At 43.1% G+C, this 115,343-nt stretch carries 104 protein-coding genes and 1 tRNA gene (2 of these 105 cut by a window edge); 39 read left to right on the top strand and 66 right to left on the bottom strand.

Going from position 1 to position 115,343, the window contains the following annotated elements; genetic code table 11:
- The 3 genes from ACP14V_RS03080 to ACP14V_RS03070 form a co-directional block, all read left to right on the top strand.
- On the top strand, positions 1-769 hold the 3' portion of the coding sequence (locus tag ACP14V_RS03080) for an SH3 domain-containing protein (protein ID WP_272610683.1). The gene continues 47 nt to the left of window position 1, outside the view; the window shows 769 of its 816 coding nt (coding positions 48-816); the start codon falls outside the window, past its left edge; the stop codon is at positions 767-769.
- A gap of 127 nt (positions 770-896) precedes the next feature.
- The gene (locus ACP14V_RS03075) at positions 897-1,496 is read left to right on the top strand and encodes a transcriptional regulator (RefSeq protein WP_129653388.1); all 600 of its coding nucleotides are present in this window, start codon (positions 897-899) and stop codon (positions 1,494-1,496) included.
- Positions 1,493-2,215, top strand: coding sequence for a DUF3307 domain-containing protein (locus ACP14V_RS03070; protein WP_272610684.1), 723 nt, complete (start codon positions 1,493-1,495; stop codon positions 2,213-2,215). Before ACP14V_RS03075 ends, ACP14V_RS03070 begins: the two co-directional genes overlap by 4 nt.
- Positions 2,216-2,263: 48 nt before the next feature.
- Here the strand turns inward: ACP14V_RS03070 and ACP14V_RS03065 are convergent, their stop codons facing one another.
- The 4 genes from ACP14V_RS03065 to ACP14V_RS03050 all read right to left on the bottom strand — a co-directional run bounded on the left by ACP14V_RS03065 (position 2,264) and on the right by ACP14V_RS03050 (position 5,642).
- Positions 2,264-3,094 carry an NAD(P)H-binding protein gene (locus ACP14V_RS03065; RefSeq protein ID WP_272610685.1) on the bottom strand — a complete coding sequence of 277 codons (831 nt, stop codon included), beginning with the start codon at positions 3,092-3,094 and terminating at the stop codon, positions 2,264-2,266.
- A gap of 129 nt (positions 3,095-3,223) precedes the next feature.
- Positions 3,224-4,081: a helix-turn-helix domain-containing protein gene (locus tag ACP14V_RS03060; protein ID WP_272610686.1), complete on the bottom strand. Its 858-nt coding sequence runs from the start codon at positions 4,079-4,081 to the stop codon at positions 3,224-3,226.
- 99 nt (positions 4,082-4,180) lie between these two features.
- On the bottom strand, positions 4,181-4,735 hold the full coding sequence (locus tag ACP14V_RS03055; protein WP_272610687.1) for an FMN-binding protein: 555 nt from the start codon (positions 4,733-4,735) through the stop codon (positions 4,181-4,183).
- On the bottom strand, positions 4,719-5,642 hold the full coding sequence (locus ACP14V_RS03050; protein ID WP_272610688.1) for a DUF6607 family protein: 924 nt from the start codon (positions 5,640-5,642) through the stop codon (positions 4,719-4,721). Before ACP14V_RS03050 ends, ACP14V_RS03055 begins: the two co-directional genes overlap by 17 nt.
- Positions 5,643-5,743: 101 nt before the next feature.
- Between ACP14V_RS03050 and ACP14V_RS03045 the strand changes: the two genes are divergently transcribed.
- From ACP14V_RS03045 to ACP14V_RS03030, 4 genes are all read left to right on the top strand, one after another.
- Positions 5,744-7,885 carry a TonB-dependent receptor plug domain-containing protein gene (locus tag ACP14V_RS03045; RefSeq protein WP_272610689.1) on the top strand — a complete coding sequence of 714 codons (2,142 nt, stop codon included), beginning with the start codon at positions 5,744-5,746 and terminating at the stop codon, positions 7,883-7,885.
- A 22-nt stretch (positions 7,886-7,907) separates the two neighbouring features.
- A complete protein-coding gene (locus ACP14V_RS03040; RefSeq protein ID WP_272610690.1) occupies positions 7,908-9,326 on the top strand; it encodes an HmuY family protein in 1,419 nt (472 codons plus the stop codon).
- A gap of 364 nt (positions 9,327-9,690) precedes the next feature.
- Positions 9,691-10,821, top strand: coding sequence for a DUF262 domain-containing protein (locus ACP14V_RS03035; RefSeq protein ID WP_272610691.1), 1,131 nt, complete (start codon positions 9,691-9,693; stop codon positions 10,819-10,821).
- On the top strand, positions 10,814-11,305 hold the full coding sequence (locus ACP14V_RS03030) for a HEPN domain-containing protein (protein WP_272610692.1): 492 nt from the start codon (positions 10,814-10,816) through the stop codon (positions 11,303-11,305). The genes ACP14V_RS03035 and ACP14V_RS03030 overlap by 8 nt, the downstream gene beginning before the upstream one ends.
- 76 nt (positions 11,306-11,381) lie before the next feature.
- Here the strand turns inward: ACP14V_RS03030 and ACP14V_RS03025 are convergent, their stop codons facing one another.
- The gene (locus ACP14V_RS03025; protein WP_272610693.1) at positions 11,382-11,675 is read right to left on the bottom strand and encodes a hypothetical protein; all 294 of its coding nucleotides are present in this window, start codon (positions 11,673-11,675) and stop codon (positions 11,382-11,384) included.
- Positions 11,676-11,812: 137 nt separating this feature from the next.
- Between ACP14V_RS03025 and ACP14V_RS03020 the strand changes: the two genes are divergently transcribed.
- Positions 11,813-12,019 carry a helix-turn-helix transcriptional regulator gene (locus ACP14V_RS03020; RefSeq protein WP_152132853.1) on the top strand — a complete coding sequence of 69 codons (207 nt, stop codon included), beginning with the start codon at positions 11,813-11,815 and terminating at the stop codon, positions 12,017-12,019.
- Between the two features lie 278 nt (positions 12,020-12,297).
- On the opposite strand, the gene ACP14V_RS03015 is transcribed toward ACP14V_RS03020, so the two are convergent.
- The gene (locus tag ACP14V_RS03015) at positions 12,298-12,435 is read right to left on the bottom strand and encodes a hypothetical protein (RefSeq protein ID WP_272610694.1); all 138 of its coding nucleotides are present in this window, start codon (positions 12,433-12,435) and stop codon (positions 12,298-12,300) included.
- A 145-nt stretch (positions 12,436-12,580) separates the two neighbouring features.
- Here ACP14V_RS03015 and ACP14V_RS03010 point away from each other — a divergent pair, with 145 nt between their 5' ends.
- Complete coding sequence (locus tag ACP14V_RS03010; RefSeq protein ID WP_272610695.1) at positions 12,581-13,480, top strand: leucine-rich repeat domain-containing protein; 900 nt, start codon at positions 12,581-12,583, stop codon at positions 13,478-13,480.
- A gap of 423 nt (positions 13,481-13,903) precedes the next feature.
- Here ACP14V_RS03010 and ACP14V_RS03005 read toward each other — a convergent pair whose 3' ends face one another.
- The 5 genes from ACP14V_RS03005 to ACP14V_RS02985 form a co-directional block, all read right to left on the bottom strand.
- Positions 13,904-14,203 (bottom strand): GIY-YIG nuclease family protein, encoded by a 300-nt coding sequence (locus tag ACP14V_RS03005; RefSeq protein ID WP_272610696.1) that lies wholly within the window; start codon positions 14,201-14,203, stop codon positions 13,904-13,906.
- Between the two features lie 50 nt (positions 14,204-14,253).
- On the bottom strand, positions 14,254-15,531 hold the full coding sequence (gene hemL, locus ACP14V_RS03000; RefSeq protein WP_272610697.1) for a glutamate-1-semialdehyde 2,1-aminomutase: 1,278 nt from the start codon (positions 15,529-15,531) through the stop codon (positions 14,254-14,256).
- Positions 15,532-15,804: 273 nt separating this feature from the next.
- Positions 15,805-16,659 (bottom strand): glucosaminidase domain-containing protein, encoded by an 855-nt coding sequence (locus ACP14V_RS02995; protein WP_272610698.1) that lies wholly within the window; start codon positions 16,657-16,659, stop codon positions 15,805-15,807.
- Positions 16,656-17,561: a 1-aminocyclopropane-1-carboxylate deaminase/D-cysteine desulfhydrase gene (locus ACP14V_RS02990; RefSeq protein ID WP_272610699.1), complete on the bottom strand. Its 906-nt coding sequence runs from the start codon at positions 17,559-17,561 to the stop codon at positions 16,656-16,658. The genes ACP14V_RS02995 and ACP14V_RS02990 overlap by 4 nt, the downstream gene beginning before the upstream one ends.
- Positions 17,562-17,570: 9 nt before the next feature.
- On the bottom strand, positions 17,571-17,900 hold the full coding sequence (locus ACP14V_RS02985) for a hypothetical protein (RefSeq protein WP_116216163.1): 330 nt from the start codon (positions 17,898-17,900) through the stop codon (positions 17,571-17,573).
- Positions 17,901-18,073: 173 nt separating this feature from the next.
- Here ACP14V_RS02985 and ACP14V_RS02980 point away from each other — a divergent pair, with 173 nt between their 5' ends.
- The 3 genes from ACP14V_RS02980 (at position 18,074) to ACP14V_RS02970 (ending at position 20,728) form a co-directional block, all read left to right on the top strand.
- Complete coding sequence (locus tag ACP14V_RS02980) at positions 18,074-18,235, top strand: DUF5522 domain-containing protein (protein ID WP_272610700.1); 162 nt, start codon at positions 18,074-18,076, stop codon at positions 18,233-18,235.
- 63 nt (positions 18,236-18,298) lie between these two features.
- Positions 18,299-18,871 carry a DUF4136 domain-containing protein gene (locus ACP14V_RS02975; protein ID WP_272610701.1) on the top strand — a complete coding sequence of 191 codons (573 nt, stop codon included), beginning with the start codon at positions 18,299-18,301 and terminating at the stop codon, positions 18,869-18,871.
- A gap of 99 nt (positions 18,872-18,970) precedes the next feature.
- Complete coding sequence (locus tag ACP14V_RS02970) at positions 18,971-20,728, top strand: aromatic amino acid hydroxylase (RefSeq protein WP_272610702.1); 1,758 nt, start codon at positions 18,971-18,973, stop codon at positions 20,726-20,728.
- Here ACP14V_RS02970 and ACP14V_RS02965 read toward each other — a convergent pair.
- From ACP14V_RS02965 to alaS, 4 genes are read right to left on the bottom strand one after another with little or no spacing between them, the layout of a single operon-like run.
- A complete protein-coding gene (locus tag ACP14V_RS02965) occupies positions 20,696-21,322 on the bottom strand; it encodes a DUF4230 domain-containing protein (protein ID WP_272610703.1) in 627 nt (208 codons plus the stop codon). The two genes, ACP14V_RS02970 and ACP14V_RS02965, sit on opposite strands and share 33 nt — an antisense overlap.
- Positions 21,323-22,282: a GSCFA domain-containing protein gene (locus ACP14V_RS02960; RefSeq protein WP_272610704.1), complete on the bottom strand. Its 960-nt coding sequence runs from the start codon at positions 22,280-22,282 to the stop codon at positions 21,323-21,325. It abuts the gene before it with no gap.
- A gap of 12 nt (positions 22,283-22,294) precedes the next feature.
- Complete coding sequence (locus ACP14V_RS02955) at positions 22,295-22,951, bottom strand: hypothetical protein (RefSeq protein ID WP_272610705.1); 657 nt, start codon at positions 22,949-22,951, stop codon at positions 22,295-22,297.
- A 2-nt stretch (positions 22,952-22,953) separates the two neighbouring features.
- A complete protein-coding gene (gene alaS / locus ACP14V_RS02950; RefSeq protein WP_272610706.1) occupies positions 22,954-25,578 on the bottom strand; it encodes an alanine--tRNA ligase in 2,625 nt (874 codons plus the stop codon).
- A gap of 104 nt (positions 25,579-25,682) precedes the next feature.
- Between alaS and ACP14V_RS02945 the strand changes: the two genes are divergently transcribed.
- Genes ACP14V_RS02945 through ACP14V_RS02925 form a run of 5 tightly spaced genes read left to right on the top strand, consistent with a single transcriptional unit; the run spans position 25,683 to position 28,814 of the window.
- Entirely contained in the window at positions 25,683-26,660 is a 978-nt protein-coding gene (locus tag ACP14V_RS02945; protein ID WP_272610707.1) for a M23 family metallopeptidase, read from the top strand.
- Positions 26,660-26,989: a MerR family transcriptional regulator gene (locus ACP14V_RS02940; RefSeq protein WP_272610708.1), complete on the top strand. Its 330-nt coding sequence runs from the start codon at positions 26,660-26,662 to the stop codon at positions 26,987-26,989. Before ACP14V_RS02945 ends, ACP14V_RS02940 begins: the two co-directional genes overlap by 1 nt.
- A 16-nt stretch (positions 26,990-27,005) precedes the next feature.
- Positions 27,006-27,605: a LemA family protein gene (locus ACP14V_RS02935; RefSeq protein WP_272610709.1), complete on the top strand. Its 600-nt coding sequence runs from the start codon at positions 27,006-27,008 to the stop codon at positions 27,603-27,605.
- Positions 27,606-27,607: 2 nt separating this feature from the next.
- Positions 27,608-28,045 (top strand): TPM domain-containing protein, encoded by a 438-nt coding sequence (locus ACP14V_RS02930; RefSeq protein ID WP_272610710.1) that lies wholly within the window; start codon positions 27,608-27,610, stop codon positions 28,043-28,045.
- Positions 28,026-28,814, top strand: coding sequence for a TPM domain-containing protein (locus ACP14V_RS02925; protein ID WP_272610711.1), 789 nt, complete (start codon positions 28,026-28,028; stop codon positions 28,812-28,814). The genes ACP14V_RS02930 and ACP14V_RS02925 overlap by 20 nt, the downstream gene beginning before the upstream one ends.
- A gap of 9 nt (positions 28,815-28,823) precedes the next feature.
- Here ACP14V_RS02925 and ACP14V_RS02920 read toward each other — a convergent pair whose 3' ends face one another.
- Positions 28,824-29,237, bottom strand: coding sequence for a nuclear transport factor 2 family protein (locus ACP14V_RS02920; protein WP_136567408.1), 414 nt, complete (start codon positions 29,235-29,237; stop codon positions 28,824-28,826).
- A 217-nt stretch (positions 29,238-29,454) separates the two neighbouring features.
- Between ACP14V_RS02920 and ACP14V_RS02915 the strand changes: the two genes are divergently transcribed.
- Both ACP14V_RS02915 and pbpC read left to right on the top strand, forming a co-directional pair.
- A complete protein-coding gene (locus tag ACP14V_RS02915) occupies positions 29,455-35,010 on the top strand; it encodes an alpha-2-macroglobulin family protein (RefSeq protein ID WP_272610712.1) in 5,556 nt (1,851 codons plus the stop codon).
- Between the two features lies 1 nt (position 35,011).
- A complete protein-coding gene (gene pbpC / locus ACP14V_RS02910; RefSeq protein WP_272610713.1) occupies positions 35,012-37,390 on the top strand; it encodes a penicillin-binding protein 1C in 2,379 nt (792 codons plus the stop codon).
- A 2-nt stretch (positions 37,391-37,392) separates the two neighbouring features.
- Here pbpC and der read toward each other — a convergent pair whose 3' ends face one another.
- Positions 37,393-38,694 carry a ribosome biogenesis GTPase Der gene (der, locus tag ACP14V_RS02905; RefSeq protein WP_272610714.1) on the bottom strand — a complete coding sequence of 434 codons (1,302 nt, stop codon included), beginning with the start codon at positions 38,692-38,694 and terminating at the stop codon, positions 37,393-37,395.
- A gap of 76 nt (positions 38,695-38,770) precedes the next feature.
- Here der and ACP14V_RS02900 point away from each other — a divergent pair, with 76 nt between their 5' ends.
- Positions 38,771-39,280 carry a GTP-binding protein gene (locus ACP14V_RS02900; protein ID WP_116216178.1) on the top strand — a complete coding sequence of 170 codons (510 nt, stop codon included), beginning with the start codon at positions 38,771-38,773 and terminating at the stop codon, positions 39,278-39,280.
- Here the strand turns inward: ACP14V_RS02900 and era are convergent.
- The gene (gene era / locus ACP14V_RS02895) at positions 39,277-40,158 is read right to left on the bottom strand and encodes a GTPase Era (RefSeq protein WP_272610715.1); all 882 of its coding nucleotides are present in this window, start codon (positions 40,156-40,158) and stop codon (positions 39,277-39,279) included. The two genes, ACP14V_RS02900 and era, sit on opposite strands and share 4 nt — an antisense overlap.
- Positions 40,148-41,512: an alanine/glycine:cation symporter family protein gene (locus ACP14V_RS02890; RefSeq protein WP_272610716.1), complete on the bottom strand. Its 1,365-nt coding sequence runs from the start codon at positions 41,510-41,512 to the stop codon at positions 40,148-40,150. Before ACP14V_RS02890 ends, era begins: the two co-directional genes overlap by 11 nt.
- A gap of 219 nt (positions 41,513-41,731) precedes the next feature.
- Here ACP14V_RS02890 and ACP14V_RS02885 point away from each other — a divergent pair.
- The 4 genes from ACP14V_RS02885 (at position 41,732) to ACP14V_RS02870 (ending at position 45,010) form a co-directional block, all read left to right on the top strand.
- Positions 41,732-41,804: transfer RNA gene (locus ACP14V_RS02885), tRNA-Met, on the top strand.
- A gap of 111 nt (positions 41,805-41,915) precedes the next feature.
- Positions 41,916-43,217, top strand: a complete 1,302-nt coding sequence (locus tag ACP14V_RS02880; protein WP_424987807.1) for a tyrosine-type recombinase/integrase — start codon at positions 41,916-41,918, stop codon at positions 43,215-43,217.
- A gap of 72 nt (positions 43,218-43,289) precedes the next feature.
- Positions 43,290-44,069, top strand: coding sequence for a hypothetical protein (locus tag ACP14V_RS02875; protein WP_272610718.1), 780 nt, complete (start codon positions 43,290-43,292; stop codon positions 44,067-44,069).
- 125 nt (positions 44,070-44,194) lie between these two features.
- Complete coding sequence (locus tag ACP14V_RS02870; protein WP_272610719.1) at positions 44,195-45,010, top strand: endonuclease/exonuclease/phosphatase family protein; 816 nt, start codon at positions 44,195-44,197, stop codon at positions 45,008-45,010.
- Between the two features lie 7 nt (positions 45,011-45,017).
- On the opposite strand, the gene ACP14V_RS02865 is transcribed toward ACP14V_RS02870, so the two are convergent.
- The 14 genes from ACP14V_RS02865 to ACP14V_RS02800 form a co-directional block, all read right to left on the bottom strand.
- On the bottom strand, positions 45,018-46,445 hold the full coding sequence (locus ACP14V_RS02865) for an ion transporter (protein WP_272610720.1): 1,428 nt from the start codon (positions 46,443-46,445) through the stop codon (positions 45,018-45,020).
- Between the two features lie 64 nt (positions 46,446-46,509).
- Positions 46,510-46,773, bottom strand: coding sequence for a DUF4236 domain-containing protein (locus ACP14V_RS02860; RefSeq protein ID WP_409557940.1), 264 nt, complete (start codon positions 46,771-46,773; stop codon positions 46,510-46,512).
- A 2-nt stretch (positions 46,774-46,775) separates the two neighbouring features.
- A complete protein-coding gene (locus ACP14V_RS02855; protein WP_272610721.1) occupies positions 46,776-47,705 on the bottom strand; it encodes a hypothetical protein in 930 nt (309 codons plus the stop codon).
- A 2-nt stretch (positions 47,706-47,707) separates the two neighbouring features.
- On the bottom strand, positions 47,708-48,973 hold the full coding sequence (locus tag ACP14V_RS02850) for a hypothetical protein (protein ID WP_272610722.1): 1,266 nt from the start codon (positions 48,971-48,973) through the stop codon (positions 47,708-47,710).
- A gap of 5 nt (positions 48,974-48,978) precedes the next feature.
- Positions 48,979-49,383 carry a hypothetical protein gene (locus ACP14V_RS02845; protein WP_424987803.1) on the bottom strand — a complete coding sequence of 135 codons (405 nt, stop codon included), beginning with the start codon at positions 49,381-49,383 and terminating at the stop codon, positions 48,979-48,981.
- 18 nt (positions 49,384-49,401) lie between these two features.
- Positions 49,402-49,776 carry a DUF6804 family protein gene (locus tag ACP14V_RS02840; protein ID WP_272610724.1) on the bottom strand — a complete coding sequence of 125 codons (375 nt, stop codon included), beginning with the start codon at positions 49,774-49,776 and terminating at the stop codon, positions 49,402-49,404.
- Positions 49,777-49,785: 9 nt separating this feature from the next.
- Complete coding sequence (locus ACP14V_RS02835; protein WP_272610725.1) at positions 49,786-49,971, bottom strand: YegP family protein; 186 nt, start codon at positions 49,969-49,971, stop codon at positions 49,786-49,788.
- A 195-nt stretch (positions 49,972-50,166) separates the two neighbouring features.
- Positions 50,167-50,397: a hypothetical protein gene (locus tag ACP14V_RS02830; protein WP_272610726.1), complete on the bottom strand. Its 231-nt coding sequence runs from the start codon at positions 50,395-50,397 to the stop codon at positions 50,167-50,169.
- Positions 50,387-51,436, bottom strand: coding sequence for a type I restriction endonuclease (locus ACP14V_RS02825; RefSeq protein WP_272610727.1), 1,050 nt, complete (start codon positions 51,434-51,436; stop codon positions 50,387-50,389). The genes ACP14V_RS02830 and ACP14V_RS02825 overlap by 11 nt, the downstream gene beginning before the upstream one ends.
- 8 nt (positions 51,437-51,444) lie before the next feature.
- Positions 51,445-52,140, bottom strand: a complete 696-nt coding sequence (locus ACP14V_RS02820; protein WP_272610728.1) for a hypothetical protein — start codon at positions 52,138-52,140, stop codon at positions 51,445-51,447.
- Positions 52,141-52,142: 2 nt separating this feature from the next.
- A complete protein-coding gene (locus tag ACP14V_RS02815) occupies positions 52,143-52,433 on the bottom strand; it encodes a hypothetical protein (protein ID WP_272610729.1) in 291 nt (96 codons plus the stop codon).
- A gap of 109 nt (positions 52,434-52,542) precedes the next feature.
- Entirely contained in the window at positions 52,543-53,208 is a 666-nt protein-coding gene (locus tag ACP14V_RS02810) for a DNA-binding response regulator (protein WP_272610730.1), read from the bottom strand.
- Between the two features lie 14 nt (positions 53,209-53,222).
- Positions 53,223-54,899, bottom strand: coding sequence for a tetratricopeptide repeat-containing sensor histidine kinase (locus tag ACP14V_RS02805; protein WP_272610731.1), 1,677 nt, complete (start codon positions 54,897-54,899; stop codon positions 53,223-53,225).
- A 338-nt stretch (positions 54,900-55,237) separates the two neighbouring features.
- Positions 55,238-55,405, bottom strand: coding sequence for a hypothetical protein (locus ACP14V_RS02800; protein WP_272610732.1), 168 nt, complete (start codon positions 55,403-55,405; stop codon positions 55,238-55,240).
- 340 nt (positions 55,406-55,745) lie between these two features.
- On the opposite strand from ACP14V_RS02800, the gene ACP14V_RS02795 reads away from it, so the two are divergent.
- Entirely contained in the window at positions 55,746-56,660 is a 915-nt protein-coding gene (locus ACP14V_RS02795) for a hypothetical protein (protein ID WP_272610733.1), read from the top strand.
- Between the two features lie 41 nt (positions 56,661-56,701).
- Here ACP14V_RS02795 and ACP14V_RS02790 read toward each other — a convergent pair whose 3' ends face one another.
- The 9 genes from ACP14V_RS02790 to ACP14V_RS02750 form a co-directional block, all read right to left on the bottom strand.
- The gene (locus ACP14V_RS02790) at positions 56,702-57,763 is read right to left on the bottom strand and encodes a type II secretion system F family protein (RefSeq protein WP_272610734.1); all 1,062 of its coding nucleotides are present in this window, start codon (positions 57,761-57,763) and stop codon (positions 56,702-56,704) included.
- A gap of 74 nt (positions 57,764-57,837) precedes the next feature.
- Positions 57,838-58,308: a PulJ/GspJ family protein gene (locus ACP14V_RS02785; protein ID WP_272610735.1), complete on the bottom strand. Its 471-nt coding sequence runs from the start codon at positions 58,306-58,308 to the stop codon at positions 57,838-57,840.
- Positions 58,301-58,633, bottom strand: a complete 333-nt coding sequence (locus tag ACP14V_RS02780) for a hypothetical protein (protein WP_272610736.1) — start codon at positions 58,631-58,633, stop codon at positions 58,301-58,303. Before ACP14V_RS02780 ends, ACP14V_RS02785 begins: the two co-directional genes overlap by 8 nt.
- Positions 58,621-59,895 (bottom strand): hypothetical protein, encoded by a 1,275-nt coding sequence (locus ACP14V_RS02775; protein ID WP_272610737.1) that lies wholly within the window; start codon positions 59,893-59,895, stop codon positions 58,621-58,623. Before ACP14V_RS02775 ends, ACP14V_RS02780 begins: the two co-directional genes overlap by 13 nt.
- A complete protein-coding gene (locus tag ACP14V_RS02770; protein WP_272610738.1) occupies positions 59,892-60,350 on the bottom strand; it encodes a hypothetical protein in 459 nt (152 codons plus the stop codon). Before ACP14V_RS02770 ends, ACP14V_RS02775 begins: the two co-directional genes overlap by 4 nt.
- Complete coding sequence (locus ACP14V_RS02765; protein WP_272610739.1) at positions 60,347-61,039, bottom strand: hypothetical protein; 693 nt, start codon at positions 61,037-61,039, stop codon at positions 60,347-60,349. Before ACP14V_RS02765 ends, ACP14V_RS02770 begins: the two co-directional genes overlap by 4 nt.
- A gap of 2 nt (positions 61,040-61,041) precedes the next feature.
- On the bottom strand, positions 61,042-61,758 hold the full coding sequence (locus ACP14V_RS02760; RefSeq protein WP_272610740.1) for a hypothetical protein: 717 nt from the start codon (positions 61,756-61,758) through the stop codon (positions 61,042-61,044).
- 70 nt (positions 61,759-61,828) lie between these two features.
- Positions 61,829-65,284 (bottom strand): T9SS type B sorting domain-containing protein, encoded by a 3,456-nt coding sequence (locus ACP14V_RS02755; RefSeq protein WP_272610741.1) that lies wholly within the window; start codon positions 65,282-65,284, stop codon positions 61,829-61,831.
- A 153-nt stretch (positions 65,285-65,437) separates the two neighbouring features.
- Positions 65,438-66,067: an IS1 family transposase gene (locus ACP14V_RS02750; RefSeq protein ID WP_272610937.1), complete on the bottom strand. Its 630-nt coding sequence runs from the start codon at positions 66,065-66,067 to the stop codon at positions 65,438-65,440.
- Between ACP14V_RS02750 and ACP14V_RS02745 the strand changes: the two genes are divergently transcribed.
- Entirely contained in the window at positions 65,953-66,372 is a 420-nt protein-coding gene (locus ACP14V_RS02745) for a hypothetical protein (RefSeq protein ID WP_272610943.1), read from the top strand. The genes ACP14V_RS02750 and ACP14V_RS02745 overlap by 115 nt on opposite strands.
- A 171-nt stretch (positions 66,373-66,543) precedes the next feature.
- Here the strand turns inward: ACP14V_RS02745 and ACP14V_RS02740 are convergent, their stop codons facing one another.
- Genes ACP14V_RS02740 through ACP14V_RS02715 form a run of 6 tightly spaced genes read right to left on the bottom strand, consistent with a single transcriptional unit; the run spans position 66,544 to position 78,381 of the window.
- Positions 66,544-67,176, bottom strand: a complete 633-nt coding sequence (locus ACP14V_RS02740; protein ID WP_272610742.1) for a hypothetical protein — start codon at positions 67,174-67,176, stop codon at positions 66,544-66,546.
- Between the two features lie 10 nt (positions 67,177-67,186).
- Positions 67,187-67,837, bottom strand: a complete 651-nt coding sequence (locus ACP14V_RS02735) for a tetratricopeptide repeat protein (RefSeq protein WP_272610743.1) — start codon at positions 67,835-67,837, stop codon at positions 67,187-67,189.
- Between the two features lie 5 nt (positions 67,838-67,842).
- Entirely contained in the window at positions 67,843-73,359 is a 5,517-nt protein-coding gene (locus tag ACP14V_RS02730) for a DUF6443 domain-containing protein (RefSeq protein ID WP_272610744.1), read from the bottom strand.
- An 8-nt stretch (positions 73,360-73,367) separates the two neighbouring features.
- Positions 73,368-76,694, bottom strand: a complete 3,327-nt coding sequence (locus tag ACP14V_RS02725; RefSeq protein ID WP_272610745.1) for an RHS repeat domain-containing protein — start codon at positions 76,692-76,694, stop codon at positions 73,368-73,370.
- Positions 76,687-78,027: a fibronectin type III domain-containing protein gene (locus ACP14V_RS02720; RefSeq protein WP_272610746.1), complete on the bottom strand. Its 1,341-nt coding sequence runs from the start codon at positions 78,025-78,027 to the stop codon at positions 76,687-76,689. The genes ACP14V_RS02725 and ACP14V_RS02720 overlap by 8 nt, the downstream gene beginning before the upstream one ends.
- Positions 78,028-78,084: 57 nt before the next feature.
- A complete protein-coding gene (locus ACP14V_RS02715; RefSeq protein ID WP_272610747.1) occupies positions 78,085-78,381 on the bottom strand; it encodes a hypothetical protein in 297 nt (98 codons plus the stop codon).
- A gap of 211 nt (positions 78,382-78,592) precedes the next feature.
- Between ACP14V_RS02715 and ACP14V_RS02710 the strand changes: the two genes are divergently transcribed.
- The 6 genes from ACP14V_RS02710 to ACP14V_RS02685 are packed head-to-tail and all read left to right on the top strand — an operon-like array spanning position 78,593 to position 84,783.
- Positions 78,593-79,006: a type IV pilin-like G/H family protein gene (locus tag ACP14V_RS02710; RefSeq protein ID WP_272610748.1), complete on the top strand. Its 414-nt coding sequence runs from the start codon at positions 78,593-78,595 to the stop codon at positions 79,004-79,006.
- Positions 79,006-79,488, top strand: coding sequence for a hypothetical protein (locus tag ACP14V_RS02705; RefSeq protein ID WP_272610749.1), 483 nt, complete (start codon positions 79,006-79,008; stop codon positions 79,486-79,488). The genes ACP14V_RS02710 and ACP14V_RS02705 overlap by 1 nt, the downstream gene beginning before the upstream one ends.
- Positions 79,489-80,901 (top strand): GspE/PulE family protein, encoded by a 1,413-nt coding sequence (locus ACP14V_RS02700; protein ID WP_272610750.1) that lies wholly within the window; start codon positions 79,489-79,491, stop codon positions 80,899-80,901.
- Between the two features lie 3 nt (positions 80,902-80,904).
- Positions 80,905-83,079, top strand: coding sequence for a type II secretion system protein GspD (locus tag ACP14V_RS02695; RefSeq protein WP_272610751.1), 2,175 nt, complete (start codon positions 80,905-80,907; stop codon positions 83,077-83,079).
- Between the two features lie 2 nt (positions 83,080-83,081).
- Entirely contained in the window at positions 83,082-84,287 is a 1,206-nt protein-coding gene (locus tag ACP14V_RS02690; protein WP_272610752.1) for a hypothetical protein, read from the top strand.
- The gene (locus ACP14V_RS02685; RefSeq protein WP_272610753.1) at positions 84,271-84,783 is read left to right on the top strand and encodes a hypothetical protein; all 513 of its coding nucleotides are present in this window, start codon (positions 84,271-84,273) and stop codon (positions 84,781-84,783) included. Before ACP14V_RS02690 ends, ACP14V_RS02685 begins: the two co-directional genes overlap by 17 nt.
- A gap of 239 nt (positions 84,784-85,022) precedes the next feature.
- On the opposite strand, the gene ACP14V_RS02680 is transcribed toward ACP14V_RS02685, so the two are convergent.
- From ACP14V_RS02680 to ACP14V_RS02660, 5 genes are all read right to left on the bottom strand, one after another.
- Positions 85,023-86,666: an FAD-dependent oxidoreductase gene (locus ACP14V_RS02680; protein WP_272610754.1), complete on the bottom strand. Its 1,644-nt coding sequence runs from the start codon at positions 86,664-86,666 to the stop codon at positions 85,023-85,025.
- Between the two features lie 233 nt (positions 86,667-86,899).
- The gene (locus ACP14V_RS02675; RefSeq protein WP_272610755.1) at positions 86,900-88,048 is read right to left on the bottom strand and encodes an N-acetylglucosamine-6-phosphate deacetylase; all 1,149 of its coding nucleotides are present in this window, start codon (positions 88,046-88,048) and stop codon (positions 86,900-86,902) included.
- A gap of 1 nt (position 88,049) precedes the next feature.
- Positions 88,050-89,528: a sodium:solute symporter family protein gene (locus ACP14V_RS02670; RefSeq protein WP_272610756.1), complete on the bottom strand. Its 1,479-nt coding sequence runs from the start codon at positions 89,526-89,528 to the stop codon at positions 88,050-88,052.
- A gap of 30 nt (positions 89,529-89,558) precedes the next feature.
- Positions 89,559-91,106, bottom strand: coding sequence for a DUF4838 domain-containing protein (locus ACP14V_RS02665; RefSeq protein WP_272610757.1), 1,548 nt, complete (start codon positions 91,104-91,106; stop codon positions 89,559-89,561).
- 10 nt (positions 91,107-91,116) lie between these two features.
- Positions 91,117-91,878: a 6-phosphogluconolactonase gene (locus tag ACP14V_RS02660; protein ID WP_272610758.1), complete on the bottom strand. Its 762-nt coding sequence runs from the start codon at positions 91,876-91,878 to the stop codon at positions 91,117-91,119.
- A 219-nt stretch (positions 91,879-92,097) separates the two neighbouring features.
- On the opposite strand from ACP14V_RS02660, the gene ACP14V_RS02655 reads away from it, so the two are divergent.
- From ACP14V_RS02655 to ACP14V_RS02630, 6 genes are all read left to right on the top strand, one after another.
- Positions 92,098-93,126 (top strand): LacI family DNA-binding transcriptional regulator, encoded by a 1,029-nt coding sequence (locus ACP14V_RS02655; RefSeq protein ID WP_272610759.1) that lies wholly within the window; start codon positions 92,098-92,100, stop codon positions 93,124-93,126.
- A 320-nt stretch (positions 93,127-93,446) separates the two neighbouring features.
- Positions 93,447-96,107, top strand: coding sequence for a PSD1 and planctomycete cytochrome C domain-containing protein (locus tag ACP14V_RS02650; RefSeq protein ID WP_272610760.1), 2,661 nt, complete (start codon positions 93,447-93,449; stop codon positions 96,105-96,107).
- Positions 96,104-97,627: a DUF1501 domain-containing protein gene (locus ACP14V_RS02645; RefSeq protein ID WP_272610761.1), complete on the top strand. Its 1,524-nt coding sequence runs from the start codon at positions 96,104-96,106 to the stop codon at positions 97,625-97,627. The genes ACP14V_RS02650 and ACP14V_RS02645 overlap by 4 nt, the downstream gene beginning before the upstream one ends.
- Before the next feature lie 24 nt (positions 97,628-97,651).
- Positions 97,652-98,527: a sugar phosphate isomerase/epimerase family protein gene (locus ACP14V_RS02640; RefSeq protein WP_272610762.1), complete on the top strand. Its 876-nt coding sequence runs from the start codon at positions 97,652-97,654 to the stop codon at positions 98,525-98,527.
- The gene (locus ACP14V_RS02635; RefSeq protein ID WP_272610763.1) at positions 98,528-99,916 is read left to right on the top strand and encodes a c-type cytochrome domain-containing protein; all 1,389 of its coding nucleotides are present in this window, start codon (positions 98,528-98,530) and stop codon (positions 99,914-99,916) included. It begins immediately after the preceding gene.
- A gap of 119 nt (positions 99,917-100,035) precedes the next feature.
- Positions 100,036-100,722, top strand: a complete 687-nt coding sequence (locus tag ACP14V_RS02630; RefSeq protein WP_272610764.1) for a type ISP restriction/modification enzyme — start codon at positions 100,036-100,038, stop codon at positions 100,720-100,722.
- A gap of 23 nt (positions 100,723-100,745) precedes the next feature.
- Here ACP14V_RS02630 and ACP14V_RS02625 read toward each other — a convergent pair whose 3' ends face one another.
- The 6 genes from ACP14V_RS02625 to ACP14V_RS02600 all read right to left on the bottom strand — a co-directional run bounded on the left by ACP14V_RS02625 (position 100,746) and on the right by ACP14V_RS02600 (position 106,784).
- Entirely contained in the window at positions 100,746-101,147 is a 402-nt protein-coding gene (locus tag ACP14V_RS02625; protein WP_272610765.1) for a hypothetical protein, read from the bottom strand.
- A complete protein-coding gene (locus ACP14V_RS02620) occupies positions 101,144-101,563 on the bottom strand; it encodes a GreA/GreB family elongation factor (protein ID WP_136565498.1) in 420 nt (139 codons plus the stop codon). Before ACP14V_RS02620 ends, ACP14V_RS02625 begins: the two co-directional genes overlap by 4 nt.
- Before the next feature lie 9 nt (positions 101,564-101,572).
- Positions 101,573-102,865 (bottom strand): Glu/Leu/Phe/Val family dehydrogenase, encoded by a 1,293-nt coding sequence (locus ACP14V_RS02615; RefSeq protein WP_272610766.1) that lies wholly within the window; start codon positions 102,863-102,865, stop codon positions 101,573-101,575.
- A gap of 446 nt (positions 102,866-103,311) precedes the next feature.
- On the bottom strand, positions 103,312-103,671 hold the full coding sequence (locus tag ACP14V_RS02610) for a potassium channel family protein (protein ID WP_272610767.1): 360 nt from the start codon (positions 103,669-103,671) through the stop codon (positions 103,312-103,314).
- Positions 103,672-103,847: 176 nt separating this feature from the next.
- A complete protein-coding gene (locus ACP14V_RS02605; protein ID WP_272610768.1) occupies positions 103,848-104,735 on the bottom strand; it encodes a leucine-rich repeat domain-containing protein in 888 nt (295 codons plus the stop codon).
- A gap of 135 nt (positions 104,736-104,870) precedes the next feature.
- Positions 104,871-106,784, bottom strand: a complete 1,914-nt coding sequence (locus ACP14V_RS02600; RefSeq protein WP_272610769.1) for an ABC-F family ATP-binding cassette domain-containing protein — start codon at positions 106,782-106,784, stop codon at positions 104,871-104,873.
- 65 nt (positions 106,785-106,849) lie between these two features.
- Between ACP14V_RS02600 and ACP14V_RS02595 the strand changes: the two genes are divergently transcribed.
- Positions 106,850-107,263, top strand: coding sequence for a DUF983 domain-containing protein (locus ACP14V_RS02595; RefSeq protein ID WP_272610770.1), 414 nt, complete (start codon positions 106,850-106,852; stop codon positions 107,261-107,263).
- On the opposite strand, the gene ACP14V_RS02590 is transcribed toward ACP14V_RS02595, so the two are convergent.
- From ACP14V_RS02590 to ACP14V_RS02560, 7 genes are all read right to left on the bottom strand, one after another.
- Positions 107,260-108,315 (bottom strand): NAD(P)/FAD-dependent oxidoreductase, encoded by a 1,056-nt coding sequence (locus ACP14V_RS02590; RefSeq protein WP_272610771.1) that lies wholly within the window; start codon positions 108,313-108,315, stop codon positions 107,260-107,262. The genes ACP14V_RS02595 and ACP14V_RS02590 overlap by 4 nt on opposite strands.
- Positions 108,316-108,663: 348 nt before the next feature.
- On the bottom strand, positions 108,664-109,050 hold the full coding sequence (locus tag ACP14V_RS02585; protein ID WP_272610773.1) for a hypothetical protein: 387 nt from the start codon (positions 109,048-109,050) through the stop codon (positions 108,664-108,666).
- Between the two features lie 399 nt (positions 109,051-109,449).
- A complete protein-coding gene (gene gldN, locus ACP14V_RS02580; protein WP_272610774.1) occupies positions 109,450-110,352 on the bottom strand; it encodes a gliding motility protein GldN in 903 nt (300 codons plus the stop codon).
- Positions 110,353-110,370: 18 nt separating this feature from the next.
- Entirely contained in the window at positions 110,371-111,942 is a 1,572-nt protein-coding gene (gene gldM, locus ACP14V_RS02575) for a gliding motility protein GldM (RefSeq protein ID WP_272610775.1), read from the bottom strand.
- Positions 111,943-112,008: 66 nt separating this feature from the next.
- The gene (gene gldL / locus ACP14V_RS02570; protein WP_116216208.1) at positions 112,009-112,662 is read right to left on the bottom strand and encodes a gliding motility protein GldL; all 654 of its coding nucleotides are present in this window, start codon (positions 112,660-112,662) and stop codon (positions 112,009-112,011) included.
- Between the two features lie 72 nt (positions 112,663-112,734).
- On the bottom strand, positions 112,735-114,114 hold the full coding sequence (gene gldK / locus ACP14V_RS02565; RefSeq protein WP_136565487.1) for a gliding motility lipoprotein GldK: 1,380 nt from the start codon (positions 114,112-114,114) through the stop codon (positions 112,735-112,737).
- 120 nt (positions 114,115-114,234) lie between these two features.
- Positions 114,235-115,343, bottom strand: the 3' portion of a protein-coding gene (locus ACP14V_RS02560) for a formimidoylglutamase (protein ID WP_136565486.1). The gene runs 49 nt beyond the window's last position; only the last 1,109 of its 1,158 coding nucleotides appear in the window; its start codon lies off the right edge, out of view — the gene reads right to left on this strand; it ends in the stop codon at positions 114,235-114,237.

Below are 115,343 nucleotides of genomic sequence, written 5' to 3'. Positions count from 1 at the left end.
TTCCTCCATTTTTTCGCAGCCCAGCCCAGAGCATGCCGGTTTCGGTGAATTTCAACCCGGACAACAGGTCTACGTCTTTGGCAATGAGGTACAACTAAGAACAGCTCCGGACACCTCCTCGGACGTTTTACAAAAACTGAAAATCGGGGAATGGGTCAAAATCATTGAAATAACCCCAAATTCTTGGCCCTACAACGGTTTTGATTCCCCGTTTTACAAAGTAAAGTACAATGAAATGACCGGGTACATCCTTGGTGGACTACTATCCATCCAAAGGAAAACCTTGAAGGGTACCCATTACTATTTTGCGTTTTCCAAACAAGGAAACTCCATTTTTTTGAACATCCGGCATGTACAGGACGGTACCTATTGGGAAAAAAAGACCCGCTTGGTCCATACCGATTTTAAGATTACGGTCTTGGGCGATAAAGGAGTGCCCAATTTGGATGGAATCCTTTTTATTGATTATCTGTCCAATACCGAGGAAAGGGAAAATGGGGGTATCTATTTGTTTCCCCACAACCATATGCTCACCGAAGTGGTCCAACTTTCCCAAGTTTCAGACACTGGGAGTTCCTATTATGCCGAAAATCTCATCTTTCCGGATGATCACGGTGGTATCCCAGATAAAATCTTCTATAAGAAAGAGCAAGGGAAAAACTTGGATGCTTCCTCCAATTGGATACAGACTGCCGTGGAGACCCGTGAGCTAAGTTGGGTAGATGGCAAACTAATCCCCAATTACAACGAGAAGGTTCCCAATCCTTGATTAGGGTCATTGTACAGATATCTCCCGTTATCTGTCCATAAACAGATATTTACAATTATCTGCTATTTTACAGATATTTTTGTTTATCTGCCAATAAACAGATATTTTTACACAAACAAAGATCAAAATGGTAGGTATTCTTACGGGAGATATCAAAAACTCCACAGACCATAAGACGGCGAAGTGGTTGCCTCTTTTAAAGCAGGCCTTGGACCAATATGGCCATGAACCTTTGCAATGGGAAATCTATCGTGGGGACAGTTTTCAACTACAGACCATTCCAGAGCAGGCCTTGGAAGCCGCAGTGTACCTCAAGGCCTGCATAAAACAGATTCGCCATATGGATGTAAGGATAGCCATTGGCTTGGGTGAAAAAACCTATGAGGCACAAAAAATTACGGAATCCAATGGGCCAGCCTTTGTATATTCGGGAAAGTGTTTTGAAAATCTCAAAAAACAGAATCTGGCCATCAAAACAGCGAATGCCCAATTTGATGACCACATCAACCTATTGCTGGAATTGGCCCTTCTGACCATGGACAACTGGACCCCGGCCATATCCAAAACAGTGCAAAAGGCGATTGAAAATCCCAAAATGAACCAAAAAGAACTGGCCTCCATATTGAACAAGTCTCAAGGGAACATTAGCGAGGAACTGAACAAGGCCGGATTTGACGAAGTGCAAAAAATGATCCATTTTTATAGAACCCAACTCGCACAACTATGATACTCGCCCTAAAACTCATACTCGCCCATTTTATCGGGGATTTTGTTCTGCAACCTGCCCATTGGGTGGATGGCAAGCTCCAGCACAAATGGAAATCCAAATACCTCTATTGGCATATTGGGGTGCATTTGATCACTTTGTTGGTTATCCTACAGTTTCAGCATTTGGGAGCCGTTGCCATCATCATTGTCACCCATTACCTCATCGATATGGGAAAATTGGCCTTGACCAACGAAAAAAACTTCCGATGGCTCTTTGCAGCGGACCAAATTCTACATCTCGTAGTTCTTGGAATCGTGGCGCATTGGATAAGCCCTTTTGAGGTTGATCTCCACTCCATGATTACGGAGCAACATCTCCTACTCGCCACCTTCTTGGTATTCGTCACTTTTGTGTGCGGTATCCTTATGCGGATGCTCTTGGCGCCCTACATTGATGAAATTGCACGGGATGATGAATCGGAAGAAGGAGGTTCCCTGAAAAATGCCGGAAAGTACATTGGCATGTTGGAGCGCCTTTTTGTGTTCGGATTCATCCTATTGCAACAGTGGGCCGCCATAGGCCTGTTGATTGCGGCCAAGTCCGTGTTCCGGTTTGGCGACCTCAACAAAGGAAAAAATAGAAAACTTACCGAATATGTCCTCATTGGTACACTATTGAGTTTTGGGTTGGCCATACTATCTGGATTGGCTTATAGTCATTTAAAAGAATTGCTCTGATCAGAAAACAGGCCCTTTGGGCCTGTCTTTATCTTTCCATCCACAAACCTAGGTAGTTGGAGTCCAAACCCCGGTAGCAGCGGTTTCCTGCACATACTCCGAAAAATCCTTGGGCTTTCTTCCCAATACGTTTTCAATGTCATGGGCAATTACCTCATTTTCCTTGTTCCCCAATACTTCTGAGAACAAATAATTGATCAACCAGATATAGTCTGAAGGTACACCAACCTCTTCCATCATCTTGGTATAGGCAGGAAGCGAGATCGGGGTGAAAGCAATATCTCTTCCGGTTGCCGTGGCAATATCGTTCACTACCTCTTCAAAAGTCAAGAAACGGGTCCCGGTCAATTCATAGATCTTGCCATCATGTCCCTCGTTCATCAATACCTCAACCACCACATCGGCAATGTCATCCGTATCCACAAAAGGTATTTTTGCCTGGGCCATGGGCAAGGCTACATGTCCGGCCAAAATAGGGTCCAAAAAGAAACTCTCGCTAAAATTCTGGTTGAACCAACTCGCCCGGACTATGGTATAATCTATTCCAGAATGGACCACCACCTGCTCACAAAGCTCTGCTTCCCGCTCTCCCTTTCCGGACAAAAGCACCAACTTTTTAATATTCTTCTGTTGGGCCACTTTCACCAATTCCTCAATGGCTTCCAAAGCACCCGGTACGGCAAGGTCGGGCTGAAAAGTAATGTACACCTTGTCCATACCCTCCAGTGCATCTGCCCAAGTGGCCCTGTTCTCCCAATCAAAAGGGATGGCCTCACTGCGCGAACCTACTCTCACATGTTGTTGCCGCTTTGTAAGCCGTTCAACAACCTTACGTCCTGTTTTTCCTTTTCCTCCTAAAACTAAAATGTTATTTGTCATTTTTCCTGTTTTTTATGATTACGGGACAAAACTAGAGCAGTACCTTATGGCCCATTTGTTCCAAAAGCAGTAAGATTTGTTTGAAAAGGATTATGATAAAAAAGAGGAGTGTCTCAGCTATATGGTCTGTTATTTCCGAATCTCACTAGGTCGAAATCCATATTTTTTTGAAAATGCATTGGAAAAGGAACTCAGGCTATCATAGCCCACCTGCCATGCAGCTTCCTGTACCGTGGCCTCTTGATTGCGAAGGAGTTCATGCGCCTTTTCCATGCGTTGGTTTTGAAGGTATTTGAACACGGGTACGCCAAAGAGTTCCTTGAAATTTTTCTTCAACTTAAAGCTGTTAAGCCCTATTTCCCGCGAAAGTTCGGTAAGGGATGGAGGGTTCTCCAATTGGGCCGAAAGGATTTCCTTGGCCTGAAAAAGCTTTTCCTGTTCGGTTTTTTTGATGGAAGGCTGGTCCATCTGGGCCAGTTGTCCAAAAAAGTGGGACAGCAAGGCCGTCATCTGGCTTCGAAAGAACATCATTTTGGTCTTTCCTTCATAGGCATTGTGAAACACCCCATCCACAATGGACTGCATGGCTGGGGTCATTAAAAAATCGGGGCCCTCCACATAATGGTCCCTGGGGTTAACCAGCTCGTTCAACATACTTGAGAACAGTTCCCCCTCCTGATTGGGCAGCTTTTCAAGGTTTCTGGGCGACGTGGCGATTACAATACACTCCAGCGGTTTGTCCGCATGGACGGTATGCTCAAATTGCACATGCTCATCTGCGTAGAAGGACAATGCCAAGCCTTTGGTATTCTGAAAATTCTTTTGTTTGTCCCCATACTTCACGGACAAATCCACATTACCGGAACCATAAAAAGCCACTGCAATGACGGGCTCATCAAAGGTGCAGACATCCTTGGTGGCTTGACCCACCCGAGCCTCTTCCACTAAGATGGTAAAGTCGTTGATATCCAAAATGTCCCTGGTCATACAACTGCCTTTGTTCAAATGTAACCAGAATGTAGATTCCCTTCAACAAAAAAGCCACCTTAAGGTGGCCTCTTACTGATTGATATGTGATTTCTTCAATTAAAAAACTTGGTTCTCATCCAATATCTGCATGCTTTCCAGAACTTGGCCCACGGCCAAGGTCATGGATTTTGCAGAAATAGTGGCTCCGGAAATGGCATCGATGTCCTCGCCATATACCAAACTTTCTCCAGACTTTTTACCAATAAACTGTTTTAACCATCGTTGGCTGCCCACTTGACGGCCGTAATCTTCGCGATAGATAAGGATCTTGGATTTTTTTATGCTCCTATCGGGATTGAACAGGACCACGTAATCAAAAATATTCTTCATACTGGGTGCCTGGCCCACATATACATAGCCCAAAATGGAACCATCCACAGTAATTTTGAACAGATTTTCTCCACCCAATTCCGAAGGGGTCTGTCCATTCAGTTCGCTTTTGACCAAAATAGGCTCCAGACCAAAATCCGAGACTTCGTAAGTCGTTTGCACCGCTTGGTCAATCTTAGCTTGGAGCTTTGGTGAAATCTGTTGGGTCCCAAACCCAAAAAGTAAAAGGGCCGCAATACATGCGGCCCCACTGAGCACCTTAAACTTACTTACCCTCAGCATTTACACTAGCTTTTTCCGTAATGAATTTTTCTATGGTCTTGGATATTTCCTTCTTTTTGGCATTGGCCTTTTCCAATTCATAAAAATGCATGAACAATGGTTTTTTATCCACGCTTTTCAGCAAGGTCAGGTCTCCTTCCCGCTTGTACACCTTATCCCAAGACGCTCTGGCATTGGCCCAAAAGTCTTTATGCTTAGCCCACCATTCTTGTGCTATCTTGCATTTTTCATCGGCAATCTTGGTGTAGATGTTCATTCCCTTTTCTTGGGCCAACAACACATCCTCGGCGCCCTCCTTACGAATGATCTTGTCATTATCTTGCTCATGTACCCATCCGTACGAAGTGATTTCTTGTCGATTACCACGCTTCATAACATTGTAATCACTCCTTTTGCTGTATTCCCGTCGCGGCAGGGGCGAATCCGAAGTGTTTTCCCAATAATGTTTTCCATCATAATGCACCCATGTGGCCGAACCGGAATATCGTGGGCTGTCATCCACTTGGTACACTTTCTGCGTCCACTGCCCTTTCACGGCATCCGCAGGCAATTTTGAAAAAGTCCAGTTGTTGTCCTTGTCATAGTGGAAGACCTCTTGGTTTTCGTACAACCAATCCTGTCTCCAGTGTTTGATGATGGTGGTGTCATGGATCACCAACAAATGCTGGATCGAGATTTTGTTCTCCTCATCAATAATGGGAAGGGCCAATTCCAACGCCTTGGCCGTGTAATCCAATTTTTTCTCATAATCGATTTCAGGGGCGAAGGTCTCGGTATACTTAAAAGTGATCTCGTAGCACCCGCACATATCCATTATGGCCTGTCGGTCCAATTCTTTCTTCTCTTGGGCTTTCAAAACGGAAAAAACACCCATGAGGGCCATGGAAAGCATCAATGATTTTTTCATAATAGTTCTCAGTTAGACGGTTAAAGATTGTGAAACAAAAATATTAAACTTATTTAGATTCAATAAAAATAAAATATATATTTGCCACAAATCTAAACAGAATGAGTCTAAATAAAAATAAGTTATTCATTTATTTTTCATTTTTCTTCAGTGCGGTGATTCTTGCCCAAGAACCCGCTTCCGTGGAAAAAGACTCAATGGCCATGCAGAACCTAAATGAAGTCGTGGTCACCGGACAGATCAACAAACAAAGTGTGGACAAGTCTGTTTTTGAGGTCAAAGTGATTCCTCGGGAAACCTTGGACCGCTTGGCAGGCAACACCTTGGCCGATGTACTCAACCAATCCCTCAACATCAGCATCCAGCCCAACCCCTCCTCTGGCAAGAGCAGTGTGGAACTGTTTGGGTTGGACGGACAGTATTTTAAAATTTTGGTGGACAACATCCCGCTGATCAATGACGAGGGACTGGGCAACAACACGGACCTCACCCAAATCAATCTGGATGACATAGAACAGGTTGAGATCGTGGAAGGGTCCATGGGCGTCCAATATGGCTCCAACGCCGTTTCGGGCATCATCAACATCATTACTCGAAAAGATTCCGATTACCAATGGGAGATCACTCCGTACGTACAGGAAGAGACCATTGGCAATGAATATGGCTTTTTTGATCAGGGCAGGCACATTCAATCCTTAAAAGTGGGGCATCGGTTCTCGGACCAATGGTATGTGAACGGTAATGTGACCCACAATGATTTTACAGGGCACCAGAACAATCGCGAGGGAGAGTTCCATGCCCTAAATGATGGCCGAAGGGGGTACGAATGGCTCCCCAAGCTCCAATATTCAGGCAAGGGACTGGTAAGTTATACGGGGGACCATTTCCGTTCCTTCTACCGGATGGAGTACTTCAACGAACAGGTGGATCGTTACGATTCCGTGGTAAGGGAGAACTTCAACCCCTCTACCCAAACGAGCAACCCCACGGCTTCGGACGATATTTTTACGTCCCGACGGTTCTTTAACCACCTTAATGTTGCCGGGCAGCTCTTCCAAAAAGTCAACTACGATATCTCCGCCTCCTACCAACAGCAAAAACGGGATGTGGAACAATTTACCTATCGCATCAACAGCCGTGAAAAGTTCGATGTGGAGTCGCAGGAATACGAATCCCGAAAAGGATTCTACTCCCGCGGCACGTTCAGCAATTTCTTCACTTCCGAGAAAGCAAGCCTTCAACTGGGGTACGAACTGAGCAACATCAACGGGTATTCCTCTTCGGCCGCTATCGCTTTCAGTGGCAACAACATTGCACGCAGGTTGGAGTCCTATGATGCCTTTGCCACGGCCGAGTTTGCCTTGGGGGAGCGCTTTTCGTTCCGACCGGGTACGCGGGCCATGTTCTCGTCCCAGTTCAAGACCCAAATGGCCCATTCGTTGAGTGCCAAATATGCTTTTGACAACGGGTATCAGCTTCGGGCCGTAGTGGGAACATCGCCCAGAAACCCCAATTTTGATGAACTCTTTACTTATTTTGTGGATGTCAACCACGATGTACAGGGCAATAGCAACCTGGAACCTGAACGTGGGGTGTCCACCTTCCTGCACCTCAAAAAGAATTTTTTTCAAAAAGACCTAAAATGGCGGTTGAGCTCCAAGATCTCGGCCTGGTACCTTACCGTGGACGACCGTATAGAGCTGACCGTGGTCAATGAGACTCCTCTGGCCTTCCAGTACAACAATATAGATGAATACCGCAACTGGGGTACTTCCTTTACCAACAAATTGGTCCATGGCGATTTTCAATTTGACCTGGGCCTGTCCCTCTCCGGCGAAAGTAAGGTATTGAACAGCGAGGACTCCTTCAATGACGATTACCTCTACGCCCTGCAAGTGAGTTCCAATGTGGGCTATCAAATCCCAAAGATCAACACCACTTTCTCCCTGTTCTTCAAGTACAACGGGCCCGAGTACCAGTTTGTATTGGACCCCGAACAGGACGACCCCACCTTTATGCGCTCCAAGCGGGAGGGCTATGGGTGGATGGACGCCTCCATCAAAAAAACCTTTATGGAAGACAAGCTCCAACTGACCCTTGGCGCACGAAATCTACTGGACATTACCCGCATCAACACCTCATCGGTGTCCGGAAGGGGCACGCACGCCACCGCCAATACGGGGCTGCTGTTGGGCTATGGCCGGTCCTATTTTGTAAAACTTTTATACAACCTCAAAATTTAATCTTAATCCAAAACCAATTTTTATGAAAAATCATTTTCTATATGTAGCCGCATTGGCCATAACGCTCTTCGGCGCAAGTTGTAGCAGCGATGACGGTGGAGACTCCACCCCTGCGGAATTTGTGGTCGCCTTTCAAAACCCGTCCCTGAGCTTTGACACGGTGGACAGCGAAAAGCAGATCAACCTAGTATTTTCCACCACGGCCCCCGAAGATGGGTCCGTTACCGTTTCGTTCACCACCGAGAATGCGGAATACGATACCGATTTCACCACCGAACCCGCCGCGGCTTCGGGCCAACTGACCGTTGATTTCACGGGCGGCGCCACAGGGACCGCATTTACCTTCAACAAGTTGCAGGACGCCATTGAAGGCACCACCAAGGCCGTGAACTTTACCATATCCGCCGTAAGTGTGGCCAATGCCAAGATCCAGGGGAACACCCAATTGGCCGTAAGCTTTACCGAAACAGCGGCCCCATCCGGAAGTGTATCCCCCGAAGTGGGCGGTCCCAATGAGGACAACCAGGTGTATGTGGACCTGAGCTCCCTGACCCAGACCAGTGCCAAACGCGATAGCTGGGACCTTGGGTTTTATAGCGGAAGTGACTTTAGGGTAGCCATCAACGGTTCCATTTTTATGGCCGTGGCCGCTTTGGAGAGCACCGATATCGATGCCGTTACCGAAGCCGATGTGGAGACCCTTCAGCCCCAAGTGGCCGTGGGTACTTTTGATGCCGCCAACACCGCCTATGTGGATGATGTTACCGGCAGCTTGGACGGAACCGCCATTGCCGCCATTTCGGAAACCGATGCCGATAACCCCGTATACTTGGTAAACCTCGGCTTTGCCGTGGGCACCACGGAGCCAGAGGTCGGTAGCGAAGCCGCCAAAGGCGATGCCAGGGGATGGAAAAAAATACGCATCCTGCGCAGTGGGGAGGACTACGTACTGCAATATGCCGATTTGGACGCCACGGACCATGAAGAGGTGACCATTTCAAAAACTGCGGGACACCACTTTACCTTCTTTAGTTTTGATACCGAAGAGGTGGTGGACGTACAGCCGCAAGCCGACCGTTGGGACATCAACTTTACCGTGTTCACCAACGAGATTGAAGGCTATGGCTCCTACGGCTATGCCGATTTTATCACCACCAATAGCTTAAGCGGCGCCTTGGCCTACCCAGTGGAAACCGCCACAATGGCCTATGCCGATTTTGCCTTGGCCGATGTGGACGAAGCTTCTTTTGAGGACGACCAACGCGGTATTGGCAGCCAATGGAGAAACGGTGGGGGGCCCGGCACCTTGCCCTCTTTGAAGAACGATGTGTTCTTTGTGCTCAAGGACACCGACGGCAATCTGTACAAGATCAGGTTCACGGCGCTGACCAACGAAAGCGGCGTACGGGGCTACCCGGCCTTTGAGTTTGAACTCTTGTAGACGAACGATTTTTATTTGGATGCTCTGGGCTGGACCGTTGCCCCCTTTTGTTATCGTTTTCGAATGTAACGGTTTAGTTTTTGAGTTAGTTTGTGTGAAGGCCGGGGCAGGTAATCTGTCTCGGCTTTTGTTTTGGCATTGCAAGAAAACCCTAGTTTTTTTAAGGTTTTGGTACAATGGTAATTGACTGAAATACTGTATTTTGATGACCTAAACTCCCCCTCCCTCAAATCTTAGCGAAACATGCTTTATTTAAAATAAAGATGACTGACCATGATTGGTTACCTACCCATTTGGGTTTATAGCGGTGGATTTGCATTGAAATAAAAAAGTTCAGAATAATAAGAAAACATAGAAACAAAATATGGAACAAGAACATATAGAAGAAATTAAAGATGAGGTAAATGATTCCTACTCAAATGATGATTTATACAATATAAATTCTTGGGGTGCAGACTTATCCTTTAGAGAATTAATTACCATGTATGATGAAGATGAACTCTTAAAACCTGAACTGCAACGATATTATGTATGGGATAAACCTGAAGCTAGTCGATTTATTGAATCTATTCTTCTAGGACTTCCAGTACCTAGTATTTTTTTAGCAAATACAATAGATGACAAAAAATTAATTATCGACGGTTATCAAAGAATTATGACCGTCTTTGACTATGTAAAAAAAGGGATTTGGCGAAAAGATGGCAAAACTTTCAAACTATCAAATACAGATAAAATAAATGAACGATATAGAGGAAAGGCATTTTCAGAATTACCCGATCAAGACCAAAGACGCATAAGGAGCACGACAATACATGCAATTGTTTTCGAGCAAAAAGCTCCTAATGATAATGACACTAGTTTGTATCAGGTATTTGAAAGAATTAATACAGGAGGCAGAGCATTGATGCCTCAAGAAATAAGAAACTGTGTGAATCAAGGCACCTTTAACGATTTGCTTTTTGAGCTTAATAGAAACCCTAATTGGAGAATACTTTTTGGTAAAAATGCAGTTGACCCAAGAATGAGAGATATGGAATTCATCCTAAGATTTCTAGCTTTAGATACTAATTTCGTTAAAACCAATGAATCATCTAGCATTTCATTAAAAAAATACCTAAATGAGTTTATGGGCAACAGCAATTCGCAAAATCCAGAAATAATTGAGGAGCGAAGAGATAAATTCAATTATGTAATGCAATTCATCATTGATAACATTGGTGAAAATGCTTTTTACAATATTACAGGCGGAGATGATAATAAAATTAGAAAAAGATTTTACCCAACTATCTTCGATTCAATTTGTCCCGCGGTTGCTATAGCACACAGACAATTCGGAGAAGATATTCCTACTGAAAACTTAGAAGTCAAAAGATTAGCACTTTTAAAAGACGAGGAGTATAAAACTTTCATTTCTGAAGGCACTATGCAAATCTCACACATTCATGGTCGAATTGACAAAGCATTAAATTACTTATTTGGGATAAGCTATGAATAATAGTAACGCACAACAGAGTATTGATGTTTGTATTGCCGAACTTCAAAGAATATTTCATTTAATTGAAGGACTTGGACATATGTCACCCATTGTACCGTTTTTAACTAACTATTCTATTGTTAGAGCATGTGGAACAATTGAATATTGCTTTAAAACAATAATTTCTGATTTGCATGCAGGCCATTCTCCACAAGTTCAAAATTATGTGGACAACACAATTAGAAATAGCTCTATGAATCCAAGTAGGGATAATATATGCAGAACACTAAGGAGGTTTGATGAAGATTGGAATAGAGCGTTCAAACAAAACTTGAATGAGCATGAACATTCAGAAAGACTAAAAGACTCTATTGACTCTCTCAATAATGCAAGAAATTCATTTGCGCATGGAGACTCTCCTTCTTCCTCGTTTGAGAATATTAGAAACTATTTTAATGATTGCATATTAATAATGAATATACTAGACGAAGTTGTAAGCGAATAAAAACACCTATAACAATAACTTCTAGAGGACACTACCGTTCAAAGCCAAACCGTTAAAAAACATATTCTCCACCGCTTCAATGGTCTTTACACCCCAACAACTTTAAATAACATTCCTCTGCCACGGGCAACAAGGCTTCCCCTAAATAGGTAGTGGGGCACTGTGGGGCTTCGTCCAAAAAGGTGCCGTACACTTCGGCAAAGTCATCCATTTGGTGAGGTGGTACTTCCATGAGTCGGGCTACTAGGGTAATCAAATCTAAAGAATACAATCCGCCATCGTCCAAACCCATATGGCGGAGGGTTTCGGTAAGTTGACTGTGCTTTAAATCTTGTTGGATCAGACGAATGATTTGGGATTTGTCAAACATATTGATTACATTTTTTTGATGTTTAAATGTAAAACAAAATTACATTAATGCAAATAATATTTACATTTTAAATTACATTTATGAAATGAAGATTTTCATAAGTGCAAAGCATAATTGCATTTTGTACATTTGGTTGGATGAATGAGAAGTTCAACAGAATCAAAGAAATCTTGGTCAGGCAAGGTGTTAGCCAAAAAGACTTGGCATTACAGCTTGACAAAAATGAGCACACCGTCTCCAACTGGTGTATCAACAAATCCCAACCTCATTTGAAAGACCTATTTAAAATCGCTGAGATTTTAGACGTAGATGTATGTGAACTGTTGGTGCCTTCCAAAGAGTAACCCTGTCATTTCGAACCCCTGTCCCGAGCTTGCGAGGGAGCTAAGGAGCGTGGGAAATCTCACAGTTACCAACAAAAAGAACAATAGATTTCTCAGTCGCTACGCTTCTTCGAAATGACAGAATCCACTTAATTGGTCATTTCGAACTGACCGAAGGGAATGTGAGAAATCTCAAAACTATTATTAAAAACAAAACCTCCAACAGATTTCTCAATCGTCACTGCGCTCCTCATTTCGAAATGACACATCCCTTTGATCACAACTTCCAAATAGATTTCTCAGTCGCTACGCTTCTTCGAAATGACAGAATCCACTTCATTGGTCATTTCGAACTGACCGAAGGGAATGTGAGAAATCTCAAAACTATTAAAACCAAAACCTCCAACAGATTTTTCAATCGTCACTGTGTTCCTCATTTCGAAATGACATGTTTTCCCGATAGATTTCTCAGTCGCTACGCTTCTTCGAAATGACAAAAGTTAATAAAATACTAAACCCGGCCTATGCTGTAACGCATGGGGCATAATCCCGTCTTGTAGGCAATCATCAAAAAACCTAAACATGAAAAAAGCCTACGCTATCGTAGCACTCCCTTTATTTTTCCTTGCCGCATGCTCCAAAAGCGATGAGCAACCCAATCCCAACGAAGACGCCTACCTCCACATTCCGGACCCCCATTTTGAGACCGTTCTGGTGGAACAGGGCATAGATACGGACGGCACCGTGGACCAACAAATGCTGCGCACCGATGCGGAAAAGCTAACCTATTTGGACCTCAGCCCTTCGGGCCAGTTTGGCGATATTGCCGACCTTACCGGTATTGAAGGTTTTGTAAACTTGAAATTCCTGGCCGCCAGCGGGCAAAAATTGGAGGAAATCGATTTAAGCGCCAACACCCAATTGGACACCCTATACCTACAGGCCAATTACCTTACCCATATTGATCTGGCCAACAACCCCAACCTCTTGTTGGTGAACGCGGAGTCCAACGAACTGACTTCCATTGAAGGCCTGTCCGAGGCAACCCAATTGAAAAAGTTGTACCTGTCCTTTAACAACGTGGAAGATCTGCAGTTGGACAATCCCAATTTGGAGTTGTTGCATATGGGCCAGAACCTGTTAACATCCATCGATATCAGCGGGGCGGTGAACCTCAAGAACATCTTCTTGATCAGCAATGAACTCACCACGGTGGACCTGAGCCAGAACACTTTGGTGGAGACCATTTTACTTTCGGACAATGCGATCCAAACCATTGACCTTTCGCACAACGGCAACCTGACACATCTTTATATTTCGAGCAATACACTGACCAGTCTCGATGTGAGCGACAACCACGCACTTATCGATCTGCGTGCCGATAGGAATCCGACCTTGAGCTGCATCAAAATTGGGTCCGGGCAGGAGATTCCCACCGTATCAAAATCGGATTACCAAGAACTGAACACGGTTTGTGAGTAGGGGATTTAGATTTCTCAGTCGCTGCGCTTCTTCGAAATGACGTAACCCTTTTCTTGGTCATTTCGAACTGACCGAAGGGAATGTGAGAAATCTCAATACTATTAAAAAAAACCTCCAATAGATTTCTCAATCGTCACTGCGTTCCTCATTTCGAAATGACATGTTTTTCCAAAAGATTTCTCAGTCGCTACACTTCTTCGAAATGACCTTACTGTTCTTACCGTCATTTCGAACCGACTAAAAGGAGCGTGAGAAATCTCACAGTTATCAACCAAAAAAACCAATAGATTTCTCAATCGTCACTGCGTTCCTCATTTCGAAATGACATGTTTTCCCGATGGATTTCTCAGTCGCTGCGCTTCTTCGAAATGACGTAACCCTTTTCTTGGTCATTTCGAACTGACCGAAGGGAATGTGAGAAATCTATACCACATCATGGTCTAAAAATTTCCAATCAGGGTTAAATGAAGTAATCAACCTATCTTTCTTTTCCCTACGCCACTTTTTGAGCTCCTTTTCTCGGGCAATGGCCATTTGAATCGAGTCGAACCGTTCATAATACACTAGATGGCAACAGTTATATTTTCCAGCAAAGGATTGTTTGGAGTTTATACTATCGGAATAATGCTCTGAAAGTCTTCTTTGAATGGTATTGGTGACCCCGATGTAGAGTACTGTCCTGTTCTCATTTGTGGTGATATAGACAAAAAAAGGTGAGAGCATTGTTTTTCTAGTTTTAGATTTCTCAGTCGCTACACTTCTTTGAAATGACTCTAAAACACCTTTCGGACCGCCTCAATGGTCCTGTCCAGATCGTCGTAGCTGAGGGCATCGTTCAAAAAGTAGCTTTCAAAGGCAGAAGGCGGTAAGTATACCCCGTTCTCCAACATGCCGTGGAAGTATTTCTTAAAGGTATCGTTGTTCCCTTTGGCCGATGAGGCAAAATCCATCACAGGTTGGTCCGTAAAGTGTACGGAGATCATGCTTCCATAGCGGTTGATCTGGTGCACCACCCCTTTTTCGGTAAGCACTTCGGCAATGCCCTTGTGCAGGTGTTCGGTTTTTTCCGCCAAGCTGGTAAAAACCTCAGGGCGATTGTTGAGTTCGGTGAGCATGGCCAGTCCGGCACTCATGGCCAAGGGGTTCCCACTGAGGGTCCCTGCTTGGTATACCGGCCCTTCGGGGGCTAAATGCGCCATAATCTCGGCACGTGCGGCAAAGGCGCCTACGGGCAGTCCGCCCCCGATCACCTTTCCGAACATCACCATATCGGCATCCACGCCCAAGGCTTCCTGTGCACCGCCTTTTCCCAAACGGAAACCGGTCATCACCTCATCGAACAGCAATAAAATACCTTCTTCGGTGCAGAGTTTTCGGAGTCCATGAATAAAATCATCGGTGGGGATGATACAGCCCATGTTCCCGGCCACGGGTTCCAAAATAATGGCGGCTATCTCGCCTTTATTGGCCTCCGTCAACGCCTTTACACTGGCCAAATCGTTATAGGTGGCCAAAAGGGTGTCCTTGGCGGTACCTTGGGTGACCCCGGGACTGTTGGGGCTCCCGAACGTAACGGCACCACTCCCCGCCTGGATCAAAAACGAATCGGAATGACCATGGTAGCAGCCCGCAAATTTGATGATCTTGTCCTTGCCCGTGTACCCGCGCGCGAGGCGAACGGCGCTCATACAGGCTTCGGTGCCACTGTTCACAAAACGGATTTTGTCAATATTGGGCACCATGGAAACGGCCAGTTGCGCCAGTTCGGTCTCAATCTCGGTGGGCATCCCAAAGGAAGTGCCCTTTTTGGCCTTTTCCACCACGGCATTGATCACGGGTTCAAAGGCGTGGCCCAAAATCAGCGGGCCCCAAGAGGCAATGTAATCGATAAGCTGGTTGCCGTCCACATCATAGAGGTAGGCGCCTTTGGCTTCCTTTACAAAAATAGGGTCGCCGCCCACCGCTTTAAACGCCCGTACGGGTGAATTGACCCCTCCGGGGATATATTTTTTTGCCTCGGCAAACAAGGCACTGCTTCGTTGGTAGATCATAAATTTAAATATCCATGTCATTCCCGTGAATGCGGGAACCTTTTTAATCCATAATTGTCAGTTCGAGCGCAGTCGAGAACAACATCAATAAGCACCCCTCGACTGCGCTCGGGATGACAGAAACGTGCTATTCGAACAGCTCCCCGCAAAGGTAAGTAACCTCATACTTTCATGGAAATTGAAAATGTCAGTTCGAGCGCAGTCGAGAACGACAATCAATAAGCATCCCTCGACTGCGCTCGGGATGACAACTCGATATAACAAGGAAAAATTTTATTTTGATTTTTCTTTTCGGATGTTCAATACCTGCCCAATGGAAATGATATTGTCATTAAGATTATTGAGCCTTCTTATCTCGTCCACGGAGATGGCATATTTTCTGGAAATGGCATATAGCGTTTCCCCTTTTTCCACCACATGGGTAAGTACTTCAAAGCTTTTGGGTTCCCGGACCACTTCCAGCCCTCCTCGAACCACATCCTCGTCATATTGGTGCAGATTGTATCGCTCAATCAAAGCGATGAGCTTTTGGGGATACGCACGGTCCGTGGCATAGCCTGCCTGACGAAGCCCGTGGGCCCATTTTTTATAGTCGTCCTTCCGGTAATTGAACAAAAAGGCATATCGGGAACGGGACGAAAGGAAAATACTATGGTCCCGGAACGAAAACATGGGGTGGTTGTATTTTCTAAAACACTCCCCTTTGGCGTCATCGTCATGAAAATCGTATTCCCCCTGCCATCCGGTATGGCATTTGATTCCAAAGTGGTTGTTGGTCTTTTTGGTCAGTTCCCCTCTTCCCGAGCCACTCTCCAAAATACCTTGGGCCAAGGTGATACTGGCCGGAATGCCAAAGGCACGCATTTCGTACTGGGCAATTTCGGCAAAGGTGTTGATATATTCCTCGGTATTTGTGATGGGAAAGTGCTCAAACTTTCCTGGATCCGCAGGCATGGGATACAGATCGGAGCCTTCCGCGTTTTCTTCCACAGCGACAGGCCTTTCTTCCTTGTTTTCGGTATTCCTGACAATGGGAGCGCCCTTTTTATGGGTCGAGGTCCGTTTTTTGGCACCACAAGAAGTCAACAGTAGTGCTACAACAAGTACATATCCAATTCGCCTGATCATATATCCAATAAGGGTAAATCTTTCTTTTTCAGCATAGGGTTCATCCCCGCTATCCCTTGCAGACCACCCGTATGGATGGCCAAAATTCGGGTTCCCTTTGGGAAAAAATCCTGTTTTGCCAGTTCAAAAATACCAAAAAGGAGTTTACCTGTGTAGATGGGATCCAACGGAACCCCGGTTTCTTCTTTAAAGGTATTGATGAAATGAATCAATTCTTCACTCACTTTGGCATATCCGCCAAAATGAAAATCGGTCATCAATTTCCACCGATCGTTCCGTACAAATGTAAGAATATCCTGTTTCAAAAAATCACCCTTCAAAGCGGGAAAGCCCAAAACGGTCTGGTGGGGTTTTGCCGAGTTGATGAGTCCGGCCAAGGTCCCTCCCGTTCCCACACTACTGCAGATATAGTCGAAGTTTGAATCGGCCTCCGTTAGAATTTCCTCGCAGCCTTTTACGGCAAGGGCATTGGTCCCGCCTTCGGGCAGTAGGTAGAAATCTTCAAATTCCTCTTTCATAACCCGGAGAAAACCCGCTTCGCTTTTTTGTCGATAATCACTTCGCGATACAAAATGGAACCACATGCCATGGTCATGGGCCAAAGTCAGAGTGGGATTGTCCTGCCATTTATCCTGCAACTCCTCACCCCGAATCACGCCAATGGTCTTAAATCCCTGTTCGTGCCCTGCACAGGCCACTGCGGCAATATGATTGGAAAAGGCCCCACCAAAGGTGAGCAAGGTATCGTTTCCCAATTTTTGGGCTTCGAGCAGATTGTATTTCAGCTTTCGGTATTTGTTCCCGGAAATCTGCGGATGGATGGTATCTTCCCTTTTGATATGGAGCGTCACGCCCTTTTCTCGAAGCAAGGGCACATCAATATGCTGATTGGGAATGTTCAAAGTGAATGCTTATCGCGTCAGGTACTGCATAAAACCAAACCGTTTCCGCTTGGAAAGATACTCCATATCCCTTTCATTGGCATAGGCCTCACGCTCAAAACTGATGTTCTGGTAAGCGCGGTAGCTATCCAAATATAGGACGGTACGCAAAATCCATTCTGAAAAATAGAGGAAGTAAAAAGGTACAAGCAACAATTCCCGCTGCTGTCGGAGATGGATGCGCTCGTGGTTGATGAGCACATCATCGGTTCGCAGGGCTCCTTCCTTCAGGATGATGAAAGGCCAGAGCGATAGCCCGACATAGTTTTTATAGAAGAAATGTTTAAAGATCAATATCACTTGAAAACGTTCAAGGGTTCCTCACAAATATAACAGCTTACGAAGAAGAAAAATGGACCTTATCGACAATACCATTAACATTTTCGGTGAATAACCTGTTTCGGAAATCTTAAAATCCTAGTGGTTTTGCCATGAAAGCCTTACTTTTAAGTAACGAATCGGTGCCGTAGTGTATGAAAGAGCGTATTCCCTTGGAAGAGGGTGATTTTTACTTTTCAGAGGAGGGATATAAGGTATTTACAGCCCAATACCACCTAAAAAGGGGCTATTGTTGCGAAAGTGGCTGCCGTCACTGTCCGTATGGCTATAGTGCGAAAACGAACACAAGGCGCTGAAACCGGTTTTCGGCATAATCTTTGTGGTTTTTATTATAATCTCAACACTTCAAAAAAAGTACTATGAAAAATTTTAAACTATACATTTTGACTGCGCTTTCGGTGGTTCTGTTGGCCTCCTGCAGTTCCGTTAGGGTGGTTTCCGACTACGACAAGCAAGCGGACTTCAATACGTACAGAAGCTATGCTTTTTACAAAACTGGGATTGACAAGGCTCAGATTTCAGACTTGGACAAGAAACGTATTTTACGGGCCATTGAGGCCGAATTGGGTTCCCGTGGTTTTGTAAAATCCGACAACCCTGATGTTTTGATCAGTATTTTCACCAAGGAACGGGAACGTGTGGACGTCTATAACAACAACTTCGGTTGGGGTTATGGCGCATTCTACAACCCCTGGGTCTGGGGTCCAGGCTGGGGCTGGGGCTGGAACAACAATAATGTGAGCACCCGAACCGAAGGCTCCCTTTATATTGATGTCATTGACGCCAACAAAAAGGAACTGGTATGGCAAGGTCGCGGTGTGGGCACCTTGAACAACACCAAGGATATTGAGAAAAAGGAAGCACGCATCAAAGAATTTGTGTCGCAGATTCTACAAGAATATCCTCCCGCCACGGCAGTTGCCGCCAACTAAAATATAAGCCGCCCAAAGGGCGGTTTTTTATTGCCCTTCCTCCAAATTTTCTGGTTTGCGATAACGATTTCGTATCTTTAGGCAGTACAAAATTCACCTATGAGTTACGAATCCAATCCTATACTGGACAAATTGCCCAAGCACCTCAAGCAGTTCATAAAACCGCAGAATTATGGGGACTATACCGCGATTGACCAAGCGGTATGGCGTTACGTAATGCGCAAAAATGTGGACTATTTAAGTCGCGTGGCCCATAGTTCTTATGTGGATGGATTGAAAAAAACCGGGATTTCCATAGATCATATCCCCAATATGTACGGCATGAACCGAATCCTGAAGGAAATCGGTTGGGCCGCCGTGGCCGTGGATGGGTTTATCCCGCCATCGGCCTTTATGGAATTCCAAGCATACAATGTGCTGGTCATTGCTTCGGATATCCGACAATTGGAAAATATTGAATACACCCCGGCGCCGGACATCATCCATGAGGGTGCGGGGCACGCTCCTATCATTGCCAATCCCGAATACGCAGAGTACCTCCGCCGTTTTGGGGAAATAGGCTGCAAGGCCATTTCCAGTGCCAAGGATTATGAACTGTACAATGCCGTTCGACACCTGAGCATCATCAAGGAGGCCCATGGCACCCCGGAAAAGGAAATCGAGGAAGCAGAAAAACACATAGAACACCTTCAAAAAAACATGGGCAAGCCCAGTGAAATGGCTTTGATCCGGAATCTGCACTGGTGGACGGTGGAATACGGCCTTATTGGCACGGTGGATACGCCTAAAATTTATGGGGCGGGATTGCTTTCCTCCATCGGGGAAAGTGCATGGTGCATGACGGACCAAGTAAAAAAAATACCCTATTCCAATGAGGCGGCGCATACCGAGTTCGATATTACCAAACCACAACCCCAATTGTTCGTTACGCCCGACTTTGCATTTTTGAGTCAAGTTTTGGAGGACTTTGCCAACACCATGGCCTTGCGGAAGGGTGGACTATCGGGGGTTCAAAAATTGATTGAATCCCAAGCATTGGGCACCATTGAACTGAGCACCGGGCTACAAGTTTCGGGGCAGTTCCATGATGTCCTCGAACAGGATGGCAAGCCCATATACATCCAGACCAAAGGCGCAACGGCCCTGGCCTATCGTGAAAAGGAATTGGTAGGGCACAGCACAGCACAGCATCCTGATGGTTTTGGCATGCCCGTGGGCAAACTGAAAGGCATCAACATTGCCATTGAGGATATGGGACCCCGTGATCTAAAAGCGTATAAAATCTACGAAGGCGAAAAAGTCGCTTTGGAGTTTGAAGGCGGTGTGAAAGTTGAAGGGACGATCATCACCGGAACTAGAAACCTCAGAGGAAAGATTCTCTTGGTAACCTTTGAGAACTGTACGGTGACCCACAACGGCAAATTACTGTTTGCTCCGGAATGGGGCCTATACCACATGGCCGTAGGCCAACATGTGGTCTCCGCTTTTAACGGTCCGGCCGATTTGGGCAGTTTTGACCTCATCACCCACGAGATCACCGAAACTACCATCAAACCCAAGAAAAGTCCAGAACGCCAACAACTGGAACTCTATTACCAACAAATCCGGGAGTTCAGGGAAGGAAAAAATACGACCATCTCCCGTAACAAGGTATTTCAGGAACTCAAGGAAAACCATCCCCATGATTGGTTGTTGCCCGTTGAGCTGTACGAATTGGCCAAAAAAGGGAACAATATTGGGTTTCAGGAAGAAATCCTATCCCATTTGGAGGATATCAAACGGAACAATCCCAAAGTGGGACATTTGATCGATGATGGCATTCGCTTAATCGACCACAGTTTTTTGAAGGTCGATTAGTTTTTCGGGAGAATCAACACTTTCATCGCCATAGACCAAGGTCCATCCCAGTGAGTTGGTGAGCACATAGATTCGGGAAAGTTCGCTCAACAGTCGGTTCTGGGCATTTTTCCGCAACGAGGAAGCTTCCACCTTTTTGGAAAGGGACACATTCACATTTCGTTTGATGGCGTTATAATCTTGCGCATTGAATGGATTGAAGTAATCCGCCGTGACATCGTAGTACTCAAAATCCGGATTGATCTTCACCTCTGGTTGTGGAATTTCCGTAATGCGAATGGTCTTGTTGACCTCATCCATTTCATACCCGATTTTGGACAGGTCGTAGCCAATGGTCACCTCAGCATTTACCACCACCAAAGCTTTTTTATTCGCCGTGACCAAGGAACCGAACAATTCCCTGGAATCCTTATAGTTGTATACTTCCACAAAGTGGCCTTCGGTCACAATGAGTTTAGACACATTTTTCAGTTCCTGTTGGATGAGCATGGAATTCTCCTGCAATACCGTTTTCCGTTCCCGTTCATCGGCACAGGATTTGTAGATCAATACGGAGGCCAGTGCAATGACCGCTCCTATAAGTATTTTCTTCATTTATTCGAATTTCATGAAAGGATACCTCTCTTGAAGATACGTAATTTTTGTGCGAAGCGATTTCCTGAACGTTTGATGGGCCTCGGAATCGGGGTTGAAAGGGCGGTGCAGCAATCCTTTTTGAACACCATCCACCTCATCCATGACTAAATAACAATCGGGCGAAATCCATGTATCCTTGAACTTTTCCCAAATATACTCCACCGCCAATTCATTGGGATGTACCAAATCCTTTCCGTAAAAACGGTAGTCGCGCAGCTCGTCCATCATGATTTCATAGGCCGGAAAGTAGGATACATCTCTCGACTGCGCTCGAGATGACAAAACGGAATGTAGTGCGGTAATTAGATGTGATTTGCTTTGCTGATTTTCCACAAAACCGTCTTTCAGATGCCTAACAGGTGAAACGGTAAAAATGAGGTTCGCCTTTGGATTCACTTGTTGGACCAAATCCACCAAACGGGCCAAACTTGACTGTATTTCTTCCGGAGTAAGCAATCTTTTCACGAACTCCTTTTGGGGCACTTTATGGCAATTGGCGACTACTTTTCGTGAAGCAATATTCTCGTACACCCAAGCTGTTCCCAAAGTGATGATCACATGGGTGGCATTTTCCAGCTCCGATTTGGTTTCCCGCAACCTTTGGTTGAGATGATTGAGCAAAGCTTCTCTTGAATGGGCATTCAAATCGGAATGAGCGTCAAAGCAATGCCAAATCCCATTCTGTTCAAACACCTCATCTTCTTGATAGGTTTTACCTGCCAGCTCACGAGCTACCAAATTTTCAAGTGCAAGCGGGTGAAATAGGATTCCGAATGGGTTTTGTAGTGACCTAAATTTGTAATAGTCCAACTTTTCGCCCATATTTTCCACAAAGCAGGACCCCAAAAGCAGCATTTTGCTCGAATAATCGATAGGCTGTTCTGCTTTTTGAAGTGGAACAATGGTCTGTAGCTTCATGGAAAAAGGGTTTTATCTGCAGTCCTTGATATTTTGGAGCATGTCCCTGTATTGCTTTTCCAACTGTTCTTCCAGTTGATTTAAAATGCCCAGGGTACGCACCAAATCCTTCATGGATGTATTGCGCAAGGCTTCTGTGGCCTTGTTCAATTCGTTTTTCACCAGATCTTGGGTATTGTACAGGGATTGCAGATCGTACAGGCAATCATAGCCAAACTCATGGAATATTCCTGTGGATTTTGAGATTTCCCACGCAATACTGCTCAAATCGGTAATCTCCAAATTGATGTAAGAATCGATTCGATAGGCATAGAGCCCATCACCCACTTCGGTGGAATCCACTTCCCGGATATATTCAGGATATTTTTTTTGAAGCGCCCCCATGGTTTCGGGTGAGGTAACAAACCTCCCGTCTTCAGCCTCTAGGGCGTCAAAATCAGAAAAAAAGGAAGGTATTTTTTGGTTCACTTCATGATCTTTCACCAATTGGTCCAAATTGGCCTTGATCTCCCCTTCAATCTTTTCCAAAGCCACCACCTTGTCCTTTTCCATACTCTTGGACGTGTTCCAATTGTTGAACCAAATAGCCAGATTGATACCCACGAACAGCAGGAAAATCTCCCCAAAGATGTATTTCCAATTGATGTTTTTTATGTTGAAGAAGCCCATGCTTACGTTGTTGTCCTGATCATCTCTTCGGCATTTGCCAAAGCGACCGGAATGCCTTCGGGATTTTTACCCCCGGCAGTGGCGAAGAACGGCTGTCCGCCCCCACCTCCTTGGATATGCTTGCCCAGTTCGCGTACAATGCTCCCGGCATTCAGTCCCTTGTTGGACGCCAAACCTTTGGAAATGTAACACGAAAGCAATGCTTTTCCATCATTTTCCGCAGCGAGCAATAGGAATACGTCAGAAACTTGCCCTCCAATCTCAAAGGACAAATCTTTGATGCCTGCCGCATCCAAGTCCACCTTTTTAGCCAAAAACTGAACACCATTGATATCCTTCAATTCGGAAATCAACTCATTTTTAAGTCCTTTGGCTTTGTCTTTCAACAACTGCTCCACCTGCTTTTTAAGGGCTGTATTTTCTTCCTGCAACCCAGCAACCGCCTTTACGGGATCCTGGGCATTGCTCAACAAATCTTTGATTTCATAAAGCATACGATTGTTCTTGAAATAGAAATCCTTTGCCGCATCCGAGGTAATGGCCTCTATCCTTCGAATTCCTGCCGCAACGGCCCCTTCGGAAACAATTTTGAAATGCCAGATGTCACCAGTATTTTTTACGTGGGTCCCGCCACAAAGCTCTATGGACTGACCAAAACGAACCGTACGGACGGTATCCCCATATTTTTCACCAAATAACGCCATGGCTCCTTGTTCCATGGCTTCCTTGATGGGCACATTTCTGTTTTCCTGAAAGGGCAACTGGCCTTCAATACGGGCATTGACAAAATTTTCCACATCCCGGAGTTCCTTGACGGTCAATTTGGAGAAGTGGGAGAAATCGAAACGAAGGTATTTGGAGTGGACCGCTGAACCTTTTTGTTCCACATGACCCCCCAAAACCTCACGAAGCGCCTGATGCAACAAATGCGTCGCTGTATGGTTACATTCCGTTCTCCAGCGTTGCTTTTTATCCACTACGGCCTTAAAACTTCCCGAAACATCTTTGGGAAGACCGTCGGCAAAATGGACAATTTCATTATTTTCTCGTTTGGTGTCCACAATGTAGGTCACATCTCCATTGGATGCCTCCAGATACCCTTTGTCGCCTACCTGTCCACCTCCCTCGGCATAGAACGGGGTAAGATTGAACACAAGTTGATATTGATCACCTTCCTTTTTGCTGGTCACCTTTCTATATTTCACCAACTTTACGGTTGCCTCAAGGCTATCATACCCAATGAATTCTTCTTCGGAATCCTTCATCAACACCGTCCAATCGTCCTTAGAGACTTCGGAAGCTGCACGTGAACGGTCCTTTTGGGCTTTTAAGGCCTTTTCAAAACCTTCCACATCCAATTTATATCCTTTCTCTTCCAAGATCAGAGAAGTAAGGTCGATAGGGAATCCGAAGGTATCGTATAATTCGAAAGCTTTTTCCCCTGAAACAGTTTTATCTTTTGAAGATTTAATGACCGAATCCAACAGCACCAATCCTTGCTCCAAGGTGCCCAAAAAGGAATTTTCTTCCTCCTTGATCACATTCTCAATCAATTGGCGGTGTTTGGGTAGTTCGGGAAAGGCTTTTCCCATACTTTCCACCAAAACATTTACCAACCGGTAGATAAAAGGTTGCTTGGTCCCCAAGAATGTAAAGCCATAACGGATGGCCCTACGGAGTATCCTTCGGATAACATAGCCCGCTCCGGTGTTGCTCGGCAACTGCCCATCGGCAATGGCAAAGGCCACCGCACGGATGTGGTCTGCCACTACCCTAATGGCTATATCCGTCTCTTCATTCTTCCCATATTTTTGCCCGGTAATGGTATCGATTTCACGAATGAGGGGGGTAAACACATCGGTATCGTAATTGGATTTCACCCCTTGCAATGCCATACACAGGCGTTCAAAGCCCATTCCGGTATCAATATGCTTTTCGGGGAGGTCCTCCAAATCACCATTGGCCTTTCTATTATACTGTATGAATACCAAGTTCCAGATTTCAACCACAAGCGGGTCATCTTGGTTGACCAGCGATGCACCGGGAACTTTTGCTTTTTCTTCTTTGGAACGAAGGTCCACATGGATTTCGGAACAGGGACCACAAGGGCCTTGATCTCCCATTTCCCAGAAATTGTCCTTCTTATTCCCCATGATGATGCGGTCCTCGGGCACTATGGCCTTCCATAGATCATAGGCTTCCTTGTCCATTTCCAGTTGATCGGCATCCTTAATGCCTTCAAAAACGGAAACGTACAAGCTATCTTTGTCAATCTTATAAACTTCGGTCAGCAATTCCCAAGCCCATTGGATGGCTTCTTTCTTGAAATAATCCCCAAAACTCCAGTTGCCCAACATCTCAAACATGGTATGGTGGTAGGTATCCTTGCCCACTTCCTCCAAATCGTTGTGCTTACCGCTTACCCGAAGACATTTTTGGGTGTCCGTGACCCGTTTGGATTTTGGAACGGTGTTTCCCAAGAAAAACTCCTTGAACTGGTTCATGCCGGCATTGGTGAACATCAAAGTGGGGTCGTTCTTCATCACCATGGGTGCAGAAGGTACTATTTTATGGTTCTTCTCTTTGAAAAAGTTTAAAAATTGGGTTCTAACTTCTTGGGATGTCATTGCAATTGCTAGGGTTTTCTTAAATTTAACACTTTAAGCAAAACAATTTTTATATTTGCTTGTTTTGATAAAAAGAGTGAGCAAAAATAGGATAAAATCCCTTCATGTCTAAAGTTAAGTACTATTACGACCCGGATACGCTTTCCTATAGAAAGATCGAACCAAAGAAATCCAAAAAATACAGGAATCTTTTTCTGTTTCTTTTGGCATCTGCCCTGTTTGGTTTTTTAGGCCTTACCATTCTATTGAATACCCGTTGGGTGAATACTCCCAAAGAGCTTTCGTTGGAACGTGAAGTTCGCAATTATGAGCTCCAATATGAAATATTGGGTAAGAAAATGGAACAGATGGAACAGGTTCTTGCCAATATTGAAGACCGCGACAACAATATCTACCGCTTGTATTTTGAAGCCAATCCTATCCCAGAAGAGCAACGTAGAGCTGGTTTTGGTGGGGTAAACCGATACAAATCCTTAGAAGGCTTCAACAACTCCGAAATTATTATAAATGCTACAAAGCGGTTGGACATCATCCAAAAACAGATGGTAATCCAATCCAAGTCGTTGGATGAAATTGCCAAATTGGCCGAGGAGAAAGAGAAATTATTGGCAGCCATCCCAGCCATCCAGCCTGTGAGCAACGAAAATCTAACCCGAATGGCCTCTGGTTATGGTTGGCGTTCCGATCCCTTTACCAAAGCCCGTAAAATGCACTGGGGCATGGATTTCACTGCACCGCGCGGCACCCCGATCTATGCGTCCGGTGATGGAAAAGTTACCCGTTCGGACAATAGGTCTTCCGGTTATGGAAAACATATCCGAATAGACCATGGATATGGTTATGTATCCCTATATGCACACTTGAGCAAGTACAACGTAACCGTGGGTCAAAAAGTAAAGCGGGGAGACCTCATTGGTTTTGTAGGAAACACAGGGCGGTCCGAAGCCCCGCATTTGCATTATGAGATCTTTAAAGACGGGGAGCGCATCAACCCCATTAACTTCTACTATGGAAGTTTAACGGCTGAAGAGTTTGACAATATGCTCAAGTTTGCCAACCAAGAGAACCAATCCCTGGATTAATGCACGTAGAACTTCCCGAAAAACGATACTATGGCATTGGCGAAGTGGCCAAGGCATTTGGAGTGAACACCTCCCTTATCCGTTTTTGGGAGAAAGAGTTTGATGTACTTCAACCTAAAAAAAATGCCAAAGGCAACCGCAAGTTTACTCCACAGGACATCCACAACTTGCAATTGATTTATCATTTGGTCAAGGAACGTGGTTTTACCTTGGAGGGTGCCAAAATCCATTTAAAGGAAGAGAAGCAAAAGACACTTTCCACCTTTGAGGTCATCCAAAAGTTACAAAAGGTCAAGGCAGAGCTCATAAAAATCAAAGAACAACTATAACACTAAACCATAGAAAATGAAAAAAGGTATCATCGCCATTATCATCCTAATTGTATTGGGGGGAATCATTGGAGGTTGGTATATCCGCACCAATAATATGCTGGTCGATATGAAGGGACAGGCCACAAAACAATGGGCCAATGTGGAAAGCTCCTATCAACGAAGAAGCGACCTTATTGGCAACTTGGTAAAAACGGTTCAGGGTGCTGCGGACTTTGAACGCGAAACCCTTACCGAGGTAATCGAAGCTAGGGCCAAGGCCACTTCAACCACCATAGATGCCAATAACCTTACCGCTGAACAATTGGCCGAGTTCCAGCAGGCGCAAACCGGGTTATCCTCTGCATTGTCCCGACTTTTGGTGACCGTGGAACGCTATCCGGAACTTAAGGCCAATCAAAACTTTCTGGAATTACAATCACAGCTTGAGGGCACAGAAAATAGAATCAATGTGGAACGGAACCGATTCAATGATCTGGCTGGGGAATACAATATCAAAATCAAGCAAATACCCACCAATATTATAGCTAGCTTGGCTAATTTTGATGAAATGGCCTTGTTCGCTTCCAATTCTGGTGCCGAAAATGCTCCGGATGTCAACTTCGATTTTGAATAGACATGTCACACGTAGAGGAATTTTTAACGGCAGAGGAAGAACAAGAAATCATCGATGCCATCATTGCAGCCGAGAAAAACACCTCTGGTGAAGTCCGTGTACACATTGAAGCTACTTCCAAAATAGACCATTTCAGTAGGGCTCAACAGTTATTCCATTTTTTGAAAATGGACAATACCAAGGAAGCCAACGGGGTACTCATCTATGTAGCCGTGGACGACAAAAAATTTGTGATCTATGGTGACAAAGGTATTGACCGTGCCGTGCCGAAAGGGTTTTGGGACACCACCAAGGATGTCATGGCTTCGCACTTTAAAAATGGTAACTTTAAACAAGGTATTGTTGAAGGGGTCCTCATGGCGGGAAAAGAACTGGAGGCCCATTTTCCATGGGACCATAACGATACGAATGAACTAAGCGATGCCATATCCAAAGGGTAGCCTTCTTATACTTGCCTTTTTAAGCTTTTCCTTAACATGGGGGCAATTTACCATACCCGAAAAACCCCAAAAGCAGACCAGCGTCTATGATTATGTAAATCTACTCTCTTCATCCCAAAGTCAAGCTTTGGAGCAAAAGCTTATCCGATATTCGGACAGTACCTCCACACAAATTGTAATTGCCATAATCAGTTCCACGGAAGGGGAAAACATTAATTATTTGGGAGCGCAATGGGGGCAGAAATGGGGCATAGGACAAGCAGATAAGGACAATGGCGTCTTGGTGCTTTTGGCAAGGGACGACAGAAGGATTGCCATTAACACAGGTTATGGTGTGGAAGGCTCCCTGACTGATTTTATGTCGAAGCGCATCATTGAGTCCGTTATCATCCCTGAATTTAAGCGAGGAGATTATTATAGTGGTCTGGACAAAGGGGCCGATGCCATTTTTCAGGTCCTTAATGGAGAGTTCACAGAAGACCGAACCTTTGGAAACACCCCAGGGTTTCCTTTCAAGGCCCTGCTCCCTTTTATTATTTTCATCGTTATCCTAATCATCCTTTGGAGTCGAAAGAACAACAATGGTAGAGGTGGTGGACGTAAAGGCAGCGGTCTCGATATCTGGGACATGATCATCCTCAGCAATATGGGCCGTAGTTCCAGTTCTTCTGGAGGTTTTGGGAGCAGCGGCGGCTTCGGTGGCGGCGGTTTTGGTGGTGGCTTCGGTGGGGGCGGCTTCGGCGGGGGCGGTGCCTCTGGAGGTTGGTAAGCCTGCTATCTAATCTACTTTCCTATAAAAAATCTTGCTCACAATTTTCCACTCCCCATCAATCTTCAGCAGATTCATGAAATCAATAAAGGTAAATGTGGGATATTCAATTTCTAATCTTGCGTTGGCCGCATTCCCTGCAATAGTGATATCTGCAATTCTCGTTTGTCTGTCCTGTTTCGGTCCTGGTTTCATTCCTTTTCCAAAGAATTCAATGGCGTTCACCTCAGTATATCCCTCTTTACCAATGAATTTCATCGTGGCAGTTTCGTGAAAAGCCTTTTTTAAGGTTTCAAAATCGTTATTGGTCCCTCCGTCCAGATAATAATTTACGGTTTGCTCTACCAATTGATAATCTGACTGGGCCTGAAGTGTCCCAAAAGTGACCATTGCCAAAAAGAATACACTTAATTTTTGAATCATGATGTTGTTTTTTGATGGTTGTTGATGGGATTCAAGATATTCCTTTTATCATTCAATCAATCTTAGAGAAATCATAAATGTTTCATAATGAGACATCCTAGTCTAAGAATCTATTCGTAAATCCATAGACGCCATCCGTAAACTAGTAAAGGCCTTGTATCCAATTTTAACTATCTTGGTTCTGGCAAAATCTTAGTTTAATCAATTCCCGTTTGGCATGTCCCACTTTTGTAAATTTCTCTTCGTATCCCTACTTGTTTTAGCTGTTTCCTGTAAGAAAAAATCTGATGAAACCGCAACGGACAACCTCTTTAAGTTCAAGGATTATATCAGTTACCATACCCATGGCAAACAAAGTATTTCAACACCCATTACCGTTGCCCTTGCCCAGCAGCTGGAACAATTCGAACTTACCCAAGAACTCCCCAATGAATATTTCAAGATTTCTCCCAAGGTCGATGGAAAACTGATCATAGAAAATGGACGGGAACTTACCTTCCAACCTTCGGAATATCTAAAACCAGATACGGAATACACAATCACGGTAGCCCTAAACAAGCTTTATGAGGGTATCGAGGGGGATTTTAAAAAATACACCTTCAGCTTTACGACCATTGCCCCAAACTTCAAGATCAATTTGGGCACCCTGCAATCCTATAGTAAGGATTGGCAATATTTGACAGGGACCTTGGATGCTTCCGATATCTTGGAAGCCTCAAAAGCCATTCAAGTACTTTCCGTACAACAAGATGGCAACGACGTACCGGTCACATGGGACGAAACCACGGAAAATGCCCAATATTTTAGTTTCCGAATCGATAGTATTTCCCGAAAAGCAGAGGACAGTGAGCTGCTCATCAATTGGAACGGAAAGGCTTTGGGCGTAGACAACCAAGGCTCCGAGACCTATCCCATTCCAGGATTGAACAAATTTGTGATTGTGGACGCCAAGACCACTTCGGCACCCAACGCGGTACTGACCCTTAATTTTTCAGAACCCCTTAAACCAAACCAAAATTTAAAGGGTCTGGTCACCATTGAAAATGCGGAGAGCCTCCGTTATGAAATTGATGGGAACTTGCTCAAAGTATATCCATCCAACCGCATCTTGGACGAGGTTCGGGTCAATGCCTTTGAGGGTATTAAAAGTGAATATGGCTTTACCTTAAAAAACACATTTTCGGAACTGGTTTCCTTTGAGCAATTAAAACCTGCTGTCCGACTCATTTCCAAAGGAACCATTCTGCCCAATGCGGCATCCACGCCCATTTATTTTGAAACCGTGAACCTTTCCGCCGTTGAAGTACGGGTGATCCAGGTGTTTGAGAACAATATGCTGCAATACCTCCAAAACAATGACCTCACCCAAGATTACGACCCCGATTTTAGACCTGTGGGGCGAAGGGTAGCCTACAAGGTCATTCCCTTGGCGGAAAACGGAACTGAAAACTCAAGCTACTGGAAGGCCCATGCATTGGACCTATCCGAGTTGATAAAAATTCATCCTGGTTCCCTGTACCGAGTGGAATTCAGTTTTAAAAAAGAGCATACCACCTATGATTGTGACAATACGGACAACCCAGAAGAAACCCAAGAGTACACTTCCCAAAGCTCCAGCGATGAATCTCTGGAGGAACGCTATTGGGACAATGAAATCTACTATTGGAGAAACTACAACTACAACTGGGAAGAGCGTGACAATCCATGTCATGAAGCCTATTACAACTACGATCGTATTGCATCCACCAACTTATTGGGCAGTGATCTTGGGCTTATCGTAAAAAAGGGGAACAATCGCTCCCATCATTTTGCAGTGACCAATCTACTGACTACCAAACCGGAAGCCGACACTCCCATAAAACTGTACAATTTCCAACAGCAATTGGTGGGTGAAGTGACCACGGATGCTTCTGGGTTTGCTGTTTTTGACAGCGATAAGTCCATTGCTTTTGCCGTGGCCCAAAAGAACAACAACTTTGCCTATGCCAAACTAGCGGATGGCAATGCCCTTTCCTTAAGCAAATTTGATGTCTCAGGGGAAGAACTTCAAAAGGGGCTTCAAGGTTTCATTTATACCGAGAGAGGGGTGCATCGCCCGGGCGATGTCATCCACCTTACCTTTGTCTTGGACGACAAAGGCAATCCCTTGCCCAAAGATCATCCTGTAACCTTGGAGGTCAGTGATGCCAGGGGCAAATTGGTGCAGCGCAATGTGCTCACAGGGGAAGCCGCTCCCATATCTGAAGGACTCTATGCCAAAAAAGAGGAAAAGTTCCACTATTTCCCCATTCCCACCCAACCCAATTCCCCCACAGGGACATGGAATGCCAAAATCATTGTGGGAGGGGCCCAGTTCAACAAGAGTTTAAAGGTGGCCACCGTAAAGCCCAACAGGCTCAAGGTGGATTTTGCCTTTGACGATGAAGTCCTTAAGGCCAACACCAACAATAAGGGAAAAGCAACGGTGCAATGGTTGCACGGAGCACCTGCCCGAAATCTTAAGATCGATATCAATGCCTCCTTGCAACAAAGTAGCAGCGCATTCCCCAACTTCAAGGGGTACGTTTTCCAAGATCCCGTGCGGAGTTTCAACCAGACAGAGCTACAATGGATTACCTCAAAACTGGATGCCAAAGGGGTTTTGGACATCAACGAAAAAATCAGCATCAATGGCAATGCCCCCGGCATGCTGCAGGCCACTTTTACCACTAAGGTGTTTGAAGGCGGTGGGGACTTCTCCATCGATGTCTTCTCCAAAAAATTGGCGCCATTTTCACATTTTGTAGGGCTTCGCTCCCCAGAGGCCAAACGATATGGCTCCTTCCTCACCGATGAGAACACCTCTTTTGACGTGGTCTCGGTCAATGATCAAGGGAAGCCATCAGGCAACCGAAAATTAAAGGTTCAAGTATTCAAAATTGAATGGCGTTGGTGGTGGAACCGGGGGTATGACAATCTCTCACGATATGAAAATGCCACGGTACACCGTCCCTTCAAGGAAATGGAACTAACTACGGGTGCCGATGGAAAAGCCAACTTCAACATCAATGTTCCCGATGAGGAGGGTGGGCGTTTCCTGATTCGGGTAATCGATGAAGCCTCCGGCCATGCTACGGGCCGAACTGCCTATTTCTACCGGAATTGGTGGAAAAGGCCCACTTCCGGGGATACCGAAAGTTCCAAAATTCTGGTTTTCTCTGCCGATAAAGAAAAATACCAATTGGGTGAGGAAGCCGTGGTCACTTTCCCTTCGGATAGAGGTGGACGCGCTTTGATCAGTATTGAAAATGGAACCGAAGTCCTTTCCCAACAATGGATCGAGACCTCGGCCCAAGAAACCAAGGCCACGATTCCCATCACGGCCGAAATGGCACCCAATGCCTATATCAATATCTCGTTGTTGCAACCCCATGGACAGGTAAAGAATGATCTGCCCATCCGTCTGTATGGCGTGGTACCCCTTTTGGTTGAAAACCCGGCCACCTTTTTGGAACCACAACTTTCCATGCCCGAGGTGCTGCAACCTGAGAAATCCTATACCATATCGGTTTCGGAGGCCAATAAAAAACCCATGACCTATTCCTTGGCCGTGGTGGACGAAGGTCTATTTGACCTGACCCGTTTCAAGACTCCTGACATCCACAGTTCGTTCTATGCAAGACAGGCATTGGGCGTAAAGACCTTTGATATTTTTGATGATGTCATGGGTGCTTATTCCATCAGTGTGGATAATATTTACGCCATTGGTGGGGGTGGAATCGGAGCCGGGGCCAAAAATCGCAAGGCACAACGCTTTAAACCTGTAGTCACCTATTTGGGTCCCTTCACCTTAAAAGCTGGCGAAAAAGCATCCCATACCATTGATATGCCCAATTATGTAGGCGCTGTCCGGACCATGGTGGTCGCCGGAAATGGCAACAGCGCTTATGGAAACACCGAAAAAACCGCTCCGGTACGCAAGCCTCTGATGGTATTGACCTCCATTCCCAGAAAATTGTCCCCCGGCGAAAAAGTGACCATCCCTGTGACGGTCTTTGCCATGGAACCCAAAGTGAAAAACGTAACGGTTTCCATTGATGCGGGCAAAGCCTTGGAACCCGTTGAAGGCACCTCCAAAAACATTACGTTCAGCTCGGTTGGGGAACAGATCGTGAATTTTGATTTTAAAGTCAATCCCGCGACCTCCTACCAAACCATAAAGGTCAAAGCTTCGGGCGCTGGGGAAAATGCCAGTAGTGAAACCGAGATTGATGTGGAAAACCCCAACCCCATCACCACAAAGAGTGAACTGTACACCATCGACGCCAATGGTTCACAGACCCTATCCTTTGACACCTTCGGCACTTCGGGAACCAATGAGGCTTTTGTGGAATTCTCTACCCTCCCTCCCATGGATTTCTCAAAACGGATGGATTATCTACTACGCTACCCCCATGGCTGTGTGGAGCAGACGACTTCCGCAGCATTCCCGCAGTTGTTCTTGGCCGATGTCTTGGACATCACCTTTGAGCGAAAAAAAGACATCGAGAAAAATGTAAAGGCGGCCATACGCAGGTTGGGTGATTTTCAAACCCCATCTGGCGGACTCAGCTATTGGGCCGGTTATGGCAATGCTGATGATTGGGGCACTTCGTATGCCGGTCATTTTATGTTGGAAGCCAAACAACAAGGCTATCAACTGCCATTGACCTTCTTGAGTAATTGGCTTCGATACCAAAAGAACACGGCCCGCCAATGGAGCAATCAGGCTACGGGATACAACACCGATGTTGCGCAGGCCTATCGACTATACACCTTGGCCTTGGCACAACAACCGGAATTGGCGGCCATGAACCGACTCCGCGAATCCAAGAACCTGAGCAATGAGGCCAAATGGCGTTTGGCGGCAGCCTACGCCTTGGCTGGAAAGAAAGAAGTGGCACAAGAGATTGCGCAAAAGGCGAACATCGATTTCACTCCCAACAATTACAATTACAGAACCTATGGTTCCGTGTTCCGAAACCGGGCCATGGCCTTGGAAACCTTGGTCATTTTGGGGGATGCCCAGCAACGGGAATTAGCAATTTCCTTGGCCAAAAACCTATCATCACAACGTTGGTACAGCACCCAAGAAACGGCTTATGCCTTACTCTCCATGTCTAAAATGGTGTTGAGGAACGGTGGTAAGTCCATCGATTTGACTTTTACCCAAAATGGAAAAGAAACAGCGGTAAAAACCGATAGGGCCATTGCCCAAAGAGGCCTTGCCATTACTGCTTTCAGCAATGCGGTACAGATAAACAACAAACAGGGTAATACCATTTATGCCACCCTCACACAAACCGGGAAACTTCCCGTTGGTGAAGAATTGGCGCAACAGCAAAACTTGAATCTATCTGTGGCCTATCTGGATGCCATTGGCAACGCCATCAATGTGAACGAGCTTAGACAGGGAAGCGAATTCCAGGCAAAAATCACGGTTTACAACAGTTCCAATGATTATGTGGACAATGTGGCCCTGACCCATATTGTACCCAGCGGATGGGAGATTGTGGACACTTCCTATGCGGGTAGTGACAATGGCAATGCTTCCAAAGCGGATTATGTGGATACAAGGGACGACCGTACCCACCTATATTTTGATCTTGGTCCGAAAAAATCGAAAAGCTTCACGATAAAACTGAATGCTTCGTTCCTAGGCGATTACTATCTGCCTGGAGCACAAGCCGAAGCCATGTACGACAACAACTACCAAGCCCGAAACAAAGGACAATGGATTAAAGTGGTTCAGTGATGTGGCGTGGATAAAGAACATATCGCCCCTGCGAAAAACGCTTGCCAAGCATAAAATCAAGATAAGTGTCCTTGGCGCTGTCTTGATTTTATGGTTGTTCTGTCTGCCCAAAAAACTGTTCGAAGACCCCACCTCAACAGTCGTCAACAGTTCCGATGGCATTTTGATGGGGGCAAGGATTGCAGATGATGGGCAATGGCGGTTTCCCCAATTGGATTCCGTTCCCAAGCGTTTTGAGCAATGTATCCTGCTATTCGAAGATGAGTATTTTTACCAACATCCGGGTTTCAATCCCATTTCCATTGTCAAGGCGATTGGCCATAACCTCACCCAAAAAACCCGTAGGGGCGGAAGCACCATTACCCAACAGGTGATTCGTCTAAGTCGGAAAAACAAGGGTCGCACCTATTGGGAAAAGTGCATTGAGATTTTTATGGCCACTCGATTGGAACTAGGATATTCCAAAGAGGAGATTTTAAATTTATACGCTTCGCATACCCCCTATGGTGGAAACGTAGTGGGGTTGGAAACGGCTGCATGGCGTTACTTTGGCCTTCCCGTCCATGAATTGAGTTGGGGTCAATCCGCAACACTGGCGGTCTTGCCCAATGCACCCTCCTTGATTTTTCCCGGAAGAAATGAGCAGGTGCTTTTGGACAAACGTAACCGATTGCTGCAAAAGCTGCGGGATAAGGGTGTAATTGACAAAACCACATACGAATTGGCCCTGGAAGAGCCCTTGCCCCAAAAACCCATGCCCCTCCCTGATGTGGCGCCCCATCTTACGGAACGCATCAGAAATGAACACCACGGACAGCGCGTCACAACATCCATTGACCGATCTCTGCAAAACCGGCTCAATCTTTTGGCCGAAAGGCACTACCAGCAATTAAAAAGTAATGAAATCCATAATCTGGCCATTTTGGTACTGGATGTGGAAACCCGAAAGGTTTTGGGCTATGTGGGGAATTCCCCTTCGGGGAAAGACCATGCCAATTATGTAGACATCATCACCAAGAACAGAAGTACAGGCAGTACCCTAAAACCCTTTCTTTTTGCTTCCTTGCTGGATGAAGGTATTGTGTTGCCCCATAGTTTGGTCGAGGATGTACCCACGGTCATCAACGGATACCATCCACAGAATTTTGACAAAAAGCACGTAGGCGCGGTACCCGCCAGCAGGGCACTTTCCCGCTCCTTGAATGTCCCCGCGGTACGATTGCTCAGGGAATATGGGCTGCAAAAATTCTACAACAAGCTCAAGAAAATGAATTTGGAATCACTGGACCGACCCTCTTCCTATTACGGATTGTCCTTGATTCTCGGGGGAGCCGAAAGCTCTTTATGGGAGGTGACCCAAACCTATGCTGCCTTGGCTTCCACATTGAATTATTTTGTGGACCACTCGAGTACCTACCGCCCGACCGAATTTGTGGAACCTTCTTACATCCTAGAAGATAAACTGAATTTTGGCGAACAACAATTTGATCCTCCCATTTTTGGCGCGGGGGCCATTTATAGCACTTTTCAATCCATGATGGAGGTGAACCGCCCAGAAGGGAGTGAGAATTGGCAATTTTTTGATTCCTCCCAACCCATCGCTTGGAAAACAGGCACCAGTTTCGGGTTTAAGGATGCTTGGGCCGTGGGCACCACTCCCAAATACACCATTGGGGTCTGGGTAGGCAATGCCGATGGGGAAGGCAGGCCCGGTTTAACGGGGATCACCGCAGCAGCACCCATTCTTTTTGATGTGTTGGACGCCCTGCCCCCCAGCAATTGGTTCCAAGAACCTTTTGATGACCTTACGGAGTTGGAGGTGTGTGCCCAAAGTGGTTACCGTGCTTCGATCTACTGTAGCGAAACCCAAAAAGAGTATGTGCCCACCCACGGTACACGAAGTGGCACTTGCCCTTATCATCAGCAGGTATTTCTGGATAACTCTGAACAATTTCGGGTGCATTCCGACTGCTATCCTTTAGAAAACATAGTGGCAAAAAACTGGTTTGTGCTTCCCCCCGTACTGGAGTACTATTATACCACATCGCACCCCAATTACGCACCGCTTCCTCCATATCTGGACGGATGCTCTTCCATGGAAAGTCAAGGTATGGATTTTCTTTATCCAAAACGTAATGAGACCATTTTGCTTCCCAAGGATTTGGGCAATACAACTTCCGATATTGTCTTAAAATTGGCGCATCAGCAGTCCAATGCCATTGTGTATTGGTATTTGGACGAAACCTACTTGGGCAAGACCGAAAATTTCCATGAACTTATTCTGGACATCAAACCGGGGGATTATGTGCTTTCCGCCACGGATCACTTGGGCAATCGCCTTGAACAATCCATCCAAGTCCGGTTGGCTTCGGAAAATTGAGCCTATTTCTTGCGCATAAAAATGGTGATGGGCACTCCGGTAAAATCGAAATGCTCCCTGAGCTTGTTCTCCAAAAATCGCTTGTACGGGTCACGCACATATTGCGGCAGGTTACAGAAAAAGGCAAACTGCGGATAGGGCGTGGGCAATTGGGTACAGAACTTGATCTTCACGTATTTGCCCTTGTAAGCTGGTGGAGGTGTATGCTCAATGATAGGGAGCATAATATCGTTCAATTTTCGGGTCACGATTTTCTTTGAACGGTTTTTGAAGACATCCACTGCCGTTTCGATGGCTTTGTAGATCCGCTGCTTGGTCATTACCGAAATAAAGAGAATGGGCACATCCTCAAAAGGAGAGATGGCCTGCTTAATTTTAGCGGTATACTCTTTCACGGAATTGGTCTCTTTTTCCACCAAATCCCATTTATTCACCAGTATCACGATTCCCTTGTTGTTCCGTTGGGCCAACCAGAAAATATTTTCCACCTGCCCATCAAAGCCACGGGTGGCATCCAACATCAAAATACAAACATCACAATGCTCAATGGCCCGTACGGAACGCATTACGGAGTAAAACTCCAGATCTTCCTTGACCTTGGATTTTCTTCGGATTCCGGCGGTATCCACCAAGTTGAACTCAAACCCAAATTGGTTGTATTTGGTGTCAATGCTGTCCCGGGTGGTCCCTGCAATATCGGTAACAATGTAGCGATCTTCGCCTATCAAGGCATTTATAAAAGAAGATTTTCCTGCATTGGGTCGTCCTACAACAGCAAAACGAGGCAATTCACTCTCTTCTTCCTTCACATCGGGCAATACTTCTACCAAAGCATCCAGCAACTCCCCTGTTCCGCTTCCGTTGATGCTGGAAAGGGTGTAATACTCCCCCAATCCCAAGGCATAAAACTCAACAGCATCGGCCATTCTTTGTGCATTGTCCACCTTGTTCACGGCCAAAAAAACAGGCTTGTTAACCTTACGAAGCAATTTGGCCACGTCCTCATCCATTCCAGTGACCCCTGACTCCACATCGACCATAAAGATGATTGCATCGGCCTCACCTATGGCAAGTTCCACTTGTCTATCGATTTCCTTTTCAAAAACATCATCGCTCCCCAACACATATCCTCCGGTATCGATCAAGGAAAATTCCCGACCGTTCCAGTCGCTCTTCCCGTAATGACGATCGCGGGTAACCCCGCTCACGGCATCCACTATGGCCTCACGGCGTTGGATCAATCTATTGAAAAAAGTGGATTTCCCTACATTGGGTCGCCCTACGATGGCTACTATAGCTCCCATCAGCATTAAATTTTGGCAAAAGTACCATTTATTATGAAGAAAAAATGATACCTTCTTTTATCTATTTCAATATGTTATGAGTGATTTCACCAATGAGATTGTCCTTAGGCCCCGATTTCAGTTGGCCTTGAAAACCGATTTGGACCATATTAAACAGGTTTTTGATTCGGTTGGGGACGGACAATTTGTGGTAAAACGTCTGGATGAGCACATCTATATCCGGTTCCAGCCCTCTGAAATTACCTTTTGGTCCCCGCAACTCCATCTGGAACTCATTTCCTTCGAGGAAGGCGAGAGTCAAATCCATGGGGTCTTTGGACCCAACCCCACACTTTGGACGTTTTTTATGTTCCTGCATTTTGGAGTGGGCACCCTTTTTGTAATCTTGGGTGTATTTGCCTATTCCAACCATTCGTTGGGAAAAGATGTGACCCTTTGGCTCGTGGGCATGTTCTTTTTGGTACTGATCTGGTTTGGGCTATATGCTTTTGGCCGTATGGGAAAATCCAAGGGAAAGCCACAAATGGAACAACTCAAGGATTTTTTTCGGAAAATGGTCTCTGGATTCCCCCGAGAATCGGTCTAGTTGTTGTATCCAAAGCGCTTGAGCTGTTGGCTATTGCTACGCCAATTTTTATTGACTTTCACATAAAGCTCGATATGTACTTGCTTTGCAAAGAATTTTTCCAAGTCTTTACGAGCTTCCACACCCACTCTTTTTAAGGCACTTCCCTTGTGTCCGATAATGATTCCTTTTTGGGTATTTCGCTCCACCATAATCACGGAACGGATTCGGATGATATCCTCGTCTTCCAAAAACTCCTCGGTCTCCACTTCCACAGAATATGGAATTTCCTTTTTGTAATGGAGCAATATTTTTTCCCTGATAGTCTCATTGACAAAAAAACGTTCAGGCTTGTCGGTCAATTGGTCTTTGGGGTAATACGGAGGGGCTTCTGGCAACAATTCCAAAATACGTTCAAAGACTTCCTTTACATTGAAGTTCTCCAAGGCTGATATGGGATGGATCTCCGCGTTGGGAAGTACGGTCTGCCAATGCTGCATCTGTTCTTCCAAAGCTACTTGATCTGACGTATCTATCTTGTTGAGTAACAGCAACACCGGAATCTTACTGTTTTGAATTTTTTTGAAAAAGGCCTCATCCTTGAGTGCCTTTTCACCAATTTCCACCATATAAAGCAAAACATCGGCATCTTCAAAGGCCGATTTCACAAAGTCCATCATGGACGATTGGAGTTCATAGGCGGGTTTGATGATACCCGGGGTATCGGAAAGGATTACCTGAAAATCGTCCCCGTTGACAATTCCCAAAATCCGATGACGGGTCGTCTGGGCCTTGGAGGTAATAATGGAAAGCTTCTCCCCCACAAAAGTGTTCATTAGGGTAGACTTTCCTACGTTGGGGTTTCCAATGATATTTACAAAACCTGATCTATGCACCACCTTGCTTCAATTTTTTAAAATAGTTTTTGGCCGACTCATTTACTTTGGGCGATAAATACAGTACGGCAATCATGTTGGGAATGACCATAAGGGCATAGGATAAATCTATGAGATTTTTCACTAAATCCAACGATGCAATCGTGGCAAAAACCACCATCACTATAAAAAATACATTGTACCACTTCCCTACTTTGGGATTGGTAAGGAATGAAAGGCATTTTACCCCGTAATAGGAATAGGTAAACAGTGTGGAAAGGGCAAATGCCGTTACTATCACCATTAACAAAATATCGCCAACACCGTAAAGGGTCTTTTCAAAAGCGGACATGGTCATGGTAATTCCACTACCGTCCTCCAAGTAGGCCCCGCTCAAGATAATGACCACGGCGGTAAAGGTACAGACCATGATGGTATCTATAAATGGCCCCAACATGGCCACCAATCCTTCCTTGGTGGGCTCATCGTTACGGGATTGGCCATGGTACATGGGCGCACTACCGAGACCGGCTTCATTGGAAAACATGGCACGGCGTACCCCTACTATCACAAGGCCCCAGAATCCACCCGTGACTATGGTGTCAAAATTCCAAGCTTCCACAAAAATCATTTTAAGGGCCGGCAATACCTCGCCAGCATTATTGGCCATCACAAAAATTACGGCCAAGAGATATACCCCTACCATAAAGGGTACTATAGCCGATGCCACCTTGGCGATCTTGGAAAGTCCGCCAAAAATCACAATTGAGGTAACAATGGCCAAAACGAACCCTATGCCCAGTTTCCAATTAAATTCGCTGGTCAATAATAGTGTTTCATGGGGCTTCACCACCCCCATAAAAGCCTCGGTAAACTGGTTGGCGGTAAACACGCCCAAAAAACCGAACAATCCACAAATACTGAAAAAAATAGCCATGGGCTTTGCCCATTTTCCCATTCCCTTGGTGATGTAGAACATGGGGCCACCCTGTAACTTTCCATCGGCATCGGTATCCCGGAACATAATGGCCAAACTCCCGGAATAGAATTTTATGCCCATGCCCAAAAGGGCCGTCATCCAAATCCAAAAAACAACCCCTGGTCCGCCATCATGGATGGCAATGGCCACACCTGATATATTCCCCAAGCCCACAGTGGCCGCTACTGCTGCGGACAACGCCTGAAATGAACTGACATCGCCTTTGGCATTCTTATCATCATACTTTCCTGAAACTACGGCAATGGCGTGCCCGAAATAGCGATAGGGTGTAAATTTTGAATAAAAAATCAGAAAAATCCCTCCTCCTATCAGCAATAGAAACATGGGCCATTCGGTGTATGGCAGTATGGAGGACAGAAAATCGTTGATTGCTTTCATAGGGTCAAAAACTCCGAATTTAGGGATTTTCAGCTGTATAGCCCCAAATGATTTAGGAATATTGGGATTTGTTTGGAAATAACCGAAAAACGGTTGTATATTTGCCGTCCACATCGCGGGGTAGAGCAGTACCCTTCGACAAGCTCAGGACAGGGTACCTACCAAAACTGGGCATTTTTATTGAAAATTACGTTTCTTAAGGAAACAAAAGATATATATCGCGGGGTAGAGCAGTAGGTAGCTCGTCGGGCTCATAACCCGAAGGTCGCTGGTTCGAGTCCAGTCCCCGCTACAAAGGCTAAATTGCTAGGAACAAACGGATTGTGTACATACAATCCGTTTTTTTATGCCCGATGTTTCCCTATTTTTACGCACAGTACATGGTACCGTACACGTTTTTGACATGAAACGAGCCTTCTCAGAACCAAAGATATACACCGGTGGGGCCGATGCGAAAAGCTGGTCCAAGCTCCCCAAGAAAGAGCAAAGGGACGCCCTTGCCAAGGACTGGTACGTCTACTATTCGTTCCGTGACCCTTCCACGGGAAAACTGAAGAGACAGCCCAACATCAAGGCAGGTGCCAACCGCTATGGAACAAAGCGGCAGCGCTATGCCCATCTGAGGACCATCCAGAGGAACCTTACGTTCCTTCTCGAGGCCGGTTTCAGCCCCTATGCCGACAACACCGAACTGGAGGGGGAACTCTTTGACAAAAGGAAAGGGGCCCCTGATAAGGGCGCAATACAGTCCATTGAAAAACAAGGACAGCAAAGGGAGACCATCGGACCAAAGGACGGGGATATCCCAATAGGGGTCACGGAGGCCCTGGAGATGGCCCTTTCCATAAAAAAGAGGACCCTTAGGGAATCCTCCTTCATCAAGTTCAGGAGCAGGGCCAAGCGTTTCGGGGAATGGGTGGCGCAACGTTTCGGCAGCGGTCTCAACATTGCACTGTTGGACAAAAGAACGGTCATGGAGTACCTCAACGAGGTATTGCAGCGCACCAGTGCCCGGAACCGCAACAATGCAAGGGCCGATCTGAGCTCCCTGTTCCAGACCCTTGAGGACAACGAAATCATTGCCAAGAACGTTGTCAAAGGGATACCCCAGCTCCGAACCCAACCCAAGCGCAACAAAACATACAGTCCAAATCTGCTTGCCGAAGTGGAGAACCTCATAAAAGAGAACGACCCCCTGTTGCTGCTCTTTGTGCGCTTTGTCTCCTATTGTTTCCTAAGGCCCATAGAGGTATGTAGGCTGAGGGTAAGGGACATCGATGTCACGGACAAAAAGCTGTATCTGCGCACCAAGACCAAGCTCGACAAGACCAAGATAATCCCTGACATCCTATTGGAGGAACTGCCTGATATTTCAAGAATGGACCCCGAACACTTTCTATTCACCCCGGAGGGTATCGGAGGGGCCTGGGACACCTCCGAGGAGAACAAGAGGGGGTATTTCACAAAACGGTTCAAAGTGGTAAAGGAGGAACTTGGGCTCGGTATGGAATATGGCCTATACAGTTTCCGGCACACCTACATCACCCAACTGTACCGTAAACTGGCCAAGGACCACCCCTCATTTGTAGCCAAGAGCAAACTGTTGCCCATAACCGGCCACAGCACCATGGATGCCCTTGAGAAGTACCTTCGCGACATCGATGCCGAACTGCCGGACGACTATTCCCACCTGTTCGAAAAATAGAAGTGGGCAATTCATCCCATTGCCTTACCTTTATTAGGGGAAATTTTGTTGTTTTACATAGAACCATATCCTATGAACCCCTTCGGACTACTGAAAGGACACGACCTGGCCGGCATGGAGCCAACGGACCGACAACTGCTATTGTTGTCCCATGGACTGATGGAACCAATGCATGTAATTGCCCTTTCAACGGAGCCCAAACAGGTATTTCCCCCTGTCGGCCCGCCCGTGATGCGGTATTCCCAACAGCTCATCAACGGTCTGCACTCATTTTTGTTGGAACGGTATGCCCACATTGTTGATGGGCCGTTCTATGGCTTCTTCCATGATTTCAATGAAGAGATATTTGGCCTTGGCAAGAAGAAGTCCAGAAAATTGGCCCTGAACTACTATACACTGCTTACCGATTCCATGATCACCAAGAGCATCAGGATTATCCGTGTCCAAAAGGACAAAAGCGGTATAGAGTCCGTCAACAACATGGGAAGGCTGGAAATGTTAGAGGGGCAACGGAACGCATTTAAGGGCAATCTGGCAAACAGTGAACTCCTTGACCAATGTTTGATGGGAAATGAAGGTTATTTTTCCATTGGCCTCATTGAAGAAAACAAAACGTTGGGGCATTTCGTTGACTTTGAAACGGCCTTGAAAATCATTTTGTCCTTGAACAGCTCCTATGGTTTTGAGCCCAATCCTTTCTCTTACACAAAGGATGAGAAAATGGAAAAACCGGTCGGACCCAAAAAGACCAGACCAAAAATTAAGAACCCTGCGGTTCTATCTGATGAAGAAGCGATAGATTATCTTCTGAGAAATGTTTTTCGTTCAAGGAGGAGCCCAGACCCTAAATGATCCAAAAAAGGGTTTTCAAAGTAGGGTATCATGGCATCTTTATTTCTTCAATTAGCATTGTTACGGAATTCCATAATATCTCGAAAAGTTTTTTTATAAATTGAGGGGCAATCAAACCCAACCCCATGCTGAAAAGAATTCTATTAGTAGTATTCCTACTGATTTCTTATTATCCCATTTTTTCCCAACAAGATGAAATCACCCTGATTTCTTGGAACATCAAAGACTTTGGAAAGACCAAGAACAGTGAAGAACTGAATAAAATTGCTGAAATCGTAAGGGATGTAGATGTCCTGGCCATACAGGAAGTAGTGGCCGGGTTTGGTGGCGCACAGGCTGTGGCCAAACTCACCGACATCCTAAATCGAAAAGGTAGTAAGTGGGACTATGTCATCAGTGACCCTACCAACAGTCCCAAATATGTTTCTGAACGCTATGCCGTTATTTGGAAGACCTATCGCATCAAAATTAAAAATAGGGGGTGGCTTGTTTCGGAATTGGATTCCCTAATTGACAGGGAACCGTTTTTGGTGAACTTTTACATGGATGGAAAACAGTTTACGCTGGTCGATTATCATTCCAGACCTTACAACAAAGATCCGGAAAGTGAGATTAAAGCTCTTTCTAAATTTGCCATCGACTCTCTAAAGGCTCCCGTACTGATTGCCGGGGATTTTAATGTGGATGAAAAAATGCCTGTCTTCAACACTTTAAAAAAATCAGGGTACCAAACAGCCATTAACAATCAAAAGACCACTTTAAAACGAAGCTGCGAACGGACCAATTACCTCAACCATCCCATTGACAATATTTTCTATTCGAAGAATGTTCACAAAGTGAAAGGAGGGGTTATCGACTTTGTCAGGTTTTGTGATCAATTGGAGGAGGCCAGAAAGTTATCGGATCATTTGCCAGTGTTTTTGAGGTTTAGGTTGAAATAAAACTCCCCTATGACAGGTAGACCAACCGATCACTATCGTCCACCAACATATCATTCTTTGGTGACAAAACCGATTCATTTTGATGGTTGATCACACCCAAAAGCGTTTCATTTTTTTCCAGCAAAAGCAGTTTTATATCCTTGATCATCACAGGAACAGTAAGTCCCAACTCTGTGGGCCTTAAACTCTTTACCCGCTCTCCATCCTCACCAAAGAGTTGGTAGAACAAATTGGAAATATTGGGATTGCCTATACAGGTGGAAATAATTTTGGCGTCTATCAATTCTTTGAACAGAATTTCATCTCCCATGATTTTGTCCTTGATGATCTCCGCATTGACCTCATCGTTTATTTCGGCAATGGTATGGGTGTCCGGCGCCTCCTTTTCAATATGGAAAACGGTCATTACCGTTCTCAAATCCACATCCCGAATGGTATCGTGCTCATTGAATTCTGCAAAGACAACTGCAAATTTGGCCTGCTTTATCTGTATCAATTTCAAGGTGTTGTAATCCGTATAATCTGCATTTATATAAATGAGCCCATCCTTATCGGCAATGGTTTTCTGGGTGACCAAGACAATCTTATTGCAATACCTTTTGTCTCGAAGCAAGTCTTCTATAACCTTTTCAGCGGATTTGGTGTAACCACATATCACAATGTGGTTCTTGATGTTCAGGCGGGATATTTTCCCCGATGTAATGGCATTCATGACCAGAGATATTTTATTGAGTATAATTGAGATAAAAAAGCCAAAAATGGCCATGTTGAAAATCAGCAATAGAATGGAAAGAAGCTTTCCAAAAACAGTTTTGGGAGTGGTATCTGCCAATTCTATCAGTTCAAGGGAATACCAAAAAGAATTGGTGAAGCTATAAAATGCTTCGCTATCACTATTGTGTTCCACGCTGTACAACCCAAAACTAAGTACCAATAAAATAATGAGTGTTACCGTAAAAAAGATATAGAACATCCTGTTATGCTCCTTCATACCCTGAAGGATAATATGGAGCTTGTCTACTTCGCGAAATATTTTAAAAGCTCTTACCAAACGGAACAACCTTAAAAAGCGTAGAAGGCGAAGCATCCGAAAGGCTCTAAAAAATCCCAAGGACGGCAAAATGGCCAAAAGATCTATCATTGATGACGGTTTGGCCATCCACAAAAGTTTTTGCTTCAGTGCAAAAAATAGCCCCCCAATATGGTAATCATTCCTAAAATCGGAACAGATGTAGAAGCGGACACCATACTCAACTATAAAAAATACAAGCACAGCCTTATCCACATATTCCAAATTCTTGGAAAGATATTGGTATTCATTTTGAAAAAAGATGAGCACAATGGAAAGCAGAATCATTGAGGCAATGAAGACATCCCACAGGTATTTCTTTGGATTTTCCTCATCCAAGAACCAATATTTCAAAAACTGTTTCATGGCTTCCTGATGATGCCCCACTTTTTAATTGCAACCATACCTCCCTTACAATTTAAAAAATCAATCAAGCTTTGTTTGATAGCATGGATGAACACGAGATTATGCCTACCATTACCAACACAAATAATAAAACCACCAAACACCCGCTACTTTTTGATTTTGAAAAGGTTTTACGATAGGTTAGACCGGGTATCCCAGTCCGTATTGAATATCCTTTCGAACTTAAACTTCCCCGTTTCCCTCGATAACTTGGGGTGATACCAGATTTGCTGATATGGACTCCAAAACCTTTTCCCAGTTTTACTCTTTTGTGAAATCGGAATGCCATGGTTATTTATTTAAAATGAAATCAAAGATTACCTTTTCAATATTCTTGGGGATGTCAGCATTTTTGATTTTAATTTTATTTTCATCAACCCCCATTTCCTGTAACCATTGAATCCAAAAGGATTCAACAATATCTTGCGAATAAGCCCCTCCATTTTCACCATTAATCCCGATAACAAGAACTTCCAAATCCTGCAAACCATTAGTGGCAGGGATAAAACCAAAGTCCTTTTCTGCCATTTTATCTCTCCAGTCAGACCCATCCAATTTTAACCCATCAAGACTCTTAGGTGTTAAATAAGAGGTTCTACTCCCTTTGACCATTTGCGTTTTATAATAAAACATATAACCATCGGTAAGAATCACCAAAATATTCCTGTGGCAATCATCCATACAATAGTCTTTCACATCATGCTCAAAAAACCGCCAAATATCAGATCCTGGATAACCGCCACGGTCTTGTGCATCAGCCTTGGCTGAATCATACAATTCAGAAGGCAACTGGTCATATAAGTTTTGGGCCTCGTTTAAATAATCTTTGTTTGTGTCCTTGTTAAAAGCAATGCTAAGTTTTTCTGCTATTTCATTAATTTTTCCCGAAGGTTCGGGATTAAAGTACAACTGCAATCTATCTTCCAAGAACAGTAATTTTTTTCCTTTGACATGAGTAAGGAATGCCTTGGCCAGACTTGAGAGGTATGCGAGGTCTTTTTGAACCTGATCGTCCATTTCAATTCGGTCCGAAAGGTCTAGTAATACACTTATATTTAAATTGTTTTCCTTAGTATTTAGAATGTGCGGAGGACAAGTGCCATTCATTGCTACGGGGACAGACTCTTCCTCTTTTTTTGATTGTTTTGGTTCTTCGGCACAGGCAAATAGGAGCAAAGTCATAAAACATGGTACAAGTATTCTATTCTTATCGCCTTTCATGATTAAAGTGTTTTGGTGTATACTTTGTTTTGATAATCATCGGTATCGAGTTCCAAGTTTTTGATATGGGTATCATACACTTTCCTACACCTCAACTGAAGATCATTTTTTTCATTGACCCCCATAGCAAGCTCGGCATCTACATATTTTTGCCACCCTTGTAGGTATTGTGCGGAAAGTAACTTGTAATTGCGAATGGGAAGAATAAATCCATCGATAATGTTCTGAAGCTCAGCAATTCTTTTGTCCAAGTCTGATATTTCATTTTGTAGAACTTTGATGCCCCCCTTGAGTTTGAGAATGCTTTTTTCCTTATTCTGTATTTCCTCATGCAAGTCTTTTATAAAACATTGTATTTTGTCCCTATCCGTATGTTCCTTCATAACAAAATCAAATACCAACCCCCATACAATATAGGAAACGAAACCTGCAAAAATAATCAGCCAAAAACCTACACTTTGAAAAGCAATGGGAATATTGAAATCCGGACTGTCAAAAGTTTTATTGAGGTTATATAACTTTTCTTCAATAAGGTATGCCAAGATGGAATCGAACAAAAAAGTGATTATGAACAAGGCTACGATTTTCAATATGTTTACATATCCCTTTTTTGACTGAAACATGTGTATGAGATATCCTAGGGCAAAAAACACAAAAGGTATAAATAGCACAAAGCCCAGTTCCAACAATCCATCCTCATATGCTTTTGACAATGCCTTAGGGTAGAAAATCCCTGTAAAAAGACTGGTACTTGGGTCAAATGTCCTAAAGAATGCCGAATATGAGGTAGATATATAAAATATAAGGATATAGGCCGTCAGAGGTAAAAGAAACAACAACCCTATCCAAAACTTGGCTGTGGACCGCTTATCAACGTCCAAACCATAATCCAATGGGTTTCTTCTGACATTTATAGTATCCTGACGTAGTTTTTCAATTTGTTCCTCGTATTCGCCTGCCTCATTTTCAAGGGTTTCCTTTTCCTCTGTTTTATTAAGCAAAGCTGTGGTCTTTCCTTTCAATTCTGTAGTGTATGGCTGCTTAAGCCGCTCTTGGTTGGCTAAATCTATTTTACAATCATTTTCAAATTTCTGATAGATTGTTTCCAATGATATTTTCAGGGTATGTTCACTACCCTGGCATGATTTAGAGGTTTCATACCCCTCATGGCTATAATCTGTTGAAGGGTTGCTTTCCACTTTTTTCAGAGTGGTTTCTTTATGCTCATTGTTAGGCCGTAGAGAGGCCAATTTTTTTAAGATTCCCATGGTGATTATTCGTTGAGTTCCTTCAGTATGGTGTGTTTTGTTTTTTCATTTTGTGCACTCTCCAATAAATAACTACAGAGTTCGTCCACATTTTCATCTAAAAATCCAAACTTTTGAATGTATTTTTTCAATGTGATTTCTTCATCGGAAGTAATCTTTTTATCTGCCCAAATCATCTGGGCCAAATCATATAGATAAGCAATCCTTTTTTCAAGACTTTCGGGAATGGTTACTTCACCAACAGGTTCGGTCAATATTTTGTCCAGTTCCCATTTTGAAATATCCCGCTCCTGAGCAAACCTGTAAAGCAATTGCATTTCCACGGGGCTGAAATTCTCATCAGAAAGGGCGATTTGATATAGCCTTAAAAAATGACTTTTCAATTCTGCCGTAATGGTAATCTTTTGCATACTTTAATATAGTTTTGGTTAGTAAATCCGGTCTCGTTCGTATTTCTTCACTTTCTTTTTAGTAGTAGGTACAGGTTTTACTTTTATTGGGCGGTTGATGATGACCTCTATTAGAAATAACATCCCCGTCAAAATATCCAAGGGAACCCAATACATTTTTTTGTAGAGATATATGGGGAAAATGGGGTTGAACACTATCGCAACCAATCCAAACAAGAGCCCCCAATATAAATGATTACTGTTTTTGACAATGACCAATAAGGCCCCAATGAAAATCACCGTACGTAGCAGCCAATAATATTCTCGGGGAGCTTTCAATACAGCTATGAATAAAAGCAATGCACAAAGGACAGAGATGATACGTACAAAGTTGGCGAAGAATTTTGCGCTCATTGGAAAGTTTTAAGTAGTTGTATCCTCAACTTTCGCAACTGGTGCATCACGCTTAACAGCTGCAATACCATTTTCACAACCTTGTTTGGAAATATACATTTCACTTGTTGTAATCACTTTACCATTTGAGGCAAATAGGTTAAAGTAAAATTGATTGTTTCTACTTTTTGAGATAACGAATTTTGGAATAGCCATATTTAACGGTTTTAATAGTTTGTACTCCAAACGTAATCCCATTGCCACACAATCCCTTACAGAATTCCGTAATGCAAAAAAGTGGTGGAAAAGTATGTCAGTTCGAGCGCAGCCGACAATGGGTATGGGTAGAGAGTTCCGACCACATCTCGACTGCGCTCGATTTGACCAGCGATTTGTAAAAAAGATTAATGTTTAATCCTCCCAGCCGCAAAGGGTGCGGCCCATTTCCTTGGCCTTTTTTAAAGTGACTTCGTGAATCTTGGTGGAACAGTTGGAAAGTCCCCGACAGTTTTTACGATAATGGTACTTTTTGCTCCCCTTCCCCATACAGAGATAAACGGTGTTAGTATCCGAATTGACAGGCGTATCGAAACCAGATAGTATAAAAATCAATAAGGGAAGCAATAGAACCCTAAACCTCATAGTAACCGACCGTTTTCAGTAATTCTTCTTCAAACTGGTAGATATCATCCACAGTCTCGATCAAATGCCGAGTCTCTTCCTTTTGCTCATCAATAACCCCAAGATATTTGTTCCCACCATTCAAATGGAGGCGACATAAAGGTTTTCGATTGTTATCATCCAACAAGATTCCGAAATACGATTGAGTATCCCGATGAACAATACGATGAATTGGAAGTTTTCTCCGCAAAATGGCTACCACGATCCGATAACCTTCCAGTTCTTCCTCTGTGGTGTTCACTTTACTGATCTTTTCGGGTACCTTATGCTCTACCTGTTGTTTTTCGGACTCTTTGTTCAAGGCCGCATTCAAGCGGTCGCTCACCTTTTCGCCAATAGTCTGGGTAAAGGCCTTGCTTACCAAATCGGTAAATTCCCCCATCACCTTTTCAGTAAGCCGGCCAGAATATACCTCCCCAGCAAAAAGCCGTACAAAATGATACGACGGAGCTTGCAGTTCTTCTGCAATCAATTTTTTTATTTCCTTAGTGTACTTTAGGGAACTCGCATTGTCGACAATTTCGTCCACATTGAAATTGGATTTGTGGAACTTGGCAATCTCCTTGATGGTGTTTTCCTTTAAGTGGGTAATGTCGAACTCCAAAAAGGGCTTTTCATCCATCTTATTGGCCGCTTCCAAGTCCGTATAAAACTGATATTCTATACCATTCGTAAGGAGTGCAAACCGAGTTTTGGTAGTGTGGAAATACCGAAATAATTGAGAGTTATGGGACGTTAGGTTATCCTTCCAGTTTTTACATTCGATGATTATGATGGGCGTCCCATTTTGAAAAATAGCGTAGTCTACCTTCTCCCCTTTTTTAAGTCCCAAATCGGCCGTGAACTCTGGCACCACCTCGGTGGGGTTAAAAGTGTCGTACCCCAAAAGGTTGATGAATGGCAATACAAAGGCATGTTTGGTGGATTCTTCGGTATCGATTTGCCCTTTGAGCTTGGCCGCCTTTTCGGCCAAAGCTTTAAGTTGGTTTTGGAGTTCCATTTATGTAATTAATATGTTTTTTCTTTCCTTTCAACAATACTCAATCTTGCCATTTCCTTAAATTTTCCAGAATCATCATATAAACTAAGGTTCCCATTTTCTTCAATTAAATAATACTCTCCATGATTATTTTCATAATCGTATCTAGTAGCATTTTTCTGTTTTTTCTCAAAAACCTCTTCAATTAGTTGCCCTCCCTTACCAATGAGACTGTTATCCGCATAAATAGATTTCATATATAGATTCCCCTCTCCTTTGACCAAGAATTTTTTATTGGGGAGCATTGCGTCATTATCATACCATGAAGCAATTATTTCTCCTGACACCATCTCATCTTCCATTTTTTTATATGCTTCCCCAGAAGCTCCCAAAATTTCTAGTTCAAGCTCTGGCTTAAAGTGAGATATTGCCCAAGCTCCATATTCAGTTTCCTGTTCAGGTAAATAATAAAAAATCCATAGCTTTTCGTAACCATTCCTTTCTTCCTTTAGATTCAACGCTAATTTTTTGAGCTCTTTTTCACTTACTGGACCTTGAAGTCTTACCTTGATATTGGTTTTTTTAAAAGAAATATCTCTGTCTTCACCAATAATAGAATATACTTTCTCTCTATAGGGAGTTTCTCTTGCGCCTTCATTGCCAGCTTTATTTTGAATACATCCTATTACTTGACATAAAATGATCGTCAGAAATAATCTTTTCATTTTTATAGCTTTTCGCAGGTTTCGCCTTTGTTTGCCGATACCATTTTATAAGCATCTACAATTTCCAATTCTCCATTACTCTGGTTATGCTGGTTACATAGGGGAATGATATACCATTTTGAATCAAATGAATTAGCTTTTTGGACATGGGCCCCAACTAAATCCTTATTGATACAGCCTTTTTCAATGCAAAAAGAGGTTGTCTGTCCACTAAATTTTTCCCAATGTTTAAGCCAACTCCCACAGCTACATTTATTTTGACTGGTACCATTAATATTTTTAATCCTTGCCATAATATTCTACTTTACGATTGTAATCCTCAAACCTAACCCCATTAAAAAACAATCCCTTACAGAAATCCGTAAGGGATTACAATTTGGTTGAAAAAAGAAAGGTCTCTGCTTAGATTTTACCTTCCCTAACCAATTTGGCTATAAGGTGATGCGTGTTTTTTGCTCCAAATTCATCAAACAATTTGCTCACTTTTTTATCTATAGTGCTTTCGCTATTAGGAGTGATGTTTTGCTGTTTGAGCTTTTCCGAGATTTCTTTTTTGGTGAGACCATCAGCAAGGTCTTTCAAAATCATACGGTCAAACTCATCCAACTCAAATACATTATTGGTAACATTGAGACTTATGCGAGGTGAAACAAAGGTACGGTTATGGTATACTTCCTGTATTGCGTTCACGAGTTCTGCTAAACTGTTTCGGCCTTTGCAGACATAAGCATGTATATTTTCCTCTTTAAAAAGCGCATTGACCTTTGCGGGATTATCCACCATTGAATTCACTATAATCTTTAAATCGGGTTGCACACTTCTCGCAGCCCTGATAAGTTCTTGACCAGAGGTAAGTTTACGTTCCACATGGTCTTCCGTAAAGAAAAAATCGGTGATCAACAGATCATAAGGTTCATTTTGGACATGGGCAAGTTTCAATCGATTGTAGGCTTTATCGCAATACAACTCTTCTTGAATCATTGGAATATCTAATTTGTTACGAATGGCTTCCACTATACCTCGATTGGTATCTTGAAAATCTTCAGCGATTAGAACTTTTTTGAACATAGTAGGCAACTGTTTTACTTCGGCAGGATGATGTTTGCCCTAAAGCCATCACCTTTTCCTGAATCAAATGTAATGGTTCCCCCTAAGGCTTGAATACGCTTTTCTGTATTTCGAAGTCCGTTTTTAGTATTCAGGTCTTCAATAGAGGCTCCAATCCCATCATCGGAATAGTCCACTTTCAATATTTTACCTACTTTTTGAAATGTAATAGCAATCATAGTAGCTTTACTATGTTTGCCCATATTAATCATTAATTCCTGAAGCACCTTATAAAGTACTGTCTTGGTCAATGGTGTTATCTCTGTCCAATTGATTTCCTTGCTTCCTGTAATGAACAGTCTGGCAATGGGTGGTGTCCTAAAACGGAGCATTTCAAAAAACTCTTCCTTAAAATTCGGACCTGTGTCCACTTCGTTGATTTCTCGGGAAAAGTCTCTACTTTGATCATAAAGGCCTTCCAAAGTATCCAACAATGTTGATTTGTCTGTATCATTTTGCACCATCAACATGGCTTGGTTGAGTCTGGCACCAAAACCATCATGTAGCCTCCTTGACAATTCAGCTTCCGTTTCATGGGCAGCAACCAACTTATCAGCTTTATTTTTTTGCCTTAACCTTTTGGTTCGCTGTCTAAAACTATATATGGACAATCCCAAAACGGATATTGCAAAAAGGAAACCACCTAGATAAATGATTTTCTGGTTACGTTGTCTGCTTGCTTCCAACTCTTTTTCCGCATTTTCCTTCTCCAGCCGCAAAATGGATTCTTGCTTGAGCTTATCATCATATTTATACTTGGCAAATTGGGTCTTCACCTTTAGCTCTTGCTCATATAGACTATCTTGTAAAAAAACGTATCGATCACGCAATTGAATATTTGTAGGCTCCAATTGCATCAAGAATTTTAATGCATCCTTTTCTGCCCGAGGCATTTTAATGGTTTTTGAAAAAGTGATTACTGTATCAAAATATGCTTGGGCCTTTTGGGGTTGCTTTTTGGAAAAAAATTCTCCCAAATGGGTATAACTGGCAATTTGTCCCCTTCTGTCATTGTTTTGGCGACGTATTTCCAAAGCCTGTAAAAAAGGTTCTTCAACTTTTTCTTTTCCTGAAAGCCATTGGGCATAGACTAAATTATCCAACACACGTGCATATTCATATCTATTTTGTTCAAGTACCGTATCCGAGGTGATTCCCATTAAAAGCATAATTGCATCTTCATAGCGAGCTTCATCTATATAAGCCGCCGCCATATTGTTTTTATAAATCAGCTTATCTTCCTTCGAATTTGTGCTACTAATTGCCTCTAAGTAATACCTCTCAGCATCATAAAAATTTAATAGCTTACGGTGATTCGTGGCTAAAAGATTAAAACATTGGGCAATGTAGATAGAGTCATTTTTTGAGACTAAATACTGTATAGCTTCCGTAAGGGTTTCCTTGCTACCAAAAAAATCGTTCGAATCCTTTTGAATAGTGCCCATATTTAGGAGATTTCGGCCTACCCAGACACTATCTCCTATATGTTCATAATACCCTTTGGACAGTGTATAGTTTTGAAATGCCTTTTCCGAATCATGCACAATTTCAGAAAAATAATGCCCCATAAGATAGTACTCTTTGGCCATATTATAAGGGTCTGCTCCATCGTAGGAAGAATCTATGAACAAAAGACGATGAAAAAAATTCAAGCTGTCATATTGTGCTAAAGAATAGTGAAGCCAATTTTTTTGATATGCCAATCGAGCTGAGACTACCTCCCTATTATGTTTTTTTGAGATTTCAATGGCCTTATTAATTGCTTTTAATCTATCATCGAGTTTAAGACTAACATCCAGTGACTTCCGATAAAAAAAATCAATCTCAACGGATCTTTTTTCCGCTTCCAAACTATCCTCTTTTCCTGAGAAACAAGAAATTAATATCAATGTTATAATTAAGGGAAATGATTTTTTCAAATGAGTGGATGTTAAAAAAAAAGAGCTGTGCCAAAAGAAAGACACAGCTCAAATTAAACAAATATTCCTAACTATTCATCATCACCTGGAGGTGGAGGTGGAGGTGGAGGATTTCCATCATCCCCCTCCGTTGCTACAGTATGGTAAAAGGTATCGGTATCGGCTATGTCTTCTGTAGTACAAGAAAACATAAACATGTTCAAAACGACGGCAATCAAGGCCAAATAGATTTTCTTCATTTTTATGAAATTTTTGGATTAGACAAAGGGGTGACTGTCCGGGATTTTCCCGGAGTTGTTTTGCTTTTCAGCCACCCGTGAGTGTTGGAGTACTCCTTTGTTTTTGGAAAGTGGAAACTGTAAGCGGCAGACTTGGCTACTTTCCTACGGGCCAAGTACTGGCCGCATTACAGAATCCCATAAAAATGAACTTTCTAGAAAAGCTATGTTAGCAAAACATAGCAGTATTCATTTTCAGTTGTAAAATTATTGGTGCTTAACGGCTATCTTTATAAGTGATTCCAAGAATTCCAATGATTCCTATGAATTCCAGATAAATCCAAGAAATTCTAAACCAGCCATGGAACCAAAAACCTATGAAAGCTATAAAAGGGAGATTTTAGAGCAGTACAGAAGAGAGAATGGGGGGGAAATCAGAGGTTATCTCTCTAGTCCAACTCGTAAACAAATTAGAGAGGCTTGCCTATGGTTATTGAAGAGACGTAATTGGAAATATGATGAAGAAATTCTAAATCGGTTTTTTCAATTTAGTGGCGAGAAAAGTAAGTCACTACAAATACAACAATTCAATCCTGACAGATTTGTTCCTATTGTCAAGTTTATTAAAGGAAAAACAAATGATACCTCAATTGAAAATCTGGAATTAATAGCCTGGTTAATAGATTTTAAGCCGAGGCCTTTGACCATATATTTAAATTCTGACAATCCTGTTGATTTAAAAGAAGTATCAAAAAAAAATGAATCCGACCCCAATATTGATTTTGAAACGATAGAAGACATATCCGTAGAAGATATAATTGACAAGAAAAAAAAGAAAAGGCGTAGATGGGTTATTACTATAAGTATTGCATTTGCCACTGTTTTATTAACCAATCTAGCTATAAGACATCCAATATTCAATTCCAAAACATTACCTGAACATAGCAACCAATGTATGGCATGGGCCGATTCCTCGTATGTTAGCATCTCCTGTGCAAAAAAACCCTATTCTCAGTACGGAACCCCTATTGAACCTCTGAATCAAATCAAATTGGAAAACTTCAAAAGAGTCAATGTTACAATGGCCACCTCATTTTTCTCGGAAGATGGCAAACCCATGATTTGGTATTTTAAGAACAAGGATGGGGAAATTGAATACTATACCGCTCCAGGACTACACCCCATAACAGGCAAAACGCTACGCGAAATAACACCATATATCATACAAACCTACGTTCCTCCTCATATAGAAAGATCGGACTCATTTGTGCAATAAGATTATTACATAATTCTATATCAAAAAATCTGTATACGATTCTATCCCAACACACTGCTCAACCTGAACATTGGGAGATACATCGACACCAAGATAACCCCCACAAAAAATCCTATGACCACGATGATCAATGGTTCCATGAGAGTCGACAGCATTTTTGATTTTTGTTGTACTTCAAGGGCATATTGTTGGTGAAGTTTTTCAAAAATGAACTCAGTTTGATTGGTCTCCTCGGCTACTTTGATCAAGGATGCTATTTTATTGTCAAAAATTTTGTTGCCTTTAATACTTTCGTGAAGGCTCACTCCTTTCATTATCCGCTGCTCCATTTGATCCAAGGCATCTTGGAGCGGGAAGAAATGAATCATCTTCTTGACCATCTGGATGCTGTACAACATGGGAACCTTGGAAGAGGTGAGCAATGCCACCGCTTGGGTAAACTGGGCCAAGTAAACCGATTGGATGAAACTTCCCACATAGGGAAGTCGCAGTACAAATGAATCCCATTTTCTTTTTACGCCCTCTCTTTCCAAAAGTGATTTCCGTAAAACCAGAAATGTAAGCAGTCCTAAAAAAAACAGCCATCCATAATCCTTGATAAGATTTGAAAGCGAAATTATCCATCGGGTAATAGTGGGCAGCTCCACCCCATTCTGCCTAAAGATATCCTCGAACATGGGCACTACCATTCGCAACATAAAAACGACCACTAAAATTGCTGTACATAGAATGATCAACGGATAGGTGAGTGCATTGACCAAATTTCTTCGTTGCTCGTTCTTTTGCGCAAAAAAAGCGGATAGTTCTTGGGCAATTTCAATCAAATTACCACTCTCCTCTCCTATTTGAATGGAATAGTATTCATATTCCGTGAACTCTTTTTGATTCTTAAGAATTTCCGATAGACTGTGACCCCCGTCCAATTTATCCAACATTTGGGCATAGAACCCTTTCAGTTTCTCCTTTTTCTGATTGTCTTTCAACAATGCCAAAGCTTCCCTGAGATGAACCCCAGCTTTTAACAAAAGAGCCAACTCCCCATAAAATTCTTCTTTCCTTTTAGTATTGAAGAAAGTTCCGAAAAGGGTGACTTCTTTTTTCAACAATTTCTCCAGTTTCTGATCTTTGGAAACTTTTGTCGTTTTTTTGTCTAATGTATGTTCTAGTTTAAACCCCATCATTGGTTCAAATAACTGGTTGCTGAATTCTTTTTGAAAACGAAGATTCTTTTTGACCCTTCTTGTTCCGATGTGTAAAGATCTAACGCATCTATCTCTCCATTTCCCTTGGCTTCCCCATTAAAAAATGTTTTCCTCACTGCTAATTCAACAAAGAATGTATCCAACTCTTTGACCACATATCCATCCTTAAATTGATATTTTATCTCTCTTGCCTCATTGATGAATACCAGTTCTTCTTTTAATCCATTGAACCATACCCCATCAAACTGATTAAAGTCAATCCAAAGGCTCTGCTTCATCAGATTGAGTTCTGTGTTCCGCTCATAACTTCCTGTTATACCGTGCATTTGTAGTTGAACCAAACGCAGTACGCTAAAAGCCAAGCCTACTACAATACTGGTCAATAGCAGCACCATCAACATTTCACTCAATGTGAAGGCCGGTATTTTCTTTGAACCCTTATTCATCCAAAACTGTAAAAGAGATTTCCTTTGCGGTTTCATTATGTACCGCAGAGAATATCATTTGATCAACGGATTTCCCAGTTTCCTTTTTGACCTCTAGACTCCACAAACCAAGTTCATCGTAGTAAGGTACAACCAACTTGTCATGATCGTGTAAGTACTGTAATTTCATAAGTTCTTGTCTCACCTCATCATCGTTCCGTGAAGCATTTCCAACAAATACCGAATTAAGGACCATACTGGCCACCATGAATACAACAACAATGAGTACGGTCGCTACCAAGGTTTCCATTAGTGTGGAAGATTTAACACGTTTCAATAGAGCCATTTCACGGTTTGGTTTGCAGATTTATTTTCAAAGCAAAGCCCTCCATATTCCCCGGGGAGCATGTCAGCATTTATCTTTCCATTATACAGATGGTTCAGATAAGCGTTACCATTTTCAAAGACAGAGAAGGCATTGGTAGTAACACTTCCATGGACGGTTCCTCTCAATTCCATTGCCTGTGAGCAATATACCTCACCAACGACCATTGAATTTTTCTCGATCCTAATATTGGGAACACGTCTAGATGGTTCATTGTCATCATCCATATAAATGATTGCTCCTGAGACCACTGCCCCTGTTTCCAAAGAAATATTTGGAACCATACTGAGGGTTGGCTCCTTTTGCCCATTCACTTTGGAATTTTGGACTGCCAATACGGTCGGGTAATCCAGTTGGGCGTTTTTGCCCACTTTTATCCAATCTCTGGCTATGGCTTGAAAATTTCCGCTGACACCATCACGTACTTCAATCTTTGGCGCTGTTAACAGTACATCTTTTAAAAGTGATGATGCATGGACAACTATCATATCAGTGGCCCAAACCATGATATTCCCTGAAAGCTTTACATTTTCCAAATCAATCATAGATCCCTTGACAATTTGGCCCTCCTCCTTAAAACTGTTTTTGAGCACCAAACCATTTCTAAGATCAACATCTACCCCACTCGGTTCAAAAAAAAGAGTGGTCATTTCTGCCAATTGCTTTTTTTGCCCTGCCTCCAACTCGGGTAAAATGGGTGTACTTTGTTGCTTCTTCCCATAGACCAATTGAGGTTTGTTGTAACCATATCCGCCAATGTTACCCATCTTGATTCCCCTTTGGGGCAAGTAGACCGTCCCTGTAATCTTTGCATCACCTACAATGACCATGGGTCTCTGGTCATCCTTTAGATACAAGGCCACTATCTCTTCTGAACTATGCCCTACAAATCCGGTCTTTATAAACTGTAGTTGTCCTTTTTTGGCCAAAACGGTTCGTCTTTCCAAGATTCCCCAATATTGCTTTTCCACATGGATGTCAATCCCCAAATTTTCATGATCGGGAACTTTCAATGACTCTCCTTTTTTCATGTTTTGCCCAAAGGAATATGCCAGCCCCCTGTCCGTTGCCTGGATCAGCGCCACGGTAATGTCCGTTTTCTTTTTAAAAAGGGTATGGGTCTGTGAAATCAACATAAAGGACATTAGCAGTACTGCAATAATGGTCCCTATGAAGAGTACAAATTGCAATGCCCCTGCCTTTATCTTTTTAGTCCATATCATTGGGAACGATTTACGATCTCCGTGGTTCCACCATAGCTTACTTTAATGGTTTCCTGATTTCCACTAACCAAACGAACATCGTTGACCACTTCGTTACGGGACATCAAAAACTGTTGGCCATCAATGGTAACAAAGTAAAGTGTGCTGCCAGATCCACTTTTGGAGACCAATCCAGAATACACAATATTCTTTTTGGGGACTTTGGTCTTGGGTATTGATTTTTTAACGGCCTCTTTCTTTATAGGTGGCATGGTCCCCAAAAAGGGGTCCCTATAATTGGCCATTATGTTAAATGTATCCCTTTCCTTTTTCAGCATGGGCAGTTTTGCCATGGAAACAGGGGCATCCTCTGGCAAAGGTTTGGGTGATAATGCCCCGACCACCTTAAAACCAATGATTCCCCAAATGAGCAATACCAAGCCCAAGAGTGTATATGTCTTTACATTTTTGCTCAATTGCCAATGGTAAAATTAAAGGCTGTGCTGAAATCGCTTTTGTTACCAGCTGCATCATAGGCCCTGACCACCCAATAATAGGTACCTTCGGAAACATTTCCGCTAAAGGTTTTATTCGCCCCTAAGGCTTTGGTAGTCAAATTTTGAAGGCTTTCATCCGAATAGATAAAGATGCTGTCCCGTTCTGCTGTTCCCGGAACATCTTCCCGGGTCCAAGAAAAATTCACAGTCGTTCCTTCCTGCGTTGCTCCATTTGCTGGAGCCACTAATTGTGGCGTGTTGGGCGGGGTCAAATCCAAATTTTCATCTCCGTTTACCTGAAACCCGTTCTCCACGTATACAGTTTCATAATCACTATTGAATGCCTTGATACGCCAAACATAGTTGCCATTGAACAGGTTTTGGTCGATTCGGGTAGGCACATGACCAAGGGTGTCCAACTCTACCACACTGTCCAGTACCAATTGGGCCGCATTCTCAAAATCAGGGGTAGCCACCTGTATACTATAACCTGTGGCATCCTCAATGGTCTCCCAATTGAAGCGCACGGAATTTACGCCCAACACACTTCCATCCACGGGAGCCAGTACGGGAACGGTCCGGTTGGAAATGTCAGGCACTTCCAGAATATCCTCACAGCCCATAAAAAAGCAAACAAAGGGCAAAAGGGCAAATACAATCCTTTTCATCGTTATAGTTTTAAATAGGCATTGGTCACATCCAACTTGCCGGGGTTTTTCTCGGTGTCCCCTGGACAGGCGCTTCCATCCATCAAGATATTGGCAATTTGTAGTTTCCCCCTTCTGTCCCGTTTCCAACAGAAATTAGAAGTTTCAAAGTCGAATATTTCCAAGGACGACACTTGTATCTGGGATGCCTTATTTCCTTTATGGAATTCCAATGCGAGTGAACCTCCATCAGTAGTTAGGAAGAAATGTTCTGAAGTATGGATCCATTGTTCCGTTTGCGGATCTGTTATAAAGGATACCTGGGTCAACACTTCCAAATCCTGATCTTGCTCAACATATGCTTTTAGGGTATGGTTGGATGTATTGTTCAATTGGGCGCTGAGGTTCACGGCATCAATGATCCGTATCTGGTAAAACCGGTGTTGTACTTCTGTTGAATCCGTAAAATCCATTGAAGGTGCCGTCCCCATGGCTTGGCTGTACTTTATATACCTCGTCTGCATGGCGGGTGTAAAAGCCAAGGAACGGATGGATACTGCAATGGGGTCTTTTAAAATAGGCTCTCCTACCTTTTGGAAGTCTTTTTTGAAGAGTTTGGATTGGTGTTTTCCAATGGAACCGATGCAAGGAACATGTGATTCCACTTTTTGCATCTTGCGCAAAGGACCACAGGCATTGAGGACCAATGCCATCAGCATAATAACAATTGTAGGTTTCATTTCTAAGATTCTGTAGGAAAATAACGCGTTTTATCCTAAAGTGTTGTGTTGAATCTTATAAATAATTACCCTAGCGTTTTAAGGAAAAATGCCCTGTTTGGACCTTGCCTTGATCATACTCATAACGGAACCAATAATCGGAAGAGGGCATTGGTTTTCCGCGATAGGTTCCATCCCAACCCTTACCATCTGGATATATCTGGATCAGTAGTTTGCCCAACCGATCATAAATAAACAACTGGGAGTCCGTGAAGTGCAGACCCTCCACTATGTTCCAATAGTCGTTTATCCCATCTCCATTGGGGGTAAAGAACTTCTGGTATCCTACTACAACAATGTCCTTCTCCAATGTCCTGCAACCAAAAGGATCACGGACATAAACAGTGTACTGTCCTGGAAATACCTCAAATTGATTACTTGTGCCAAATGTGAGACCATCCATGGAATATTCGAAATTACCAATACCAATGACATCCACGGTTACGGTGACCCTATCCGAAAAGCCATCGGTGTGTATCGTGAAGCTATCTGGCGCGCCCGAGGACACCACCTCAAAACTGACAGAATTGGAACAGGCAACCCCATTTCGCGTCTCTGTGACCGTCAATTCATAATTTCCCAATTCAGTTACATCCATGGTCATCTGATTTCCCACAATATTTCCCGAAGGACCCTTCCAAGAATAGGTTTCAAAAATACCAGCATCAATGACCAACTCTGGGCTATCTGGACAAATTACGTAGGTTTCCTCCAAATCTGGGTGTGGCAAGGGATTCACAATCACATTGAAATTGGCAATATCGTAACAGGATGTCAACTGGGTATGCTGCACCCTCACATAAATTATTTCATTGTATGCGGTATTGGCGTAATTATCTTTGGAAAGGGGGCTGTCAGCACTAAGGGCGTCCAATTCTGTTGCATAATAGGCCACTTCGTATACTGTTGGGTCTTGGCCGTTAAGTACTTCGCCATCTTTTTGAGATAGGTTGAATTGATAACTGCCAATCCCTGCATCATCACAGATTACAATATCAGTGGGCCGATATGCAGTAGGTGTGTCCAATACTTGTAAAGCAAAACTGCCGACCGAAAAACAATTGGGATTATTAGAGTTTTCCAATCTGAAATAAAGGGTCTGAGGATTGACATTGTTTTCATAGTCCCCAAAAATGGCATTTTGTCCCAACTCGGCATCCGCTTCCGAAACATAAAAGGAAAGGGAGGTCCCGCCGACGTTCTCTAAAATCCCATCTGCCTTCTCATCCAGGTCGAATACCCAACGTCCATCATTATTATCATCGCAAACCGACCAATCCGATACATTGGGAATCTCTGGAACATCAAAAATATTGAGTTGAAATGACGTAGTGGCATAACAGGAACTGTCCAATGCGTTGGACACCCTAATGTATATGGTATTTTGATACGTGTTACTTGTATAGTTGCTAGGTAATTGGTTCAAATTGCTGTCGGCTTCCGCTTGTGAACTGTGATAGGTTATCACCACACTCGACGAACTTTGCACCCCCAAAACTTCCGGTTCCACTATAGTCAAATCAAATTCTGCCGTTCCATCATTGTTTGCATCGCACAACTCCAAATCGGTAGGGGTATTGGCCAAGACCTGATCCATCACCCCAACGTTAAAAGTACCTGTTCTGTAACAATCCGGGAACGATGAATTCTCCACTCGAAAATATAAGGATTCATTGTCCACTGAAGATGTATAGTTGGTTCCCAGAGCATTGGTACTCCCATCCGCATCCATCTGGGTACCATAATAGGAAATGGTAAACTCCAAAGGATCCTGCCCATTCAAGATTTCAGTGTCCTTGGAGGTCAAATCAAAGAAATATTGACCGTCACCATCATCATCACAGACCACCCAATCCGATACTGGGACCAATTGGGGGGAGGCCTTTACCAGAACATCAAAACTGGTGGTATCATAACAAGCATGATTTGCGTTGTTCGTTATACGGACATAGACCGTGGTAAGCCCTTCCGCAAAGCTGGCAGACTCGGGCAGTGGGCCGGTATTGTTATCGGCTTCGGCTTGGGATGCAAAATAGTTGATGGTAAAATTGGAGGCGGGTTGAGCCCCCAACACTTGGGCGTCCAATGTACCCAAATCCAGATGGTAGTTGGTCCCGGTTTCACATACCTCTATATTGGTGATCGCATTGGCCGCCGGCACTTCCGAGATGGTGACTTGCTCCTGCTCCGTTTTGGTCTGGACACCCAAGGTAATTGTTACACTAACCGTATAATCCCCTGCGGAAGCATAGGTATGGGTAGGGTTTTCCATAGTGGACGTAGTACCATCCCCAAAATTCCATAGCACCGTGGCCGATGGATCCTGGGCAGGTAAGGAAAATGTGGTTGTATCCCCAAAGCAGGTATTACTGTAAGAAATATTTCCCGCCAAGGTATGGATATTGGAAATGAATGTAGGAAGACCTAAAAAACCCTTCCTTCCGCCTAAGTAGATGTCGTTATGCCTATGATCACAGTTTACACCCAAATTGTTGGGTTCATGGATTACATCCAAATATTCACTCCTGACCTTTACCCCATATATCTTAGCATCGGGTCCTAGTTGCAAGGAACCATAGGACCTGTTATTCTCAGTTCCCAGGACAACCCTAGAATTTTCTATGTCCAACTCCATACCGGCATTCAGGTTAAATTGGCAAACTCCCTCATAAAATGCCACATACAATACATCACTGTTCGGTGAAAACTCAATACCGTAACTGCCAATATTCCGCATTAAGGTGATCAGGTTGGTGATACTGCCTGTATTCTCATCAAAATCATATACCTCCACTTCCCATCCATTGGCCATCGCCAATCTTTTTCCATTCGGGGAAATCTTGATCTGTCCGTTTTCTCTTTTGCCATCAAGGCTAGCCACCCCAATGGTGCTCACCACGGGTGTGGCGCTTACCCCTGAGGCCGTAATATCATAGGCCAAAAAATCATTTTCGGTCACTTTACGGGTAACGATCCAGAACTCGTCCGAACCGGCCTTTTTATAAGAAGCCACTCTTTCCGTAACCCCAGTGATCATAAGGGTGTTTTTATTGGTAATTCCTCCCAATCCTCCATCCAGGCCCATATCCACCACGGAGTATCGCAAGCCCCTCCCTCCAGAAACCAAGTCAACCGTAAAAATGTAATATTCGCTGGAAGAGCCCGGTTTTGGGACTATTACCGCAGAATGCGTACTGGAGGCGTCTCCAAAAAGACCCGAACCGTTCTGCATAACCTGATGGTTCTTATTGTATACGGTAATACCATCGGTATAGAACATGAGGTTTCCCCCATTATCGGAAATCGTGGAACAACCTTCGCGTGTGTACAGGGCCCCATCCAGTAGGGGTACTGGTGTCCCACTGTTAAAATCCAAACCGGCATTATATCCAAAATACCAGATATTGGCCCTATTCTGGGCCTCGACCCCAACAGACAGCAGTAACAAAAAAAGAGAGGAGAAAATTGTAGTTTGGCGTAGGTTCACAAAAGATAAGGTTAGTTCAGTTTAATTCACGGAAAATAGGATTTTTCCTTCATAGCCCCAAACTTTTTCCATGTACTGCTTCTTTTTAAGGTATGCTGTTCAATTACACTTTAAAACAGCATGAGCTATAACGTGTTTGGAAAACAAAATGGTTCAGCCCCAAAAATAAATCCGCAAATGGGCCTCTAAATACGCCTTGCTTCTTGAAAAGCATATAGTTCTCCTGCTTAACCTTTTAATATGGGTGCGTAAAGTCAGGTTGTTTCGTTCTATACAATTGGTGCAATACCGAAAACGCCTATGAATCCCAGCAGGGATCAAAGCAGGGTAAATGTTCAATCTGTCCGTATAGATTCGCTTGGGGCGCAATAACAATATCTTGGTAATAAGTGGTTGGATATTGGCCTTGGATTTATTACCGACAAAAAAGTCAACAATTCTTTTTGTCTCCCGTTCCATGGCGTATGTAATCCAGATTGGATTGGTCTTTTGCCCAATGAAACTCCATAGCTCATCAACTTCATACATAGAGCCATGCTTTGTTGTGCATGGCGACTTTATGGCATTACTTATCTTTATGATTCTTGCCAGTACGGTTTTGGGAGAAATCCCTATGATCCTTGAAATGCTTCTTACCCCACAACCTTCTTTTAGCAACCTTTTTATCAATGGGTTTACTTGGGGACCATAGGCTTTATATTGATATTGTTGTTGAAATGACTTTTGACATAATGTGCATTTGTAGCGTTGGTTCCCCTTTTGTTTTCCATTCTTTATTGCCAATCCTTTGCAATGGGGGCAGTATTTTTTATCCATCAACTAATTTACTACACGTTATGGAAAAGAGTGCGTATTTTATGATGCCTGATGGACTTTCTTTGTTCATGGAATACCCTATAATGACAAAAACCAGTATCTGGAGAGCATCCATAATACTGGCTTTTAATTATTTAATCTCAAAAATGGGTAAAACAACTATTTTACTACATTACCAACATTGCTCAGTCACTTTCAAAGAACTTTTTGAAAAAGTAATGGAAAAAATGATTTTGGACAAAATTTTAAGAGGTACTTTATCCATCAACTAATTTACTACACGTTACGGAAAAGAGTGCTCATTTTATGATGCCTGATGGACTTTCTTTGTTCATGGAATACCCTATAATGACAAAAACCAGTATCTGGAAAGCATCCATAATACTGGCTTCTAATCATTTAAGTTCAAAAATGGGTAAAACAACTATTTTACTACATTACCCTTACTGACTTGGATTTTTTACTATTGGGACACCTTTGGGAATTTCAAACATTTCGGATGCGAGTTCCTTTCTTTCTAACTCTGTTAATTCTATTATCAACTTTGATTTATCTATATCCCTGACCATTTTTATTGGCAATGCGCCTTTTGTTTTTTTCAAACAATAATACCATAAACCGTAATGATGATTTTGAAAATCTTCAGGGTCAACTTTTATTGATGAATTAAAATAATAAAGAGTAATTCCTAGGTTACTTTTCACTTCTAACAAATCGCAGCTATATCCCGAAATAATGGAACTTTCTTCTTTAATCTTATAACTAATCACTTCTTCAGAAACGTTATTGGCATCTAAAAACATGATACTGTTAATACCGTTTATTTCACTATATATGGTATCATTGCCTGTATAATATTGAGTTACTTCTAACATTCCATTCATTATGGATTTGTATTTGTTCTCCTTAATAAAATATGATTGTGAATCACCCATAAACTGGACCACCTGATCATCCGTCATTTGACCGGTTTTATCTTCAAAGATCAAATTGTATTTGATTAATCCTTCAAAATCTGAATCCTGTGCTGATGAACATGTAAGAATTAATAAGAAAACCACTGCTATTCTATTCATTACAAACCATTTAATTTACTAACCTTACTAGATTATTATACTCATCTTCTGAAACAGTAATCATTCCAAGCTTTGGATGTTTAGGAAACTGAACTTCCTTTGACTGATAGACATCATATGCTCTTTTGGCGTGTTCTTTTGCAATACTAATTTCAGAAATTCCTTCATACAATCTTGCTAATACAAAATGGTATCTAAAAATATCATCCTTGAAATCTAAGGATCCCCCTGTCTTAATAAAATCATCGGTTAGAAGTCTTACTGCTTCAAGGAATCTATCCCTTTTATTCAAATTAACTATTGCCTCAGCAAATTTAATATCAGCAATACCACTTGTACCATTTCTACTGTTTTGATAATAATTAACTACCTCCTGATAGTGCTGTATCGCCTTTTGATATTCTTTTTTTTGGAAATAATAATCTCCAAGCTGCTCATGAGCAAAATAAGAATGAAATAATTCAGTTGAATATTCTTCCGTAACTCTTTCCAACAAATTAATTCCTGCTTTCTGTTTACTATTGTCCTCTGAATTAATAAGATTACTTCCTTTAATTCTAAGGTATTGGGCTTTATTAAAGGAGCCTCTTGATCTTTTTAACTTCTCCTCAAACGCCATCTTCATATCTTCATCCCAATCTTGATTATCATACCAATCCATAATATTTATTTTCCTTTGTTTTGCGGGCCTAAATCGTCTCTTCTAATAACCTTTGACTTTTCCATAACGGTTTGAGACACTTTTGTATTTGTTCCCGTAATTATTTTATGCTCCATATCTTGACTTTTTGCCACCTCCCTTTGTACTCTGATCTGTTTAGTATCATAAACGACCTTTGTATCTTTTATTTCTGTAACAGCATTTTCCATGCCATCGGGAATAGTATTTTCTAACTTGCCCGTTTTTGGGTCAGTTGCACTATATTTAGTAGTATTTTTAGTAATTCCTTCTTCTTTAAGTACCCTAGTTTCACTATCTTTACCTCTTTTTAATGCTTTCTGGTCAATATTAAGGTTTTTTATGTCCTTTAGAACCTTTGGATTGACCATAGGAACTCCTGTTGCGTCAGCAATTGCATCTTTGGCAACTTCTTTAACAAATCCCCTTACCCCGTTTGTGCCTGCTCCTCCAGCACCAATCATCAAAGTATTTGCTTGGAGGTTTTTCGCATATTCAATGGCCTTACCATCAGCAGGATTTCCAGTTGGTGCATTGGAAACTTCTGCCGCTAATAAAAATACAACTACAACACAAATTGGACAATTTCCATCAGGATCAGTATAATATACTGGGTTGTTCCATGCATATGCATAAGGTGATTTGTCAATTTGATTGGGGTCTTCAGCAAGAGCATCGATTACTCCCCACCTACCCAGTGCCGGGTCATAGTTCCTTGCACCAAAGTCGTACATCTCCAAACCAAAACTATCGTCATACTCCTTCCCGCCGAACTTCCACTTCTGCGCCACATCGTTGCCAAGTGGAGACATACCACTGTCATTGTACCCTTTGTGCTTAAGGCCGAAAGGGTAGTAGTTGTTTTCCTCTACGATTTCAAGTGAAACAGGGTTGGCATTATTCTGATTGGCATCCAAATAACTCAACCGTATGTTGCCCAAATGGTCCTTGTACTGGTACACATAGTCATACCCGCCCATACCATCTGAGGCCACATAACCTTCCGGGTGGCTAAAAAACTCAAAGTTTGGCCCTGCCCCACTATTGGAATACACAAAATTGCCTGCATAGTCTGTCACAGAACCTCCCCCGGACACCGTTTTCCGCAACTTGGTGCCCGTGGCGTCATAAACATACGAAATATTACCAGAATCCGTAACAATATTTGTAGGAAGATTTAGATGATTGTACAAGATGCTAGTAATTCCCTTATTAAGGTCTTGGGTCATGTTGCCGTTTACATCATAATCATACTCTGTACTCTGCACTGCTCCGTCATTAAATCCGTAGGTCGCACTTGCACCGTGCAACTCCTGTACACTTAGCAAACGGTTACTGTTGGCATAGTACTCATAATCCAAGTCATCCATTATACCAAGACCTGTGTTGTTCGCCAAAGAGGGACTTGTACTTGTCCATCCTTGTCTTTGCAGGGTCCCTATGTTCCCATTCTTGTCATAAGTCACACCTGTCAGGTTGTACTTTCCTGTATTGTCCACTGCATCCGTAATCCTGTTGAGCGCATCGTAAGTGTAATCATAGGATTTCAAAGAACTATCCTGGTTGTCCGTACGCCACTGCGTCCGGGAAATGTTCCCGTTGTATAACGGCTTCGTACCCCCGTTGTAGGTTATCCCAAAGTTAAACAGTTTATCCGGAGTTGTATCGGAAATATCGTTGATTCCCGTAAGCCATCCACGTATATTGTAGGTGTAGTCTACCGTCTGCAATGGGGATGCCTCGGTGTTCCCCACTTTCTTGCGCACCAACTGGCCCAGTTCATCATATTCATTACGTGCTATGAGTTCCTCTTCCCCCCCGGTGCCCGAGACCGAAGGGTCTATACTGAACGTTAATCCACTTGGGGTTCCGGATATGATGGTCACCGGCTTCAACGTTATACTGTTTGGGGCGGCAATATTATAGTCAACGGTCTCATTCTCAATGATGGGGTTCGGCTCCACGATGGAACCAGAGCAATCGTAGCCCAAGTTTTGATTTCCTATGCATTGGGTCTGCTTCAGCAATCGTCCCACATGGTCATATTCAAAATTATCCAGTGTGGCAATGGTACTGCCGTTCCGGGTATGGGATGTATGCACCTTTACTGGCTTGCCCACAAAATCCAGTTTTGTCTTGACAATGTCCACAGTACCCAAAAATGAATTCTCACTGTAGGTATAAATCGGTCGGCCCTTGGCATCGTACCGGGTCACCGTGGTAATCCAATGGTTTTCTCCCAGCACCTTCACCTTGCTCCCCGTTGCCAGTCCCTTTGTCCTATTATCTACATTGGCACTAAAGACTTGTGTTGGTGGTGTAGGTTCGTTTGCCCTGTCAAAATCATGGTCATCATAGTAATTTATGGTCAATATCTCAGTAATATTGGCCGTGGGGTATGCTCCATTGTCATAATTTACATCAATGCTCCCGAAAGGGTAGCTATTTCCTTGTTTCACCCAAAGGTCCGCTGTAAGTACATCTACACTATTGGTCTGGATCACCTCCCTGGCACGACCATCCGTTACCTTGCCCGTATAGGCCACTCGGCCCAGAGCATCATACTTGGTGAAGAGCCACTCATTATTGGCCCTCTGTATGCTATCTTGGGTCATAATGGGTTGGTCCAGCTTGTTGTAGACAATATGCTCCCATTCCTTGCCCGGTATTTTTTTCTCCACCAAACGGTTGCGGTGATCGTATACATATTGGTAGCCCAATCCGTCCAAACCGGAGTTGATATTGGCCAAGGTTTCCGTGGTGGCATCCATCTTGGGTGGCAGAACGTAGGTGAGGTTCCCATAGTCATCATACACATAATAGGTATCATGGGGTATTTCCGCATCCTCGGGATCATTGGTGTCCCCATCATCTGTTGTGTCCATATCCGCATAGGTGCGCTTGAGCACCACACGGCCTTGTTTGTCCTTGAACTCCTCCGTAGTATAGTTTTTGGTAGCGGTCCCTGGATGGTTCTCGTCATAGGTGATGGTCTTGTAGAGTTCTCCAGGCAAGTAATGACCATTATCCGTTAAGGTTGGTACATATGTCTTATCGGCAAAGCCAAGGGATACATTGTACTGCTTGACCTCAAGAGTATCGTTGACCAAATATTCAAAACCTATAGTGTGGTCATCGCCAGCAATGGAAAGTTGCCAATCCTTACCTGGAGCTGCTTGTTTTAGGACACGGCTCAATGGAGAGGGTTCCAATTCCTTTTGGGAAAAGGGATTGGGCGACCCAGATAGAATATCTTGCCCATAATTTGACTCATAGTAGATATCTACATCAGAATCGGCCTCAGTTCTAAAGCTCCCGAGTGCTGTGGATAAGTCTTTATCAGCGTAAGGAAGCCATTCCTTTTCCTGTCTTCCAAAATCATCATACCCGACATGCGTCACAACATCAAAGGTGTCCCCATTGTTGTCCTTGGGTGTTTGTCCAAGACCCAATTGTTGGGATGGACGGCCCAGACCATCAAAAAAGGTGATCTGTTGTATTAGGATATCGTTCTGCACAAAACGCAGGGGATCAATCATAGTGGTACTTTCCTGTTGATAGGTACGGGAATAGATATAGTTATGATCCTGTGGATTACTACTATGCACCTCACAAGCATTGCTTGGGTCATCAATTAATGGGCAATTATCGGAAGAGTTTGATACATAACCCGAAGGTTGTTCGCATTGAACCAAGGTATCACCGGGATCTCCCAACCCATCACCATCCCCTACATCTGAATACCATGTTTGGGGTGAAGGTTGTGCGTTTATGGTCATGTTATCCGACGTACCGGAAGTACATTCTTCCAAAGTGGCCGTCACCGAATAAGTTCCGGGTGGAGCCGTTACCGTATCCCCAATTCTTGTCACCCCAGTAGATGGAGATATGACATAGGTATATGCACTGTTATAATTTGTGATGGTAAAAGTTCCAGTGGCTACCGAACAGGCGGGTTGGGATCCAATTTCCAAAGCGGGGTCCTCTGGCACCGTCTTTACCCCTGCAGTCACCGTTAGCTTTGGCCCCTCACATCCATTCACTTCTGCCGAGACTTGGTAATTTCCCGATTGGGATAGTGAAGGGGAGTAGTTTGCACCACTGGCAATGTACGTTCCTGATGCATTGTACCACTTGTAGGTGGCACCCGATATTCCAGAGGCTGTCATGGACACTACTCCGGGGCCGCAACTGGGAATGACATTGACCGTAGGGGCAACAGGCGGGGTAAGTACCACAGCGGTGACTGTGGTCTTAGATCCTTCACAACCATTAAGTCTGGCCGCTACCTGATAGTTTTGTGAAGTTGAAAGCGATCTAGAAAAAGTCGTTCCGCTTTCCAGATAGTTTCCAGAAGCGTCATACCATCTGTAGGTCGCTCCGGATGTGCCTGAAGCTGTCAAGGTCACGGTTCCAGGACCACAACTTGGATTGACATTGACCGTAGGGGCAACAGGCGGGGTAAGTACCACAGCGGTTACTGTGGTCTTAGATCCTTCACAACCATTAAGCCTGGCTGCTACCTGATAGTTTTGTGAAGTTGAAAGCGATCTAGAAAAAGACGTTCCGCTTTCCAGATAGTTTCCAGAAGCGTCATACCATCTGTAGGTCGCTCCGGATGTGCCTGAAGCTGTCAAGGTCACGGTTCCAGGGCCGCAACTTGGATTGACGTTGACCACGGGCTCATTTGGAATTGGCCTAACTTCAGCAGTCACTTCCAATAGCTCTGATGACTCAAATTGGGTAGATTGGTTAAACGTGGATACCCAATAGGTTTTTGTTGTAGTCAAATTAACTTGAAAGTTATTGTTTTCACTCAGTGGGGTCCCCCCAGTAGAAGGCACATCATACCAACGTACACCATTACCATTAGAACCCGGGGTTGCCACAAGGGTTTTAGTCCCTGGACCACATCGATATTGTACCGCATCTCCAGTTGGCTTACCGATCGTAACCGTGTTCTCGTCAACCTGTCCATCACAATCATTATCCACCCCATCATTGATTTCGGTAGCGCCCGGGTGTATGTTTGGGTTGCTGTCCACACAATCTGAACTGTTGGTTACATATCCTGATGGCTGCCCATAAGATAATTTTGTGTTATTGGCATCTCCATAATTATCTTGGTCAAAATCGCGATAATAGGTAGAAGGGGTTCCCCGTGTAACATAAATTCCCCCTGATCCTCCATTGGAATAACTGTACTGAAACAATGCCTCTTTACTTGTACCAGGGTCACACTGCACCCTAATTATGTTATATTGATAGTGATCAACATTGATCCAATCTGGCACACCAGAGAAGGTTATAGTTCCCGTACAGGCTCCCGGCTGGGTATTGGACCATGTAATGGTTATATTCTGGGTGCCTCCACTTGTGGAAAATGGTACCGAACCACTATCACTAGACAACCCATCCAATGAGCACTGGGCATTTAGGCTACCTGAAGTAACAAAAAAGAATAGTGTACTAAGGCCAAAAAGTATCTTATAATATGATTTCATGGTGCTGTTCAGTTTTTGTAGTGGTATTGATAATCCGTCAACAGGTTGCCTTCCTCATCCTTTACGGTCTCCAGCCGGTTGAAGTCATCATACTCATAATAAGAAGTGTATCCTCGTGGGTCGGTAATACTGGTAACCCCGATCAAAGGGTCGTAGGTATAGGTGGTAATCATAGCTTTGGAAAGTGCATTTCTCAAGCCATTTATACCCTCCATATCCCCTTCATCATAATCTGAAAGTGTTCCTCCCCCAAGTGCCGAAACGACTTCGGATAGGGTAGCATTCTCTATCTTGGCGATTGGATATTGACCATTGTAGCCCCATATATAATATATAGGCGAGCCATCTGCCCTGGTTACTTGGAGAGGATTTCCGTGACCATCATATTGCTCAAAGACAATCCTGTTTTCCAATTCACCCAGAGTTTCCGAATCGACACCCTTTGAGCTTTTGATCGTGTCTGCAAGAATAAGATCGCCGCCAAAATCGGAATAATGTGTTCTTTGTGTCGTTTTGGACAATGTTGCACCCCCATTATTTTTAACCGTGGTCACAGTTTGGATCGGTATCGCCACCTGGTGTAACTGACCCCCTTTCAATTTATCAATGATGCCTTTCTGAGATACCGAAATATGTGGAAGACCTAAAGAAGTAGTGTTTTCAATATCATCTGGGTAATGTATTTCCTTGACCACCGTATTACCATCACTGGTTATTTCTTCAGTTTTGGTTGGTTGTAAATGGGTATCGTTGTCATAAAAAATGGAAGTCATTGAGGTTAACTCGCTGCCATTTTCATCTCTAGTGGTGCTTTCTGTACTTGACAATAACTTAATGCCTGAATGGATAGGATATTCAACAATACTATATTTGTAAATACCAGTGTTTGGCAAATCTCTCCAGCAACTTGTCGAAGACCCTTCCATTTTTGCAAATGGAAGCACTTTGTACATCTTATAACTTTGTGCTTCATTGTATTTTTTGTTGATATACTTTCTTTCTTCCCGTTTTACAAAATTTGTGCTCCCATTAGGATACATGGTCGTAAATCTGTTTTGTCCACCCATCCAATCCTTTTTGATGAGTATAATACCATTGAAATAAGCAATAGGTACAGGAAGAACCATATCACTTTCTATGTCAAAAGTGTAATTTGTTCTACCGATATTATTATTGGAGTCATCAACAGTATATTCATTGACAGAGTTATAAACAACTGCACTGCCTCCATTTAACGTAAGGGTTTGAACCGTGCCACCAGATAGAAATCTTCTCTGGAATCCGCTCTGCGAAGGACAACCATCCCCTCCTCCACTCATATATATCACTTCTTGGACTAAATACTGTTCTCTCAGAAATACCTCGGGAGTAATGAGTTTTCCCGATGCGTATTCATACTTTTTTGAAAAGGCCAGTTCATTAGGCTTGTTATAGGAACTAATTTGTTGAATCCGAAGCCCCCCAGCTACTTTGGTCACTGGCGTCATATTTGTGGTATCCTTATGTTTATAGGTGATATCAGCTATGATATAGGCGGCTCCATCAAATTCTGTTGAGGTAGAGCTTCCCTCTACAATGACTTTAAGTTTATATGAAACCCCACTATCCAAAAACATGGGGTCGAAAGTTATCTCAATCTCAGATGAGCTTGGCGGGTTTTGGTACATATTAGGATACTGGCCAGGGGTAATGCTATGATTTATAAGGGTGTGATTGTATGTTCCCAGTTGCTCTAAAATCACTGTCGGATAAGTACCCGTGGTGCTTGTTCGGTTCGATGCTTCAATATGTAATGTCGCATATCCCGAATAATTAGGTGTGAAAATGATGGAATCCTGCAGAAATGGAGGGTTCCCAATGACATTGTCCAAACCGGCAGCCATGACATCTTTCACGGCATTAACAATTTCCCCTTCTGTTGTTACATATTCATTGGGTTCAAATGTAAATTCGGTATACCCGCCGGTTGGATAGGTAATTCTCTTAAGAATCCCATTGCCCATATATTCTGGATAGGGATTCCTGTCCGCGGCCCCCACGTCATTGCTATTAATTTTAAAATCCTGTTTGGGAATCAGAGTAGTGTTCGAGTTTTGTCCATTATAATAACCCCAGAAATCTTTTCCATTTGAGTTTACTGGGGGCAACATATTCTCGTCATATCCGAAAAAATGTGTTTTGGCCTCGGTTTCATTCTTATTATATTCTCGTAATTCTGTCAGCTTTAGCCGATAGCGACGCACATCAGTAGGATTAGGGTTATTGATCGGTGCAGATATATTAATATCTGAGTGATAGTAGTCATGAACGAATTCAAAGCTTTTAATGGTGTCATATTGTACCCCATTATAACTTAGTACCGCCATATTATCAAGTCTTTCCTTTGAGGTGTCGAGTCTTCCCGACTGTCTCGCGAATACAATCTTACCGTTTGGAAACACCACTTCCTTAAGTCGTTTTGGGGTATGCGTAGTCTGTGAAATTGAAGATAAATGACCAAACTCATGATCAGATGGGTATGTGTTAGTTGGATAATATCCAACAGCAGTTGTCTCTCTATAATTGTATTGGTATGTACTGAAAGGAGTAACACTTTCATAGATAAAAGACACATAGTCATTTTGGTTTACGGATGTAATTTTGGAAAGATGCCACGATGAAGTATAGCTCTGCTCGTTGCTACCTCCTAGAGTTATTGTTTGGGTTTGTTCAGTTTCATTGAATTCATAAACTACTCCATTCTCTGTAGTGATTACAAATTTACTGGGGACTCCTTCAAAATATTTTATGCGAATAGGGGTTTCTTCTACAAGTCTGGTTTCACCTTCTCGGTCGAAAAAGAATTTTCCCGAATAGCCAGCAAATGTATAATGATACATATCCGATTCAGTATCACGCTCCCCTAAAACAACATCATCCAAAAAATTATAATCCGAACCAATTTCATTTACTTCTGGGACATCATACTTCAAAAATCCATTTTGTACATCATCTGGAATACCATGTGGAATTTTTGAAATCAATCCTCCTACATTCATTGACCAGCCCAATCCTACCTCTGAGGCAATCTGGTCCACTTGTATTCCAGCACTATGGTAGCTGAGTGAAATAGGTATTTCTATATCTTTAACACTAATATTATGAAGAGGTATTGAAATACTTGGAACACCTGTATACATTCCTACCGGGTACTCTCCATATTTTATAAACTCCTGAGCTGTTGGTGATGGAGGAAAATATTCGCGCAATTCAAGGGCTTCTTGAGAAAAAATATTATTTATTCCTAAAAAAATGAATGCCAATACTTTAGATACTTTCGAAATCTGGTTAGTCATTTTCTAAAAGTTTTTCTAGTTTTTCAATCCTAGTCAATAAGTTGTTTATAGCTCGATTTTTTTTGTTGGCCTGCTCTTTTTCTTGAATAATATACAATGTCAACTCCTCTATCTTTTCCAAGAGCAGCCTGTTCATCTCGCCCAATTCCACTCCATTGGCCTTCACTTCTTCTGCGGATGGGATATTGGGCAAATGGCCCTTCTCCTCAATATGCTTTTGGACCTCTTCCAAAGTGGGAAGATCATAGCCTTTGGCAAAGACATAGTCCGGCCACAGCCAATTGTCACTGGACTGTACCTTGATCTCTTCCACGATCAGCTTGCCATCGACCGCCAATTTATAGCCCGTGGGGACCGAAACGCCCCCAATGGCCACATCACCGGAATAACTGGCCACACTGCCCGATTCCGTCCACACCGAACTTCCCCCGCCCGAGGTCGCATCCGTGGTAACGGAGACCGAGTTGCTCGCCGTACTTTCGTTACCCGCGGCATCCAATGCCGCGACCGTAAAGCTATAAGTGGTGGATGCTGTGAGCCCTGTTACCTGATATGTGCCCACATTGCCCAAGGTGGCCTCCAGGACCCCTCCTTTGTAAACCTTGTACCCGGTCACCCCAATATTGTCCGTCGCCCCGCTCCAGGAGAGGTTGGCCGTGGTATCGGTCTTACCGGTACTGGAAAGTGTTGGGGCCGTAGGGTCTTGGGTGTCCGGTGAACTACAGGTTTCCTGCACAGTAATGGTCCCCGAGATACCATCGTCTCCATTCTCGTTTGGATTTACTATGGTTATTGAGGTTGTACCTGAAGGGAATGTTATGGTATTGAACGCCACTGCACTGTTGACTATCATGGTCTCCATGACCGTTGAGGTCGTGGTCCTACTTCCCTGTAAGGTGATGTTCCCGGATTGATCAATGTTCAACCTCAATCTGGGAAGCCCATTGGAGTTGCTGAGCCAGGGTTCCTGCATTTCCAAATTATTGGATTGAAAAACCAAAAGAACATCTCCACCGTTCATTTCAGCTGTTTCTGTTTCCAAAGTATTCGGATGTATCTGTTGACTGTTCACTGTCATTTGAAAAGCATTGTTGATAAAATCAAAATCCACCATCAAGCTTTCCACATCGGTATAGGAGAAATTATGGGTTCCCCCATCGTTACCGTTTGAAAAAGTATCTGATACCGGGCAGGCCATCATAATTTCATTGGATATATCTTCAACTTCCAATAAAATGTGTTTTTCTTTAGGGTTTACCCCAGCGTGCATATAGTTACCCAATGAAAATAGGGCAACGAGTATAAGACTGCTCTGTTTTTGATTTTTTCCCATGAGTCAATAAGATTTTTGTTATTGTTTTTATGATTCTTGATAATTCCTTTTGCTAGCTTAACAATGAAGGGGCAACCCACCAATCCTATCCAATAGCGGTCTGTCCGTCCCGCTCGGTTCCAAGCCGCCAGTTTTGATATCTTTAAAAGATTTACAATCGCTTGGTATATTCACCACATTGAATTGACCGTAAACTTCTTTGGATATCCCGGTTTTCGTTCCACAGAAAATCCATCCGACAAGAAAACATTCCATATCGCGACTTTTCTTTGTGGTACCACTTTGGTTTATTGTATGTTGAATAGGAGAAAAAAGGGCATGAATCGCCCGTGAAGAGATTGTCTCTTTGTCCATAATTCAGTAGGTTATTAACATGTAATCACTTACTTTGGGAATAAGTTATTACGTCGCAATGATATACAAATTTTAAATGGTTGTTAACAAATATTTTATTTTTTCGATGAACTACAAACTGTAATGAAAATTCCTACTTTTTAATATACAAAATATAATAAACCATATCTTTTTTAGTTTATGGTACCACCAAGTCTTATTGATTTACCATATGGCTAAAACACTATTCCAAAGAAAAGTAATGGCCCTGAACCTTCAAGAAACATTGATTGTTCTGGCCATAATCGGCATTCTGCTTCTTTTGGCCCTACCCAATCTTATGCCCCTGATTTCCAAAGCAAAAAGTATTGAGGCCCAGACACAGTTAAAGGCGCTTTACAACTCGCAGACCACCTATAGGTACATGTACAGCAAATTTACCGGGGACATCAACGAACTGGATTTTGTTGCCCCAAAAACAGTGGAGGAAAATGGCACGGCCAATTACAGGTATGAAATTGTATCCGCCACAAATGCATCTTTCAAAGCAAGGGCAGAAGCCGTTACCGATTTTGATGGGGACGGCATCCTAAATGTCTGGGAAATTGATGAAAACGGCAACCCCAAACAAATCATCAAAGACTGATGATGGCCTTTCAATTGCTTACCGTGGTCACCTGCAGTATCATTGCTGTTCAGGATTTCCGGGAAAGAAAAGTCTTATGGCTTTGTTTCCCCTTCGCTGCTATATTTCTGGCTTGCCTACACATAAAACATGTTGGACTTTTACCATTCTTATATGCGGCACTTACCAATGTTTTTCTTACAAGTTGCATACTGTTGATCCTATGGTTGGTCACCAAGTATATCTTTAAAAAAGATTTTTTGAATGTAAGTTTTGGATTGGGCGACATGCTGTTCATGTACGCTTTCGCCATGGGATTTCCCACCATTACCTTCATACTTCTCTTTGTTGCATCAATTTGTTTTTCATTGATGGTCTTCATCTTCATGAAAGTATTGGGAAACATTGAAACAGTCCCTTTGGCAGGTCTCATGGGAATTTTCTTGGTAGCCGTTATCCTTATGGCCCATTTGCCCAACTGTCCATCCCTATATCTTCTATAAATGCAGCCGAACCCTTTTAAAATATCGTCCCAATTGCAGCAGTGCATATCTGCCGACCAGGCTTTTCACTATAGAATAGTACCTGTCTCAAGAGATGAAAATGGACTGGTGTTCAAGACCGATAACACCTCTCTCAAAGAACTTTTGGCCGAGTTGAACATTGTTCTTGACTCAAAAATTTCCTTGGAACCATGTGGACATGACGAACTTCAACAATACCTGACCACCAATTACCGACAACGAAAAAAACAGGAAACAGCACAGCTTGGGTATACCAATGATTTTTTGGAAAGCATTTTGATCGAAGCGAAAAGCATCGGAAGTAGTGACATTCACTTTGAACCCTATGAAAATAAATGCAGGGTCCGTTTACGATTGGACGGAAAGCTTTTGGAGTACTATACAATTCCTCTACAGGATTATCCTACCATGGTGAACAAAATCAAGATACGGGCCAATCTTGATATTGCCGAGAAAAGACTTCCCCAAGATGGTCGTATTACCGTAAACTCCAACGGACAGGAATTTGACATCAGGGTCTCCTCCCTCCCAACCCTACATGGTGAAAAGTTGGTGCTCCGTATATTGAGTCGGGACACTGGCTCCGTAAATCTTGATGACCTTGGATTTTCCCCAAAGGAATTGGCAACTTATAAAGAAGGTATAAAAAAACCCAATGGCATTGTATTGATTTCAGGTCCGACCGGGTCGGGTAAAACCACAACACTCTATGCTACCCTAAAGCTGTTGAATGATGGAGCCACGAACATCCTCACCATTGAAGACCCTATTGAGTATACCTTGGAAGGTATCAATCAGGTACAATTAAAAGAAAACATAGGTTTGGATTTTGCAAGTTCCCTCCGAACATTTTTAAGACAAGACCCTGACATCATCATGGTCGGCGAGATTCGGGACGTAAAGACTGCGAACATGGCCATTAGGGCCGCACTCACTGGTCATTTGGTACTTTCAACGATTCATACCAATTCGGCCTGGGCGACCATTTCAAGATTGATAGATATGGGAATACCCCCATTTCTTATTGCTAGTACCCTTAATATGAGCGTTGCACAAAGACTTGTTCGAAAATTATGTGATTCATGCAAACGAAAGGAACAAATAGATGCGAACGGTTTGCCCTCCAATTTTTCCGTTCCCAAAGATATGAGAGAACATTTTGTGGCTGTGGGATGTAATGATTGCCATCATACGGGTTACAATGGTAGAAAGGCCATCTATGAAATATTGCCCATCCAAGAGAATCTAGAGTCCTCAATAAAAAACAACGAACTACAAATAGAACACTACCTCGCTGAAAATAATATTTCAACTTTAAAAGTAAACGCCATCCATCTGGTCAAAGAAGGGGTGACCTCCATCGAAGAGGTCTACTCCCTATTAAGTAACTGATTCATGAGAAAAACCATTCTTATACTGTTCTGTTGTATTATAAACTTTATATCCGCCCAATACCAAGGCGACAGGATTCAAAGTATCCGTAACCATTTGGAGCTTTTGGCCATGGATAATCCGTCTTACAACGAGGCACTAAAACTTGAGGTGAACGTGACCAATGTTTCCCTCCCCAATTTTTTGATTGCAGTATCCAAGGTCCATAATCTCAATCTGAGCGTATCCAATGATATTTCAAACATTACTATTGTCAATAATTTTTCCAACGTAACGGTTTCGGACCTTTTGGTTTTCCTCTGTAAGGAATATAATCTCACCATTCATTTTACCGGCAGCATCCTTTCCATTAAACGTTATCTCCCCCCGCAGCCCGAAATTGTCGAGAAAACCTTTTTGGTCCAATTGGACCCCTCTACCCAATCCATCTCTTTGGATGTCAACGACATTCCTTTGGAACGGGTTTTTAGAAAGATCATGGATGTCTCCGGCAAGAACCTATTGTTTTCAAACAGCCTGAAAAGCAAACCACTAAATATTTATCTGAAAAGTGTGCCTTTTGATACGGCCATGGAAAAGATTGCCAACCTCAACGGTCTTTCCCATTCCAAGTCAAGGGACGGATTCTACCTGTTTAGCATGATTGATGCACAACAAAGTGGGTTTCGCACTAGAGGATTTAACAACAGGATGCCCTATGAGGTGCTTGACACTGTAAATAAAATCCTTAATGTGGACTTTAAGGACTCACCAGTGGCAGAAATTGTGGAGTCATTAAGTCTGGATTTGAAGCTTGACACCTATACGGCCACTCCTTTAGAGCAGGCCGGCAAAGTGACCTTCAATGCAAAGAATATCTATTTTGATGATTTACTGTTCCATATTTTTGAAAGTCAACAAAAGGGTGAACCAGTTACAGACAACAACAATGCTCAGAACGGACGTCCCCAACCTAGTAATTATGCCAACTCAAATACCAGACAAAATACCATATCACCAACTCATTTTACCTTTAAAAAGGAAAATAACATTTACTTTTTTGGCACTGCAGATCAGCTGAGCGTGCGCAAAGTGGAAGTAGTTCAAATGATGCACAGATCAGTGGAGTTGTTAAGTGACCCCACATCATATTCTGGGGGATATCGTTCCGCTGGCAGGACCAATACCGGAAACGTGAACTATTATGGCAACGGCCAAAATCCATCATTTCAAGGCGGACAGCAAAATTCCAATACACAAAGGAACATCGATACCAGAAGTACGGGATTTGGGAATTACCAGGACACGGCTGAAGCATTAGTAAATATCTTGCCCGATGAGATAAAATCTGAATTGGACATACGGGTGGATTTTGAACTGAACAGTTTTTTTGTAAGTGGTCCCTCGGCCAATATCGAGCGTTTTAAAAGTTTTATTGCCGAGATAGACAAACCCGTTCCCGTGGTCTTGATCGAGGTCATGATCATAGAGGTCAAAAAATCTGCAGTGGTGGAAACAGGGATCAGCTGGGGCATTGGAGAGGAACCTGTGGAAACCCGAGGCAATATATTTCCAAACACAGATCTTACGTTGGGTGCAAAAACTGTCAACAAAGTCATTGGTGGGTTCGATGGATTCGGTTCCTTCAATATTGGCAGGGTGGTGCCCGAGTTTTTTGCTACTATCAAGGCATTGGAAGAGAATGGAAATATCAAGATCCGTTCAACTCCAAAACTGTCCACCCTTAACGGACATAGGGCCAACCTTTCCATAGGGGAAACCACTTATTATGTGGTCACAAACCAAAGCTTCTTCGGTTCCCAAGTGCCCACAACATCTGAAATAAGGAATTATGCCCCTATAGATGCCGAATTGGCCGTGAGCATCAAACCCTTGGTCTCCGGTGATGGTCAAGTAACCTTGAACATCAATGTCATACAATCTGATTTCAGTAGTGAACGTATCGAGGATGATGCCCCTCCTGGGCTTACCTCCCGCGAATTCAGCTCAATCATCCGAATGCAGAATCAAGATCTTGCCATATTGGGCGGTCTCGAAGAAAAAGTCAAGAATGATTCGGGAAGCGGGGTTCCTCTATTGAGTAGGATCCCTGTTATAAAGTGGCTGTTCAGCAAAAGGAAAAGGGAAGATTCCAAACAAAAACTGACCATACTCATCAAACCAACCGTTATCTATTGATCTTGAAAGATTGGGTACGACATATTATGGAAGGAAACGTCTATCAAGGTCTGGAAATCTTTGAAAAGGACAACCTCATTTCTTACTCATTCTTGAGGGTCACCCAAAAAAATGGGGAACTTCTCATTTCTGTTGAAAATACTTTCGAGAAGGTTGATGAACTGGCAAAACTTATTACCAAAAAAGCCCCTCTTCTATTAGCTGTCAATACTTCAAAAGTTTTAAAAAAACAGGTTGATACCGATACCAAAGGCAATACTGAATCATGGGTATCCCAAGCTTTTCCTAATCTGGAACTGGACAATTTTTATTACCAGATTTTGGATTCCCTTACTTTTAAAATGGTGGCAATAAGCAAAAAGGAACACATAGACCAGCTATTAAAGACGTTGGAGGAGCACCATATTGAACCTACTTCTGTTTCTCTGGGCATCACCAACCTTGAAAACATTATCCCATACCTTAAGGGTTCCCCTATATTGGGATCCAATTTTGAGCTCAGCAAAAAAAACGACCATGAACTTCAATTTAAGGCCACTGATTCTTTCGAAAAAGTTCCGGTGGAAATAAATGGTCTTGTCCTATCCAACACAAGTCTATTGCCTTTTTCCAACATATTGGGCTACCTAGGCAAGGACCATAAAGAATCTAATCTAATCCATATAAACGAGCAATCTGAAAATAGGTTCAAAAACAATCGACTCTTTGACTTTGGACTAAAAATAGGGTTGGCATTGATCTTGGCCTTACTACTCTTAAATTTCTTGGCATTCTCACACTATAGAGAGAAAACCCAAGCTATGGAAACAGTATCAAGCCTCGAACAGCAAAGCATCACATTAAATACCATAAGGAAAAGGGTATCGGAAAAGGAATCCAGACTGAAGATGTTATTAAGTTCTTCCAATTCAAGAACCACCTTTTATCTAGATAGAATTGCCCATGAAATTCCAAATAGCATCCAATTGGATGAAATGGCATACCAACCTCTTATAAGACCCATTAGTGAGAAAAAAACAATTGAGGTTCTTAAGAACAGCATCTTGATATCTGGAAAAACAAACAATAAGGTAGCATTTTCGCAATGGACAGATTTGATAGAACACAAGAACTGGGTCGAGAAAGTAGAAATATTAGGCTATGAGTATGTCTCTAAAACCTCAGATAAATTCACTTTAAAAATCCAATTAAATGAAGTTGACCAATAAAAATAAATTTCTTATAGGTGGCTTCTTTTTATTGTTAATCATTAGCTATCAATTGACCATAAAAAAAACATTGGTACTTCGTAATGGTTATTTGTCGAACAATGCAAAAAAAGAACTCGCTAAAAACATTCCCTTGGAATTATCCAACATTGCCCAAAAGGAAAAACAGTTGGACAACCAATTCAAGAAACTCGATTTGGGCTCCATTAACTTTCAAAATGACCTATTAAAGTTTCTGAATGAAACAACATTGTCCAATTCGGTAAAAATGATTGAGTTCAACGCACCCCACACGGTTGAAAATGGAACCACTGAAACAAAGACCTTCATTTTTATTCTTGAAGGTGCATTTAGTGGTATCCTCAAGGTAGGGCACTCACTTGAGAGCCAGATAAATTTTGGTGCAATTACCCACATGGATTTTAAAAAAATGAAGGATTACAGGACTGGGAAGCTTTCTTTGCAAGCCACGATACACCTACAGCTCATGGAATAACTTTAAGCTATTTCAATTTGATATTTTTATGTAATTTTAATCAGAATAACAGTACACGATATCGTACACGTTTTTTGGCAAAATATGCCCTAAATAGCATAAAATAAGGGGTTTGGTGAAACTCATAACCCGAAGGTCGCTGGTTCGAGTCCAGTCCCCGCTACTAGAAAGAAAAAGGCTTCTGAAAAATCAGAAGCCTTTTTCTTTGCTTCCCAATCACGTTGCTGTTTTTTAAAACATTATGGATTTTGATAGTTGAGAACTTGCCTATCCTCAACCAACTGCTCCCTAAGTTTGTTATACGACACTTTTTGAACTGGCATTTTCTCATCAATCGCCAAACTGGCAGCGGTAGCAGCAGATTGTCCCAAAATCATAAAAACCGGTTCCATGCGTATGGAACCAAAGGCAATATGTGTTGCCGAAAGACATACCGGCACCAATAAATTCGAACACTCCTCCTTCTTTGGAACCATGGCCCCATAACTAATTGGGTAAGGGCCAAAACCTCCAACTTCTACATCACCTTCGTTTTTCACAAAACCTTTTTCATTTACAAACCTTTGCATGTGGTGGGAATCCATGGTATAGGCACCCATGCCCACGGATTGTTCGGCTGAAATGGAATCTTGGGTACAATGATGTTCGGTCATTACAAAATCACTTACCATTCGTCTTGCCTCCCTAATGTACAATTGGGGAGTCCAATGACCATTTTCCACAAACTCATCTTTGGGCAAGCCCCATTGTATAAACTCCTTTCTTATATCCTCTGGTACTCTTGGGTGGTTTCCCAAGGTCCACAACAATCCTTTTTGATAAGTTTCGTGTTCCCTGATGATTCGTTCCCGAGTCTGATAATCCCCTTCCGGATAATTGAAATTCTTTGCTATGTAATCTGAGGATACGGGACCTTTATTGTTACTATCCGTTTTTCCGTTCGGCATCTTGGACATAATAAAAAAGGGGCCTTGGTAACCCGCTTCTATGGCACGAAACAAAAGTTCGTACTCCTGCTCATTATATCCTTGTGGTTTTTTTACGAGTATCCTGTTCTCTGGAACATTGGTCAAACACATCCTAAAACAGAAAGCCTGTACTTTGTTGTCTGCTGAACCATCTTGGGCAATTGTGGCATTAATGTTGGGAAGCAGGCCACTGGTTGAATCTCCTGGAACAACATAGGGATCTACTCCATCCGGGAATTGGTGGTACTGGCCCAATGCTTTTTGCACACCATTAAGGTTTTCGCCATATTGTTCGTTGGATTCCCTACCCACGGTATAACTTACCCCACTTAGGGCCATTAAGTCGCCTTCATAGGTCGCATCAATGAACATCTTGCCACCGAACTCCCTACCAGACTCCATGATAATCGATTTTATGGCACCATCCTCCTTGACAACTTTTTTAGTCAAATCCAATCGTTCATTATAGACCACTTCTATATGATTCTCCCTAATCATATCTTCAAAGATTTCCATGGCCACTTTGGGCTCAAATGTCCACATGGACGGATTTGGATCAGGTGATTCATCTATAATATATTCTTCCCGTTTTTGAAACGGCCACGCTTTTGGGGCTTTATACTTTTGGGCAACACGCTCATAGAATTCCCTTGAAATTCCACCAATGGCATGCTTGTTTCCTATGTCAGTAGCTCCCAAACCTCCTGTTGACAGACCTCCTAGATGGTTACTGGGTTCAATGACAATTACACTTTTTCCCATTCGTGTGGCCTGCACCGCCGCAACAATACCTGCGGATGTTCCTCCGTATACGACAATATCATGGGATTGATTTGGGTCATTACTTTTGCATGAAGCCAATACAAATGGTAAGAATGTCAATATTCTAATACAGGCAACTATTCTTCTTTTCATTCTTTTGCAAGTTATTTGGTATGAATGTGTTTCTTCACTGTCTCTTATAAAAGTGGGTTTAACATTCAACCGTAGATTTGTTCTTAGGCATCCTGAAAATGAGCATCTTCACTTTTCTAAAAATATAAATATTATACGCATTAACCATTCCGTCATACATCTTTCATGAAGTTGAAGTGAAATCGGAATTGATATAAAAGTTGTGAAGCTTGTTCGGAAATTTCGGTATCGCTTCAACGGGAATAGACCACTCTTCCCGATTTTATGGTTTGGACAATTTCAATCTTGTTTGATCTACGTTCAAAAACCACAAAATCGGCCTTACCATTTTCGCTGAGGCCATAACCTTGAACATTCATGAGTTCCAAAGGTTTTTTGGATGCCATGCGCCATGCCTTTGACAAGGAAACCAAACCCGAGTTTACCAAATGGTCTATACAATGAACAAGCGTTTGTGCAGAACCCGCCAAGAGTTCTGGATTTTTCTTCATGAAGAGCCTTCCCTCCCCATTCAATTCAATAGCCCCCCCAATATGGGAAGTATAGATTCCCGGAGGTAATCCTGCAAATTGGGTGCAGTCACTTACCAAAATGCTCTTCTCTGGTTTTACCTTGATAAAAATCTTCAACACGGATTCTGGAAGATGAAACCCATCGGCAATAAGGGAAATCCAGAGATCATCCGAAGCCAACTGCTCCCAAATATAATTCGGATGACGTGGTAAGTTAAGGTGGGCGGCATTTCCCAAATGGGTGGACATGCGGGCACCTGCCTTCACCGCCTCCTTGATTTGATCGGGGTTTGCCGCGGTATGACCAATGGAAACCAACACTCCCGAAACAACACATTTTTTAATAAAATCATCGGCTCCCTCCCGTTCCGGGGCAAGGGTAATCAGCTTTATCCGGCCCTTGGCATACTCTTGCCATGTTTTAAAAAGCTCCCAATCTGGATTTTTAATATGTTCAAGCGGATGCGCACCACGCGGGCCTTCTTCGCCGGAAAGGAACGGGCCTTCCAGATGGATGCCACCAATGGAATCATTCACAAGTTTGTCTTCCTCACAAGCTTTCGCAATAGCCTGAAGGGCATTCTTTATATTCTTGTCTGAATTGGTGATCAAGGTAGGATAGAAGGTGGTGATCCCCACTTCCCATAATAATCGGACGGCATTCGCCACGTCTTCTTTGGTGATGTTGCCGCTATTAAAATCGATTCCCTTGTACCCGTTTACCTGAAGATCTACCAATCCCGGGGCTATCCTATGAAAAGCTTCATTTGAAGGTACATCCACCACATGGGATATCGTCCCATTTTCAATATGGATTTCAATACCCTTCCCACTTTCAAAATGTATACCTCTCAAACAGGTTTCCATCATGTTATCCTTTTGACTTGCTATCCAATTTAAGGTGTAAATCCTTTACTTCAGCGGGCACAGGTCTATTATTCAACCATCCCCATAGCACAAAGAGAAAAAATGACACCAAGGTCGGACCTCCAATTTCCAATGCAAGGGAATGCGTTGGAAACAGTTTCAATCCCATAAAGGCTAGAAGTCCCCCAACAATGGAAATCAGGGCCGCCCTTCCATCACTTTTTGCAAAAGCGGGCAACAACCCCAAGATCATGGGAATGGAAATGGGCCCGAGCAATGCTGCAAACCAACTGACAATCAACCCGAAAACTCCTCCAAAATAACTGGAATTCAGCGCTGTAATGATGGTACAGAGGGTAAAACAAAAGGTGGTGACCCTAGCAAGGCGCAACAACTTTTTATCGGTAAACGTCCTTATTTTAGGAAACAGAACAGGAAGTATGTCTCTACTGATCACCGCCGATACCGTGTTTGAATCCGAAGCGGTCATGGACAAGGTATTGGCAAACAATGAAGCCAGCACAAGCCCCACCAGGCCCGAGGGTAAAAACTCTTTGACCAGCATTCCATAAGAAAGTGTGGGGTCCGAGAGGTTCTCAAAGAACAATGGAGCACTGAACATGGGATAAAAAAGCACCAAGGGCCAAACAAAATAGAGCATCGATGACAGTATGGCAGCTTTTTTGGCCATCTTTCCCGATTTGGAAGAAATGAACCGCGTTGCCAAGTTCCATGTACCTCCACTATAGCTAAAAAAATTAATGATCAGTATCACACAGACAAAACCAAAGGTGTAGGGTTCATTGAACAGATTGGAATTCCTTTGGGGTAATCTATCCCATACCGTGAAAATGCCATCCAGACCATCATCCAACTTTAAGAGAATCACCACGAACATGGTAATTCCTGCCAGTAACTGGACCATGAACTGTCCAAAATCGTTCCAAACGTCTGCCCAAAGCCCTCCAATGGTAATATATATGAGTGAGATCATTCCCACCAAGATGATACCGAAACTAATGGAAGTCCCGCTGAATACATTCAACAAAACGGCAATGGCAGCCAATTTACCCCCGGTATCAAAGACCTTTATTATGGCCCCGGTCCAAGCAATCAGTTGTTGGGTTTTCAGGTCGTATCGTTTGAGCAAATATTCTGTGGGGGATTGCACCCCGGAAAAAATGCGGAGACGGGACCAGCGTGGGGCTATAAAGAATGCCGCCATCAAAGTAGCCAAGGCTACGGTAAAGGCCCACCAAACGTACAAACTGAAGCCGTGGGTGTAGGCAATACCGGCATAGGCCACAAAAACAGCACCGCTATATCCCGAAACATGGTGCGAGATTCCCGATAACCACCAAGGAAGCTTTCCTCCCGCGGTATAAAAGTCGGCCGAATTCTTTACTCGAAAGTAGGCCCAGAGACCAATGCCCAAGAGCATCAGAAAATAAAATGACAATACAATCCAGTCGAGTATCTGCATGATTTAAAATGGGATTATCCCTGTCATTGGTTATTTTGCCTTTGCAAGTCGGTCATAAAGCACCTTCACTTGCTGGACCCGTATGTTGTTCTGTTCCTGAAGTTCAGCATCATAAAGAAACCCCTTGTTGAGTTCGATGTACCGTTTGTTGAGCGTTTCCGCATCGGCCAAGACAGCGTCCAATTTTTTAAGTAAGCCTGGAGTTTCCGTAACTGAAAAATCTTTGGAATTGTATTGGGCCTCCACCGCTTTAAAATCCAAATAGTGCATCCGCAAATCGGCCATCAGCTTAAAATGCTCAAACTCCTGCTGGTTCTTTCGGGGTTCAATCTGTTTGATTTCTTTCCGAATGGGGTCATATTTGGCCTTCACGTCATCAATACTGGCGCTTTGTTCAGGTTTTCCATTAGTAATCAACTCTGAATCCGCAGAAAGGAACTTCCATAACACTTGACTATCCTTATCGCTTAAACCAAACCGTTCCTTCCCATACTGTAAAGCAAAGGATTGGCCATTGATGGGAGTCTCTTTCTTCAAGGCCTCGGCATAACTCGCGATCAAAATTCGAAAACCGGACATGGGATAATTGTTCCTGATCTGTACCATATCCAGCACATCGTATCCAGAATCCCAAGTAAAACCATACACTCCGGAAGTGGACCAGGAAGTCATCACCATACCTGTGTAGCCCGCTTGTCTAGAGTAAGGGATAAAGTCGCTCTGGTTATTAAAATGTTTTTCCCATTTGGTCACATACCAATTATCCGGATGGGAGCGTATGGCCGGAGAGCCCCAAAAGGTAAAACCAATTTTCTGAAGGGAAGGAATGTCGCCAAAGTGACTTATTTTCCATCCGTAATTCCAATCCACAAAAATGGTTTCCGCCGGTAAATCCGCTGCTGCTTCGGGGTGTTTTAGAATAATATCGGCCCACATGACCGGTATTTTCCCCAATCCGATGACAATTTCAGATATCATTTTCATGTGGTCCACAAACAGCTTGGACTTGCTATATTTTTCCGATTTCTCCTTACATCGTGGACAATGTCCCAATAAATAAGTTTCATCTCCACCAATATGGATGTAATCTGAATTATGTGTTTCCGCCATATCGGTGAACAACTCTGTAAATAGAGCTTTGCTGGCTTCATCTTCCATGGGACAGAGTTGGGAAATATCCTTTTGGTCTTCTTTCAATTCACTATATCTGGGGTTCCTTAGGATATATTCCACATGCCCCAAACTCTGCTGTAGTGGAATCACCTTTATACCCAAACCGTCGCAGTAGGCAATAAAGTCATTGATTTCCTCTCGGGTGTACGAATACTTGTTGGAAATGGCGGGGTGGTTCTTAAACGGATAGGTCCCCTCCCATTCCATGACCAAGGTATTTATCCCAAAATCTGCCAATTCCTTGGCAAAATTTTTCAAGGCTTCTGGCGTCATGACCTGTATCCTTAGGTCAATATGAAACCCCCTTACCTGAAAATCAGGGGTATCTTGCCCCCTCAAAATCAAAGATGCCTTAAGGCATAACACCAGAATCAACAGGGCTCTTAACATGTGTTTTGAAATCATATCGTTTCTTTTAAATTGAAATTTCCATAACTTTTTGATACGCATCTTCATCAAAGTAAAACGTGCAATCTGGGTGTGTGGTCAAGATAGATGCCGGACAGCTTTCGTTGACCGGTCCCATCAATGTATTTTTTACCGCCTCACTTTTGTTTGTTCCCAAAACAACGCAGAATATCTTTTTTGTACGGAACAAGGCGGGTACGGTCAAAGTCAGGGCTTTTTTGGGGACATTCTCCAAACTTTCAAAGCATTTATCATTCACCTGTTGCATCCTGCAAGCTTCATCCAATTCAACTACCTTGATGGTCTTGGAATCGTTAAAATCTGCCACTGGTGGGTCATTGAACGCAATGTGTCCATTTTCACCGATGCCCAAACAAACCATATCGATTGGCTTCTCATTCATCAAATTTGAATATCGGGAAATCTCACTTTCCACATTACCAAATGGGTCTATCAAGATTTGTTTCTTCAAGGGAACCTTTAAAAAAAGTCGCTTTTTTAAATATTCCGAAAAATGCTGTTCCGCTCCTTTGGGCAGTCCCAAATACTCATCCATGTGAAAAGCCGTTACCTTGCCCCACTCAATACGTTTTGAGGCCGACAAGTAATCCAACATGGCATCTTGTGAGGGTGCCGCCGCAAAAATTATTCTAATATCGTCTTGCTGCTGCTGAAGTTTAACAAGGTGCTCTTCAACTGCCCTTCCTGCCGCCTCTCCTGCTTCCTTTTTAGAAGCATACACATTTATATTATCGTGGTTTTCCCCCATTCTTCTTTAACTAGAAAATGATTAGGAGCCAAATATAGAATTTGAACAATATTTATGCAAACGTTTGCATAAATAATTTCGAATCAAAATAAATTAAATAATCCTCTTAGCACTAAAAATCCATTAAATTTGTCTGTATAATTGGAAAAAACGTCCAGTGTTCGATTAATGAACAATTCCAAAATTTAAAATTAACGCAAACGTTTGTAATTCGCTATAATGTCCAATCCAAGAATAACCCTTAAAGATTTGGCCAAGGAGCTACAGCTATCCCCCTCTACCATTTCCAGGGCTATTGCGGGGCATCCGGCCATAAGCGAATCCACAAAAAAGAAGGTGCAAAAAAAGGCCGAGGAGCTTGGCTTTGCACCCAACTCCATTGCTGCTGGTTTTCGAAAAAAAAGAACCTATTCCATTGGGGTGATCGTACCCCAAATAGATGTCCATTTTCATTCTTTGGTCATTAGTGGTATTGAAGACTTGGCCTATAGGGAAGGGTATAACATCACCATATTCCAATCCAAGGATTCCATCGATAGGGAAAAGGAAATTGCCAAGATCCTACAGAATAGATTGGTGGAAGGCATCATTGTGTGCCTTTCCAACGAGACCAAAAGCTACACCCATTTTAAAAGGTTGGTCAAACTTGGGGTTCCCATCATATTCTATGATCGGGTCCCTACAGATTTTCAGGCCAATAAAGTGGTCATAGATGATTTTGGCTCTGCCTTCAAGGCCACAGAACACCTCATAGAACAAGGGTGTAAAAGAATAGGTCATATTGCAGGAAATCAAAGCACCTCAATATTTAAGCATCGTTTTGAAGGATACAAAGCCGCACTGAAGGCGCATAATATCCCCTATAATCCTGATTTGGTCCTCGAAACCCAAAACCTCAGCTATGAAGAAGGGGCTATTTCCGCCCGTAAACTTATTGCTTTGCCCCAAATACCTGATGGAGTTTTCTGCTCCAACGACTACACGGCCATCAGCGCGGTTCAAGTTTTCCAGAAAGCTGGATTTAAGGTTCCCGAACAAATAGCTGTTGTGGGATTCAGCAATTATCCCATATCCCAAGTAATCCAGCCCAACCTTACCACGGTAAATGATCGGGCATTCCAGATGGGAGAGGCCGCCGCCAAATTGTTGATACGGCAAATCGAGAACGAAGACAATGCCATCGACTTTGAAACCATCACCCTTAAAACGGATTTAGTGATTCGGGAATCTTCACTTAGAAAAAAATAATCCCAAGACCACTCTTTTGTCGATTACCACCCAAAATTTATGTGCACTTCAAGTTTAGCACTATGCAATTTCCCCAGTTTCGAAAAAGAACACAAATTATTCAAAAGTTCAAAAAACAAATCACAAAAAAGTCTTCGTACGGTCCTAAGAAATTCCAATGATTACATACATTTACAAAGTGGCAAAAAAAGTACTATTTTTTGCATCATTTAATGTAGATTTTCATAATTATTCTATATAATATTTACAAATACTCAAAAAAAATGCCGATTCGACATTTTCTGATATTTTCTACAGCAACAATTTTGTCCGTTATGCTCATGGGTTGCAACACTGGTGAAAAGGTTGATTTTGCCAGTGAAGTACGACCTATTCTGAACAAACATTGCATTACCTGTCATGGTGGGGTCAAAAAAAGTGGTGGCATCAGCTTCCTTTTTGAGGAAGAGGCCTTGGTCGAAGGCGAATCGGGCAAAAGGGCCATTGTTCCAGGCAACGCAAGTGCCAGTGAATTCATCCGCCGTCTTCATGAAGATGATCCAGAACTGCGGATGCCCTATGAAAAACCGGCGTTGAACCAAGAAGAAATCGATTTACTGGAGCGGTGGATCGATCAAGGTGCCGAATGGGGAAAACATTGGGCCTATACCCCACCCCAAGACATTTCAGTTCCGCAACCGGATCAAGAGGCAGGTTTTTTACCGGAAAAAAGTGACTTCATCCAAAGCGACATTGACCATTTTATCATGGCCCGTCTTGAAGAAAATGAGTTATCTCCCAATGCACCGGCCCCAAAAAACATCATTGCCAGGCGATTGGCCTTTGATTTAACCGGGCTACCTCCCAAAGCCGAATGGTTTACTTCCTACACCCAAGGCGAAATGGAATATGAAACTTTGGTGGACAGCCTTTTGGCTCAACCTTCCTTTGGTGAAAAATGGGCCAGTTGGTGGTTAGATCTTGCACGCTACGCGGACAGCAAAGGGTATGAAAAAGATCAAGGCAGAACCATGTGGAAGTACCGGGATTGGGTCATAAATGCCCTTAACGAAAATATGCCCTACGACCAGTTCACCACGGAACAGCTTGCCGGTGATTTATTGCCTGACCCGTCCATGGACCAACTTATTGCCACAGCCTTCCACCGAAACACCATGAACAACGATGAAGGAGGTACAGAGGATGAAGAATTCAGGGTTGCTTCAGTACTGGACCGCGTCAATACCACCTTCCAAGTATGGCAAAGTACCACCATGGAGTGTGTTCAGTGCCATAGCCATACGTATGATCCTTTCAGGCATGAGGAATACTATAATATGATGGCCTTTTTCAACAACGCCATGGATGAGGACACCCCCCATGAGGATCCTGTATTGAAATTCTATAGCGAAGATGACCAAAAGACCCTGAACGAAATCTTTCAATGGAACCTAAAGTATGGAAACCAGGAAGTAGCCGATAAATTCAACAAGTTTTTAATGTACAATGAGCCGTTCTATCAGGTTCACCATGCCAAGAACTTTGTCAATGGCGAACTGGCCGATACCAAATACCTCTCGCTTTGGCCCAATGGTTCCTGTTACTATGATGACATTTATACCCAAGGCTCGCCCAACCTTTATTTTAAATATTGGGCCAATGACAATGGTACGGTCATGACGCTTCGAAAAGACAACAATGAAGGTGAAGTCTTGGCGCGTTTCAATATTGATAAGACTCCTCGGGAAATTATCCGTAAAGTGCCCTTTGCCGAGGTACAAGATTCCATTCGTTTGTTTTTTGAAGCTGAAAACCCAACACTGCCCGAACAGACGGGGACCAGCTTTATTTCTTGGTTTGCCTTTTTGCCCGACCTTCCCGGCGAAGGACAACCTGGGCATGATCAAATCCAGAAAAAATTCCTAGATCTTTTGAACACCGTCACCCCAACGGTGCCCATCATGATAGAGAACCCGGATTATATGACCCGTACGACCCGGGTTTTTGAACGTGGAAACTGGCTTACCTTGGCTGATACCGTCACCCCGGTCACACCCGCAATATTGAACCCATGGAAACAGGAATGGCCCAAAAACCGTTTGGGGCTTTCGCAATGGTTGGTGAGCAAGGAGAACCCCTTGACCGCACGTACCTTGGTAAACCGGGTTTGGCATCAATTGTTCGGAAATGGTTTTGTGGCTTCGCTTGAAGATATGGGATCACAATCCGAGCCTCCTTCCCACCCTGCTTTGTTGGATTGGTTATCACTTCGGCTCATGAATGAAAATGAATGGCAGTTGAAATCGCTCATCAAGGATATCGTCATGTCCGGTACTTACCGTCAAAGCTCTGAAGGAAATCCAACGTTGCATCAAATAGACCCAGAGAACAGGCTTTATGCCCGTGGTCCAAGATTACGTTTGACTGCGGAACAGGTTAGGGACCAAGCTTTGGCCGTTTCAGGACTGTTGAGTTCAAAAATGTATGGCCCCAGTGTTATGCCCCCACAACCTGATGGGGTTTGGCAAACCGTCTACAGCAGTGAAACTTGGGTGGAAAGCAAAGGAGAAGACCGTTATCGTCGTGGCCTTTATACCTATATCAAACGCACCAGCCCATATCCCAGCTTTATGAGCTTTGATGCCAGTAGCCGTGAGGTATGTACCATCCGAAGAACCGTGACCAACACCCCTTTACAGGCCTTGGTGACCCTCAATGACCCTGTATATCTTGAGGCAGCCCACCAACTGGCCATCGACATGAAAAAAGCGGAAAATATTGAAAGTGCCATTACCCGGGGCTATGAAAAAGCCGTGTTTAGGGAATTGAGCCCAGATAAAAAACAGGCATTGTCCGAATTGTATGAAGAATCCTTGGCCACCTTTAAAATGGACGCGAAGGCCATGGATGACTTTTTGGGAACCGATGATGCCGAATTGGCCGCATTGACCGTTGTGGCCAATGCCATTATGAACCTTGATGAATTTATTACAAAGTCATGAGCAAAGATTCTTTGGACCGATTGATCCACGAAAAACTGATGCGTGAAGTACAGGCGCAGACCCGTCGACATTTTATGAAACAGTGCGCCACGGGAATGGGCGGCTTGGCATTGAGCGGTTTCTTGGCTTCTTGTAATTTTCAGAAAAATGACCCGGTAGCAGCCCTAAAAAAAGGCTTCCAGTTAACTGAAAGGGACTTGAATCCCTTGGCCACATTACCTCCACCTTTTGCGCCCAAAGTAAAATCAGTGATCTATCTGCACATGGCGGGATCGCCTTCGCAGTTGGAAATGTTCGACTATAAACCCGAACTGGCCAAATTGCACAACCAAGATTGTCCACAATCGCTTTTGCAGGGCAAAAAATTTGCTTTTATCCGTGGTACCCCAAAACTTCTTGGCCCCCAAGCCAAATTTGAACGAGTCGGCGAAAGTGGCAATTGGGTCTCGGAAAACCTGCCCCATTTCAAAAAAGTGGTGGATGAAGTGGCTTTTCTAAAAGCGGTGAACACGGACCAGTTCAACCATGGACCCGCCCAATTGTTCATGCATACGGGAACACCCCGTTTGGGAAGACCAAGTGTTGGATCATGGGTCACCTACGGACTTGGGTCTGAAAACCAGAATTTACCCGGTTTTGTGGTGCTCACCTCTGGTGGACAGGCGCCCAGTGCGGGAAAAAGTGTTTGGGGAAGTGGGTTTTTGCCCTCGGTTTATCAGGGCGTGCAGTGCAGGTCAAAGGGAGACCCTGTACTCTACATTGATGACCCCAAAGGCATGTCCCGCGATTTAAAGAAGAGCACTATTGATGCCATTAACAAAATCAATAAAGCCGAATATGCCCAATATGCCGACCCAGAGATTCTGGCGCGCATCAATCAATATGAAATGGCCTATCGCATGCAGATTGCCGTTCCTGAAGTAATGAACATCAACAGTGAACCAGATAATATCAAGGAAATGTACGGGGTGGAACCTGGAAAGGAATCCTTTGCCAACAACTGTCTGCTTGCGCGAAAACTGGTGGAACAAGGCGTACGCTACGTACAATTGTTCGATTGGGGCTGGGATAGTCACGGAACAGACCACAGTACTGCCGTGGATTTGGGACTTCGGAACAAATGCCGACAAATAGACAGACCCATGACCGCGCTCCTATTGGATTTAAAACAACGTGGTCTTTTGGATGATACCTTGGTGGTTTGGGGCGGTGAATTTGGCCGTACCCCCATGAAAGAAAACCGGGAAGGCAAGGAAATGGGCTACATGGGCCGGGACCACCATGGTGATGCCTTTACCATGTGGATGGCCGGTGGAGGTATCAAAAAAGGAGCCTGCCATGGGGAAACCGACGAAATTGGGTTCTCTGCAGTGGATGGGGCAGTTTCTGTACACGACGTTCATGCCACCATGCTGCACTTGCTCGGCTTTAACCACGAACAGTTCACTTTTGATTTCCAGGGAAGGCCTTTTAGGTTGACCGATGTACACGGGGAAGTCATCAAAGAAATATTAGCGTAATTGCAACCAAACTTTAACATACTCATGAAAAAACACCTCTATCTAGTAATGATTCTTTTTGCCACTACCCTCTATCCCCAAAAAGGGGAAATCCTTTTTTTTCAGACCAACTGGGGAAACACCCTGAGCTGGGATGCATTTTGCGAACAGGCCAAAGCCTCCGGTTTTGATGGTATTGATGTTTGGCTTCCGAATGAGGCAGAAAGTCAACAGCAACTGAAAGCTGCATTAAAAAAACATGACTTACAACTCAATTTGATGCATGGAACCGACAACAGTCTTCCCTTTGAGGAAAGTTTGGAGGCCTATACAAAGAAACTGCATGTATTGGTGTCGTGGAAACCCGTGGTCATCAACAGTCAAACCGGTAGTGACTTTTTTACTATGGAACAGAATACCGCCTTCATAAAGGCGGCCAACGCTATCAGCAAGGAAACCGGCATTCCCATTTATCACGAAACCCATAGAGGACGGTTCAGTTACACCTTGCCCATTACATTGGACTATTTAAAAAAGATATCCGATTTACGCCTTACTGCCGACATCAGCCATTGGATGGTGGTCCATGAATCCTTATTGGAAGGCAGGGATGCCATGCTTTCCGAAGTGATTGCAAAGACCGACCATATCCATGCACGTGTAGGCCATGCCGAGAGCCCCCAAGTAAACGACCCCAAAGCTCCAGAGTGGAAAAGGGCCGTTGATCGCCATTTGGATATCTGGGAAAAGGTCATCAGAAAATTTTGGGTAGAAAATGACCGTCCCATGACGGTTACCTCGGAATTTGGGCCACCTTATTATATGCCTGCCCTTCCGTATACCCAACTTCCCGTATCGAACCAATGGGAGGCCAATGTTTATATGATGAACATTATAAAACAAAGACTCGGCATAGATTAAATGGATATTCTTTCACAGTTATTGGGGCGGTTACATCCTCTAATTGTACACCTGCCCATAGGTTTCTTGGTACTGGGCGTACTTTTATATTGGACCGACCGTAAGACAAAACAGTACACCGGGCTATTGTCCACCTTGTTCCTATGGGCGGGAATTGTCTCGGTCTTGGCCTGTATAAGTGGATTCCTGCTATACCAAAATGAGGGCTATGGGTTTGATACCGTCAAGGGCCACCTCTGGTTTGGAATCATCACTGCCTTGTTTTGCTTTGCATTGTATTTGAAATGGAAGTCGGATTCCGTTGCTGTGTTGCAAAAAGTGTCCTTTCCCATTATGGTTGTTTTAGGGTTGGTGTTGATTTCCATCACAGGGCATAAAGGAGGTAACATCACCCATGGTGAAGGGTATCTGACCGAACCTCTTCCGAGAGGGATAAAAAAAGTACTGGGCATTCCGGTTTTTGAAGAACTCCCCATAGCATTGACCGAAGAATCCTGGGAGAATGCCGACCTGTACGCCGAAGTGGTACATCCCATCCTCAACAATAAATGTGTAAGCTGCCATGGTCCCAAACAGGCCAAAGGGGAGTTGCGGCTCCATATGGAAGATGGTATTCTTTCCGGCGGTGAAAATGGGGAGGTGATCATGGCCCAAAACCCTGATGGCAGTGAACTTTTCACCCGGGTTATTTCTCCCAAAGATACCGATGGCCATATGCCGCCCAAGGAAAAAGAGCAATTGTCCAAGGAAGAGATTGCCATATTAAGAGCTTGGATCGAGGCCGGACACCCTTTTGAAGGTAGTATTGCATCGCATGGATTGGACGAAAGTCTTTTTGAACCCTTCTTCCCCAAAAATGCGGAAGATTTTTATCCAGAAGCCACTTTATCCGCTTTGCCCTTGGACAGTCTGCGGGCCGTCAAGGAAACCGGATTGCATGTGGAGTATCTCAGCAAGGATTCCCCTTGGCTTAGGGTCACCGCAATCAATAAACCTGGATTTTCGTTGACAGATACCATGGCCTTGACCCCCATAAACGATTTTATTGTGGAACTGGATTTGTCCAATACGGCCATAAACGATTCCATTTATCCGTATTTGGGCCATTTACCCCACCTGACCGTGCTGAACTTGGGTCAAACCGAAGTCACGGACCAAGGTATTGAGGAGTTATCCCATCTTTTGCATTTGAAACATCTCAATCTGACCGGTACTGGTATAACCTCAAACTTGTTTAAAAAATTGGAGCATTTCCCATCCCTGCAAAAAGTATATGTTTTTGGGACTGCGTTGCCTTCCGATGGTCCAAAAGAAGTGCGTAAAGGGTTGGACGTGGATTATGGCGGGTATACCCTTCCACGAATTGCTTCGGATTCAATTATTTACTAAAGTATCTGAAAAAGATCCATGCCAAATCCGCAACCCTGATGCGACATCTACCCAATACATCCTTTCTTTCATTGGTGGCCATTAATCTTTACCTTGGTATCAATTGATTGATTAAAAGCATGGTTGTTTTTCCAAAATCATATCCAAGTGCATTGCACAGTCAACAGTTGACTGATTTTATAAAGCAATGGATAGAAGTTCACCCAGATGTTTTACAGCAAATCATCGAGACTCTGAAATTAGACTATGATCATGGGGAATTTACTGGAAATGTATGCTTTATCAACAACCCTCAAATCCGAGAGGACTATAAGAATGCTTTTTCCACTGAAGACCTTTTCCATTATAGTTATGCAACAATGCATGCATCCCATCTTCGGTCTAAATACGGAGATTTTTGTTGGTCCAATACAGCATTGATCCCAACACCACCAAACAAAGATTCTTTTTGGAAATTGGTGGCCATCGGTGAAAAATTAAATGAATTGCACATTATGGAAGTGATGGACGATTTTAAGATCGGCAAACCGATTACCAACGACACATTGCAAAAAACCGCCCATCCCATTCCCAATGAATTTCATGTATTGGTGGAAAGTAGCCCCACTATAATTGAAATAAATGATTGGACCTTAAATTTCAGTATTGGTCCTTACCACCCTATCCGCAGCGTTATGAGCACCACACCTGCTACTTCCTTTAACAAAATAGAGTTTAAGGAACTTATGCTTACCATAAGAAAAATACGCAATAGTCAATCCTTGCTTGCCCAAATTGATGAGGTTTTAGAAACCTTTGATCAATAGCGCCGCATGTTACATTGTCCAAATCATTTTGCAAGATGGGCCCTGTTTTTCCCAAGAACACCCAAGAGCACACTTTCCTTTGCTTTCCTGAACTTTTTTAAATGTTCCCTGAACATGCCTCTGCTTTTTTCATGGTGGTGTAAGTGGTACATATCACATTCCAAGGTATCACATTCCACTGCTTTGGCCTTGTCCATTAGATATCGGTTCAGGTTTGCCAAAAGTATGGCATTCTCCCTGCGCAACACACGCAAAATCCCATCCAACTCCTTATTTTCCAATAACTGTTCTTGTACTTTCAGTACATATTGGAGCTCTTTTTCAATAGCCTCAAGCTCTTCTGTCCATTCGTTGATTTCGATATGTTCCCGCTTCAGGAGAATTTGTTCTATCGTATCATGCATGTAAAAAGTAGGTGGGTTCATATTAAGGTGTTTAAATCCAAGGTTTCCTCTGTTTGTTCCACCTTGGCAATTACCAACTTCTTCTCCCCGGCAGGAAACTTCCAGACCACATCATCTCCTTCTGCATAGCCAACAACCGCAGATCCCATGGGGGCCAAAATAGAAATCTTGTCCTGCTTTACATCCTTGTCCTTGGGCATTACAAGTTGAAATCGTTTTTGCCAGCCATCCCCAGAAGTTATCGTTACATAAGAATTGAAACGAACAATGTCATAGGGCATTTCGCTCTCATGGCAAATCTTGGCTGTATCCAACTCTTTGGATAGCCTTTTTGCGGATTCAAACTGCGTATCATCCTTATAAAACCCAGAAAGGTTGGTATACCTTTTCAACAATACAAACTCTTTTTGTTCTATGATCAGTTTTCCGTATTTCATTCGTATTGATTATGGGAAAATTCCTCGTTGCACATAAGTCTGTTCAAGTCTTTCAATGGCTATTACAAACGCCGCTGTCCGCATATCCATTCTTCGTTCTTCCGATGTCTGAATAACTTTTCCGAACGACTCCTTAAGTTTTTCTTCCAATTTTTCCATGACCTTTTCAAGGGACCAAATCTCACCGTTTCGGTTCTGAAGCCACTCGAAATAACTTCCTATTACCCCTCCAGAATTACATAAAATATCGGGGATGATCTCAATTTCCCTTTTCAAAAGGATTTCCTCAGCTTCTACATCCGTTGGTCCGTTGGCTCCTTCCGCAATGAGTCTTGCCTTTATTTTTGGTGCATTTTTGGCCGTTATCTGATTTCCCAAGGCTGCTGGTATAATAATATCACAGTCCAACCCAAAAAAATCATCGTCATGGATCTCTCTGGCACCTGAAAACCCAGAAACCGAGTTTCCATTGGCACTTGCGTATTCAAAAAGAGGTTCTACCGCTATTCCGTCTTCTTCATAAATACTGGCTTTGGCATCTTGCACGGCAACCAGCTTGGCTCCTTCTTTTTCCATGAAGTAGGCTGTCCAATACCCAACATTACCAAAACCTTGGACAATGAACCGTTTGTTTTTAAGGTTTATGTTCCTGTGTTCTGCCCAAAACTTAATACTCAAGAACACACCAAATCCTGTAGCTCTGTCCCTTCCTTCGGAGCCACCTGCCCCAAGCGGTTTTCCTGTAACCACGTGAAGGTTGGTTGAACGTTCTGAAGGAGATTTGGTAGACATGTAAGTGTCCAATATCCAAGCCATGGTTTGGCTGTTGGTGTTCACATCCGGTGCCGGAATATCCAGTTCAGGACCAATATTGTCTCCCAAAGCATAGGTAAATCTTCTGGTTATGCGTTCCAATTCTGACTGAGAGTATTTGGATGGATCCAGTTGGATCCCTCCTTTAGCCCCACCATAGGGTAAGTTGGCAAGTGAAGTTTTCCAAGTCATCCACATGGCCAATGCTTTAGCCGCATCAATATCAACCGTAGGGTGATAGCGTAAACCTCCCTTGTATGGTCCAAGGGCATTATTGTGCTGTACCCTATACCCAGTAAATACTTGAACCTGTCCATTGTCCATCCGAACTGGGAAATGCACCACCAACTCATTGTTGGTGACTTCCAATATTTTTCTAATGTTGGGATTCAGCTCTATGATATCTGCAGCATTGTCAAACTGGCGCATCACATTGTCCAGCATCCCCTGCTTTAACACCCTTTTTATTTTTTTTGTTTTTGTAATCATTACCAATACTTCTTTTAATTAATTTTTTTTGATTTTTAAACTTCTACATAGTTCCATTCAAAGACTACGTACTCCTCTTCTCTTTGGTGCACATATTCACTACATGAATTGATATCGTTATGGTTTGTAGTCAACGAACAATCCGTAAGAAATTTGCAAGTGGAACATAAGCTTCTTTTTAAATTTTTCATCTTTTCCATATTAAGCGTCCCGGGCTTATTCTTGAAACCCAGAACGTATGTGCATTGGGCAAAGGGTGTGCCCAAAACAACTTTTTTATTTAAGCGACTGAATATCAGAACAAAAACAAAACTTCCTGTATTCTAAATAGATAAGATTTTACTCAGTTGGGGAGATTTTACCCATTCTGTTTCAGGTCTAGCAAAACCATAAATTTTGATAAAGATGATTGGGTAAGTATTTGAATTATTTATCAGGCGGGTTTGTTATTTTCTTGTGCTGTTCTTGAATAGTTTTCTGCGTGAGCCATCTTCCAAAATCAACCGCACAATTTTTGCAGTGAATGCCACAAAGGTTCCAATAGATAGAAAGGCATAAATTATAGTGAAGACCTTGCCCAAATCCGTAGTGGGAACAAAATCGCCATACCCCACAGTAGCCATGGTCATCACCGAAAAGTACAACGAATCAATAACGGACCAATGTTCTGTTTGGGAATAGAAAAGGGTAGAGCCTATCAATAAAAACATCAAAAAGTAGCACAGGAATTTAAACTCATCATCATTTTTGATTCCTTTGACAATGGCTTTGGCAAATCGGTAAATGTTCAAAACAAAAGAGAGCACAATACTTCTGTGTAAACTATAAACAATGAATCTAAGTGAAGTTAAACAAAAGAAGGAATCTTTCCCAATTCTCACAATCATTCATGGAAACCGTTCTTCTTCTGATCAAATCCATAAAAAGAAAAAGGGGATACACGCCTGTATCCCCAAACCAAACAAACTAAAGTAATAACTAACTACTCATTTTCGTTGTCATCCTCAAATTTTGTATCCGCCATACGCGAACGTTCAAAATGGATGTCATTAAATCGTGGCGTCAAGGTCTTATCATCACTATCAAAGACCAAAAACTGTTCTGTATTCATCATTTTGAGTCCTGTGTAGGAATCAAATCGATTGTTTTGTAATTGCAACACCTGTATGCTAGCCAATTGTCCGAACTCTGTAGGAATCTCACCTCCCAATTGATTATTGGCCAGTACGAGTTCCTTTAACTGGGTTAAATTTCCCATTTCGGCCGGTATACTTCCTTCCAGGCCATTCTCAAAAAGGCCCAAAGCTTCCAACTGGGTCAGATTCCCTATGGATTTTGGAATGATTCCTTTTAGATTATTGCTGGAGAGATTGAGTTCTTTTAGTTTAGTGAGGTTTCCGAACGTATCAGGAATGGGGCCACTTAAGAAATTGTTGAACATGGAGAGAACTTCCAATTGTTTCATTTTTCCAATACCATCCGGAAGCGAACCTTTGATACGATTCATTTCTAGGCGCAACACTCTAAGGTTTTTTAATTTTACAATATCCTTGGGCAGAACTCCGGTAATATTGTTGAATGCCAAATTCAATTGGGTCAAATGTTTCAGTTTACCCATGCTTTCTGGAAGTACGCCGTCCAAATTGTTCATGAACAAGGTCAACCCCACCACATGGTTGTCTTTTATCTCTACTCCTTTCCAAGTGTGAATTGGAGATTCCATATTCCAGGAATTGTTCCATTTGTCACCTTTGGTGCTGTTGTATAGATCTATGAGGGCATTCCTCTCCTCTTGGGGGACTTCCTGGTTGGCGTAGGTCTTACCTACAGACACCAGCATACATAAGAAGAAAACGGCCAATCGAATCATTGAATACTTATTTTACCCTAAGGAATTTACCTACAAAGTAATCAAAAGACGAAAAAACTTACAAATTTAATCGGTGAATCGAACGCAATTTGTTGTGAACGAGGGTAAAAGTGTGGTGTAAATTTCTATCCCACATCAATTTAGGGACTCCAATTCGTGGGACAAGACCTCCCAATCTTCCATTAAGTTCTCCAACTTTTTCTTCTTGCCTTGATAGGTGTCAAAAAAATTGGGGCGGGCAATGGTCGTATCATAATCCATTAAAAGGTCATGGTCAATGTCGGCTATCTCTTTTTCCAATTGTGAAATTTGCTTCTCAACCCCACTTAATTTGTTCTTAAGGGATTTCAGCTTTTTTTGGACTTGGTAATCATTTTCTTTGGATACCTCCTCTACTTTCTTTTCTACTTTTTTCTCTCCTTTCTCAATTTTTCTGAAGTCGTCTGCCTTGCGCTGCTCCAGATAAAAATCTATGTCGCCCAAATACTCTTTAATACCACCATCCTTAAATTCGTAGACCCTATCTGTAAGTCCTTGCAAAAAGTCACGGTCATGGGATACCAGCACCAATGTTCCTTCAAAATTCTGTAGTGCCTTTTTCAGTACATTTTTGGATTTGATGTCTAAATGGTTCGTAGGCTCATCCATGATCAGGACGTTAAAGGGCTGCAATAACATTTTGGCCAAAGCCAAGCGGTTTCGTTCTCCACCAGAGAGTACTTTTACATATTTTTCCACTTCATCACCACGAAAAAGAAAAGAACCCAATATATCCCGAACCTTACTTCGGTTCTTTTCATTGGCAGCATCGATCATGGTATCTAAAATGGTTTTTTCGCCCTCCAGATATTCTGCTTGGTTCTGGGCAAAATAGCCTAGTTGTACATTGTGTCCAATTTTCAAGCTTCCGGTATGGTCCAACTCTCCCACTATAATTTTGGCCAAAGTGGTTTTTCCTTGTCCGTTTTGTCCCACAAAAGCGGTTTTGGTGCCACGTTCCACCAAAAGATCAATATCTTTTAAAACTTCTTTTTTACCATAGCTTTTGGAAAGGTCATCCAGCTCTGCCACTACCTTACCAGGATTTATTGATATAGGAAAACGAAGGTTCATGACACTATTATCCTCCTCGTCCACTTCAATACGCTCGATCTTGTCCAGTTTTTTAATGAGGGACTGCGCCATAGAAGCCTTGCTCGATTTAGCCCTGAACTTCTCAATTAAGCGCTCGGTCTGTTGTATTTGTTTTTCTTGGTTTTTTTGGGCACTAAGCTGTTGTTCCTTGATTTCCTTTCTGTACTCCAAGAACTTGGTATATGGTTTATTATGATCGTAAATTCGACCTAAGGAAATTTCTATGGTCCTATTGGTTACATTATCCAAGAACATTTTATCGTGAGAAACAATCACAACGGCACCGGGATATGTCTTTAAGAATTGTTCCAACCAAATGATGGATTCTATATCCAAGTGGTTGGTAGGCTCATCCAGTAACAGTACATCGTTATTCTGCAAAAGCAGCTTGGCCAACTCTATCCGCATGCGCCATCCCCCGGAAAAGGTATCCGTCAGCTTATCAAAATCATCCCGCTTAAAACCCAACCCCAACAATACTTTTTCAGTATCGCCTTGATAGTTGTAGCCACCCAAGATTTCATAATGATGGGTAACATCGTTCAAATCTACCATTAGCTGATGATAGCCCTCGCTCTCGTAATCGGTTCGCTCCGCCAAGGCCGTGTTAATTTCTTCAAGCTTTTGCTCCATGGCCTTGATATCTGCAAATGCCTGATAGGATTCGTCCAATACGGTTCGGCCCTGTTCAAAATCTATGTCCTGTCTTAAAAAGCCTATTTTAAGGTCCTTTTCCGTGGCAATGGTCCCCTCATCCGGCGCCATATCCTTGGACAACAATTTCAGCATGGTTGATTTGCCGGCACCGTTCTTACCAATAAGACCCACCCGGTCTCCAGCATTTAAACGAAACGCTATTTCTTCAAAAAGATATTCACCCCCAAAGGCTACTGAAAGATTATGGACATTTAACATTTTATGTGACCTGAATTACAAAACAAAATTACGGTATTGCGTATTTTTGCATAAAATCGCTGCAAATGTTAAAAAAAGGAACCAAACTGTACAGTATTTTAACAGGAAGTTGTCCCAAATGCCATGAGGAAAGCATGTACCAAAACACCAATCCGTATGCTATTTCCCAAATTTTTAACATGAACGAGCGTTGTTCCCACTGCGGCACTAAGTACAAAATAGAGCCTTCTTTTTTCTACGGTGCCATGTACGTGAGTTATGCCGTTGGGGTAGCCTTTGCCGTTGCGGCCTTTGTAATTGCATTTTTGATTTTTAACGCGTCTTTACTAGGCACTTTTATTGCCATAGTGGGCACATTGGTTGTTTTCATGCCCGTGATAGTTCGTTTGTCACGTAATATTTGGGTGAATTTCTTTTTTAAATATGACCCGCAAGCTTCAGTGCATTACACACACAAGCATACCGTAGCGGAAGGTTAATCTGGATAATATTTTTTGGTAAACCGTTGGATGTCCATTTCAGGATCAATCTGTTGTTGGTGCTCAATGGCTTGGTATAATTGGGGTGAAGCATAGGGCGCAATAAGTACGCCCCTAGACCCAAATCCGTTGAGGACGTACAACTTTTTATGTTCTGGGTGTTGCCCTACCAAAGGCCTTCTATCTACCACAGTTGGCCGAATACCCGCCACATGGTCCATCACCTCAAAATCACATTGTAAAAAAGTGGTCAGCTTGTCCAGAAGTTCATTTTTGGATGCTTCGGTGGGCTCATTGGTCTTATCCTTCCATTTATAGGTAGCGCCTACCCGATACAAATCCCCTCCCAACGGAATGGTGAACACAGACGACTTTATCACTCTGCTTTCCTTGTACGCTGGTGCTTTGATCGTCAACAATTCCCCTTTGGTGCCGTTCAAGGGCAGGTAGTTGAAAAAAGGATTGTCTTGAAGGCCATAACCACAGGCAAAGATAATTTGCTTTGCCTCCATGGTTTTGTATGAGACCTTTGCTTCTTCAATTTTAAGGGCGGAAAAATCAAAAGACTCTTTTTTCAAGGCTCCCTTTTGATCCAAATAGGCTGTGTAAGCCTCTACCAAGGTGCCCGTATCTATTCTTCCGGTATAATTGACTACTCCAAAACCATACGGTGCATCTAGAGCATTGTTTTGGTTCGATACAATGGCGGTTGACAAAAAATGGTCCAACCCCGGTTTATCGGCAGCTTCAAACCATGTATTTTGTTCTTCAATAGAGGCAAAACGACGTAACACAGGAACTTTAAAGTCCAGCTGTACCCCCAATTTCTGTTCCAATTGGGCATAGAAAGGTTGAGCCAACTCCATTTGTTCCCTGGCCTTCCAGGCTAAGGTAAACCGCTTTAAAATTACTGGATTGTATAGGCCGCCCGCAACTTGGGAAGCTTGCTGCGATGCATCAGAAACCACTTTAAAAGACTTGCCTTCCTTCTCCAGTACTTCGCAAAAGGAAATTCCGGCCAAGCCCAGACCAACAACCAAATAATCATACATGGTGCAAAAGTAGGCATCTCGAGTAGATGTTAAAGATTAGGAGGCTGGTCTTTTTTACAAATTGACACGAATTACACCAATCGTCACGAATATCGGGTATTTGGTTAGTAGCTATTGGGTGAAACGTGTAGGTGTGGTTTGTTGATTGATAGGTTGCCGCGTTCCTTTTTAAAAAGCTTAAATGTGCTAAGAAAAAAAGGGGGGGGCACGTATCGGTCCTGTGTATGGCTTCGTTGCGTGGGTTTAAGGTACGGATTTTTCAGTTTTGCCTTTTGTTCCTTTGTAGGAATTTAAATTCGATTAACCAAATAGGCCGCAATGAGCTATACACAATGTTAGCTTAGGTGTTTATTTTTTAACAAAAGTCTCGGAGAATGAGTTTTTCGGCCTACCATCTTTATAGTGGTTTTCGGTTGTAATGATGAGTTTGCCCTCAATCAGTTCAAGGGTTTGATTTCTTTCCACGAATTCATTTTTCCAAGTCAATTTTAGTTCGTCCGTTTCATTGGAAATTTCATTAGAGGCATTTTCTCCCCAATCACAATCGGTAGGACGACATTTCCCCCAAATCTGCACATAAAATCGATTATCCTCATATCTAATATTGCATTTGGTAATACCGGGTGCCTCAGTATTCTCATTGGTCCAAAACCCTTCTAAATTAGAATCCGTGGGAGAGTTTTCATAATTCCAGAACAAAACAAGACTTGCAAAGACAAAAATTATTGGTTTCATAGATGTTATTTAAAAATTATCGAACAAAATGCATGTAAGCTAACGTCTAAAGATATGATTCGTATTTAAATGAATTATATCGACTGATTCGTGAAGTTAGCGTTTTCCTACTAAAAAATCCAGCTAGAATTGACGGATATGGGATATAGATTGACAAACGAGCAGGGTGATGGCAATGAACCTTTCCCTCTCCCCTAAACTTCCCTGATTTGCATAAGGTAAAAGATGGCTGTCAAACTTATTCTGATTTCTCGCTTTGTCTTCGACTGCCTGCCTGTCCGTCAGACGGGCGCTCAGACTGACAGCTCGGAATGAGAATCTTATCTTGAATGCATAAAAAACGCCGCACAAATGTGCGGCGTTCTGTCTTATTGAATTGGAAATTTATGGCGGGCTAAATCAATACGCCCACATATCTTGTTCCCTATCGCGGATCACTTCCTTGATTCGTTGTGCTTCCAGCAATTGGAACAGGGCATTGTCAAAAATGTAATCATCTATCTTACGGTCTCCGTGAACGTTGTCCTCTTTATAGATCACTCCGTTGAAACGTCTTGCATTCAACAGCATGTCATAAGAGATGGGTCTTGCGGAGTTACGTTGGTTGTACACTTTGGCTTCGTGCAACACTTGTCGTGCAGCAGGATACCAAACCCAGAACAGCTCTACTTTGTTTTCTCCTGGGTCTATAGATTCATCATCTATAAAGTTTACGTCCGGCGCAACGGGGGCAATCCCCAATAGACGGTACTTCAGTTCCCCTTGACGCTTGTCAAAGTACCAGATTCCCTTTATGCGATACTCTTCAATATCGGCAGCGGTCAAATCCCTTTTGTTGATAAACTCAGGGGAAATCTGCTCACCGGCATTAAATTGCTCGTATCCCAGGTCAGTGGTATCAATTTTAGTCAAGGTAGCGGAAAGATCCGACAGCTTCCGTTTTTCGGTAAAGTACGAATCTGTGTACACCTCGGTCAGTTTCCCATTTCTGATGTTTTTCATCAACACATGGTACAAAGACCTTCGGTCCGCCCCAATACCTATAGTATCGGTGGGATAGTACAACGGAAAGTTGACACGCTCATCCAGGTCAATGGTCTCCCAGACGGTTTTAGACCATAGGATATCCCTATCATCCACATAACCGTATGCCAGAGGAGCGTCATTGTCCTGCTCAATTTGAGCTTCGGTCTTCTTGCCAATATCGGTGGGCAGTTTGGCGTTCAAAATGTTCGCCTGTCCCATCATTGATACGGGCAATACACCCAACAATCCGATTATAAATACATTTTTCCAATTCATGATTACTTCTATACTTTATTAGTTTGTAAGCTCAACCACAACTGGAGATACCTTTTTCAACTTGTAGCTCTTGTTGTTGGTGATATACGCTTGGATATCGAAAATCTGAACAGCATCGCCACGCTGAGCCCTTTGCAAGGCAGACTTGGCACGGTTGTCCAATTTGTTTCCATTTACAACCACGGTAGGCTGACCAGGTACTTTGAACTTGAACTGCCCAACAGCAAGGTTCAAATCAAAATCGAAGTCTTCCAACATGGCGCCAATGGTAGAAATCTCAAGGTTTCTTCTTGGCATTTTAATACTACCAGACTCTCCACGAACCGTACCACCTGGTCTTGGAATATCCTTGATACGGAACTCATTTTTGCTCGATATCGGCTTCCCATCAGGCAATGTTCCTGAAGCGGTAATGGTAACTGTTCTACCCGTACCCGGGTTCATCACATACTGGCTTCCGCTTCTTCTACTCAAACCAGGAGCAGAAGCATTCACCTTGTTGTCAGGAATACCAGGGATGGAGATAGTCATTGGGTTGGCAACACCTCGGTATACTACGTTCATCTTATCTGCAGAGATAACTGCTGCATTAGGCATAGAGATTGTAGCAAAGGTATTGTTCACCTCAACAGGCACCTCTTTTCCATCCTGCATAAAGTACATGGTTCCTTTAATGGTGTGGTCACCTGGGGTACCGGCACTGATCAACATTTTAATACCTCCAGCTTCCAAAGCGTAGTCTTTACCTTCGGCCAAAGTTCTACCATCCAAGGTCAACTCTGCTTTAACAGGAGTGGATGTCTTATCGGTTTTACTTACAATGATCTTACCATCGTATTTTTCACCGGAGTAGTAAGCCGTTTTAGGGGCAGCCAAAGAACTGGCAAAATTGGTCAAGGATACGGCGGCGGTCAAGTTACCTTCCAAAAGGTTTTTCAACACCTCTTGCTCAGTAGTCTTGATATCGGCCTGCAATTGGGTCAACTTGGTCAAAGAGGCCACTAATGGGAACCCTTCGTAGTGATAGTTGATCCAATCTTGACGTGTACCGTCTCTTTTCTCTACCTTACCGTCGGCGTCACCAGTTGCAAAACGGGTCTTTACAGCTTCTTTAACAGCAGTAAACTTTCCTTCTGGCAATGTGTTGATCACACCTTCACGGTACTCATTGATTTGTTTCATGAACTCTTTTCCTTCAGGGCCTAGGTTATCTCCCTGAAAAAACTTTTGGTCCAAATAGTCAGATTTGTCCATGACCACATAATCTTTGGGATCTTCCAAATCGGCGGTCATTTCTTTTTTCAATCCTTCCAGATAGGTATAATACTTATCGGAAAGTTCTTTGATTTGCTGAGCATTTTGGTACAGCGATCCGTACTCTGCCTCATTCTCTTCAGCTTTGGTTCCCAAGCTTGCCAAGAAATCGGAGTTACTGGAGTCCATTCTGGTATTGGAAGTCTCCAGCTTTTCGTTCATAAGTCCGAATGCTGCAAGAACCTCCTTGCTCATATTAAGTGCCAACATCGCGATGAAGATCAAGTACATAAGGTTGATCATCTTCTGACGTGGTGTTTGTTTTCCTGATGCCATGTTTATCTAATTAGAATTATAAATTAATTTGATTTGGGGTTTGATATCATTCAATCGATATCCTAATTAGTTTTTGCTACCCATGGCGGAAAGCATACCTCCATATACTCCATTCAAGGAGGAAAGGTTGGTGGCCAAAGACTCCATTTGGTCTTTCAAGGCTCCTGCATTCTGAACTACTTCCTCATTGATGGAGGCTTGTCTGCTAGCGCTTTCCAACTGTACTTTGTACAAGCTGTTCAAAGACTCCATTTGGGCAGCGGCGTGGGACAATTCCTCAGAATACTTTTTAGTGTGTTGAATTGCATCTGTGGTTGGAGTGATATTCTTGGCAGCACCTTCAAAACTCTTGATGCTCTCACCCAAGTTGGAGAAAAGCTCAGAATCGATTTTGGCTTCCTTAAGAAGGTCATCCAATTTTCTGGAAAGAAGTCCTTCTGCTTCTTGGGCATCCTTGACCTCATTCTTTTTTCCGTTGGATTGACCATTGGCCAACTCTGGGTACACCAAGGACCAATCGTATTCATCGTCCACAGGTTCAAATGCACTGATTGCGAATATCAATGCTTCAGTAATAAGACCTACCGCAAGAAGAAGTCCACCTGTAAGGGGTCCAAACTCCCAGTGAAGGATCTTGAACAATGCACCAATGATTACCACCGATGCTCCAAGCCCGTAGGCCATGTTAAACAGCTTTTTTGTTGATTTTGACTGTGCCATAATTCTAGTTTTAATTAAGTTATATAAATAAGTATTTGGTTACTGGTTTATTTATATAATGTTCTCTCGTTATTATAGTCCGCTTCTGCTTCCGTTGGTGGAATCCTCTTCACCCATATAATCCTGTACGGTCCTGAAACCAATGTAGCTTCTTGCGGAATCCTGATATTCATAATCCCTTGTACTTACTTGTAGGAAGTACGCAACATCTTTCCAAGATCCACCACGGATCACTTTTCTTTGGTTCTGTCCTGAACCTACGTTGGGGTTCATGGTAGACAGGTATTCATAGGCTCCTTGATCAAAGCTGGAGCTGGTCCATTCCGATACGTTACCAGCCATATTGTACAGGTTATAGTCATTTGGTTCAAATGATTTGGCCTCTACGGTGTACAAAGCGGCATCGGCTGCATAATCTCCACGCTGTGGCTTAAAGTTGGCCATAAAACAACCCGTGTCACTGATCACATATGGACCACCCCATGGGTATGTACCTCCTTCAATACCGCCACGGGCAGCATATTCCCATTCAGCTTCGGTAGGCAATCGGAACTGGTTCACGAACTGCTTCCCTCTACTTTTCTGATCATCGTTCTTAAACTTGGTCCTCCAATTACAGAAGGCCTTGGCTTGCATCCAGTTTACCCCAACAACAGGATAATCACTGTAGGCATCGTGCCAAAAATAATCGTTGTGCATGGGCTCGTTGTAGGAATATTCAAAATCCCTGATCCACACTGTGGTATCTGGATAGATTTCCAATTCTTCATGCTTGATAAAATCTTTTCTGCTTCCGGTCTTTGCACGGGCAGCAGCTTCAATGTCCATCCAACTGTATTTATACTTCAGTTTGGTAACATCTATGGACCGGAGACCATTATAGCTTTCCTCTTCAGGAAGATAGATGGAATCCATTACTTCGGCATAATACTCATCTGGATACTCTGAAGTATCCCATACCAAATCCGCATCTTTGTTCAATGCGCGTCCTTCGTAACCGGTTTCCCCCAGACCTGCATAATTGTCCAACATGTATTTGTCATACACGGAAAGGTCAGTGGTATCCGTATCCTTAAAAGCATACTCCCCTATACCTTCGTCTTCCGGGCTAATGCCCAATTCGTCGGCCAATATGGCCAATCTGGTCCGTACAATGGAATCCTTTACCCACTCCACAAACTGACGGTACTCACTATTGGTGATTTCCGTATCATCCATATAAAAAGAACGTACGGTAACCGTTCTTGTGGGGGCATTCAATACTTTGGCCTGATCTTCTTCGGCCTTACCCATAACAAAGGCACCTCGTGGAATCAATTCCATTCCATAGGGTTTCTCTGGATGCCATTTTTTCCCTGGGGCCCCAACTAGTTCACCTTTTGACCTTGATTTAGAGCCGCAACTGCTAAGCAAAAAAACAAGTACTATAGATGAAATGAATAGCTTTCTCATACTTTAGGTTAAATTTTCGATTCAAGATTATAAACGGTGCTACACAAATTCATTACTCTCAAAACTAATTTTTGAATAATTTATTGTGTAAGAACAGTCAATGCTTAAAATTTAATTTGTTTAGTTAAAGCCCTTTCTGTAGGCCTTGAACCACCTTTCGGGGATGTTCTGGTTGCAAGCATCCAAATAGTCCCCTTCGGTGCAAGGTAATAACGCCACCGAATTTGTTTTAGTATGTTGTGGTAAAATTGATGGTACTTCAACCCACCAGCGTTCGGTAACATGGCTTTTGTAAAAGACCAGCTCCTCTGTATCAGTGGGTACCGTAAATTTGGTGAAATCTTCGCTTTTGGATGTTGGGGTTTCCTGTATCCTGAAACTTAGTCCTTCTATAAAATACCAGATGAGTTGGGCAATCATTTGAAAGGCTTGATGGGTATTCTCCCCTTCGTAGATGCCCAGCAGAGATACTCGATCGCTTATTCCGGCATACCGGGCTATGGCACAGATTTCCCTACCTGTGAAACCATTGGGCGAAAAGTTTTTATGCATGCCCATTTCGCTGGCCCTGATGGCGCGCAAATCTAAACTAACTATATCGCTGCTCCTTAAAATGGGTTCCGCCAATTCTATGTTCGATGTAATGTCTCCTAACCTATAGGCATCAAAAAATAGCCTTTCCATTAAATCTATTTCCTCTTGGGCGTTGAAATAACTCTGGTACCCAATATTGGAGAAATTGAAAAGATTATTGGGTTTATCCGTAATGATCCTGCTCATGTACGAATGCGAAGAAATAAGTTCATCGTCCTCCCCAAAGTCAAAACGGCTATCTATGGCAACCAAGTTCACCATGTCCCTGATCTTATCAAAGGCCCTATAGGTTGGCAGGGTAATATCTTGGGTATAGCCCAAGATTATAGGTATAATATTTTCCTCTAGGAGTCCAGCCACAATTTCCTTGACCACAAAATAAGTGTCTTCCACCGTCTCGCCTTCCTCCACATCGCCAATATCTATAATGGTGGAATTCCAATTCCCCATCATAAGACGGTACAACTGTATTCGGATTTCCTCCAAATCCAATTCCTCCGTTTTTTTCTCAAAGGCATTTCTGGATTCCTTCACACCAAAAATGGCGACATCGGCATGGGCAAATACTGGCAGCCCATCTTTTTCGGTATGCATGTGGATGTTCTTACCCAGTGCCTGTGGCGGCAATAATTCTG

It is taken from the genome of Flagellimonas alvinocaridis, from assembly GCF_965248585.1.
In the GTDB taxonomy this organism is placed as follows: Bacteria; Bacteroidota; Bacteroidia; order Flavobacteriales; family Flavobacteriaceae; genus Flagellimonas; species Flagellimonas alvinocaridis.
Note: the sequence above shows the minus strand (reverse complement) of the source record. Positions and strands in the feature narration are given on the sequence as shown.

Coding starts and splice junctions, on each gene's coding strand:
- ACP14V_RS03075 (WP_129653388.1), top strand. CDS start 897: ATGGTAGGTATTCTTACGGGAGATATCAAAAACTCCACAGACCATAAG.
- ACP14V_RS03070 (WP_272610684.1), top strand. CDS start 1,493: ATGATACTCGCCCTAAAACTCATACTCGCCCATTTTATCGGGGATTTT.
- ACP14V_RS03065 (WP_272610685.1), bottom strand. CDS start 3,094: ATGACAAATAACATTTTAGTTTTAGGAGGAAAAGGAAAAACAGGACGT.
- ACP14V_RS03060 (WP_272610686.1), bottom strand. CDS start 4,081: ATGACCAGGGACATTTTGGATATCAACGACTTTACCATCTTAGTGGAA.
- ACP14V_RS03055 (WP_272610687.1), bottom strand. CDS start 4,735: ATGCTGAGGGTAAGTAAGTTTAAGGTGCTCAGTGGGGCCGCATGTATT.
- ACP14V_RS03050 (WP_272610688.1), bottom strand. CDS start 5,642: ATGAAAAAATCATTGATGCTTTCCATGGCCCTCATGGGTGTTTTTTCC.
- ACP14V_RS03045 (WP_272610689.1), top strand. CDS start 5,744: ATGAGTCTAAATAAAAATAAGTTATTCATTTATTTTTCATTTTTCTTC.
- ACP14V_RS03040 (WP_272610690.1), top strand. CDS start 7,908: ATGAAAAATCATTTTCTATATGTAGCCGCATTGGCCATAACGCTCTTC.
- ACP14V_RS03035 (WP_272610691.1), top strand. CDS start 9,691: ATGGAACAAGAACATATAGAAGAAATTAAAGATGAGGTAAATGATTCC.
- ACP14V_RS03030 (WP_272610692.1), top strand. CDS start 10,814: ATGAATAATAGTAACGCACAACAGAGTATTGATGTTTGTATTGCCGAA.
- ACP14V_RS03025 (WP_272610693.1), bottom strand. CDS start 11,675: ATGTTTGACAAATCCCAAATCATTCGTCTGATCCAACAAGATTTAAAG.
- ACP14V_RS03020 (WP_152132853.1), top strand. CDS start 11,813: ATGAATGAGAAGTTCAACAGAATCAAAGAAATCTTGGTCAGGCAAGGT.
- ACP14V_RS03015 (WP_272610694.1), bottom strand. CDS start 12,435: ATGAGGAACACAGTGACGATTGAAAAATCTGTTGGAGGTTTTGGTTTT.
- ACP14V_RS03010 (WP_272610695.1), top strand. CDS start 12,581: ATGAAAAAAGCCTACGCTATCGTAGCACTCCCTTTATTTTTCCTTGCC.
- ACP14V_RS03005 (WP_272610696.1), bottom strand. CDS start 14,203: ATGCTCTCACCTTTTTTTGTCTATATCACCACAAATGAGAACAGGACA.
- hemL (WP_272610697.1), bottom strand. CDS start 15,531: ATGATCTACCAACGAAGCAGTGCCTTGTTTGCCGAGGCAAAAAAATAT.
- ACP14V_RS02995 (WP_272610698.1), bottom strand. CDS start 16,659: ATGATCAGGCGAATTGGATATGTACTTGTTGTAGCACTACTGTTGACT.
- ACP14V_RS02980 (WP_272610700.1), top strand. CDS start 18,074: ATGAAAGAGCGTATTCCCTTGGAAGAGGGTGATTTTTACTTTTCAGAG.
- ACP14V_RS02975 (WP_272610701.1), top strand. CDS start 18,299: ATGAAAAATTTTAAACTATACATTTTGACTGCGCTTTCGGTGGTTCTG.
- ACP14V_RS02970 (WP_272610702.1), top strand. CDS start 18,971: ATGAGTTACGAATCCAATCCTATACTGGACAAATTGCCCAAGCACCTC.
- ACP14V_RS02965 (WP_272610703.1), bottom strand. CDS start 21,322: ATGAAGAAAATACTTATAGGAGCGGTCATTGCACTGGCCTCCGTATTG.
- ACP14V_RS02960 (WP_272610704.1), bottom strand. CDS start 22,282: ATGAAGCTACAGACCATTGTTCCACTTCAAAAAGCAGAACAGCCTATC.
- ACP14V_RS02955 (WP_272610705.1), bottom strand. CDS start 22,951: ATGGGCTTCTTCAACATAAAAAACATCAATTGGAAATACATCTTTGGG.
- alaS (WP_272610706.1), bottom strand. CDS start 25,578: ATGACATCCCAAGAAGTTAGAACCCAATTTTTAAACTTTTTCAAAGAG.
- ACP14V_RS02945 (WP_272610707.1), top strand. CDS start 25,683: ATGTCTAAAGTTAAGTACTATTACGACCCGGATACGCTTTCCTATAGA.
- ACP14V_RS02940 (WP_272610708.1), top strand. CDS start 26,660: ATGCACGTAGAACTTCCCGAAAAACGATACTATGGCATTGGCGAAGTG.
- ACP14V_RS02935 (WP_272610709.1), top strand. CDS start 27,006: ATGAAAAAAGGTATCATCGCCATTATCATCCTAATTGTATTGGGGGGA.
- ACP14V_RS02930 (WP_272610710.1), top strand. CDS start 27,608: ATGTCACACGTAGAGGAATTTTTAACGGCAGAGGAAGAACAAGAAATC.
- ACP14V_RS02925 (WP_272610711.1), top strand. CDS start 28,026: ATGCCATATCCAAAGGGTAGCCTTCTTATACTTGCCTTTTTAAGCTTT.
- ACP14V_RS02920 (WP_136567408.1), bottom strand. CDS start 29,237: ATGATTCAAAAATTAAGTGTATTCTTTTTGGCAATGGTCACTTTTGGG.
- ACP14V_RS02915 (WP_272610712.1), top strand. CDS start 29,455: ATGTCCCACTTTTGTAAATTTCTCTTCGTATCCCTACTTGTTTTAGCT.
- der (WP_272610714.1), bottom strand. CDS start 38,694: ATGGGAGCTATAGTAGCCATCGTAGGGCGACCCAATGTAGGGAAATCC.
- ACP14V_RS02900 (WP_116216178.1), top strand. CDS start 38,771: ATGAGTGATTTCACCAATGAGATTGTCCTTAGGCCCCGATTTCAGTTG.
- ACP14V_RS02890 (WP_272610716.1), bottom strand. CDS start 41,512: ATGAAAGCAATCAACGATTTTCTGTCCTCCATACTGCCATACACCGAA.
- ACP14V_RS02880 (WP_424987807.1), top strand. CDS start 41,916: ATGAAACGAGCCTTCTCAGAACCAAAGATATACACCGGTGGGGCCGAT.
- ACP14V_RS02875 (WP_272610718.1), top strand. CDS start 43,290: ATGAACCCCTTCGGACTACTGAAAGGACACGACCTGGCCGGCATGGAG.
- ACP14V_RS02870 (WP_272610719.1), top strand. CDS start 44,195: ATGCTGAAAAGAATTCTATTAGTAGTATTCCTACTGATTTCTTATTAT.
- ACP14V_RS02865 (WP_272610720.1), bottom strand. CDS start 46,445: ATGAAACAGTTTTTGAAATATTGGTTCTTGGATGAGGAAAATCCAAAG.
- ACP14V_RS02860 (WP_409557940.1), bottom strand. CDS start 46,773: ATGGCATTCCGATTTCACAAAAGAGTAAAACTGGGAAAAGGTTTTGGA.
- ACP14V_RS02855 (WP_272610721.1), bottom strand. CDS start 47,705: ATGAAAGGCGATAAGAATAGAATACTTGTACCATGTTTTATGACTTTG.
- ACP14V_RS02850 (WP_272610722.1), bottom strand. CDS start 48,973: ATGGGAATCTTAAAAAAATTGGCCTCTCTACGGCCTAACAATGAGCAT.
- ACP14V_RS02845 (WP_424987803.1), bottom strand. CDS start 49,383: ATGCAAAAGATTACCATTACGGCAGAATTGAAAAGTCATTTTTTAAGG.
- ACP14V_RS02840 (WP_272610724.1), bottom strand. CDS start 49,776: ATGAGCGCAAAATTCTTCGCCAACTTTGTACGTATCATCTCTGTCCTT.
- ACP14V_RS02835 (WP_272610725.1), bottom strand. CDS start 49,971: ATGGCTATTCCAAAATTCGTTATCTCAAAAAGTAGAAACAATCAATTT.
- ACP14V_RS02830 (WP_272610726.1), bottom strand. CDS start 50,397: ATGAGGTTTAGGGTTCTATTGCTTCCCTTATTGATTTTTATACTATCT.
- ACP14V_RS02825 (WP_272610727.1), bottom strand. CDS start 51,436: ATGGAACTCCAAAACCAACTTAAAGCTTTGGCCGAAAAGGCGGCCAAG.
- ACP14V_RS02820 (WP_272610728.1), bottom strand. CDS start 52,140: ATGAAAAGATTATTTCTGACGATCATTTTATGTCAAGTAATAGGATGT.
- ACP14V_RS02815 (WP_272610729.1), bottom strand. CDS start 52,433: ATGGCAAGGATTAAAAATATTAATGGTACCAGTCAAAATAAATGTAGC.
- ACP14V_RS02810 (WP_272610730.1), bottom strand. CDS start 53,208: ATGTTCAAAAAAGTTCTAATCGCTGAAGATTTTCAAGATACCAATCGA.
- ACP14V_RS02800 (WP_272610732.1), bottom strand. CDS start 55,405: ATGAAGAAAATCTATTTGGCCTTGATTGCCGTCGTTTTGAACATGTTT.
- ACP14V_RS02795 (WP_272610733.1), top strand. CDS start 55,746: ATGGAACCAAAAACCTATGAAAGCTATAAAAGGGAGATTTTAGAGCAG.
- ACP14V_RS02785 (WP_272610735.1), bottom strand. CDS start 58,308: ATGAATAAGGGTTCAAAGAAAATACCGGCCTTCACATTGAGTGAAATG.
- ACP14V_RS02780 (WP_272610736.1), bottom strand. CDS start 58,633: ATGGCTCTATTGAAACGTGTTAAATCTTCCACACTAATGGAAACCTTG.
- ACP14V_RS02775 (WP_272610737.1), bottom strand. CDS start 59,895: ATGATATGGACTAAAAAGATAAAGGCAGGGGCATTGCAATTTGTACTC.
- ACP14V_RS02765 (WP_272610739.1), bottom strand. CDS start 61,039: ATGAAAAGGATTGTATTTGCCCTTTTGCCCTTTGTTTGCTTTTTTATG.
- ACP14V_RS02760 (WP_272610740.1), bottom strand. CDS start 61,758: ATGAAACCTACAATTGTTATTATGCTGATGGCATTGGTCCTCAATGCC.
- ACP14V_RS02745 (WP_272610943.1), top strand. CDS start 65,953: ATGGGTTTACTTGGGGACCATAGGCTTTATATTGATATTGTTGTTGAA.
- ACP14V_RS02740 (WP_272610742.1), bottom strand. CDS start 67,176: ATGAATAGAATAGCAGTGGTTTTCTTATTAATTCTTACATGTTCATCA.
- ACP14V_RS02735 (WP_272610743.1), bottom strand. CDS start 67,837: ATGGATTGGTATGATAATCAAGATTGGGATGAAGATATGAAGATGGCG.
- ACP14V_RS02730 (WP_272610744.1), bottom strand. CDS start 73,359: ATGAAATCATATTATAAGATACTTTTTGGCCTTAGTACACTATTCTTT.
- ACP14V_RS02725 (WP_272610745.1), bottom strand. CDS start 76,694: ATGACTAACCAGATTTCGAAAGTATCTAAAGTATTGGCATTCATTTTT.
- ACP14V_RS02720 (WP_272610746.1), bottom strand. CDS start 78,027: ATGGGAAAAAATCAAAAACAGAGCAGTCTTATACTCGTTGCCCTATTT.
- ACP14V_RS02715 (WP_272610747.1), bottom strand. CDS start 78,381: ATGGACAAAGAGACAATCTCTTCACGGGCGATTCATGCCCTTTTTTCT.
- ACP14V_RS02710 (WP_272610748.1), top strand. CDS start 78,593: ATGGCTAAAACACTATTCCAAAGAAAAGTAATGGCCCTGAACCTTCAA.
- ACP14V_RS02705 (WP_272610749.1), top strand. CDS start 79,006: ATGATGGCCTTTCAATTGCTTACCGTGGTCACCTGCAGTATCATTGCT.
- ACP14V_RS02700 (WP_272610750.1), top strand. CDS start 79,489: ATGCAGCCGAACCCTTTTAAAATATCGTCCCAATTGCAGCAGTGCATA.
- ACP14V_RS02695 (WP_272610751.1), top strand. CDS start 80,905: ATGAGAAAAACCATTCTTATACTGTTCTGTTGTATTATAAACTTTATA.
- ACP14V_RS02685 (WP_272610753.1), top strand. CDS start 84,271: ATGAAGTTGACCAATAAAAATAAATTTCTTATAGGTGGCTTCTTTTTA.
- ACP14V_RS02680 (WP_272610754.1), bottom strand. CDS start 86,666: ATGAAAAGAAGAATAGTTGCCTGTATTAGAATATTGACATTCTTACCA.
- ACP14V_RS02675 (WP_272610755.1), bottom strand. CDS start 88,048: ATGATGGAAACCTGTTTGAGAGGTATACATTTTGAAAGTGGGAAGGGT.
- ACP14V_RS02670 (WP_272610756.1), bottom strand. CDS start 89,528: ATGCAGATACTCGACTGGATTGTATTGTCATTTTATTTTCTGATGCTC.
- ACP14V_RS02665 (WP_272610757.1), bottom strand. CDS start 91,106: ATGATTTCAAAACACATGTTAAGAGCCCTGTTGATTCTGGTGTTATGC.
- ACP14V_RS02660 (WP_272610758.1), bottom strand. CDS start 91,878: ATGGGGGAAAACCACGATAATATAAATGTGTATGCTTCTAAAAAGGAA.
- ACP14V_RS02655 (WP_272610759.1), top strand. CDS start 92,098: ATGTCCAATCCAAGAATAACCCTTAAAGATTTGGCCAAGGAGCTACAG.
- ACP14V_RS02650 (WP_272610760.1), top strand. CDS start 93,447: ATGGGTTGCAACACTGGTGAAAAGGTTGATTTTGCCAGTGAAGTACGA.
- ACP14V_RS02645 (WP_272610761.1), top strand. CDS start 96,104: ATGAGCAAAGATTCTTTGGACCGATTGATCCACGAAAAACTGATGCGT.
- ACP14V_RS02640 (WP_272610762.1), top strand. CDS start 97,652: ATGAAAAAACACCTCTATCTAGTAATGATTCTTTTTGCCACTACCCTC.
- ACP14V_RS02635 (WP_272610763.1), top strand. CDS start 98,528: ATGGATATTCTTTCACAGTTATTGGGGCGGTTACATCCTCTAATTGTA.
- ACP14V_RS02630 (WP_272610764.1), top strand. CDS start 100,036: ATGGTTGTTTTTCCAAAATCATATCCAAGTGCATTGCACAGTCAACAG.
- ACP14V_RS02625 (WP_272610765.1), bottom strand. CDS start 101,147: ATGAACCCACCTACTTTTTACATGCATGATACGATAGAACAAATTCTC.
- ACP14V_RS02620 (WP_136565498.1), bottom strand. CDS start 101,563: ATGAAATACGGAAAACTGATCATAGAACAAAAAGAGTTTGTATTGTTG.
- ACP14V_RS02615 (WP_272610766.1), bottom strand. CDS start 102,865: ATGATTACAAAAACAAAAAAAATAAAAAGGGTGTTAAAGCAGGGGATG.
- ACP14V_RS02605 (WP_272610768.1), bottom strand. CDS start 104,735: ATGATTCGATTGGCCGTTTTCTTCTTATGTATGCTGGTGTCTGTAGGT.
- ACP14V_RS02600 (WP_272610769.1), bottom strand. CDS start 106,784: ATGTTAAATGTCCATAATCTTTCAGTAGCCTTTGGGGGTGAATATCTT.
- ACP14V_RS02595 (WP_272610770.1), top strand. CDS start 106,850: ATGTTAAAAAAAGGAACCAAACTGTACAGTATTTTAACAGGAAGTTGT.
- ACP14V_RS02590 (WP_272610771.1), bottom strand. CDS start 108,315: ATGTATGATTATTTGGTTGTTGGTCTGGGCTTGGCCGGAATTTCCTTT.
- ACP14V_RS02585 (WP_272610773.1), bottom strand. CDS start 109,050: ATGAAACCAATAATTTTTGTCTTTGCAAGTCTTGTTTTGTTCTGGAAT.
- gldN (WP_272610774.1), bottom strand. CDS start 110,352: ATGAATTGGAAAAATGTATTTATAATCGGATTGTTGGGTGTATTGCCC.
- gldM (WP_272610775.1), bottom strand. CDS start 111,942: ATGGCATCAGGAAAACAAACACCACGTCAGAAGATGATCAACCTTATG.
- gldL (WP_116216208.1), bottom strand. CDS start 112,662: ATGGCACAGTCAAAATCAACAAAAAAGCTGTTTAACATGGCCTACGGG.
- gldK (WP_136565487.1), bottom strand. CDS start 114,114: ATGAGAAAGCTATTCATTTCATCTATAGTACTTGTTTTTTTGCTTAGC.